This is a genomic window from Mycobacterium sp. NGS41 (assembly GCF_059812725.1).
The window spans coordinates 111,409-226,055 of the sequence record NZ_JCALDF010000003.1 but is presented as its reverse complement, the minus strand read 5'-3'; the positions used below and the strand labels follow the sequence as shown (position 1 = coordinate 226,055).

The following is a 114,647-nucleotide window of genomic DNA, read 5'->3' as shown; positions in this document are numbered from 1 at the left end:
TCGTCGTGGTACGCCGAATTGGCGTTGCGCAGACGGGTCAAGAAGTCTGCGATCGGATCCGTCATGGTCATGAAAGCGTCTGTAACCTTCCTCGCGGTGGTTCCCGGCCAAATATTCGACTTGGGGGCCTGTCGCGTTTTAGTCCTGTGCTTATTACCAGCTGCTCTTTTGCACGCCGGGCAACTCGCCGGCATGCGCCATCTCGCGCAGGCAGATCCTGCACAGCCCGAACTTGCGGTACACCGCGCGCGGGCGGCCGCACTTGCTGCAGCGGGTGTAGGCGCGCACTGCGAACCTGGGCTTCTTCGCCGCCTTGTTAACCAAAGCCTTCTTCGCCATTTAGTCAGTTCTCCTTGAACGGAAAGCCGAGGGCCCGCAACAGCGCTCGTCCTTCGTCGTCGTTCGTCGCCGAGGTGACGACGTTGATGTCCATGCCGCGGACCCGGTCGATCTTGTCCACGTCGATCTCGTGGAACACCGACTGCTCGGCCAGCCCGAACGTGTAGTTGCCGACACCGTCGAACTGCTTGGGCGAAAGCCCGCGGAAGTCGCGAATACGCGGGAGCGCGATCGAAGTGAGGCGGTCGAGGAACTCCCACATCCGGTCGCCCCGCAGGGTAACCCGGACACCGATCGGCATGCCTTCACGTAATTTGAACTGCGCGATGGACTTTCGCGCCTTACGGATCTCCGGCCGCTGCCCGGTAATCAGCGCCAAATCGTTGACCGCGCCGTTGATCAGCTTGGCGTCCCGGGCGGCTTCGCCGACCCCCATGTTCACGACGACCTTGGTCACCGTCGGGATCTGCATGACGTTGCCGTAGCCGAACTGCTTGTGCAGTTCATCCCGAATCTCGTTGCGGTAGCGCACCTTGAGGCGCGGCTGAACCTTCGCGGGGCTCTCGGTGGTAGTCATCAGATGTCCTTGCCATTGCGCTTGGAGATACGGACCCGCTTGCCGGTCTCCTCGTCCACCCGGTAGCCGATTCGGGTGGGCTTGCCGTCGGAGTCGACCACGATCACGTTGGATACGTGGATCGGGGCTTCCTGAGTGACGATTCCACCGGACCGGGAACCGCGCTGGTTGGTCGAAATCGCCGTGTGCTTCTTGATCCGGTTGACGCCCTCGACCAGCACCCGGTTCCGCTCCGGGTAGGCCTGCAGCACCTTGCCCTTGGCACCCTTGTCCTTGCCGGCGATGACGAGCACCGTGTCGCCTTTGTGGACCTTCATCTACAGCACCTCCGGGGCCAGCGAGATGATCTTCATGAATCGCTTCTCCCGCAGTTCGCGGCCGACCGGGCCGAAGATGCGGGTTCCGCGCGGGTCGTTGTCGGGCTTGATGATCACCGCTGCGTTCTCGTCGAACTTGATGTAACTGCCGTCGGGACGTCTGCGCTCCTTGACGGTGCGCACCACGACCGCTTTTACGACGTCTCCGCGCTTGACGTTGCCGCCGGGAATGGCGTCCTTGACGGTGGCGACGATGACGTCACCGATGCCGGCGTAACGCCGCGACGAGCCACCCAGCACGCGGATGCACAAGATCTCCTTGGCGCCGGTGTTGTCGGCGACCTTCAGCCGCGATTCCTGCTGAATCACTAGATCTCCTGACCTGGTTGACGTGTGCCCGGCAGGAACAGCTCGGTGAGCGTCGGTAACGCATGGCCCACCAAAAACCTGACGTGCGCGGTCTTTCTTTTGCCGAAGAGCACGCGGGGCCGATAGCGTTGACGCGCGACCAGCCGAGGTCTGCCCAAGGCAACCCCTAGAGTCTAGGCGAAGGCCAGCTCACAGCCAAATCTCCGGCCCACATCGAAGCGGCCCGGGCGACGTCGGTTCGGGGTGAGTTGGTCCTGTGGATGTGTCGGCTGGCTTATATGTGCCCGGGCATCCCGCCACCCATGTGGGGCATCCCTGCATCGATGTGCGGCATTCCGCCACCGATGTGCTCGTCAGGGAAGCCACCGATGTGCTCGTCGGGAATCCCGCCACCGATGTGCTCGTCGGGAATCCCGCCACCGATGTGCTCGTCAGGAATGCCGCCGATGCGGTCTTCCGGCGGTTCGGCCTCGATCGGAGGGACCGCGGCCGGCGGTGCTGCAGCGACAGCGTACGGACCTCCCGCACACACCGGGTCGGTAGGCATAGAGATGCATTTGGTATCGGCCGGACCGGTGGGACCGCCCCCGGCGGGAGCGATAACAGGGTCGCTCATGCACGCGGCTACCCATGACATCGTCGCGCATCTGGGATCCTCCGGGCTGGTGGGAAGACCAGGATCGGGATCGTCGACAGCGTGCGTACCGGACATACCTGCCAAGCCGGGCGATGCGTTCGCCGGAACAGTCGCACCCGCCGCGCCTAATCCAGTAAGTGCTAAAACCACCGCTGTTCTCGTCATCGCACCGCGGGCTCCCGAAGCCATCCCCCACCTCATTCATCGCTCCTAACGTGCGGACCCAAACGAGCCGGATTGACGTTTGCCGTTGCCGACACAACACTGCATATGGTCGCACGGCCGCCTGAACCAGGTAAAGGCGTAGATGTGTGTGAATGTGCGATAAGACGTCAATCGAACAATCGATTGTCTACGTCAGCGCAAATTTGCTGCAGTCAGCCGCTTTCCCAATTCGTGATTCCGATAGAACCGGGTATCGGACGGCAAGCCGGATTTACGCCATCGATGGCAGCTTGCGCGCGGAATGGTGCTCCCCGACAGCTGAGCTATGCGCCCACGGCCGGCTGTCTAGTCCGCCACGCAGCGAAACCCGATATGGGTGGTCGCGGTGTCCTGCGATTGGGGTGAGCGCGCCGCAGGACGGTAGCGGTGGCAATACTCCGGCGCGCACAGGTGCGAACCGCCCTTCAACGTCTGGTTGACGCTCGGATCTGGGGGCCCCGAGGGCGTGCAGCAAGCTTTGGGCGGCTGATCGAGCCGGTGCTGTCGCGAATACTCCGTGGCGGTCCACTCCCAGACGTTGCCGATCATGTCGACCAGGCCAAAACCATTGGCCGGAAACGTTCCGACCGGTGACGTTCCCACCCAGCCGAGCGCACCGTCGTTGCGGTAGGGAAAGCTGCCCTGCCAGGTGTTGGCCATCAGTCGACCGCCGGGTTGCGGCTCGTCACCCCAGGGGTAGGTGGTCGTGGCTCCGCCTCGGGCCGCGTACTCCCACTCGGCCTCGGTCGGCAGCCGTCTGCCGGCCCATCGCGCATAGGCCGCCGCGTCGGGATAAGCCACCTGCACGACCGGATGATCCGGCTTTCCTTCGACGTCGCTGTCCGGTCCGAAGGGATGCCGCCAGCTCGCACCCGTTGCCCAGTCCCACCACTGGCGCCAGTCGCGCAGGTCGACCGGCCCGGCCGCCGAACGAAACACCATTGCGCCTGCGCGCAAGTCATCGGGGTTCACCCCGGGGTACAGAGCTGGATCCAGAGGTTGCTCCGCGATGGTGACATAGCCTGTGGCACCGATGAATTCGGCGAACTGCGCGTTAGTCACCGGATGCCGCTCCACCGCAAAGGCACCGATCGTCACGGTGTGGACCGGCGCCTCCTCGGGATAGAAGTTCGTCGAACCCATGCGGAACGATCCGCCGGGCAGTTCAACCAACTCGGTGAGCACCACTTCAGGGTAGGACGGGTGGAAACGGTCCCGGGCACGGCCTCGGATACCCGGGGTCGCTCGGCGCGGCGGTACGGGGGGCGACCAACATTCGGCGTCGCAGTGGGTTTAGTGCCTGCGCGGCCTAATCAATCGCGTGAAAACGCAAGCGCCATTTCTGATTCCACGTCCTCATATGGCCGGCCGGACAGGTCGATGGTGACCTGCGCGATGGTGCCGCCGGTAAAGGCGAACGGCGCCTTGTAGCGACTGGACACTCCGGAACCGCCATTGCGTCCTACCGTGATGCCTGCGCCGGCCAGTCCGAACGTTCCCGGGTGTGTCGTCACATCGGGGAGCGTTTCGACCGCGTTGTGGTCGAAGTACAGCGCGAGTTCGCCCAGCGGCGTGTGGCTGTTCGGCACGGTTCCCGTCCGCGAATACCGGACGCCGAACAAATGTCTGCCCAGCGGGATCGGGCCGGGTGAAGAGATCAGCTGTTGGCGCTCACCGAGGAAGTTGTAGACGTAGTGCAGGCGGCCGTCCTGGATGAAAAGCACATGCCCGCCGTGGGCGCCGCCCTGCTTGAACAGCACACCTTCGGCCCCGGTGGTATCCACGGTCACATCCGCCAGCACAGCGAACGAACGGCCGCGAATCTCGGCGCCAGCACCGATCCCGACGTCCGCGCAGTCGGGATAGTAGATGTAGGTGTCTCGTTCGCCGACCAGGTAGGGGCGCGACCGCATCAGCGTTTCCATGATGTTCAGGTCGGCCAGCGGGAGACCGTTGTACTTGTCGGCCTCGGAAAACCACAGGGCCTTAAGCTCTTCCAGCTTTTCGGGGTGCTCGGCGGCCAAGTCGTGGCACTGGCTGCGATCTTGGGCGATGTGGAACAGTTCCCAGCGGTCTTGGTCGAAGTGCGACCAGCCTGCGGGCGTGGCTGCATGCACGGTGTTGGCGAACCAGCCGTCGTGCCAGATCCCGCGAGTACCCAGCATGACGTAGAACTGGGTCTTCTTACCGGTGTCGGCAGCCGGATCTTCAAGGGCAGCTTTGAAACTCACGCCGTCCAGCGGCTTCTGTGGGATGCCTTTGACGGTTTCCGGCGCCGTCATGTCCAGCAGGTCGTAGACGGTTGGGGTGATGTCGCTGACGTTGACGTAGTTGTCGCGGACCTCACCGTGGGCCGCAATACCGTTGGGCCAGGAGATGATTGCGGTGTCGGCGATACCGCCTTCGTGCGAGGCGTAGCGCTTGTACAGCTTGTAGGGCGTGTTGAAGGCCATCGCCCACCCGATCGGGTAGTGGTTGTAGGTCTCGGGCCCACCGAGGTGGTCGAAGAGCTTCATGCTCTCTTCGACGGTGTCGATGTACCCGTTGAAGAACTTGCCTTCGTTGACGGATCCGTTCGGGCCGCCTTCGCCGCTGGCGCCGTTGTCGGAGATGACCACGATGATGGTGTCGTCCAGTTGGCCGGACTCCTCGAGGTAGTCCAAGATCCTGCCGATCTGGGCATCGGTGTAGCTCAGGAAGCCTGCGAACACCTCGGCCATCCGGCTGAAGAGTTTCTTCTCTTCGTCGCTGAGGGAATCCCACGGCCGCACCGTGTCCTGCAGCGGCCAGGGCTCGCCTTGCGGTCCCGTCACGTCGAGATACGGGTTGACGGGCGACAATTCGGTGTCCGACGGTACGATCCCCATCGACTTTTGCTTTTCCAGCACCATCTCGCGGTAGCGCTCGTAGCCCATGTCGAACTTGCCGGCATACTTGTCGGCCCACTCTTTGAAGACGTGATGCGGAGCGTGCCCGGCGCCGGGGCATACGTAGCTGAACCATGGCTTCTCGGGGGCAATCACCTTGGCGTCACGAATGAATTCGATTGTCTTGTCGGCGATGTCCTTCGACAGGTGGTAGCCGTCTTCCGGTGTGCCGGGCGGGTTTACCGGATGGTTGTCGTACACCAGGTCCGGGTACCACTGGTCGGTTTCGCCGCCCATGAACCCGTAGAAGCGTTCGAAGCCGCGGGAGTTGGGCCAGTGCCGCTTGGTCGACGCCATGCTGGACTCTTCCAGCGGTGTCAGGTGCCACTTGCCGACGCAATAGGTGTTGTAGCCGCGTTCATTCAGCACCTCGGAAAGCAGCGCGGTGTCGGCCGAGATACGGCCGTTGCAGTTGGGGAAGCCGTCGGTGAACTCCTCGATAGTGGCCATGCCGACGGTGGTCGCATTGCGACCGGTCAGCAGCGACGCCCGAGTCGGTGAGCACAGCGCTGTGGTATGAAACTGCGTCAAGCGAACACCGCGTTGGGCGATCCGCGTCATCGCGGGCATCTCGACCAAGCCGCCGAAGCAGTCCCAGGTCGCAATGCCGGTGTCATCCCACACCAGGTAGAGGATGTTCGGCGAGTTCTCCGGAGCGGTTGGCGCTGCGTACGGGCCCCAATCCGCTTCCGAGTTGCGAATATCCAGCTCGATCTTGCCTTGGAACTCGGTGGACCCAGTCATTACGCCAGCCTCACTCCCTTGGAGGACTTAAGTGGACTTACCGAATGTCCGTGGACATTACACGCGCCAGGTAGTAATTAGATGAGGATTTCCAGGAGCGGGACCACATCGGCCTGCGTGCCGTCTGTCGGATGTGAGCCCAGGGTATTGGGCGTGAGCCCAGGGCGTTGCGGGTGAACACTGGGCGTTGGGCGTGAAGTTACGGCTTTGCGGGTGAACACTAGGCGGGATCAATTCGGTTTCTCCACCCTGGCTTCACTCCCGACGCCCAGGTTTCACGCTCAACGCCCAGGTTTCACGCTCAACCCCGCCGGCCCGGCCGCGGCGTCAGTGAGCCCAGGGCATTGGGCGTGAGCCCAGGGCGTTGGGCGTGAGCCCAGGGCGTTGGGCGTGAGCCCAGGGCGTTGGGCGTGAGCCCAGGGCGTTGCGGGTGAACACTGGACGGGATCTCGTCGATTCTCCACCCTGGCTTCACTGCCGACGCCCAGTGTTCACGCTCAACGCCCAGGTTTCACGCTCAAGGCCGCCGTCCCGGCCGCGGCGTCAGCGTGAGCAATGAACGCCGACGACGCACACTCATCGCCGAACCACAGCCGGTTGCCGAGCAGACGCAAAAGCCCCCGACACGCCGCGCGTGCGGGGGCTTTTGCGTCTGCTCGCCGAAGTTACTTGGCCTTCTCCAGGATCTCGACCAGCCGCCAGCGCTTCGTCGCCGACAGCGGACGCGTCTCCATCAGCGAGACGCGGTCGCCGATGCCGGCGGAGCTGTTCTCGTCGTGCGCCTTGACCTTCTTGGTGGTGCGGATGATCTTGCCGTACAACGGGTGACGCATACGGTCTTCCAGCTCGACCACGATGGTCTTCTGCATCTTGTCGCTCACCACATAGCCGATGCGCGTCTTACGGCGCCCACGCGTCTTCGGCGTGGCCGGAGTGTGCCTGGGGCCCTTATCTTTCGACGCGACGTCCTTGGCGGTGACGTCCTTGGCGGCGGCGGCCTTGGCCGGGGCGGCCTTCTTCGCGGCTGTCTTCGCCGGAGCGGCTTTGGCCGCCGAGGACCCGGCCTTGTCGGCGGCCTTGGCGGGGGGCTTAGCTTCTGCCATCACGATTCCTTACCGTCGGGACCATCGGCACCATCAGGCCCAGATGCCAGACCCAGTTCTCGTTCGCGCAGCACGGTGTAGACGCGCGCGATTTCCTGACGCACCGTGCGGAGCCGGCGGTTGTTGTTGAGCTGACCGGTCGCCAACTGGAAGCGCAGGTTGAACAGCTCTTCCTTGGATTCACGCAGGCGCTCGGTCAGCTCCTCGTCGGTGAGCTCACGCAGTTCGCCAGGGGAAACTCCCACTGCCATCAGAACTGCTCCTCTCGGGTCACGATGCGTGCCTTTATCGGCAACTTGTGGATCGCCCGGGTGAGCGCCGCGCGGGCGGTCTGCTCGTTGGGGTAGCTGAGCTCGAACAGCACCCGGCCGGGCTTGACGTTCACCACCCACCACTCCGGAGAGCCCTTACCCGAACCCATCCGAGTCTCGGCGGGCTTCTTGGTCAGCGGACGGTCCGGAAAGACGTTGATCCACACCTTGCCGCCACGCTTGATGTGCCGGTTGATGGCGATACGAGCGGACTCGATCTGCCGGTTGGTGACATAGGCGTGCTCAAGAGCCTGGATGCCGTAGTCGCCGAAGTTCACCGACGTCCCGCCGCTGGCGATGCCGCGCTGGCGGGGATGGTGCTGCTTACGGTGTTTAACCTTGCGGGGAATCAACATGATTCAGCTCTCCGTGCTCTGCGGTTCGAGGGCAGGCGCGCCATCCCCTGAGCCCGCGGGTGCAGACTCTTCGCCACCCGCTGCCCGTCCGGCCTCGGTACTGGTCGCGGTGGTACCCGACGCGCCACTGCGGCGCGGACGCGTGCCCGACGGCCGCTCGCGACGCGGACGATCGGCACCCGCCGGCGCGGCCGCGGCCAATTCCCGCTTGCCACCGACGATGTCGCCCTTGTAGATCCACACCTTCACGCCGATCCGGCCGAAGGTGGTCTTGGCCTCGTAAAGGCCATAGTCGATGTCGGCACGCAGGGTGTGCAGCGGCACCCGCCCCTCGCGGTAGAACTCCGAACGGCTCATCTCGGCCCCACCGAGACGGCCAGAGCACTGCACCCGAATGCCCTTGACGTTGGGCTGGCGCATCGCCGACTGGATGGCCTTACGCATCGCGCGACGGAACGCCACCCGGTTGCTCAACTGCTCGGCGACGCCCTGGGCCACCAATTGTGCTTGCGACTCCGGGTTTTTGACTTCGAGGATGTTGAGCTGGACCTGCTTGCCGGTCAGCTTTTCCAGGTCGGCGCGGATCCGGTCGGCCTCGGTGCCACGACGGCCGATGACGATGCCCGGACGGGCGGTGTGGATGTCCACCCGAACCCGGTCGCGGGTGCGCTCGATCTCCACGTCGGCGATCCCCGCGCGCTCCAGGCCGGTGGACAGCAGCCGGCGGATCGCGACGTCTTCCTTGACGTACTCCGCGTACTGCTTGTCGGCATACCAACGCGACTTCCAGTCGGTAGTGATGCCCAGCCGGAAGCCGTGCGGATTGATCTTCTGGCCCACTAGTCTGAGCCTCCCTTCGCTTCAGAAGCCTCAGAAGCCTTGGCGGGCGCCTTTTTTGCGGGCGCTTTCGTGGCCGCCTTCTTGGCCGGCGCCTTGTTGGCCGGGGATGTCGCGGCCTTGGCTGCCTTCTTGGCGGGTGCCTTCGCGGCGGCCTTGCTGCCCTCGGCGCGACGGGCCCTCGACGACTTCGACGAACGCTGGTCCTTACTCGGCCGGCTCTCCAAAATCACGGTGATGTGGCTGGTGCGCCTGCGGATCCGGAACGCGCGCCCCTGAGCACGCGGACGGATGCGCTTGGCGGTCGGGCCCTCGTCGGCGTACACGGTGGCCACCACCAGGGTCGCCGGATCCAGCCCGTTGTTGTTCTGAGCGTTGGCCGCGGCACTGGCGATCACCTTGGCCACCGGCTCGCTGGCGGCCTGCGGCGCCCAGCGCAGGATGTCCAGCGCATCTTCGACCGACCGGCCGCGCACCAGGTCGATCACCCGGCGCGCCTTTCTCGGCGACACCCGCACGAACCGCGCCTTGGCGGTCGCCGACGGATATTCGGTAGTGGTGGTCATCGCCGTTTACTCTTTCGGTCGTCCTTGATGTGTCCCTTGAAGGTGCGCGTCGGCGCGAATTCACCAAGTTTGTGGCCCACCATCGCCTCCGTGACGAAGACCGGCACGTGCTTGCGTCCGTCGTGCACCGCAAAGGTGTGGCCGATGAAGTCCGGGATGATGGTCGAGCGCCGGGACCAGGTCTTGATGACCTGCTTGGTGTTCTTCTCGTTCTGCACGTCGACCTTCTTGAGCAGATGGTCGTCGACGAACGGGCCCTTCTTCAGGCTGCGTGGCATGGTTGGCTACTCCTGAACTTCCCTAGCGAGAGTGCTTCTTGCCGGTGCGCCGGCGTCGGACGATGAGCTTGTTGCTCTGCTTGTTCGGATGACGGGTCCGGCCCTCGGGCTTGCCCCACGGGCTGACCGGGTGACGACCACCGGAGGTCTTGCCCTCACCACCACCGTGCGGGTGGTCCACCGGGTTCATCACGACACCCCGGACCGACGGACGCTTGCCTTTCCACCGCATCCGGCCGGCCTTGCCCCAGTTGATGTTTGCCTGCTCGGCGTTGCCCACCGTTCCGACCGTGGCGCGGCAGCGCACGTCGACGCGGCGGATCTCACCGCTGGGCATCCGCAGCGACGCGTAAGTGCCCTCCTTGCCGAGCAGCTGGATGCTCGAACCGGCCGAGCGCGCGAGCTTGGCGCCACCGCCCGGCCGCAGTTCCACGGCGTGGATCAAGGTACCCGCCGGGATATTGCGCATCGGCAGGTTGTTGCCCGGCTTGATGTCGGCGTTGGGACCCGACTCCACCACATCACCCTGCGAAAGCCCCTGCGGCGCAATGATGTAGCGCTTCTCGCCGTCTAGATAGTGGAGCAGTGCAATATTGGCGGTCCGGTTCGGGTCGTACTCGATGTGCGCGACCTTCGCGTTGACACCGTCTTTGTCGTTGCGACGGAAGTCGATGACCCGATACGCGCGCTTGTGGCCCCCGCCCTGGTGGCGAGTGGTGATCCGGCCGTGCGCATTGCGCCCACCCTTGCTGTGCAGCGGGCGCACCAATGACTTCTCCGGCTCTGACCGGGTGATCTCGGCGAAGTCGGACACGCTGGCGCCACGACGACCGGGAGTGGTCGGCTTGTACTTCCGAATTGCCATGTCTAATCAGGTCTTCCTTCTCGCGGCGGCTAGGCCGGTGCTCCGAACAGGTCGATCGGCTTGCTGCCCGGCGCCAGGGTGACGATGGCACGCTTGGTGCTCTTGCGCTTGCCGAATCCGGTCCTGGTGCGCTTGCGCTTGCCCTGGCGGTTGGCGGTGTTCACCGACGCGACCTTCACGGAGAAGATCTTCTCGACTGCGATCTTGATCTGCGTCTTGTTCGAGTCGGGGTGCACCACGAACGTGTACACGTTGTTGTCGAGCAGGCCGTAGGACTTCTCCGAGATGACCGGGGCCAGGATGATGTCGCGGGGGTCAGCGATGGTCGCCATCAGGCCGAAACCTCCTCGGGAGTAGCGGAGCCGGCGGCAGATTGAGCGGCGATGTAGGCGTTCAGCGCCTCGACGCTGAACACCACGTCGTCAGCACGCAGCACGTCATAGGTGTTGAGCTGGTCGGGCGCCAGGATGTGCACGCCGGGCAGGTTTCGCGCGCTCTTGGCGCCGGTTTCGTCGCTGCGGCCGATAACCACCAGCACCTGCTTGCGCTCTGTCAGAGTGCCCAGAAATGCCTTGGCGCTCTTGGTCGACGGGGTTTGGCCCGTCACCAGCTCGGTGACCGCGTGGATGCGCCCGTTGCGTGCCCGGTCGGACAACGCCCCTCGCAACGCCGCGGCGATCATCTTCTTCGGCGTGCGCTGGCTGTAGTCACGCGGCTTGGGGCCGTGCACGGTGCCGCCGCCGGTGAACTGCGGGGCTCGCGTCGAGCCCTGCCGGGCGCGGCCGGTCCCCTTCTGCCGGTAAGGCTTACGGCCACCGCCGCTGACCTCGCCGCGGGTCTTGGTCGAGTGCGTGCCCTGCCGTGCCGCCGCGCGCTGGGCGACGACAACCTGGTGCATCAGCGCGATATTCGCCGGAGCGTCGAAGAGCTCGGCCGGCAGCTCGACGGAGCCGTCGACTTTGCCGTCCGGGGTCTTGACGTCGATTTTGAGGGCGCTCGAGCCCTTCTCAGCCTTGGCCGCCATCACTTCTCACCTCGCTTGATCGCGGAGCGGACCATGACGAGTCCGCCGGTGCGGCCGGGGACCGCGCCCTTGATCAACAGCACGCCGTTCTCGGGATCGACCTTGTGCACCAACAGGTTCTGAACGGTCACCCGATCGTTACCCATCCGGCCGGACATCCGGGTGCCCTTGAACACACGTGCCGGAGTGGCGCAGCCGCCGATGGAACCCGGGCGGCGGTGCACCGCCTGAGCACCGTGGCTGGCGCCCTGGCCGCTGAAGCCGTGCCGCTTCATGGTCCCGGCGAAGCCCTTGCCCTTGGAGGTGCCCGTCACGTCGACGTAGGCGCCGTCGGCGAAGATCTCGGCCGTCAGCTCCTGGCCGACCTCGTATTCGGCGGTGTCCGAGTTGTCCAGCCGCAGCTCGGCCAGGTACCGGCGCGGGTTCACCCCAGCGGCGGCGTACTGGCCCGTCACCGGCTTGTTGACCTTCCGCGGGCTGATCTCGCCGTAGGCCAACTGGACGGCGCTATATCCGTCGAGCTCCGGGGTGCGGATGCGCGTCACCACGTTGGGCCCGGCCTTGACCACGGTCACCGGGACGACCCGGTTGTTTTCGTCGAACACCTGCGTCATGCCCAGCTTGGTACCCAGAATGCCTTTTCTTGCCATGAGTTCTGGATCTCCTACTACTGGATATTGACGTCGACACTGGCCGGAAGATCGATGCGCATGAGGGCGTCAACGGTCTTCGGCGTCGGATCGAGGATGTCGATCAACCGCTTGTGAGTACGCATTTCGAAGTGCTCTCGCGAGTCCTTGTACTTATGCGGAGAGCGGATGACGCAGTACACATTTTTTTCGGTCGGCAGCGGCACCGGCCCCACGACGCTGGCACCCGTGCGAACAACCGTCTCGACGATCTTCCGCGCCGAAGCGTCAATAGCCTCATGGTCGTAGGCCTTGAGCCTGATGCGGATCTTCTGTCCCGCCACGCTTCTTCTACCTCACTCCAATTTGAGGCCCGTGTCCGGACCTGATGCCTCCAGCGCGCCCGTTCGACCCAGGCCTATCCCGGGCCGAGTAGCGTCGCGCCGGATACTGCGCCGCTGTTTACTAGTCGTGGTTCACCGGACCCCGCGCTCGGGCGTGTCACCCGCACGCAGCCTCGGTCGCGGCCAAATTGGTCGCTCGCCAAGGGTGGGACCGGACGCGCCCGCTGTAGGCGCTGGTCGTATGCCCGACCAGGCGCAAACCTGGCGCAGGGCAACCTGAACAGTATGCCTCAGATCGCGGTCGCGGCCAAATTCCGAGCCATCTCGGCTGCGGGTCCGGTGCATCGGCGTCTAGATAGGTCTATAACGCCTGGAAAACGGCTGTTAAGACATCCTGTTGAAGCAGTCCGGCCGAGCGCCGTGACGTGCAACGATCTGTCACGTGGAGAACCAGTATGCCTGGTCGAACACCGATCAGGAACGCGAGCGTCTGGCAGGCCAGGGCGATGTCCTGCGTCCGCCAACCGAAAAGCTGTTCCGGGCCGCAGGCATCGGGCCGGGCGCCCGGGTGCTTGATTGTGGATCAGGCGGCGGCGACGTGTCGATAATCGCCTCGCAGCTGGTGACGTCGTCTGGCGAAGTGCTCGGCATCGACCGTGATGCCGGTAACGTGAAAGCCGCAAATCGCCGCGTGAAAGAGCTTGGTCTGACGCAAGTTCGATTCGAGATTGGCGATATTTCGGATCCTCCGGCCGGGCCTTTCGACGCGATCGTCGGCCGATTGGTGTTGATGTATCAGCCCGAAATCGTGGCTGTGCTGCGGGCTCTGGCCGGTCGCCTCGTTTCTGGCGGCGTGATGGCGTTTCTTGAATACGATCATGCGCCGACTGCCGAGGTGGCGATGTGGCCCCGCAGCGCATCAGTAGACCAGCTGTTTGCCTGGACGGACTTGGCATTTGAAGCGCTTCGAGTGCAGCCGCGGATGGGAACGCGTTTGCCGTCTTTGCTGCGATCCGCTGGCCTCGATCCACAGCTGCCGCATGAGTTGACCGGCGCGGTGTATAGCGGCGCGGACGCGTTGAAGCATGTGACGAGCGTTATGCGTGGGTTGGTGCCGGTGCTGACTGCCTACGGCATTGCTAGCGAGGAAGAGATCGACATCGATACGTTCGCTGAACGGGTCAGTGCCGAATGCGGCCCTGACCCGGTGCTGATCTCGGGTCCAGATATCGCGGTTTGGGCGGTAAAGCCCTAATAGGCCGAGGGGTGGCCCTCAAGTCACAGTGACCACATACATACCGCCGGCTGGTCATTCGACGATCCACGAAGTCGCTATCGCATGTGACATCGCAGCCAGGCATCGTCGAGTGATCGCGGAATGACCGGGGCGCCTGGCGCCCTTGCATCATTCGCGAATCCTTCGCGAATCCATTGACGGTGAGCCGAGCCTGCCAGATCAGATAAGCCACTACCCATATAGGCGACTCATCGCCGAGACTCGACGCATGAGCACACCGATCGTGGACGAAGCGGCCAACATTTTCGCCGATCCAACCTCCTACACCGACGAACCGCGGCTGCATGCGGCGATGGCCCACCTGCGTGCCCACGCCCCCGTAGCGCTCGTCGACCGGCCCCCGTTCCGGCCGTTCTGGGCGATCACCAAACACGCGGACGTGATGGAGATCGAGCGCGCCAACAACCTGTTCGTGAGCGCGCCGCGGCCGCTGCTGGCGACAGCCGAGGCCGACGATCTTGGCAAACAGCTGCTGGACGCCGGAATGGGGTTGCGCACGCTGGTCCACATGGACGACCCGCAGCACCGGGTGGTCCGCGCCATCGGAGCGGACTGGTTTCGGCCCAAGGCGATGCGGGCGCTGAAGGTCAGGGTGGACGAACTGGCCAAGATCCACGTCGACAAGATGCTGGAAGCCGGTTCCGAGTGCGACTTCGTCGCCGAGATCGCCAAGCACTACCCGCTCTACGTAATCATGTCGCTGCTTGGCCTGCCGGAATCGGACTTCCCGCGAATGCTCAGCCTCACCCAGGAACTCTTCGGCGGTGACGACAGCGAGTTCCGGCGCGGAACCACTCCGGAGGAACAACTCAACGTGCTGCTCGAATTCTTCAACTACTTCAACGATCTCACCGCGTCACGCCGAGCCAACCCGACCGAAGACCTGGCATCGGCGATCGCCAACGCCCGCGTGGACGGCGAGCCGTTGAGCGACATCGACACAGCGTCCTACTACGTGATCATCGCTACCGCCGGCCACGACACCACCAGCGCGACCATTGCCGGCGGCCTGCACGCACTGATCGAAAACCCCGACCAACTAAAGCGATTGACCGACAACCCCGACCTGATGCCACTGGCCACCGAAGAAATGATCCGCTGGGTGACACCGGTCAAGGAATTCATGCGCACCGCCACCGAGGACACCGTCATCCGTGGAGTACCCGTCGCCCAAGGCGAGTCGGTGTACCTGTCGTATGTCTCCGCCAATCGCGACGAAGACGTGTTCGACGAGCCACTCCGCTTCAACGCCGGACGAGATACCAACAAGCACTTGGCTTTCGGCTACGGCGTGCACTTCTGCCTGGGCGCCGCACTGGCCAGAATGGAGATCAACAGCTTCTTCACCGAGCTGTTGCCGCGGCTGAAATCCATTGAGCTCAACGGTGAACCCCAACTCATCGCCACCACCTTTGTCGGGGGACTCAAACACTTGCCGATTCGCTATTCGCTGCGGTAGTGGCTCACCGCATGAATTCCGCCGCGCGGTGTGCCAGCATCACGATCGTCGCGTGCGGCCCACGGCTGGGAACGACCGGCAGTACGGAACCGTCGATCACCCAGAGGTTTTCGATGCCGCGGACCCGACACCGATGATCGACGACGGCGCGCTGGTCGGTATCTCCGCCCATCGGGGCGCTGCCGCAAAGGTGCTGCGATGTCGACCATACGGCTGGACCGATGTGCGTTGCCGCACTGCAGAGTTCGCGGGCGAGTTCACTGCCCTGCCGCAGCAGCGCGACGTCCGCCGGCTCGCTGTCGTAGCGGTGCTCGATCCGCGGCGGCACGACGGGATCGGCCGAGACCAGTATGATGCGTCCTCGTGACCGCGGCCGCATCAACGCCACGCCGATGTGCGGCCAGTCGCGATGTCCCGCAGTGCCGTCACCGGTCATGGCTACGAAACCTCCTGTGTAAGGCCGAATCTCGACGCCATCGGTGGTACTCAGCACGACCTCCAGCACCGGACGATCCACGGCCACCGCCCAATTGGTGGGCATCACCCACTCTGGGTGGTCACTGCACTGCAGCCCAACCGGCAACGCCGCGATCACCTCGACGCCGGCGGCCCGCAGCATCGCCTCTTCCCCGACACCCGAGAGCATGAGCAGATGCGCGGATTGGATCGCTCCCGCGCACAGCACAACCCGGTCGGCGGTCAGGACCGCCGGTCCCTCGGGACCAACAGCGTCGACACCCACCACGGCGGCGGCGGAGAATCGCAGCCGCACAGCCCGCGTCTGCGCCAACAGGGTCAGATTGGGCCGACTCAGCGCGGGTAACAGATAGCCTGCCCCCGAGCCGGTGCGCACGCCGTCGACGATGTTCAGCGGGATCGCACCCACGCCCGAAGGCAGCTCCGGCCCCACATCGTTGAGGTCGGGTATCCAGGGAAAGCCGGCGCGATCGGTTGCGGCCACGAAAGCTTCAGTGGCGCCGGTCATGTCGTGTGTTCGGCGAACGCGGATCGGGCCGCTGCGGCCGTGGGCGGGGGTGTCGAAATCGAGGTCAGTCTCGATAGCCCGGAAGTGCTCGAGAACGTCTGCCCATGCCCAGCCGGGGATCTTGCTGCGGTCGAAGTCGCCGGGTAGCCCACGGCAGAAGTAGCCGCCGTTGACCGCGCCGGAACCGCCGAGTGTCGCTCCGCGCACGATCGGCACCTGACGGGCAGGTTGGTCGGTGAGCTTCGTCAGGTAGCGGTGGACCAGTGGGCTGCGCACCCCGATCGGAAGTTGCAGCCCGTTTGCGGTCTGAGCCAGCAACCCCGGGTCGGCGAGTCCGGGGCCGGCCTCCAGGACGGTCACGGCACAGTGGGAATCGGCGGAAAGGCGCTCGGCGACAACAGATCCAGCACTGCCGGCACCGATGATCAGCACATCGCTGTGCGCAACGGCAGCAGTCAACGCCGACGCGCCGGTCAGGTCCGAATAATCGGTTTGAGTGCGCCGATATTGCGTTCGCGCACCACCCCGGTCCACAACCCGATGCCGTAGGCCAGGTCGTCGACGCGTTTGAGCAACAGGTAGGTGAACAGGCCGATCGGTTCGGCATCATCGCCGACGGCATCCCTGCGGAGCAGCCAGTCGACTACGCCGTCCACGACGGCCGCGATCAGGACCACCCACCGACACCGCCGCGACACTATGGCCGCAAGCAACGCCACGGGCCAGTAATGCCGGCAAATGGCCGATGCCAGTTGTAGCGCCGCCGCCCACAGGCCGCGGGTGGCGATCACGAGAACATCTTGGAAGGAAGTATCGGCTTTGCGCATCGCCTTGGCGATCCGGCGCCCAGTCAGGAAGGCCATCACCAGCGACACCAGCTGAGCAACGCTAGTCCCCAGGGCCGCCAGGATCCAGACCATCAGCGCCCCGCCGGAGATCACCAGGGGGGACGTCTTGTCCGGATGACGCACCGACAGCGGAGCCGCCGAGCCGCCGTAAAACGCCTTGCGGGCAATCCAATCCTTCAATTCGATGCGGTGATCGTGGGCAACCAGCGCGATCGGCTCGTAGCGCAGCCGGGCGCCGGCTTCGATGAGCCGCCAGCACAGGTCGACGTCTTCGCCGGACTTCAGCGTCTCGTCGAACCCGCCGACGTCGCGAATGGCCGCACTGCGGCAGATGATCGCCGCGCTGGGAACGTAGGACACCGTGCTGTGGGGCAACACCGGCGCCTCTCGCTGACCGAGGTCCAGTGACGAGCGCACCGCCTCATAGCGAGCGACCAGATTCTCGCTCTGCGACAGACCGACGATGCGCGGTGCGACCAGCGCGACCGTCGGGTCGCAGAAATGCCCGAGCAGCGCCTCCAGCCAGCCACGCCGCGGCGACACATCAGAATCCATGAATGCGACGAAGTTGGTGCTGCATGCGGCGAGGCCGGTGTTGCGCGCCGCCGCCGGCCCCTTGCTGCGGTCGTGTCGGAGCACCTCGACGTCGCAGTGCGCGCCGAAGAAGTCATCGGGCTGGACCGGGCAGTGCGAACCGTCGTCCACCACGATGACCCGTAGACCCCGCAACGTAGACACCAGACGCCGCACGCCGGAAGTGTTGTCCCGCACCGGAATAACCACGGTCACGTCACGGTGCGACGGGCCACCGGCGGGCCGGGGATGGGCTACCGTGGCATCGAGCAGAGTGCGGGCCAGTCGGGCGCTGACCTCGTCGCGCACCTTCAGTCGGCCGTCGGACAGCATGTCTTGGGCGGCGGGCGCCAGCTTCAGCAAGCGGGTGGGCGAACCACCCAGCAGTGCGGAACCGTCGCCGAGCACCCGCACGCGGCGGTCGACCTGAACGGCGAACCCGTCCGGAAGCCGCGGGGCGGTCATGTCAGCAACCCGTCCGGCCCGGGCAACCACCGGGTGACTCGACGTGCACACTCGTCCACCATCTCGCCGAAGATGAGACTCCCGTCGGCGGCGGTCGCGGTTGTCGGGTCACCCAGCACGCCGATCGGGCTGACCGCCGCGACCCCTCCCCGGCGCATCGCCGGGAGCAGTTCGTGCAACGGCGCACCGTTGCCGGCCAGGCGCCGGTCGGTGAGTACATCGTCCGGCGAAATGTGCAGCAGCAGGGAAGTTTCGGTATGGCCGGCATGGACGTCGCCGCCGGCGACGGTGCACGGGCACCACCCGGCGTCGCGGCCTTCGGTCCGCAGCGTGCTCACTGCGCGGTTCAATGCGGCGATATTGCCGCCGTGGCCGTTGACGAAGACCAGGCGCTGGGTCCAGCAGGCGGCCGACCTGCCGTACTCCACCAGCACGGTGGTCAGGGCCTCGGTACCGATGGAGATCGTTCCGGTGAACTCCTGATGCTCACCGCTGGCGCCGTAGGCGATGGCCGGTGCCACCAGCCACTCACGGCCATCGTCGAGCACGGCCGCGGCAGCTCGGGCAACCTCGGTAGCGATGCGCGTGTCCGTGTCCAGCGGCAAGTGTGGGCCGTGCTGTTCAGTGGACCCCAGGGGGATCAGTATTGACGGCGACATGCTTGGCAACTGGCTCGACGTCATGCTTCCCAGTTCGCCGCGTAGGGGCACTTGCCGATGGTAGGACGAATTCACCTCTCGTGCACCAATTGTTCTATCATCTATTGAAATTTTCTGTCGGTCCGCTAAACGGCAACCAAAATTTTCGACTCGTGCGCCACCACTGCCACGCCCGTATCAGAATTGTCAGGAACGCATATTTACAGCCGGCGGGTTGTGCGGGCTAGGCGTCCGTGGACGGCGCACCGAGCGCGCGGGCAAATCCCGCCGGAATCAGGATGTCGTCCGGGCTCAGATCGTGGACCGAGGAATGCCCGAGGCCCATCAGCGCCGAGTCGATACCTCCGCGCAGGATGTCGAGAACGTTCTCGACGCCGGGCTGGCCTTCGGCGGCCAGGCCCCACAGGTACGCACGCCCGATCATGACGGCCCGCGCTCCCAGTGCCACCGCCTTGACGACGTCGCTGCCCCGCCGGATGCCGCCGTCCAGCAGCACCTCGACCTGGTCGCCGACCGCCTTGGCCACCGCGGGCAGGGCGCGGATCGAGGCGGGTGTGCCGTCCAGGTTGTTGCCACCGTGGTTGGACACCGATATCGCCGAAACACCGGCATCCACTGCTCTTTTGGCGTCATCGAGTCGCATCACGCCCTTGAGCATGAACGGTCCGCCCCACAATTCCCGCAACCAGGCGATGTCCTCCCAGGTCGGCGGCGGTGTGCCCATCCACTCCCCGTAGGCGGCAAAGAACGGCGGACCCAGTTCGCCGCGGCGGCCCTGATTGGGCACCCGCAGGTCCGGTGGCCGTAGCGTCTTGCCGAACTTCCACAGCCATCGCGGCTTGGTGATCGCCTCCGGTGCCATCCGCAGCATGGTCCGCAGATTCATCTGCTCGGGAATCTTGGGGCTACCCCAGTCGCGCCCGTGCGAGAACGTCCAGTCGGTGGTGACGATCAGTCCGGCCGCACCGGCCTGGCGCGCCCGTTCGACCCGCTCGGCGATCGCGTCCCGCCCGCCGAGCCAGTACACCTGGAAGAAGAGCTTGGGGTTGGCGGCGATCACCTCCTCGATGGGTTTGCTGGCGAACGACGACAAACCCATCGCCGTTCCCCGCGCCGCCGCGGCACGCGCGACCGCCACTTCGCCGTCTGGGTCGACCGCCTGGACACCGGTTGGCGAAATGATTACCGGAAGCGAAATCTCTTGGCCCATAACGGTGGTCGACAGGTCGCGTTTTTCCACCACGCCAACCACATGGGGAGCGAATCCGAGTTCACTGAACGCTTCGACATTGTCAGCGACCGTAATGCCTTTTTCGCTGGCCGAAATTAGAGACGAATAAACCGATTTCGGCAGTCGTCGCTTAGCGCGCTGCTGGGCGATGGCGACTGTTTCAAACCATTGGTCGGCCATGGTTATACGGGACTTTCGTTGCAGAGACGTGTCGGCGGACGCACAGTCAGCGTCAGGGGCACGGGCTCGCGGATTCGTTGCCCGCGCGAGTGGTCGACACGGGGCCGCGGTGCATCACGCTCCCGCGCCAGCGCAGGCGCGCCGTGTCCTTGCACGCATTCGGGATCCGGTCCGTCCAACGGCAAGCCGGTGAAGAACTTCGCCGCCATACAGCCGCCGCGGCAGCTGTCATAGTGCCCGCAGCTGCCGCAGGCACCCGCGGACTGGGGTTCACGCAGCTCGCGGAACAGCGGCGCGTTCTTCCAGACATTGTCAAAGCCACCCTCGGACAGAACGTTCCCGGCCAGGAAGCGGTCATGGATGGCGAATGGGCAGGCGTACACGTCGCCGACGGGGTCGATCAGACAGACCACCCGGCCGGCTCCGCACATGTTCAGACCGGCCAGCGCACCGGACTCGCCGAGCGGCGACAGATGGAAGAAGGAGTCACCGGTGAGCACCCCCTCCCCCTTGGCGACCAGCCAGTCGTAGAGCGCGATCTGCTGTTCGGCGGTGGGATGCAGCTCGTCCCACACGTCAGCGCCCCGCCCCGACGGCCGCAGCCGGGTGATCCGCAAGGTGGCGCCGTAACGGCTTGCCAGCGCGGCGAATTCGTCAAGCTGCCCGACGTTGTGGCGGGTGACCACCACGGAGATCTTGGCCCCTCGGAACCCCGCGCCGGCAAGGTTCTCCAGCGCCCGCACCGCCATGTCGAACGACCCGGCGCCGCGAACCGCGTCGTTGACTTCGGCGGTGGCACCGTCGAGCGAGATCTGAACATCCACGTAGTCGCTGGCCGCCAGCCGCGCCGCGACCTCGGGCGTGGTCCGGACGCCGTTGGTCGAAAACTTCACCCCGACGTGATGCGCGGTGGCGTAGTCCACCAGCTCCCAGAAGTCCGGGCGCACCGTCGGTTCTCCGCCGCCGATGTTGACGTAGAAGACCTGCATGCGCTCCAGTTCGTCGATGATGTCCTTGCATTGCCGGGTGGACAGCTCTCGTGGATCGCGCTTGCCCGACGACGAAAGGCAGTGCACGCAAGCCAGATTGCAGGCGTAGGTGAGTTCCCAGGTGAGGCAGATAGGCGCGTCCAGGCCGCGTTCGAACTGCTCGATGAGCCGTGGGACTCGCGCTGTCGGGGTGCTCACACGTTCTCCTTAGGCACCAGCATGTTGGAGTCGGCCAGCACCCCCAGGGCGTGTAGGTAGGGATCCTGGCTGGAATCGTCGACGCCCGCGGCACGGCAGGCGGACCGTACGTCGGGATGCTCGTCCAGCGTTCGCACCACGCTGAGGATGGTGCGATTCTTCAAAAACGACAGCTTGCGCGTGCCGAAGTGATAGAGCAGGGCGCCGAACGGCTCCGGCCGAACCGCCACCTGGGGATGCAACCGCCAGCCGCGCTCGGGGTCGAACCCGCTCGTCGTGGCACGCGCGGGCGCAGACACGGTCAGTAGACCCCGCACATCCCGTCGATGGACACCTCTTCAACGAGAGTTTCGGTGACGAGTTCGGTTTCGGTCTCGGTCTCGTGGTCCACGTGGATTTTCCTCCCTCGGGTCTCGACAAGGATGAGTCGATCTGGACACAATATGGCATCGAGTGCCGAAACGGAAGGGCGGGTCTGATGTTGCCGCAGTCGCGGGTGGGCCGGCGCCGCTCGACGACGCCGAACCACATCAGCGACGTCGGCATCGACCTTTTTGCCGCGCGGAGCTTCGCGGAGGTGAGCGTCGACGATGTCGCACACGCCGCCGGCATCGCGCGACGCACACTCTTCCGTTACTACGCCTCCAAGAACGCAATCCCCTGGGGGGACTTCGACACTCACCTCGCGCACCTGCGGGACCTGCTCGACAATATCGGCGACCGGGTTCCGCTGGGTGAGGCGCTGCGGTCTGCGCTGTTGGCGTTCAACACCTTTGACGAGTCAGAGACCGCGCGGCACCGCCAGCGCATGCGGGTCATCCTGCAAACCGAAGAGCTGCAGGCCTATTCGATGACTATGTATGCGGGCTGGCGCGAGGTGATCTCCGCGTTCGTCGCCGCACGGCTGGGCGTCAAGACCGCCGACCTTGTGCCCCAGACCGTCGCCTGGACCATGCTGGGCGTTGCTCTGAGCGCCTATGAGCACTGGCTGAGCGACGAATCCGTCCCGTTGCCGCAGGCACTTGGGAACGCATTCGACGTCGTCGCCGCCGGACTGAACGGTCTGGGCGCGTGAACACCGAGCACCTGGTGCACACCCTGCGGTCGCAGGGGCGATTCTGCGGGACATCCGGCTCCACCATGTACGACGAGCTATTCGAGCGGGTCGCCGACGACGTGGAAGCCGGCGGTGTCTTTGCCACCATTCTGGCCGGCCAGGAAGATGCTCCGTCGCGCCAAGCGGTGCCGCTGCGACTGCTCGGCGGCCTGCACCGGATGGTGCTCGACGGCCGGGCACCCGCATTGCGCCGCTGGTATCCCAGCATCGGCGGAACATGGGACGCCGACGCCGCGTGGCCGGAGATCGCCCGCAGCGCCGCCGACCACACCGGCGCGCTGCGCGCGGCTCTCGACCAGCCACCGCAGACCAACGAGGTGGGCCGCTCTGCCGTGCTGATCGGCGGACTGCTGCGCGTCAATCACGGATTCGATTTGCCGGTAAGGCTTTTCGAGATTGGATCCAGCGCCGGCCTGAACCTGCGCGCGGATCACTACCACTACCGTCATGACGGTGGCCAATGGGGACCGGCCGACTCGCCGGTGATCATTGACGACGCCTGGCACGGCACGCCGCCACCGGAGGGCGCGGTGCGGATCGTCGAGAGGCACGGGTACGACATCGCGCCCTTGGACGTTACGGACGTCACCGGCGCCGACGGGGAAATGACCCTGCTGAGCTATGTGTGGCCCGATCAGCGCGCACGGCTGGACCGGTTGCGCGGCGCCATCGCGGTCGCCCGAACGGTTCCGGCGCGTCTGGTGCGCGAGACGGCGGGCGATGCGGTGGCCGGGCTGACCCTGACCGACGGCGCGTTGACCGTGCTGTGGCATTCGATCACCTGGCAGTATCTGTCCACCGATGAGCGGGCGGCGGTCAGCGAGGGCGTCGACGCATTGGCCCGCCAAGCCGACGCTCGGTCGCCGTTTGCGCACTTGACCCTCGAGCCCGCACGCGAAGGTTCCGACGGCGCACTGAAATTCCTGGTGCGCGTCCGCACCTGGCCGGGTGGCGAGTTGCAGGTGCTGGGTGAATGTCATCCGCACGGGCCGCCGGTGAACTGGCAATAGAATTTTCCGATGACCCCGTCGGATTTTGCGTCGCCACGGCGACGATAAGAGTGTGAGCACCGAAGCGGACGACCGATCCGATGCTCGACGTGCGCTATTGGCGCTGTATGACGAGGCGCTGCCGGTGGTGTACGGCTACTTCGTGCGGCGGTGTGGCGATCGCGGGACTGCCGAGGATCTGACCTCGGAGACGTTCCTGGCGGCGATGGACGCGGCGCGAAAAGACGATCCGCCGCCGATTGCGGTTCCGTGGTTGCTCGGCGTGGCACGGCACAAACTGGCAGACCACTATCGGCGCCGGCCCGATCGGCTCGCCGTGCCGGTTGCCGAACTGCCAGAGCCAGTCCTTGACGCAGCCGGGCGGATCGACGAGTGGGATGCCGAGCTGAATCGCCTAGTCGCCGAAAGCGTGCTGGCCCGGCTGACCGAGCCACACCGGACGGTACTGGTGCTCCGTTATATGGATGACTGCACGGTCGGTGAATGCGCGCAACTGATCGGGCGCACCGTGCATGCCACCGAGGCGTTGCTGGTCCGCGCCCGGAAGGCGTTCAAACAGGAGTACCCGGAAGGAGGCACGTCATGAGTCAGCGCGACCACCGTGACCCACTCAGCGTGCTGCACACCGATGACCTTCCGGTGCAACCTGATCCGGCTTTCGCCGCGCGACTGCGCCGGCGCCTGGAATCCGCATTGTCAATGCCGAAGGGAGTTCTCATGAGCGACACCGCCACTGCGATTTCCGAATTGACCGAGCCAGCAGCAGCCGTCGACCGGCCGCCGCGGCCCGCGGCACTGCCCTACCTGGCCGTGGCGAACGCGCGTGCGGCGATCGCGTGGTACACCGATGCCTTCGACGCCGTCGTGGTCGGCGAGCCGATCGTTATGGGCGATGGGCGAATCGGGCACGCGGAAGTCGCGATCGGCGACGGTGTACTGTACCTGGCCGACGAATATCCCGAACTCGGGTTGAAAGCCCCAATGCCGCGGGCTGTTTCGGTGAGCCTGATGCTCCATGTCGCCGACACCGATGCCGCTTTGCAGCAGGCCCGCGAACATGGCGCCACCGTCGAGCGCGAGACCTACGAGAACTACGGCGCGCGCAACGCGACCATCGTCGACCCGTTCGGTCACCGGTGGATGCTCAGCGGTCCGGTGGCTACGCCTGTAGCCGGCATCCGGCACGGGGACATCGGATATGTGTCGGTATGGGCGCCCGACGCCGACCGGGCGGCCGCCTTCTACGGGCAGGTGCTCGGCTGGACTTATGATCCCGCGTCGCACCGGGTGACGAATACCGAACTGCCGACCGGCATTTCGGCGAGCGACGACGAGGCCACGCTGTTCTGCTGTTACGCAGTCGAGGATGTGCAGGCCGCGCGCGCTGCGATCCTCGAAGCGGGTGGCGTGCCGGGCGAAATCGAGGACAGGGAATACGGCGTGCTGCTCGACGCCGTCGACCCGCAGGGCGCGGCGTTCGCCGTCTACCAGCCGGCCGGCGGCCAGAAACGCCCGGAACTCAACGGATCCGGGCCGGGTGAGCTGTCGTATGTCACCTACCAGGTGCCGGATTCGGCCGCGTTCCGCGACTTCTACGGCCGGGTGTTGGGCTGGACCTTCGAGCCCGGCCGGGTGGCGGACGGCTGGCAGGTCCAGGACGTCCACCCGATGGCCGGCGCCGCGGGCGGCAGCACGCGGCCGATCACCGTGCCGATGTGGACCGTGGCGGATATCGACGCGGCAGTGGCGCGGGTTCGCGAGGCCGGCGGCACAGTGCTGGCCGAACCGTCCCGTCAGCCGTACGGAGTCACCGCCGAATGCGCCGACGATCAGGGCGCCCGCTTCTACCTGGGCCAGTTCTAAAGGTTGCGCGAGCAGACGCAAAAGCCCCCGACACGCCGGGCGTACGGGGGCTTTTGCGTCTGCTCGCCTTAGTTCTTACGTGCTCGCGGTGTAGGAACGCGCTCCCGTGCCGGCCAGTTCGCCACCGGACACGATCAGGTACTCGTCGCGAATAGCGGTGCCGGCAAAGTAGCTTTCCAGAATCTCGCGGGTCCCCGCGGCGTAGCGGGTCTGCGCCGACAACGTCGACCCGGAAGTGTGGGGCGTCATGCCCTGATGCGGCATGGTGCGCCACGGGTGGTCCGCGGGTGCGGGCTGCGGGTACCACACGTCGCCCGCGTAGCCGGCGAGCTGGCCACTGCGCAGCGCGCGCACCACAGCGTCGCGATCGACGATGAGGGCCCGCGCGGTGTTGATGAGGTAGGCGCCGCGTTTCATCGTCGAAATCAGCTCGTCGTCAAACAGTCCCCTGGTTTCGGGGTGCAGCGGAGCATTGATCGTCACCACGTCGAGATGGGGAACCATTTCGCGTACCGACGCGTGGTAGGTCAGGTTCAGCTCGGCTTCGACACCGGCCGGCAGACGTTGCTTGTCGTAGTAATGCAGACCCACGTCGAACGGCGCCAGCCTGCGTAGCACCGCCAAGCCGATCCGGCCGGCGGCCACCGTGCCGACCTGCATGCCTTCCAGGTCGTAGGAGCGCTGTACGCAATCGGCGATGTTCCACCCGCCGTCGAGCACCCATTGATGGGCCGGAAGGTAGTTGCGCACCTGCGACAAGATCATCATCACCACGTGCTCGGCCACGCTGATGCTATTGGAAAATGTCACTTCCGCGACGGTGATGCCCGCACCGATGGCCGCGTCGAGATCAACGTGGTCAGAACCGATTCCGGCGGTGATGGCAAGCTTGAGCTTCGGTGCCCTGGCGATGCGTTCGGCCGTCAAGTAGGCCGGCCAGAACGGCTGTGAGATGACGATCTCCGCGTCGGCGAGGTGTTGATCGAACACCGAGTTGTCGCCGTCTTTGTCCGAAGTGACGACCAGCTCGTGGCCCAAACCTTCCAGGTACGCGCGCAACCCCAATTCGCCCGACACGCTGCCGAGCAACGCGCCTGGTATGAAATCGATCGCCGAGGGCGTCGGTAGCGTCTGTCCGTCGGGGTACCGGTCGAATTTCGGTAGACCATCACGCGCGTACGTAGTCGGGTAGCCGTCGGCGGGGTCGTCGTAGAGCACACATAGAACCTTGGCCACGAGTTGCTAATTCCCTTCTCGTCGGGGTGATTTCGGACCCGTCGATCGGACGACGCTAACCCGTCCGCGGGACGGGCGGCAACGGATCGGTATTTGGAATGTGACATGCTGTGATAGTTCACATCTATCACGATGGGCTTACGCAGACATGGTCATGCACAGCGAACTGCTCATGCAGCAGCTCGAATACCTGGTGTCACTGGCTCACGAGCGGCATTTCGGCCGTGCCGCCAAGGCCTGCCACGTCAGCCAACCGACGCTGTCGGTGGCGATCAGACGTCTGGAACACGAACTGGGCGTTGTGCTCGTCTTGCGCGGTCGCCGGTTCGAAGGGTTCACCGACGAAGGCAACCGCGTCGTCACCTGGGCGCACCGTATTCTTGCCGAACGCGACGAACTGCTGGCCGACGTCGAGCGGATGCGCGGCCGCCTGACCGCCACCGCGCGTATCGGCGCGATCCCTACCGCCGTCCCCGCGAGCCCACTGCTGACGACGCAATTTTTCCAGGACAACCCGGATGCCGCGATCCGCGTCGAGGTTCTGTCGTCTCGTGAGATCGCCAGGCGGCTAGCCGATTTCGAGATCGATGCCGGACTGACCTACCTCGACGACGAAACGCCGCCGGGCAGCAGACGCATCGAGCTCTACCGCGAACGCTATGTGCTGCTGGCGCCGTCGGCCCACCCGCTGATGAGTCAAAACGAGGTGCGCTGGGCGCAGGCGGCGGAATTGCGGCTCTGTGCGCTGACACCCGCGATGCGCAACCGCCGGATCATTGACGCCCAGATGGCTGTGGAGGGCGCCGAGCTACGTCCAGTTGTTGAAGCCGATACCGTCGGCGCAATCTATGCACATCTGACCAACTCGGACCTGGCGACAATCGCGTCACACGCGTGGCTACACGGCTTCGGAGTCCCGTTGGGCATGGCTGCACGGCCTGTGGTGCAACGCGAGCCGGGCCCGGCGGTTGGCCTCATCGTGTTGGACCGGGAGCCGAATTCCATTGTGGCCGAAGCGCTTGTGGCCGCCAGCGCCCACGCCGCGTTCAGCGCAACACTGCGGTCCGCGCTTGACAGCCGGCTGGCTGCGGCTCCCTAGCTCAGCATCTCGGAGATGGGCGTAGCGGCCGCGATTTTGCCGCGAACCTTCATGACCTTGCCCGGCATGCCGCCGCCGACCACGCCGACCAAGACACCGTCGCGCTCGTAGTAAGCCAGGAACTTACGGCCGTCATCCTCGACCAGGTGCACGATGTCGGTGGCTTCCGGCTCCCCCAGGCACTGGATCTTGACGTCGTATTGATCGCTCCAGAAGTACGGGACGACCGCGGCCGACGGCACGTCCTGGCCCAGCATCGCCGGCACCACGACGCGGGCCTGGTCGGCAACATTGCTCCAATGTTCCACGCGCGCTTGGTGTCCCGTCTGATCACGCCAGGAGGCGACGTCGCCGAGTGCCCACACATTGGGAGCGCTGGTGCGTCCGGCCTCGTCGCAAATGACGCCGTTGGCGACCGCGATGCCGCTGCCGTCCAGCCATTCGGTCGCCGGACGCGACCCGATACCGACGACCACCAGATCCGCTGCCAGCTCGGTGCCGTCACTGAGCACTACCGTGTCGACGTGGCCCGCACCGCGCACCTCGGCCACCCCCATTCCGGTGCGCACGTCGACCCCCTCGGTGCGGTGCAGCCGCGACACCAGCTCACCGATCTGCTCGCCGAGCACGGCGGCCAACGGCGTGGGCTGCGGCTCCACCAAAGTGACGTCCACGCCCAGATTGCGCAGACTGGCCGCGACCTCACACCCGATGAAGCCGGCACCGACGACCACCACACGCTTGGCGGCGGCCGCGTGGCTACGCAGTGCCATGCTCTCGTCGAACGACCGCAACACCCGAATGCCCTCAAGATCGGGAAACGACGGAATGCGCCGCGGCACCAAACCGGTGGCGATCACGAGTTGGTCGTAGCCGAGCATGGATCCGTCCGCCAGCGTCACCGTCTGCGTTTCGGTGTCGAGGTTGGTGACGGCCGACCCCAGCCGCAGGGTGACGTCCTTTTCGTCGTACCACTCGCGCGGCTTGAGTACGACGTCGTCGACCTCGCTGCGTAGCACTTCCTTGGACAGCGGGGGCCGGTCGTAGGGCAGATGCACCTCGTCGCTGACGATCGTGATGGGACCGGTGTACTCGGCCCGGCGCAGTTGCTCGGCGGTGCGGGCGGCACCGAGCCCGCCGCCGACGATCACGATCCCGTTGGTGTTCGTGCTACTGGTCACGAGGAGTTCATAGCACGATCCCGGATCAGTACTTCAACGCGCCCTTGTCCACCGGGATCTGCGTGCCCGACAACGTGCCCGACCCATCGCCGGCCAACCAGACCACGACGTCGGATACCTCGTCGGAAGTCATAAAACCCTTGTACTGCACCGGCATTGGCGGGAAACTGTGCACGAAGCGGGGATGCTTGGCGAATATCTGCATCATTGCCTCCGGCTCGATCATCGGGGTGTCGACCGAGTAGGGGTGGATGGAGTTGACCCGGATGTCGTATTCGCCGAGCTCGATCGCCAGGGTGTTGGTCAGTGCGGTGAGTCCGTGCTTGCTGGCCGAGTAATGTCCGTTGCCCGGCGTCGCCTTCAGTCCCGCCGACGAGCTGACGACCACAATTGAACCGCCGTTGCCGGCCTCGATCATCGCGGGCACCGCGGCGCGCAGGGTGCGCCAAGTGCCGGTCAGGTTCACCCCGATGACTGTCTCCCACTGCTCGTCGGTGAGTTCCCAGACCCGGCCCCAGCCAAGGACTCCGGCGTTAGCCACCAGGATGTCGAGCCGGCCGAATTGTTCGACGCCGTCGGCGACCAGTTGCCGCAGTGCGACGTCGTCGCGGATGTCGACCTCGCGGGACAGCACCTTGCGGCCTTCGGCTTCCACCAAGCGAACGGTTTCGCTGAGGTCCTCCGGCGTGGCCGGTGTGTAGGTCAGGGTGTCGGACACCGGTGCGCAGATGTCCAGCGCGATGATGTCAGCGCCTTCCCGGGCAAGCCGCACCGCGTGCGACCGCCCCTGGGCGCGGGCTGCGCCGGTGATGAATGCCACCCGGCCTTGCAGGGATCCAGCCTCTCCAGTCACCCAGACAGGCTAACAGCGAAACTGAAACGTGTTCTAGTTGGGCTGCTCTACGGGCCGAGCAGACGCAAACTCGCGTGATCCGGCGTCGTAAAATGCGATGCTGCGTCTGCTCGCCGGAGACCGGCGCTAGATCTCGGAGATGATCTGGGCTCGTTGGGTGCTGTATTCCTGCTCGCTCAACGCGCCGCTGGTCCGCAGCGTCTCGAGTTTCTGGAGCCGTTCGGCGATCGACTGTTGCGGCGGCGCGGCGACCGATGCCGCATGCGGCGGCGGTGCCGCCTCTTCGGCGGCCCGGCGCACCACCGCTTGGATCTGCTGACGCAGTCCGGGATTCGACCGAATGTCGACCATCCGGTTCAGCGGCACATTGTTCGCCTTGAGGATCTGCAGGATCTCCATCAGCGGACCGGCCTGGCCGCTGAGGTCGTAAGTCTTATTGTCTTCGGCCAGAGTGAACTGCGCAGGCATGAGACCGTTGACCAGACCACTACGCTCCCAGTCGATTTCGCATTCCTGCGTGTTGGGGTCCACCAGGACGACGAGCTTGCGCGCGAAAAGGTTGCCCTGCTGCGCGATGCCGGCGGTCACCCGCTTCTCGGTGTCGAACGGCACAAGCCCCGTGCCCGCGACGTGCAGGCCAACCTTTACCACCCGCCGGTCGTTGATCTCCATACTCGTCTCGGTGAGCCCAGTGATCTGGGCCAGCGCCAGCACCCCGTTCTGCTCGAGCGCCGCCGATCGGACGGCCGCATTCTGCCCGAAGATGGCCAGCGCGATCGCGGCCACCACGTCGAGCACGGTGATCAGCACGCCGACATAGAGCATCCACTTGATCGCGTCGCCGAAGTCGCCCATGGCAAGTAGACGACCACAAAGATCGGGCCGACCAGGCCACCGCACAGCAAAACCAGTAACTGAGCCTTCAGATAGCGCCACAACATGTGCCTACTCCTCCAGTGACCCGACAGTTCTGTGAGAGTAGTGCTGCAACTGCCGCTACCGATCACAAATTCGGCAGCGCAAGGCAAACACAAACGACGAGACCGCCGCCTTGGCGACCAGACGTAAAAGCCCCCGACGCGCCGGGCGTGCGGAGGCTTTTACGTCTGGTCGCGCAGTAGACCTACTTGATGATCTTGGTGACCCGGCCGGCGCCGACGGTACGGCCACCCTCGCGGATGGCGAACCGCAGACCCTCGTCCATGGCGACGGGCTGGATCAGCTTCACCGAGATGACGGTGTTGTCGCCGGGCATCACCATCTCGGTGCCCTCCGGCAACGTCACCACACCGGTCACGTCGGTGGTGCGGAAGTAGAACTGCGGACGGTAGTTGTTGAAGAACGGCGTGTGCCGGCCGCCCTCGTCCTTGGACAGGATGTAAACCTGGCCCTCGAACTCGGTGTGCGGGGTCGTGGTGCCGGGCTTGATGACGACCTGACCGCGCTCGACGTCCTCACGCTTGACACCACGCAGCAGCAGCCCGACGTTGTCGCCGGCCTGCCCCTGGTCGAGCAGCTTGCGGAACATCTCCACACCGGTGACGGTGGTCTTGGTCGTGGTCGGACGGATGCCCACGATCTCGACTTCCTCGTTCACGTTGACCACGCCGCGCTCCACACGACCGGTCACCACGGTGCCACGGCCGGTGATGGTGAAGACGTCCTCGACGGGCATCAGGAACGGCTTGTCGGTCTCGCGGACCGGGTCCGGGATCGACTCGTCGACGGCGTTCATCAGCTCCTCGACGGACTCGACCCACTTCGCGTCGCCCTCGAGCGCCTTCAGCGCCGAGACGCGGATCACCGGAGCCTCCTCGTCGAACTCCTGGGCCGCCAGCAGTTCGCGGACCTCCATCTCGACGAGCTCGAGCAGCTCCTCGTCGTCCACCGCGTCGGCCTTGTTCAGCGCGACCAGGATGTAGGGCACACCGACCTGGCGGGCCAGCAACACGTGCTCGCGGGTCTGCGGCATCGGGCCGTCGGTGGCTGCCACCACCAGGATCGCGCCGTCCATCTGGGCCGCACCGGTGATCATGTTCTTGATGTAGTCGGCGTGACCGGGGGCGTCGACGTGGGCGTAGTGGCGCTTGTCCGTCTGGTACTCCACGTGCGCGATGTTGATCGTGATACCGCGCTGACGCTCCTCGGGCGCGTTGTCGATCTGGTCGAACGCCTTCGACTCGTTCAGGTCCGGAAACTTGTCGTGCAGGACCTTGGTGATAGCCGCGGTCAGGGTGGTCTTGCCGTGGTCAACGTGACCGATGGTCCCGATGTTGACGTGGGGCTTGGTCCGCTGGAACTTCGCCTTCGCCACTTCTGTGTCCTCCTGGACTGTTGGTGCTTAAAAAAGCAGTGTTGATTTTTTCGGTTTTGCCGCGGTGGTAACCGGGTCAGCTTACTCGTACGCTCCGTCTCACTCGCCAGTCGCCTTCGCGATGATCTCCTTCGACACGTTCGCCGGCACTTCGGCGTACGAATCGAACACCATGGAGTAGTTCGCCCGGCCTTGAGTCTTAGACCGCAGGTCGCCGACGTAGCCGAACATCTCCGACAGCGGCACGTGCGCCTTGACGACGCGCGCACCGGCCCGCTCCTCCATGGCCTGAATCTGACCACGGCGAGAGTTGAGGTCGCCGATCACGTCGCCCATGTAGGTCTCGGGCGTGGTGACCTCGACGGCCATGATCGGTTCCAGGATGACCGGCTGAGCTTGCGCCGCAGCCTTTTTCAGCACCTGAGAACCGGCGATCTTGAACGCCATCTCCGACGAGTCGACGTCGTGGTAGGCGCCGTCGAGCAGGGTGACCTTCAGGTTCACCAGCGGGTAGCCGGCCAGCACGCCGTACTGCATGGCGTCCTGCGCACCGGCATCCACCGAGGGGATGTACTCGCGCGGGATCCGGCCACCGGTGACCTTGTTCTCGAATTCGTAGGTCGCGCCGTCTTCGCCCTTGAACGGTTCGAGTTTGATGATGACCTTGGCGAACTGGCCCGAACCGCCGGTCTGCTTTTTGTGGGTGTACTCGACGGTCTCCACCACACGGCGGATGGTCTCCTTGTACGCCACCTGCGGCTTGCCGACGTTGGCCTCGACCTTGAACTCGCGGCGCATACGGTCCACCAGGATGTCCAGGTGCAACTCGCCCATGCCGCCGATCACGGTCTGGCCGGTCTCCTGGTCCAGATGCACCTTGAAGGTCGGGTCCTCTTCGGCGAGCTTCTGGATCGACAGGCTCAGCTTCTCCTGGTCGCTCTTGGTCTTCGGCTCGATGGCCACCTCGATGACTGGGTCGGGGAAAGTCATCGACTCCAGCACGATCTGGTTGTTCGGGTCGCTCAACGTGTCACCGGTGGTGGTGTCCTTGAGCCCGATCACCGCATAGATGTGACCGGCCGAGGCGCGCTCCACCGGGTTTTCCTTGTTGGAGTGCATCTGGAACAGCTTGCCCAGACGCTCCTTCTTGCCCTTGGTGGCGTTGATGACCTGGCTGCCCGACGCGACCGTGCCCGAATACACGCGGATGTAGGTGAGCTTCCCGAAGAACGGGTGCGTGGCGATCTTGAACGCCAGTGCCGCGAAGGGCTCATCGGTTGTCGCGTTGCGGACAACCTCCTCGTCCTCCCTGCCGGGCGGGTGCCCGACCGCCGGCGGCACGTCCAGCGGCGACGGCAGGTAGTCCACGACGGCGTCGAGCATCGGCTGCACGCCCTTGTTCTTGAACGCGCTGCCGCACAGCACCGGGTAGATCTCGGAGTTGATGGTCAGCTTGCGGATCGCGCCCTTGATCTCGTCGATCGTGAGCTCTTCACCGCCGACGTACTTCTCCAGCAGTTCTTCATCGGTCTCGGCGACGATTTCGATCAGCTGGGTGCGGTATTCCTCGGCCTTTCCGGCCAGCTCGGCCGGGATCTCGATGGTGTCGTAGGTCTCGCCCAGCTTTGTCTCGCCGCGCCACACCTTCGCGTTCATCTCGACCAGGTCGACGATGCCTTCGAAATCGGCTTCGGCGCCGATGGGCAGCTGGATCGGCACGGCTTTGGCCCCGAGCCGCTCTTCCATCGTGCGCACCGAGAAGTAGAAGTCGGCGCCGATCTTGTCCATCTTGTTGACGAAGCAGATGCGAGGCACGTCGTACTTGTCGGCCTGCCGCCAGACCTGCTCGGACTGCGGTTCGACGCCTTCCTTGCCGTCGAACACGGCGACGGCCCCGTCGAGCACCCGCAGGTTGCGCTCCACCTCGACGGTGAAGTCCACGTGTCCAGGCGTGTCGATGATGTTGAGCTGGTTGTCTTTCCAGAACGTCGTAGTAGCCGCGGAGGTGATGGTGATCCCGCGCTCCTGCTCCTGTTCCATCCAGTCCATGGTGGCGGCGCCGTCGTGGACCTCACCGATCTTGTAGTTGATGCCGGTGTAGTAGAGGATGCGCTCGGTGGTTGTGGTCTTGCCGGCATCGATGTGCGCCATGATGCCGAAGTTGCGGACCTTGCTCAGGTCGGTCAGCACGTCCTTCTGTGCCACAGAAGTCTTCCCACTCTTTCGGTTGCTTGGTAGTTCGCTATCGGTTGCGCCCCGGCCGTATCACCGGTGGCTTCTTACCAGCGATAGTGCGCAAAGGCGCGGTTTGCCTCGGCCATCTTGTGGGTGTCCTCGCGCCGCTTGACGGAGGCCCCGAGGCCATTGCTGGCATCCAAAATCTCGTTGGCCAGCCGCTCGATCATCGTCTTCTCCCGGCGTTGCCGCGAGAAGCCGACGAGCCAGCGCAGCGCCAGCGTGGTCGACCGGTCCGGGCGCACCTCGACGGGCACCTGGTAGGTCGCACCGCCGACGCGGCGACTGCGCACCTCGAGGGCCGGCTTGACGTTGTCCAGAGCACGCTTGAGAGTGATGACGGGGTCGGTGCCGGTCTTGTCGCGGGCGTGTTCGAGCGCTCCATAAACAATGCGCTCGGCAAGCGATTTCTTCCCCTTCAGCAGAACTTTGTTCACCAATTGGGTGACCAGCTGCGACCCGTAGACCGGGTCGTTGACCAACGGACGCTTGGGTGCGGGGCCCTTGCGCGGCATCAGCTCTTCTCCTTCTTGGCGCCGTAACGGCTGCGAGCCTGCTTGCGGTTCTTGACGCCCTGGGTGTCGAGCGAACCGCGGATGATCTTGTACCGCACGCCGGGCAGGTCTTTCACACGGCCACCGCGCACTAGCACCATCGAGTGCTCCTGCAGGTTATGGCCCTCGCCAGGGATGTAGGCCGTGACCTCGACCTGACTCGTCAGCTTCACACGCGCAACCTTCCGAAGCGCCGAGTTCGGCTTCTTCGGAGTGGTGGTGTACACGCGGGTGCACACACCACGGCGCTGCGGGCTGCCCTTCAGAGCCGCGGTCTTGACCTTGCCGATCTTATCCCGACGACCCTTGCGGACCAGCTGCTGAATGGTTGGCATCTACCGGCTTTCTGTGTCGTTTCTATGTTGCTCTGCGTTGCTCGTTGTCGCATGCGCTTGCCCCGGATTTTCCCGATGCATCCTGGACATGCGAATTGGCCCGGCATTCACGCCCTACGTCAGGCGCCGTAAGCCGCCAGGCACGAGCTACCACAATACCCGCCGCTGGTCTGGCAGGTCAAAGCGGTGCTCGCGGCCGCGTGCAGGCCTTTCACCCGTCGCTAGCTCGACCTGGCACCGCCGGGCGCGGTGCGCCGATCCATGTCCCCCAAACCCCGAGCCAGCCGCAGCACCATGTCGGAGAACACGGCGTCGGTGTCGATGTCGTCCATGACCCCGGTCATCTCCAGCAACACGAACCCATGCAGGGCCGACCAGAACTCGAGCGCGGCGTGAAAGGCCTCGTCGCCGTCGAGGCCGTAGGAGGACAGCACCGAGATGACCGGTGCGGCCGCGCCCCTGGTGGCCGCGGTGTACTCGGGGTCATCGCCGCCCAGCGGCATCCGGGTGAACGCCGAGTACCGGCCCGGGTGGTGGTGGGCGTAGCTGCGATAGGCACCGGCCATCACCAACACCGCGTCGTCGCGCGCCCGGCCCTCGCCGACCCTGTTCAGCATCCCGATGATGTCGTCGATCACCCGGATGCGCACAGCCCGGCGCAGGTCTTCCAGGCTGTCCACGTGGTTGTACAGCGACGGCCCCTTGGTTCCGAGCTGCGTGGCCAGCGCGTTGATGGTCAGCGAATCCCAGCCTTCCCGGTCCAGGAAAGTCAGGGCGCCATCGACGATGCCGTCGCGGCTCAGCTTGGCTGGGCGGGCTGCGGATTTGCCCGCACGCTGGCGCCCACCCGCCGACGGCGGTTCCGGCTGAGCTGCCATGCGATCGCCCTTCGATTTCGATGACCCGTTCACGGAGTCAACTAATGACTCTAGTTGACGAGGTCGCGAAACCGCGGTGCTCGACGGTGGTGGCCCACGGGTGGCGGATTCACCGCTTGATCGGTGGTCCAGTAAATGCCACTTAAAGTCTGTTATCGGGCAGCCCGAAGCACGTAGGCTCAGTCGAGCAGATCCCGCTGAAACGAAGGGGGACCGCGGTGAAGTGGACAACCGCCCTTGGGTCGCTGGCCACCTGTGCCATCACGATCGCCGCCGTACCCGCCGCTACACCCCCGACCGCGCACGCCAAGAACGGCGACACCCATGTCATCGGTGAGGGCCTCGAGCAGCTAGTGGACTGCAACGACGCCACACTGTTCGTCAACGGCACGTCAAATATCGTCACCGCGAAGGGAAACTGCTGGGCCGTGACGGTCATGGGCTCGTCCAACACCATCATCGCGGACAGCGTCACCCACGACATCACCGTCTACGGATACGACCAAACGGTGTTCTTCCACGGTGGCGACCCGATTATGTGGGACCGCGGCCGCGAACTGGGCATGGTCAACCGGCTGCAACGGGTGGGCCCCTGACAAAACGCAACCACAGCCGTCACTACCTCGTAAGTAATCCGCCCCTGCCCCACTACCTACTGAGAATCGAGGAACTATGCGCGCTCATGGAACTGCAGACTCATTCAAATTCGCCGGGTTAGCCTTGGCGTCGGCGGCGATAGCGACCGCTGTCGGGCTGGTCGGCTGCAGTTCGACCTCCAGCCCCCCGGCGGCCACTTCGGGGACGTCGGGAACTTCGGCGACAAGCGGCGCGAGCGCGACGACGACGGCGAGCAGCGGAAGCGGAAGCACGGAGCCGTCTAGCTCTGGCAGCGCAACGACAACGGTGTCCATCGAGACCGGCAACACCCTGAGCTATGGGGCGTCGGGGACCACCGCCACCATCGACTGTGCCGGCGGCAAGAACCTCAACGTGGTCGGCGCGAACAACACGCTGACTGTCACGGGCACCTGCGACAAGGTGAAGATCCTCGCCGCGAAGAACAACATCACCTTCGACAAGGTCAGCACCAAAGTCACCGTGCTCGGAACGGACAACACCATCACCATCAAGGACGGCAAGCCCAAGGTCGACAACATCGGCGGGTCGAGCAACACCATCAATGGGGGAAGCTGACCGGCTAACTCGCGGAGGCGCCGTGACGGCCGGCGCCCGCGGCGAACCGTCCGGCCCCTTCCGTGGCTTCGGCGGCGACGCGGGAGATGCTGGCGAATTCGACGTCGATGGCTTGGGATTCCGGTAGGCCCCACTGGTTGAGCGCCGAGAGCCGATCGGAGCGCATGCACTGTTGCGGCAACGCAGCCAGCTCGGCCGCCAGTTCTTCGGCTGCCTGCCGGGCCTGACCCTTGGGCACCACCCGGTTGGCCAACCCCATCGCCAGCGCTTCATCGGCCTTCACCCCGCGGCCGGTGAGAATCATGTCCATCGCCCGGCTGTGGCCGATCAGCCGGGGCAGTCGCACGGTGCCGCCGTCGATGAGCGGCACACCCCAACGTCGGCAGAACACGCCGAACACGGCGTCTTCCTCGGCCACCCGTAGATCGCACCACACGGCCAGCTCCAGACCTCCCGCGACGGCGTAGCCACTGACCGCGGCGATCACCGGCTTGGACAGCACCATTCGCGACGGCCCCATGGGGCCGGGCCCGTCCCGATGCACTGCGTTGGCTTCCCGTGTGCCGAAGGCCTTCAAATCGGCTCCGGCGCAGAAGGTTCCGTTGTCGCCCCACAACACGGCTACGGACGCGGTGTCGTCGCGGTCGAATTCGTCGAACGCCGCGTACAGCGCCGCTGCCGTTGGGCCGTTGACGGCGTTGCGCGCTTCCGGCCGGTTGATGATCACCGTGGTCACCGGACCATTGCGCTCTACTCGCACCGGATCGGTCATGTCACCTCCACGAGTTGTTGTTTCAAGTCACGTCGCTCCGCGAGTTCGGTGGCGAAGTCATGGTACGCAGCACGTAGTCCCGCACCGGGCCACTCAGCCGGCAGCAGTTCGGCGGGCAGCATCGGGTCGGTGAGCAGGTGACGCACGATGGCCGCGGCCACCACGAACCGACCGGGAATGTCTGAGGCTTGGGTCATCTCGGCGAGCAGCCGGTGGCCGGTCTGCGCCCACCCGGACAGATCCCACAGCCGGCCGGCCAGCTGCGCTGGGTCGTCGTCGCGCGCCTTCAGCACCCGCACCCTCGCCTGCACGTCGGCGTCCAACGTCAGATCGAGGTTGTCAGGTCGCAGCCACACCCCTTCGCGTAGTTCACCGAAACGCTTGTCGTGCATGGTGCTTCGCAGCGCGGCCCGGGTGCGCGCGTCGGTGCCCACGCTGGTGACGATCACCATGACCCAGTCTCCGTGCCAGTCCCGTCTCTGTGGGCGCATGGCGTCGTCCTGGCGACGCTGGCGGGCCAGCAGCCGATCCGATAGCCGGTAGCCGTCGGCGGACCGGATCAGGTCGCCGGCACTGACCATGCGGGTCAGCGCTACCCGTAACGTCGTCTCCTTAATCCCGAAATCCGTTGTTAGCCTAATCAATTCGCCTGCGCTGGCCACCGCGGGATGGGCGCCGAGCAGCACGCTGAGCACCACTGACCGGGCCGTCATGGTGGGCATCGTTTACACCTGGGATGCTTTGCGGCCGTAGTCACCGAACGGCTCGTCGCGGTGCTTGACCGCATCCCGGAAGCCGTGTTCGACCGCGTCGGCGACGAAGGCGTGGCCCTCGGGTGTGTGCCGGGCGACACCGTCGAACACGGTGCTGACCATCCTGCTGGTGGCCACACCCTGTTGCAGCAGTGCGGAATTGAGCGCGAGCTTCACGATGATCAGCTGGTTGACCGGCACGGCCGCGATCCTTTGCACCAACCGTTCAGTTCGCTCGTCCAGGTCTTCGGGAGCCGGCGCCTCGACCGCCAGGCCCCACTCGGCGGCCTGTGCGCCGGTGATGCAATCGCCGGTGAGCAGAAGGCGTTTGGCGCGCTGGTCTCCGAGCCGATGAGCCCATAGACCGGCCGCCGGCACACCCCACACCCGCGTCGGCGGGTAGCCGATCTTGGCGTCGGCGGCCGCGATCACCTGGTCGGCGTGCAGTGCGATGTCGGTGCCGCCGGCCACGCAGTAGCCGTGGATTTTGACCACGGTCGGCTTGTCGGCATGCATCAGGCTGGCGAACCCGCGCACGAAGCGGCTCATCATCTGGTAGTCGACCATCGGGTCCCACGGCTGATTCGGCAGGTGATTGACGGCCTGCGTCTTACCGTCCAGCACCGTGCCGTGATAGCCGCCTTCTCCGCCCGCCGACCCGGTTCGGTCGGCATATGCGCTCAGGTCGAAACCGGCGCAGAAGCCCTCGCCACGACCGGAAACCAGAATCACGTGCACATTGGGGTCCAGGTCGGCGCGCTCCACCAACGCCGACAGTTCCAGCGGAGTATCAGCGATGATCGCGTTGCCCTTCTCCGGCCGATTGAAGGTGATCCGCGCAACCCGGTCGGTGACCTCGTAGGTCATCGTTTTCAAGTTGTCGAAGTCGACCGGTCTGATCGCGTGCGTCATGTTGTGGGGCTTAGCCTTTGACCATCGCGCGCTCAAGGATGGGCGCGAGATCCAGCCCGGTGGGCATGGTGCCGAACGCGCCTCCCCACTGGCCGCCGAGCCGGGTGGCCAGGAACGCCTCGGCGACGGCGGGATGTCCGTGCCGCACCAGCAGCGACCCCTGCAATGCAAGGCAGATGTCCTCGGCGACCTTGCGACCGCGGTACTGGATGGTCTCCAGGTCGGCCAACTGAGGGCGCAGCTTGTCGATATGGCCGTCCAACCGCGCATCCTGCCCCGCGCTGGTGGCCAGCTCGTCGAACAGCACCTCAACCGACTCGGGACGGGTTGCCATGGCGCGCAGGGTATCTAGCGCACTGACGTTGCCAGAGCCCTCCCAGATGCCCATCAGCGGCGCTTCGCGGTAGAGCCGCGGCATGCCGGAGTCTTCGACATAGCCGTTGCCGCCCAGGCATTCCAGCGCTTCGGCCGCGTGCGGGGTGGAACGCTTGCACACCCAGTACTTGCTGGCCGCCAGACCGATGCGACGCAGCAGCGCTTCCCTTTGGTCGCCGCGCACCGCCTTGTCGGTCGCGCCGGCCATCCGCATCGCTACGATGGTGGCGGCCTCCGCCTCGACCGCCAGGTCGGCCAGCACGTTGCGCATCAGCGGCTGGTCAATCAGATAGGCACCGAACGCCTTTCGGTGCTGGGCGTGGTGGATGGCGCGGGTCAGACCGGTGCGCATGCTGGTCGCACTGCCCAGGGTGCAGTCCAGCCGGGTGAGGTTGACCATCTCGATGATGGTCGGGACGCCGCGGCCCTCCTCGCCGACCAGCCATGCGGTGGCGCCGTCGTATTCGACCTCGCTGGATGCGTTGGCGTGGTTGCCGAGCTTGTCCTTGAGCCGTTGCAGGAACATCCGGTTGCGGGTGCCGTCGGGAAGAATGCGCGGCAGCATGAAGCACGACAACCCTTTTGGTGCTTGCGCGAGCACCAGGAAGATGTCGCACATCGGCGCCGAAGTGAACCACTTGTGGCCGGTCAGGCTGTAGGTACCGTCTCTGTTGGGCGTCGCCTGGGTGGTGCCGGCACGCACGTCGGAGCCGCCCTGCTTTTCGGTCATCGACATGCCCGCGGTGATGCCGGCTTTGGTGGACGCCAGCTTGAGCTCGGGGTCGTATTCGCGGCTGGTCAGCAATGGCTCGTAAACTGCCGCCAGCTCGGGGTTGAAGCGCAGCGCCGGAACTACGGCGTACGTCATCGAGATCGGGCAGATGTGCCCGGGCTCTACCGCCCACACCGAAGTCTTGGCGGCCCGCACCACGTGCGCCCCCGGCCGCTCGTCGGCCCACGGCGCGGCGTGCAGACCGTGGGCGATCGCGGTGCGCATCAGTTCGTGGTAGGCCGGGTCAAACTCCACCTCGTCGACACGGTGTCCGTACTGGTCGTGGATGTGCAGGATGGGCCGGTTGCGGTCGGCCAGCTCGCCCCAGCGCTGGGCCTGCTGGCTGCCGTTGATCGCGCCGAGTTCGTTCACCTCGTCAAGGCCCCACTGACCGCCCTCGCGGATCAGGGCTTCGATGAGGACCGCGGAAGACGCGGGATTGTGGTTTTCCAGCGGCGGAACCTGGTTGGTGACGACATGGGTGTCTGGCATGGTGTCAATATTACAGTTTTTCGACAATCGCACAAGAGTTGTAACACCGCTGGCTGCGACTCGTTCGGAGCTACGCCTAGAAGGTCCAGCTGCCCTGCGGTGAAAGAACGAAGCCGTGTTGTTCGCCGTGGTCGGTCAGCTCGCAGGCGGTCATGGACGTGTCCACGCCGCACGTCTGTAGCGGCCCGTCGGTATAGCTCACCTTGCTGTGCGGAGGCAGCTGCTTGTAGTCCTCCGGGTTGACCGTCGTGCCGGGCAGGCCGGCGGTCGGCGGAATGATGTCCATTGCCGACAGATCGATGGTGGAGAAGGCCGTGGGGGGCGAGTTCGTTCCGCCGAAATAGTTCAATCCGACGTAATTGTCCGGTGTGCCCGGCAGGGTTCCCCAGCACTCCATGTGTGCCCCGTTCTGCTTGTGCGTGAAGCTCATACGGCAGCGGTAACCGCCTGGGGTTGAAAATTGCACGCCGGCGGTCAGGTAGGCGTGAAAGGTCGTGTAATCGGCCGTATTGACAGCGACATAGTTGCTCAGGTCAGGGAACTGGACAGGATCGGCGGCCGCGGACAGCGTCGAGGCCGGGACGGCGACAACGAAAGCCCCGGCGCATAGCGTCGCTTTCACAGCCATCAGTGTGCAGCGAAACTCGATGGTCGTCACGCATCGATCTCTTGGCCACGCTGCGGTCGTGGCCCGTCCGGAACAGGTGCGACCCGCTTGGGCGTTTTCAGACAGCGATAATCGAGGTGTGGAGTTCGCGATGCGATATGACCGGTGGTATCGCCCCGTGGCAACGGCCTTAGGCGCCGGACCCAAGCGGACAATAATCCGACTGGACGACAACACACTCCACGTCAAACACGGCTGGATGTTTCAAATCGATGTTCCGCTCAAGGACATCAAGTTTGCGCGTGTGATGTCCGAGCGCCCGCTGGCCTGGGGAGTCCATCCGATGGGCGACGCCTGGATGGTCAACGGTTCACGAGACGGCATTGTCGAGCTGAAGTTCGCGCACCCGGTGACCTCCAAATCTGTACAGCTGATGAGCTCAACTTGGGGCGAAGTTCGTAGCCTCTACCTCAGCCTGACAGACCCGACTGGTTTCATCGCGGCACTAAATGCTTCGGATGGCGAGCGCCGTCGCACCGGCTGCTGATAGCTCTTACCCTCAGCCGCTTGTGTTTTCGCGCAGGAATGCGATGTCGTCCTTGCGGCCCTCGTCGGCCGTTTCGCAGATGACCGGAGCATCGGCCGCTTGGACGACAGCCACCAGCAGGTCAGGGTCGATCTGACCGGTGCCGAAGTTGGCGTGCCGGTCCGCGCCCGATCCGGCGGCGTCGCGCGAGTCGTTGCAGTGCACCAGGTCGATGCGGCCGGTAAGGGCCTTGATGCGGTCGACGGCGTCCACCAGCTTTTCCCCCGCGGCCCAGGCGTGGCAGGTGTCCAGGCAGAAGCCGATGCCGCTGTCGCCGATGTGATCCCACAGCCGGCCGATGGTGTCGAAGTGGCGGGCCATCGCGTGGTCTCCGCCCGCGGTGTTTTCCAGATAAACCTGTACATCGGTTTCGAGGTACTTGAGCGCCTTGACCCAACGCTCGAACCCGGCCTCCATGTCGTTGTCGTCGGCGTGGCCGCCGTGCACGATCACCGCCGTCGCGTCGATTTCGGCCGCCGCGTCACAGGTGTCTTGCAGGATCTTGCGCGACGGGATACGGATGCGGTTGTTGGCCGATGCCACGTTGATGAGGTACGGCGCGTGGACGTACAGCGGCATGCTCGACGCTTTCAGCTTGTCGGCGTCGTCGCGCGGCTTGGGTTTCTTCCAGCTCTGCGGGTTGCCCAGGAAGAACTGCACCACGTCGGCGCCGTCTGCCTGCGCTGCGGCCAGAGGATCGTCTTGGTGGACATGCGAACCGATGAGCACGGCGGCCAGTTTACCCATGGCGAGCAGACGCAGAATCGCACGATTCGGTTCCCGAACGTGCGATTCTGCGTCTGCTCGCGCGGCAACTTAGCTAGCTAAGCGCGGCGTCGACAGCTGGCCGTTGATGCGGGCCGTCAACCCAACTGGATCGCCTCGAATATCGTCGACCGTGATCGGAATGGTAGTCCAACCACATTCCTGCAGCCGGGCGGTTTTCAACCGGTCGTGGAGCAGCGCATCGCGCCCCACGTGCCATTCCACACTGTCGTATTCGGCGACGACCATCGCGTTCGGCCACGCGAAGTCGACCCTCCAGCGCTGACCGTAGCGGTCCACGATCTCGTACTGCAGTTCCGGCCTCGGCAATCCACCATCGATAAAAACCAGCCGCGCTTCGCTTTCCATCGGTGACTCGGCACGGCCATCTGCGTAACCCATTAGCTCCCGAATCTTGACGATGCCGCGCCGGCCCTTCTGTTCGCGGATCGCTGCGTGCAATTCGCCTGTCGTGCAAGCGGTTAGATGCAACGCCGCATCAAGCGTCGCCAAAGCGCGCGGCCGTCGCAACGTCCGCGCGACTTCTATTACCGTCCAGGCCGGAGCGGTGGCCAGTCGGCCCTCGACCCGCCGCAAGGGCGCACCGATTCGCTGGTGCACCATGAGCCCTTTTGACGGTCGCATCCGTATTCCCGGATCAAGAACGTGGAGGCGCGACGTGCTCTCGGTATCGAAGCCGTACAGCGCTGCGGCTGTCCCCATACATGCCACCACGTGACGTCCCGTGAAGAGATCGAGTGCCCGTAAGCGGCCCAACAGGTCCGGTTTAGCTGCGGCGTAAACGCCATACCAGACCCTGATGAGACAGCCCTTTTTCACCTGGATGTCGAGTTCCTGACGAGTCATCACAGTGCGCAACTGTGCCGTAGTCGCGAACCCGCCGGCCTCGGCGAGAATGGTTAGGGCATCGGGATGCACGCTGGAAGCATGCGGGCGCTACGAGGGATTGGCCAGCCACCCTGTGGAAAAGGCGCCGATAAGACGCAGAGTCGCACGATCCTTGGTCGGATCGTGCGACTCTGCGTCTGCTCGCGAGGGGAAGTGCTCGCCAGGTCTACCGGTAGTCGGAATACCCGTAGTCGTCCAGCGGAACGGCAGCACCGGTCGCCTGGCCGAAGTCCGGGCTGTAGTACTGATCCTCGTAGGACGGAATCGTGTACGCCGCGGCCCGGGCCTCCTCCGTCGGCTGCACCTGGATGTTGCGGTAGCGGTTGATACCGGTACCGGCCGGGATCAGCTTTCCGATGATCACGTTCTCCTTCAGACCGTTGAGCTTGTCGCTGCGGCAGTTGATCGCCGCATCGGTCAGCACTCGCGTGGTCTCCTGGAACGACGCCGCACTCAGCCACGAGTCGGTGGCCAGCGACGCCTTCGTGATACCCATCAGCACCGGACGGCCGGCGGCGGGCTCGCCACCCTCGGCCACCACCCGGCGGTTCTCCGCCTCGAACTCCGCACGGTCGATCAGCGAGCCGGGCAGGAACTCCGTCGAGCCCGAGTCGATGATGGTGACCCGGCGCAGCATCTGGCGAACGATCACCTCGATGTGCTTGTCGTGGATCGACACACCCTGCGCCCGGTAGACCTCCTGGACCTCGCGGACCAGATGGATCTGCACCTCGCGCGGGCCCTGCACGCGCAGCACCTCGTGCGGGTCGGCCGAGCCTTCCATCAGCTGCTGACCCACCTCGACGTGGTCGCCGTCGGAGAGCACCCGCTCGGAACCGTCCTCGTGCTTGAACACACGCAGCCGCTGCCGCTTCGAGAGCTTGTCGTACACGACTTCCTCGCCGCCGTCGTCGGGAACGATGGTGATCTTGTAGAAGCGCTCACCGTCCTCGAGACGGACACGACCGGTGACGTCGGCGATCGGCGCCTTGCCACGCGGCACGCGGGCCTCGAACAGCTCCTGCACCCGTGGCAGACCGCCGGTGATGTCCTCACCCACACCACCCTGGTGGAAGGTACGCATGGTCAGCTGCGTGCCGGGCTCACCGATGGACTGGGCCGCGACGATGCCGACGGCCTCGCCGATGTCGACCAGCTTGCCGGTCGCCATGGACCGCCCGTAGCAGGTCGCGCAGACGCCGGTGCCGGTGGTGCAGGTCAGCACCGAACGCACCTTGATCTGCGTGATGCCGGCCGCCAGCAGGGCTTCGATCGACGGGTCACCAAGGTCCTCGCCGCGCGCGACGACGACGTTGCCGGCCTCGTCGACCGCGTCGGCGCCCAAAGTCCGCGCGTACGCCGAGGTTTCGATGTACGGGTCACGGATCAGGGTGCCGTCAGGCTGACGCTCGGCCAGCTCGACGACAATGCCGCGCTCGGTCTCGCAGTCGTGCTCGCGCACGATGACGTCCTGCGACACGTCCACCAGACGACGGGTCAGATAGCCCGAGTCCGCCGTACGCAACGCGGTGTCCGCCAAGCCCTTTCGAGCGCCGTGGGTGTTGATGAAGTACTCCAGCACGGTCAGGCCCTCACGGAACGAGGACTTGACCGGACGCGGGATGAACTCACCCTTGGGGTTGGTCACCAGACCCTTCATGCCGGCCAGCGTCCGGGTCTGGGTGAAGTTACCCGTGGCACCAGAGTCGACGATCGTGATGATCGGGTTGTCCACGGGATAGTGGTCCCGCAGCGCCTGGCCGACCTCGTCGGTGGCTTCCTTCCAGATCTCCACCAGCGCTTCGTTGCGCTCGTCGTGGTTCAAAGCACCACGCTGGAACTGCTTTTCGACCTTGTCGGCCCGATCCTCGTAGTGGTCGAGAATCTCCTTCTTACGCGGCGGCACCAACACGTCGGCCATGGAGACCGTGACCCCGCTTCGGGTCGCCCAGTAGAAACCGGCGTCCTTCAGCTTGTCCACCGTCTGCGCTACCACGATCATCGGGTAGCGCTCGGCCAGGTCGTTGATGATGGAAGCCTGCACCTTCTTGTGCATCTGCGTGTTGACGAACGCATAGCCCAGCGGCAGCAGCTCGTTGAACATCACCCGGCCCAGCGTGGTGTCGGCCGTCCATGAATCGCCCGGCTGCCAACCGTTTTGGCCGAACAGCTCCGCCTCGATGTCAGCCGGCGGGCGCAGCTGGCTCAACCGCACCTTGATCTTGGCCCGCACCGAAAGCACCCCGCGGTCGGCCGCCATGATCGCCTCTGCCGGCGAGGAATACACCCCGGACTCGGGCTGGTCCTTCGCGGCGGGCTGGTACTCGCCCTTGTCGCCTTCGACCTCGGTGGTCAGGTAGTACAGCCCGGTCACCATGTCCAGTCGCGGCATGGCCAGCGGCCGGCCCGACGCGGGCGACAGGATGTTGTTGGACGACAGCATCAGAATGCGTGCCTCGGCCTGCGCCTCGGCGCTCAACGGCAGGTGCACCGCCATCTGGTCGCCGTCGAAGTCGGCGTTGAACGCCTCACAGACCAACGGGTGCAGCTGAATAGCCTTGCCTTCCACCAGCATTGGCTCGAAGGCCTGGATACCCAGCCGGTGCAGGGTCGGCGCGCGGTTCAGCAACACCGGGTGCTCAGCGATAACCTCTTCGAGCACGTCCCACACCTGCGGACGCTGGCGCTCCACCATTCGCTTGGCGCTCTTGATGTTCTGCGCGTGGTTGAGGTCAACGAGCCGCTTCATCACGAACGGCTTGAACAGCTCGAGCGCCATCAGCTTGGGCAGACCGCACTGGTGCAGCTTGAGCTGCGGACCGACCACGATGACCGAACGGCCCGAGTAGTCGACGCGCTTACCGAGCAGGTTCTGGCGGAACCGGCCCTGCTTGCCCTTGAGCAGATCGCTCAGCGACTTCAGCGGACGGTTGCCGGGCCCGGTGACGGGCCGGCCGCGACGGCCGTTGTCGAACAACGCATCTACGGATTCCTGCAGCATCCGCTTCTCGTTGTTGACGATGATCTCGGGCGCGCCGAGGTCGATCAGCCTCTTGAGCCGGTTGTTGCGGTTGATCACGCGACGGTACAAGTCGTTCAGGTCAGATGTGGCGAACCGGCCACCGTCGAGCTGCACCATCGGACGCAACTCCGGCGGGATCACCGGCACCGCGTCGAGCACCATGCCCATCGGCGAATTGCCGGACTGCTGGAAGGCCGCAACGACCTTCAGCCGCTTCAGCGCACGAAGCTTCTTCTGCCCCTTGCCGCTTCGGATGACCTCACGCAGCGAGTCGGCCTCGGCGTCGATGTCGAAGTTCTCGATCAGCTTCTGGATCGACTCCGCACCCATGGCGCCGGTGAAGTACTCGCCGTAGCGGTCGACGAGCTCGCGGTACAGGTTCTCGTCGACGATCAGCTGCTTGGGCGCCAGCTTGGTGAAGGTGCTCCAGATGTCCTCCAAGCGGTCCAGCTCACGCTGAGCGCGGTCACGAAGCTGCCGCATCTCTCGTTCGCCACCGTCACGGACCTTGCGCTTGGCGTCGGCTTTGGCACCCTCGGCCTCAAGCTCGGCCAGGTCGGCCTCGAGCTTCTGCGCGCGCGCCTCCAGGTCGGCGTCGCGCTGATCCTCAACGGCCTTGCGCTCCACCACCATTTCGGCCTCGAGCGTCGACAGCTCGTTGTGCCGCATCTCATCGTCGACCGCGGTGATGACGTAGGCGGCGAAGTAGATGATCTTCTCAAGGTCCTTCGGCGCCAGGTCCAGCAGGTAGCCCAACCGCGACGGCACACCCTTGAAGTACCAGATGTGCGTGACCGGTGCGGCGAGCTCGATGTGGCCCATCCGCTCACGGCGCACCTTGGCGCGAGTGACCTCGACGCCGCAGCGCTCACAGATGATGCCCTTGAATCGGACCCGCTTGTACTTGCCGCAGTAGCACTCCCAGTCGCGAGTCGGTCCGAAGATCTTCTCGCAGAACAGGCCGTCCTTCTCCGGCTTCAGCGTGCGGTAGTTGATGGTCTCGGGCTTCTTGACCTCGCCGTAAGACCATTGCCGGATGTCCTCCGCGGTGGCCAGGCCAATACGGAGTTCATCGAAGAAGTTGACGTCTAGCACGTAACTCCCTTTCCCCTAACGGGTTTAGTGACTTCAGAAAAAAGACAGATTTATGCAAGATCCTCGACAGACGCGGATTCGTTGCGCGACAAGTTGATTCCAAGGTTGGCCGCGGCCCGCTCCAGGTCTTCGTCCTCGCCTTCGCGCAGCTCGATCGCCGCGCCGTCGGACGACAGCACCTCGACGTTGAGGCACAGCGACTGCAGCTCCTTGAGCAACACCTTGAACGACTCGGGAATACCCGGCTCAGGGATGTTCTCGCCCTTGACGATCGCCTCGTAGACCTTGACCCGCCCGACGGTGTCGTCGGACTTGATGGTCAACAGCTCCTGCAGCGTGTACGCCGCGCCGTAGGCCTGCATGGCCCAGCACTCCATCTCGCCGAACCGCTGGCCACCGAACTGCGCCTTACCACCCAGCGGCTGCTGGGTGATCATCGAGTACGGGCCGGTGGAGCGGGCGTGAATCTTGTCGTCCACCAGGTGGTGCAGCTTCATGATGTACATGTAGCCAACCGTCACCGGGTACGGGAACGGCTCGCCGCTGCGCCCGTCGAACAGCACGGCCTTGCCGTCACCGTCGACCAGCACTTCACCGTCGCGGTTAGGCAGCGTGGCCGACAAGAGACCCTGCAGCTCCTCTTCCTTGGCGCCGTCGAACACCGGAGTCGACACGATCTGGTTCGGCTCGGCGCTCATCAACGCCTCGGGCAGGCTGGCCGCCCAGGAGGGCACCCCTTCTGAAACATTGATGTTCCAGCCGGACTTGGCCACCCAACCGAGGTGGGTTTCCAGGATCTGGCCGATGTTCATCCGTCGCGGCACACCGTGGGTGTTCAGGATGATGTCCACCGGGGTGCCGTCCGGAAGGAACGGCATGTCCTCGACCGGCAGGATCTTGCCGATCACGCCCTTGTTGCCGTGTCGTCCGGCCAGCTTGTCGCCGTCGGAGATCTTGCGCTTCTGGGCCACGTAGACACGGACCAGCTCGTTGACACCGGCCGACAGTTCGTCGTCGTCCTCACGCGAGAACACCCGGATGCCGATCACCTTGCCGGATTCACCGTGCGGCACCTTCAGGGAGGTGTCGCGGACCTCGCGCGCCTTCTCGCCGAAGATCGCACGCAGCAACCGCTCCTCCGGCGTCAGCTCGGTCTCCCCCTTCGGGGTGACCTTGCCGACCAGGATGTCGCCGTCGCGAACCTCGGCGCCGATGCGCACGATGCCCCGCTCGTCCAGGTCAGCGAGCACCTCGTCGGAGACGTTCGGGATGTCCCGGGTGATCTCCTCGGCGCCCAGCTTGGTGTCGCGGGCATCGATCTCGTGCTCCTCGATGTGAATCGAGGTGAGCACGTCCTCTTCGACCAGGCGGTTGGAGAGGATGATCGCGTCCTCGTAGTTGTGACCCTCCCACGGCATGACGGCCACCAGCAGGTTCTTGCCCAGCGCCATCTCGCCGTTGTCGGTGCAGGGGCCGTCGGCGATGACCTGGCCGGCCTCGACCCGGTCCCCGGCGTCCACGATCGGACACTGGTTGGCGCAGGTGCCGTGGTTGGAGCGCGCGAACTTGCGCATCCGGTAGGTACGCCGGGTGCCGTTGTCGTGCATGACGGTGATGTAGTCGGCCGACACCTCCTCGATGACGCCGCTCTCCTCGGCGACGACGACGTCGCCGGCGTCGATCGCGGCACGCAACTCCATGCCGGTGCCCACCAGCGGTGCCTCGCTGCGCACCAGCGGAACCGCCTGGCGCTGCATGTTGGCACCCATCAGGGCACGGTTGGCGTCGTCGTGCTCGAGGAACGGAATCATCGCGGTGGCCACCGACACCATCTGGCGCGGCGAGACGTCCATGTAGTCCACCTCGGACGACGGCACGTACTCCACCTCGCCCGCCTTGCGGCGGACCAGGACGCGCGGCTCGATGAAAACCGCGCCACCGGCGCCATTATCTTGCGTCGGCGAGTTGGCCTGCGCCACGACGTGGCGGTCCTCCTCGTCGGCGGTCAGGTAGTGGATCTCGTCAGAAACGACCCCGTCCACAACCTTCCGATAAGGCGTCTCGATGAATCCGAACGGGTTGACCCGCGCGTACACGGACAACGAACCGATCAGACCGATGTTCGGACCCTCCGGGGTCTCGATCGGGCACATCCGGCCGTAGTGCGACGGGTGCACGTCGCGGACCTCCAGCCCGGCCCGCTCACGGGACAGACCGCCCGGACCCAGCGCCGAAAGCCGGCGCTTGTGGGTGAGACCCGACAGCGGGTTGTTCTGGTCCATGAACTGCGACAGCTGGCTGGTCCCGAAGAACTCCTTGATCGCGGCGACCACCGGGCGGATGTTGATCAACGTCTGCGGCGTGATCGCCTCGACGTCCTGCGTGGTCATCCGCTCCCGGACCACCCGCTCCATCCTGGACATACCGACCCGGATCTGGTTCTGGATCAGCTCGCCCACCGTGCGCAGCCGCCGGTTGCCGAAGTGGTCGATGTCGTCGGTTTCCACCGGCACCTCGACGCCGCCCGGAACCGTCATCGTGGTCTGGCCCTCGTGCAGGCGAACCAGGTATTCGATGGTGGCGACGACGTCCTCTTCGGTCAGCGTCGAGCTCGTGATCGGCTCACCGGCGTGCAGCCCGAGCTTCTTGTTGACCTTGTAGCGGCCCACGCGGGCCAGGTCGTAGCGCTTCTCCTTGAAGAACAGGTTCTCCAGCAGCGTCTGCGCGGACTCCTTGGTCGGCGGCTCGCCCGGGCGTAGCTTGCGGTAGATGTCCAGCAGCGCCTCGTCGGTGCCGACGGTGTTGTCCTTCTCCAGCGTCGACATCATGATCTCGGAGAAGCCGAACCGCTCCACGATCTGCTCGCTGGTCCAGCCAAGGGCCTTGAGCAGCACGGTGACCGGCTGCCGGCGCTTGCGGTCGATACGCACACCTACGGTGTCGCGCTTGTCGACGTCGAACTCCAGCCAGGCGCCCCGGCTGGGAATCACCTTGACGCTGTGCAGCAGCTTCTCGGTGGACTTGTCGATGGACTCGTCGAAGTACACCCCCGGCGACCGCACCAGCTGGCTGACCACGACACGCTCGGTGCCGTTGATGATGAACGTGCCCTTCTCGGTCATCATCGGGAAGTCACCCATGAACACCGTCTGGCTCTTGATCTCACCGGTGTTGTTGTTGATGAACTCGGCCGTGACGAACAGCGGAGCCGCGTAGGTGATGTCCTTGTCTTTGCACTCGTCGACCGGAGCCTTGACTTCGTCGAAACGGGGATCGGAGAAAGACAGCGACATCGAGCCGGAGAAGTCCTCGATCGGGGACAGCTCGTAAAGCACCTCTTCCAGGCCGCCCATCACGCGGACCTCACCGCGGGCGGCGGCGGACTCGCGCCACCGGGGCGAGCCGATCAGCCACTCGAACGAGTCGGTCTGAACGTCGAGAAGCCCCGGAACTTCAAGCGGTTCGCGGAGCTTGGCGAAGGAAATTCGGTCCGGCGCTCCGGGCACGGAGCTATTGGATGAACTTCCGTTAGAGGAACTTTGGCGACTCTGGTCTGTCTTGCTCTGGCGGAAATCTGCCAAGATGCATCCTTCCAGCACCTCGTGCGACTCACGAGATTCCCGAAAAGCCGGAGCCCACGGGGCCTGTTCGCCGCGACAATTGTGTTAATCAGGCTGACGAACGATCTGTCCGGATCTCACGCGCGCAACTAAATAGCTGAGCCACAGGAGGGGCTCAGGCTAAGACCACAGTGTCATTAGCGGCCAAGCGGCGATTGTGAGGTGGGCAGGAAGTAGCCAGCGCAACGTCCAACAATAGCGCAGGACGGCGCATTCCTCAACTACCCAGCACAATCTGCCCAGGGGCACCAACGCTGGCTGGCAATCTGGAACTGCCCCTGGAACACATCGGATACATGCTGCCCAACAGATTGACCCGTTTACGCCCCGTCGTCAAGGGGTGCGGGGCGGCGAGTTGTGCCAAGTTAGCGGGAAATCGGCCGGTGAACGGCCTTCATTCAGGCGCGGCGGACCGGCCGCGCCATTTGCGGACACGCTGAGTTGAAGCCACAGCCGGGACTCGGTCCCCGCCGCGACAGTCCGTGTGATTCGCCTAGCCGCCGAACTGGCTTGAGTGGTAGTGGTGACCGCCCTCGAGGTCGTCGACGATCGCCGCCTGGGCCCTCTTGGGCAGGGTGTGCAACATCTCACGGACCCGGGCCTGACGACGGGCGACCGCTTTGCGCTCCGGCATGCCCGGCGTCGCTTGGATCTGCGGCGGCACACCCTCGATGTCCTCGACACCGCCGGCGTGCTGGCCGGCGTCGACCATGGCCTGCTCTTCGGCCATGGTGGCCTCGTCCTTCTCCTCGGACATGCCGATCGGGCCGAGGCGACGGCCGTTGAGGAACTGCCGCACGACGGGCTCGTCGCTGGTCAGCAGCACCTCGCGCGGCCCGAACATGACCAGGTGCTTGCGGAACAACATGCCCATGTTGTCCGGCACCGTCCGGGCGATGTTGATGTTGTGCGTCACGATCAGGATGGTCGCGTCGATCTGGGCGTTGATGTCCATGATCAGCTGGCTCAGGTAGGCGGTGCGGACCGGGTCCAGACCGGAGTCCGGCTCGTCGCAGAGAATGATCTGCGGGTCCAGCACCAGGGCACGAGCCAGGCCGGCACGCTTGCGCATACCGCCGGAGATCTCGCCGGGGAACTTCCTCTCGTCGCCACCAAGACCGACCAGGGCCAGCTTCTCCATGACGATGTCGCGGATTTCGCTTTCCTTCTTCTTGGTGTGCTCACGCAACGGGAACGCAGTGTTGTCGAAGAGGTTCATCGAGCCGAACAGCGCGCCGTCCTGGAACAGCACACCGAACAATGTCCGGATCTCGTAGAGCTCCTTGGCCGAGCACTCGATGATGTCGGTGCCATCGATGACGATCGAGCCGCGCTCCGGTCGCAACAGACCGATGAGTGACTTCAGGAACACCGACTTGCCGGTACCCGACGGGCCCAGCAACACGCTGACCTCCCCGGCGGGGATGGTAAGCGTAACGTCTTCCCAGATCCTCGAGGAGCCAAACGACTTCGTCAGACTGTTGACCTCGATGCTGACGCCCATGGGGAATCCTTCCGTCGACGCGCGTGGCCCCACCTGCCCCTTTGTGTGGCTTGAGTCACTGTAGCGCACCGCCGGGCCAGCACATCAGGGTTGCATTGATAACAGTCTTCACCAGATCGTTCGTCGGATCCTTTTTGACCGTTACCGCAGGGCCGCGGCGCCTTAACTGGTGGGCGCCCAGTTGCCGTGGAAGCCCATCGGCACCCGCTGCGGCAGATGCACGGTGGCGAACGACTCCAGGGTCTGGGCATCCAACAGCAGCAGCTGTCCCTCATCACGGCCGCGGTGATGGCCGTAGCCCATGAGGATGCCGTCGTCTTCGGCGTTGGCTTGACCCTGATTCGGCCCCGGATTCGGCACAAACGACATCTCGCCGATCAGCAAATCGGGGTCAAGCGGAGCCACCCAACTCGATCCGGTCGCGTAGTCGTGCTTGTACAGCCCCGTTTCCATGTGGCCCGATTGTCCGTCGATCGATTCGACGAACCCGCCCTTGACGCCGACGGCGTAGCCGAACCGGTGCCGACTTCCCGTCAGCGTTTCGTTGATGCGGGGAAACTCCTGCGCCCGATCGTCCCGGCGTTCGGTGGCAACCGCGCCGGTCGCCAGGTTGATGGTCCAGCGGTCGAGGGTGGGCCGGCTGTCGCCCGGACCGCGCAGGTCGCGCTCGAACATCCGCGAGTAGCGCACCACGTCGAGCACCAGCACCTCGGCGCCTTGAAGATCACGGCGGATTTCCGAGTAGGCGTTGAGCGGGTGGAAGACGTAGCAGGGTTCGATGTCGAACCAGCGCACGTCACGATTGGTTCCTTCGCGGGGCATGACTCCGATGCGCGCCGGGTAGTCGGCATTCCAGCGGTAGGGCATCTTGTGGATGGGCCGTCGACCCCGGTTGATCATCATCGAGATCGGACTGGGGATCCGGACGCGACCCAAGAGCGACTGCAGCGTCAGCTTGGCCGCCGCACTCAGCCCGCGCGGCACTTCCGTCGGCAGGATCTGCAGGGGGTCGAAAGTCACGGGCAGGTCATAGATGACCACGTATTTGTCGGTCAGGGAGAAGTCGTGCATCATCGGCGATCCGCTCACGTCGATGTCCACGGTCCGCCGTGCGCGACCCTGGGTGTCTAGCACCGAGTACTGCACGGTCCGCCCGCGCGCGAACGAGTAGCTCAGCGCGTGCAACTCTCCGGTCGCCGGATCGCGGTGGGGGTGTGCGGTGTAGCCGCCGGCCAGGGTTCCGTCGAAGTCGCAGGGCCCCACGGTGTCCAGCTCCTCAGTGAGCTCGTAATTGGCTCCGCCTCCCTCGACGAGCGCCAGCGTTCGACCGGCGTGGGTGAGCACATTCGTGTTCGGGCCGACGGACAGCATTCCGGCGCGCGGGTTCAGGCCTGTCGGCGCCGGTTCGCCCAGCGCGGCGCACACGGCCGAGGTGCGTACCCAGCGATTGCGGTACCAGCTGGCCTGCCCGTCGCGCAGGGCGACGGCGTGCACCATGGCATCGCCACTGAACCAGTGGTAGACGGCCGGATCTACCGCTGCTGCCGGGTTGGGGCCGTTGCGTAGATAGCGCCCGTCGAGATGCTCGGGGATGTGGCCGGTGACCTTCAAGTCGGTCGCAGTCACTTCCGCAGAGACCGGCGCCAGGAAACCTTCGAGATAGGGGTTCTCCGATTTCGCGGTTTGCGTGGATGTCATCTGTGAACTCCTATAACATTGTTATTTCAGCGTTATCGAAACCGTACGCCGCCGATGGGAAGATGGCAAGGATGACGTCGGAGAATCAGCAGAGTGTCCGCAGTGTGCGCGATGACCTGTTGCACGCGGCCGTCGGCTTGCTCGACGACCACGGACCCGACGCGCTGCAGACCCGCAAGGTGGCCAGTGCCGCGGGGACTTCGACGATGGCGGTGTACACGCACTTCGGCGGGATGCGCGGGCTGATCGCAGAGGTCGCCGAGGAGGGCTTGCGGCAGTTCGACGCAGCGCTGACGGTGCAGGAGACCGCTGATCCGGTCGCCGACTTACTGGTCATCGGCGGCGCGTATCGGCGCTACGCCATCGAGCGGCCGCACATGTATCGGCTGATGTTCGGCAGCACCAGCGCGCACGGCATCAACGCTCCGGTGCGCAACGTTCTGACACTGCCGGTCGCCGAGATCGAACAGCATCACCTCAGCTTCGCGCACGTGGTGCGGGTGGTGCACCGGACGATGACGGCGGGCCGAATCCGCGCCGGTTCGGCTGACCAGGATGTCGACACCCCGTCGGACCGAGCGGTCGTTGCCACGGCTGCCCAGTTCTGGGCGTTGATACACGGGTTCGTGATGCTCGAGCTGGCCGGGTACTACGGCGACGACGGCGCGGCCGTCGCACCGGTGCTTGGCTCGATGACGTCGAACCTGCTGGTGGCCCTGGGAGATTCACCCGAACGGGTCAGGCAGTCGCAGCTGTCGGCCATGTCTGGGTGAGAAGCCCGCGCCAGCGGGAGTTGCCCCACCCGGGCTGTTTCAAAACGGGCGCTTTGTGGCGGTGGACCAGAGGTCGTGCGTGGCGAAATGGCGCGTCTGCGCATTCGGTGTGAACTGACGGGTTTCGGTGTGAACTGACGGTTTTCAGTGTGAACTGACGGCTTTCGGTGTGACTGTAGGGCGGGAATCGGCGATTTGGGCCGCCCAGGCTGCACACCCAAAGCCCAGGATTCACGCCCGAAGCCAAGGATTCACACCCGAAAGCCCGAGACTGCGAATGTCGCCGCGGGCAGCTTGACACGGCCTACCTGAACAGCGACAAATCACTTGGCGCGCAACAGTTGTCGCTTGAAGGTGGACAAAAGACACAAGCCTCTTCCCAGTGACGGGAGTTACTGGTGTGCCGCATGCCCTGTACAGCGCGAAAAGCTTCCGACACGCCGTGCGTGCGGAAGCTTTTGCGTCTGCTCGGCAGAAACTACTTGACGGTGACGCTGGCGCCGGCCGCCTCGAGCTTGGCCTTGGCCTCGTCGGCGGCTTCCTTCGCGACCTTCTCCAACAGCGGCTTGGGGGCGCCGTCGACCAGGTCCTTGGCCTCCTTGAGGCCCAGGCCGGAGACGATCTCACGGACAACCTTGATGACGCCGATCTTCTTGTCGCCGGCGGCCTCGAGGATCACGTCGAACTCCGACTGCTCCTCGGCGGCCTCGGCGGCGCCGCCGGCCGGAGCAGCGCCTGCGGCCGCGACAGCGACCGGAGCGGCCGCGGTGACCTCGAATGTCTCCTCGAACTTCTTCACGAAGTCCGAGAGCTCCAACAGAGTCATTTCCTTGAATGCGTCGAGCAGTTCGTCGCCGGAGAGCTTTGCCATGGTGTGGGTCCTTCCTGATTTTTGGGTTTTTGGGGTGGTGGTTTATTCAGCTGTGGCTGGTTCCGAAGCCGGGGTTTCAGCCGGAGTCTCAGCCGGCGCCTCTGCAACCGGCGCCTCTGCGGCAGCCGGAGCATCTGCGGGCTTCTTTTCCTGCAGCGCGGCCAGCAGTCGGGCCATCTGCGAAGCGGGCGCATTGAACAGGCCGGCCGCCTTGGCCAGGTTGCCCTTCATCGCGCCGGCCAGCTTGGACAGCAACACCTCGCGCGACTCCAGATCGGCGATGCGCTCGACTTCGGCGACGGTCAACGGGTGACCATCCATGTAGCCGCCCTTGATGACCAGCGCCTTGTGGTCCTTGGCGAAGGTCTTGATGGCCTTCGCCGCGTCGACCGCTTCGCCGGTGACGAACGCGATTGCCGTCGGGCCGGCGAACAGCTCGTCGAGACCCTCGACACCGGCGTCCGAAGCCGCCCGCTTGATGAGCGTGTTCTTGGCGACCGCATATGTGGCCGACTCGCCCAGCGACCTGCGCAGCTCGGCCAGGTTCGCCACCGTCAAACCGCGGTATTCGGTGATCAGGCTGGCGCTCGAGGCCCTGAACTGCTCTGCGATTTCTGCAACGGCGGTGGCCTTGTCAGCCCTGGCCATGCAAGCCTCCTACGGTCTAAGGACTGGTACGCCCTGTCGTCTGTTGATCACCGGGCGAGCGCCGAGAACGAAGTACGCCCCGGCGCAGGAAGCGGCCGGGGCGTTGAAATGCGCCGGCGCGCGCGCCGGCGGTAATGCCTCGTCCTCCTGCGCGGGCCGCCGGGATATTCCCGGACCTTCAACCGATTTCTCGGCGACCGACGGTCTTCGGTGGATCGGCAACCACAATAGCGCGGCGAAATGCGATCAGCCAAAACGGTCGCTTGAGGCCATGCAAGGCTCCGAGCTCACGTGACGACGATGGCCAAGATGCCGCAGAGCATGACCAGCATCGCCACGCGCACCCTGTGCAGACGGTCCCAGCGGGCCGCGAGCTCACGGGACAGCTCGCCATTAGCTGACCAAGCCGCGATGCGGTTGTTGATCGGCACCAGCATCGTCACCGACAGGAGCACGACGGCGGCCATCAGGACGGCCGCAATACCGCCCAGCCAGCTACGGGCCCCGCCTCCGGCCAAGACCGCGGCAGCGACCAACAACAGCAGAGCGGCGAAATACCAGTACGGCATCGCCTTACCGAGCACCCGACTGGACTGGCTACGGGCCGCCCGGAAGGCGTCGTCGGGCAGTCGGGCCAGGATCGGGTTGAGGAATGTCGCGACCGAGAACTCGACGCCAACCAGCGGACCGGTGACCAGAACGGCCAGTGCTGCAATAACTTCTTTCATTTTGACCACACTGCCTGTTATGCTGACAAATATCAAGGTACTGACAAATTAGTCAGCACGTCGACGAGCGGAAACGAGAGATGGCGGTATCGAAGAAAGACATCGGCGACTGCCCGATCGACGCAGCTCTGTCAGTGATCGACGGGCGCTGGAAGGGCACGATTTTGTGGCGGCTTTGCGACGGCCCGATGCGAACGGCTGAGCTGAGGCGCAGCATTCCCGGCATCACCGAGCGCATGCTGATACGTCATCTGCACGAGCTGGTCGACGACGGAATCATCGACCGCCACGACGCGCGGACGGTACCGCCCTGCGTGCACTATTCGATTTCCGAATACGGGACGACGCTGGCGCCGGTGCTGGCCAGTTTGTGCGACTGGGGACGAAAACACATGCAGCGCAAACCGGCTGGCGCTACACCCGCGGCTGGCTGAGTGCCGCGAGCCGGGCGGCGCCGACCAGCCCGGCCTCGCCACCCAGCTCGGCCGGTACCACGCGTAGGCCGGACACAAAGCTCAGCCCGGCGTAGTCGGACAACGCCGCACGCAACGGGCCGAACAGCAGCTCGCCGGACTTGGCCACTCCTCCGCCGATGACGACGAGGTCCAGGTCGCACACCGCGGCCACCGAGGCGAGCATCGCCGCCAGCGCGGTGGCGCCTCGTTGAAAAGCGGCCAGCGCCAACGTATCCCCGCCTGCCGCCGCGTCGGCGAGCTCCCTGGCACCCGCGCCCGGCGGCGCGGACCAGCCGTGGGCCCTGGCCCAGCGCGCCAGCGACGGGCCGGAAGCGACGGTCTCGACACAGCCCCGGCCACCGCAGGTGCAGGGTCGACCATCCGCCTCGACCACCACGTGGCCCACGTGACCGGCGTTTCCGGTGCGGCCGTCGTAGGGAGCGCCGTCGAGCACCAATCCGCCGCCGACGCCGGTGGACACCACCATGCCCAGCAGGAACCGCGCCCGCCGCCCGGCCCCGAGCCAGTGCTCGCCCAGCGCCATGCACACACCGTCGCCGCCCAGCCGCACCGGCACGCCGGGCGCCCCGGGAATCATGGCCGACACCCGATCGCGCAGCGGGAAACCGCGCCAGCACCCGATGTTGATCGGGCTGACCGTTCCGCTCGCCAGATCGACAGGTCCGGCCGAAGCGATGCCCACGCCGCTGACCGTGCCGCCGGCCACACCCAACGCGTCGGCGATCATCGCGGCGACCGTGGCCCAGACCGCGTCGGCGCCGGCATTGACCGGCGTAGGGCGGGTAGCGGTGTGGACCAGTGCGCCGCTGGGCTCGGCCAGACCGGCGGCGATCTTGGTGCCGCCGATGTCCAGGCAGAGGGTGAGCATCAGTGCCGGTGGGTGTTGTCGGGTTGGCGCGGATCACCGGGATGCTCGTAGCCGGGAGCCAGCTGGACCAGCGCGGCTCGGCGCGCGTCCAGCCACATCCGGAAGGCGCGCCGACGGGCCGCGCCGCGCAGATGCTCGGTGATCGCCGACCCCACCTGCTGCAGCGGCGGGCCGACGTCCGACGGGGTGCGCCAGCCGTGCGGGCCAGGGGAAGGCGACGCGAACCGGAGCGGGTTGCGCGCGTGGTAGTCGGCCACGTCGTCGTCGGTCACGTCAATCCCGGCGGTGACGTCGGCGAACAGGGCCCGGGCGCCCGGGTCGGCCAATGCCGCCGCGGCCACGCTGCCGATCTCCAACCGGGCCGTCGTGTCGGGCAGCAGGTCGGCCTCGCTCGGGGCGTCGCAGCCCGTCAGGCCGCGGGCGGCCACCTCGGCCGCGACCACCCGCTCGGTCACGATCAGTTGGGTCAGCCAGCGCCTGAGCTGCCGTCCCTCACTGGTACCGCGCGCCGGCAGCGCGGCCGCGTGCATGCCGTCGCGCAGCCGCACCTCCCGCGCGTCCACCTCATCGACGGAAACCGGGATGCCGGCGACGGTGGCAACCGCATGCGTCATTTGCGCCGCTCCTCCTCATCGCTTCGCTCTGCATCGTCGCCGGCGGCGCTCATGCGCCGCTCCTCCTCATCGCTTCGCTCTGCATCGTCGCCGGCGCGGCTCATGTCACCGTCACCCGCACCGCAGGCGAGTACAGCAGCCGTCCCGCGCAGCCGATCCGCACCAGGGCCCACCACTGGCCGGGCTGCACCCACGTCGGCGGGGTGACCTCGAAGCCGAGTTCGACCGTGCCGTCGGCCGGCACGGTCTCGCCGAGAGCGGCCGGACCGATCCACTCCCAGGTGCCCCACGGGCTGATCAGGTGTGCCTCCAGCGGCAGTTCGGCCCGGGCGTGGCTACCGACCGTGACGGCCAGGCGAGCCGTGTCGCCGGCCTTCAGCTCGACGTCGGCCGGCCCGTCGACCAGATAGACCAGTTCGGAGTGTTCGGGAACGCCCACGGCCACCACGCACACGTCCTCGACCACCTGGTGCCAGGCGGCCGGCACGTAGTCGCTGGTGACGCACAGCTGGGCCCGGACCGGATACAGCCCCGGTTCGGTGTGTGCCGGAATCGTCAGCGCAACATCGGTCTCCAGGTGTTGGCCGGCGCACAGCGTGAACGGCAGCACGTCGGGGGTAACCGGCCACCCTGGGCCCACGACTTCGATCTCGCCGCTCAGCGTGTAATCACTGCTGTCGCTGGCAGCGGTGAGACGCAACACCAGCGCGTCGCCCGGTTCGGCGGTCACCGACGCGGGATGCAGGTGAGCGACGGCCGGCAGCCCGCCATACGGCGCCGGGCCGCGGTTGTGCAGCCAATAGCGCGCGTACAGCGGCTGGGCCGCCTCGGCTTGCGGGGCGAGTTCGCTGGCACCGGCAAGCACCTTGGGCACGTCGATCCGGGCCAACACGGTGGCGACCTGATAGCCATGCAGGTCGATCGCCCGTTTGCGACGCTGCGGCTTCTCCAGCAAGTCGGCGATCTGCAGCGCACGTACCTTGCCGAGCTGCGAGCCGATCTTGACGCGGGTGCTTGAGCCGATGGTCTCCACCAGACGCGCAGCCACCACGCCGGGGTCGACCGGCTCGGCGCTGCCGGCCGTCAGCGGGTTGCCGGCGGCCTTGAGTGCGCCCAAGTGCACCGAGTCCGTCGACTCGATGGGCTCGATGTGCAGCAGCGAGCCGGCCGGCGGCAGCGTTCCACCCCGCTTGTGCGGGGTTATCGCCCGCAGCGGGTGGGAGAACTGCGCGCTGCGGGCGGGGATTCCGGCGCGCCGCCAGTCGCCGTCGTCGCAGACCAGCGCGTAGTCGAAGTCGTGCGTCCAGTGCTGAAGCTGGAAGTTGGAGCCGTCCGGCGCGGTACGGCGCGGTTCGTCGATCCACACCCCGGACGGCCAGCCGGTGCAGGAGCGCATCAGCGCGGTGTGCAGGGTGCCGTCGGAGTCGACGGCGAAGCTCGGCACGCCGCGGTTGAGCAGCGCGACGGTGCGGGCTTCGAACGGTTCGGCTTCCGGGGGCGCTTCCTGCGACACCCAGACCTCGGCGTCGGCGAGGTCGTCAGTCAGCGACGCGATCGCGGCCCCCAGGCTTTCATCGTCCCGGCCGTCGATCACCAGCGCCGGCAGGGCGGGCGGCGCGCGCAGGTCGGCGCCGGGCACCCAGACCGCGGCCAACGGAGTCGCGGCCGGCACCCACACCCGGGCCGAGCCGGTCTTGGCCAGCTGCCGCTCACGTTCGGCGGTGTACGCCGGGTCGGCTTCGGCCAGTACGGCTTTGGCGAAGGCATTGCGAGTCGGTCCGCCCAGCACGATCCGCGTGTCCGGCAGATTGGAGTCGACGTCGAGATTGCCGTAGCGCGGCTTGTCCGCGCCGCTGCAGGTGGCCGTCACGCCCGCGCGGACCAACGCGACCATCAGGTCGCGAGCCAGCGGCCCCGACGTCGTCTCGGAAGGCGCCACCACCTCGGCGACCGATACGGCCCGCACCGCGTCGGGACCGAGGCGAATCCGCACCGCCGACGACAGCCCGAACCAGCCGTAGGCAGGGTTGTCCAATGTCCACAGGTGCTGCGCGGTGTCGACCGATTCGGTGCCATCGTGCAGCAGCGCGAAGCCACGCCCGACGACGGCGTCGCCCACCTCGCTAACCGGCATGGCGCCCGGCACCGGACATGGCCAGCGCAGCCGAAGCAGGCGGTCGGCGCCGGTGAACTCGTCGATGGTGGTGCGGCAGTCCACGCGCGCCACCTCCCGCCACAGCGTGAGCGTCTGGGTGTAGCGCAGCAACGTGCCGATCCGGCCGTGCACGACGAGTCGCTGACCCAGTGGCCCGCGGTATGCCTTCACCTCGGCGGCCGATTCCGACGAGCCGACCACCGGCCCCTTGGGCAGCAGATGCCAGGGGCCCTCCCCCTGGGTCGGGTGGGAGGGGTATTCCTCGTAGACGGCGAGCTCGTTGCCTACTTTGCCGTCGGCGATGAGCTGACGACTCCCCCGGACGGACAAGTGCACAAGCGACGAGACCGCCCCGCCCCGCGCCGGGTCGACGGCCAGGCGGTAGTGCTCGTTGACGATCTCGGTACCCGACGCGGGTTTCCAGCCCGCGACTGCGTCCCCGCGGCCGGCTGGGACCAGCCGATAGGCGCGCCACCCCAGCGACGGCACATCGCGCGCCAGCCAGGTGATCGAGCACCCGCCGTGCTCGACATGGGCGGGTACCTCTTCGCCGTCGGGGTCCAGCACTCGCACCCGCGCGTGCAGCGGCGCATCGAGCCGGGCGGTGACGACATCGGTGCGCCGGTGCGTCAGGGGATTCCACACCAACAACGTGTCGTCGGGAACATCCACCGCGCCGGACAGCAGCGCCAGCGAGTTGTCCCGCGCCGCGCTGCCCAGCTCCCACGCGTCGCGCCATCCGGTCAGCAGGTCCAGGTAGACCTGGTCGGACTCCGAACCGGTGATGGCGTCGTGGTGTGCGCCGTAGGCGAGCTGCACCCATGCCTTGGCAAACGCCGCCTGGGGGTACTCGGCTCCGGTCATCAGTCCGGCGAACACGGCGAACCGTTCGGCGTCCAGGACGGCGTCCTCGGCGGCCCGGTTGGCCTGCTTGGTGTCGATGTAGGACACGTCCTTGCCGGTGTAGATCGGGTTCATGTCGCGGGTCTGCGGCGACGGCACGTCGCCCCGCTCTGCCAGCTCGGCACGCACCGCCGCGAAGAACTCCCGCGGCAGGCCGCAGACGAATCGCGGCCAGGTGTAGCGGGCGGCCCAGTCGCGGTGGATGGCGGTGACCCACTTGTTGGGCGGGGTGTAGTCGGTGCCGACCGGCAGCAGCACGTTGCGGGTCAGCGCGACCTTCTTGAGCTGGTCGAACAGCTCGTAAGTGGCGTCCTCCGCCTCGGCCAGCGAGGTCGACGAGTCCATCCACCAGCCGGCCGAATAGTGCGCCGGCATGTAGTGGGTGAGCAGCCCCCGACCAGACGGCGAAATCCACTCGAACTCGCTGGAGAACTGCATGCGGTCGACTCCGCCAGTTTCAGGCCATCCCTGGCCTGCCGGGCCCCACTGGTGATGTGGCCCGCGGGCCCACGAACTCGACGTCAGTCCGGCGTCGGCGGCCATACCCGGGAATTGCGGGTCGTGGCCGAACACGTCGAGCTGCCACGCGGTGGCCGGATCGGCCCCCAGCACATCGCGCTGAAACCCGATGCCGTGTACCAGGTTTCGGATGGTGGTCTCGGGGCTGGTGAGGTTGGTGTTGGGTTCGTTGTAGGTGCCGCCCATCACCTCGAGGCGGCCCTCGGCGAGGAACCGGCGCAGGTCGGCGCGGTCCTCCGGGCGGGTGTCCCAGTACGGCTTGAGGTAGTCCACCTCGGCCAGCACGAACTTGTACTCCGGCTCGCGACGAGCCATCTCCAGATGCGCGTGCACCAGTTCGAAGCCGTTGGTCTGACGGGCCCGTCCCGGTGGGTCTTCGCTCCACTGGCTGGTGTAGGCACCCTGCGTGTTCCACCACACCGGGTCGTAGTGGAAGTGGCTGACCATGTACATCGTCCAGCCGGGCTCGGCCACCGTGAATTCGAACGCGAGGCTCGACCCGCCGGCGTGTGCCCGCGCGGCCCGCCGCTGCCCGACGACGGGATGGTCAACCGTGACCGGAACCTCGACCGTGCCGTCGCCGACCTCGGCGACGGCTTTTCCGTGCAGGCCGTCGCCGTCGATGTGGATCGGCGTCGTCGCGGTGCACTCGTTGACGGTGACGCGCGCGAGCTGCAGCGGCGCGTCCGGCGGCCCGACGAACAGTTCGGTCGACTGCACGGAAACCACCCGCATGACCGCACCTTACGGCGACCCTTGGCGAGCAGTCGCAAAAGCCCCTAAACCGCACCGGTTTCGGGAGCCTTTGCGTCTGCTCGCCACAATCGAATCGAGTCCGCGGTAGAAAGAGGACGTGCTCACCAGCAGCGGAACCGCGCGCCGTGAGACAGCGGACGGTCCCGTCGAGCTGTTCTATGAGGACCTCGGCGATCCCGCCGGCCCGCCGGTGCTGCTCATCATGGGCCTCGGTGCCCAGCTGCCCATGTGGCCCGACGGCTTCTGCGCACGCTTCGTCGATGCCGGTTACCGGGTGATCCGCTTCGATCACCGCGACACCGGGCTGTCGGCGAAGATGCACGGACTCCGCGCTCAGGGCACGGTCTACCGGCGGATAAGCCGCTATCTGCTGGGCAGGCCCAGCCCGGTGCCCTACACGCTGGTCGACATGACGCAGGATGTGGTCGCACTGCTCGATCATCTGGGCATCTCGCGGGTCCATGTCGTCGGCGCGTCGCTCGGCGGCATGATCGCGCAAATTCTGGCCGCCACCGCACCTGCCCGCGTGGCCTCGCTCGGCATCATCATGTGCACGACCGGTAAGGCGCTGTCCTCGCCGCCGGCCTGGCGGGTCATCAAGCTGGCGTTCGACCCGCCGGCCAAAGACGCTTCGGCCGAGGAGAAGTTGGCGGCCGAGGTGCGCAACATCGCGGTGTTCAACGGGCCGAATTTCTTGCCAACCGACAGCGAGCTGCGCAAGCGCGTGCAGCAACTGGCAGATCGCTGCACCTACCCGCCCGGCATGCTGCGCCAGTTCGACGCGGTGCTGGGCACCGGCAGCCTGCTGGCCTACAGCAAGGCGATCACGGCGCCGACGGTGGTGCTGCACGGTTCGGCGGACCCGATGGTGCGACCGCGCAACGGGCGCGCGGTCGCCGCGGCCATCCCCGGCGCGCGATTCGTGGTGGTCGACGGCATGGGCCACGACCTTCCTGAACCGGTGTGGCGGCCGATCGTCGAGTCCCTCACCGAGAACTTCGCGCTCGGGTCTGGCGGCGCCCGCCGAACGTGAAACGGACGCGAAATCTCGGCCGGATCTTCGCGCTCATTTCGCATTCGGCGACCCATGACCAGCCCGTGAGCGGCGTCACGCGATTCGGTAACGACCTGCGCAATTTGGCACACTGCTCAAATGAGCTCCGCTAAGCACCGCGAGGTGGTCAAGCTCGACCGGGTGCCGTTGCCGGTCGAAGCAGCCCGGGTCGCCGCCACTGGTTGGCAGGTCACCCGCACCGCCGCCCGGGTCGTCACCAAGCTGTCGGCCAGGGGCCCGTGGCAGCAAAAAGTGATCAAGGAGATCCCGCACACCTTCGTCGACCTGGGGCCGACATACGTGAAGTTCGGGCAGATCATCGCCTCCAGCCCCGGGGCGTTCGGCGAGTCGCTGTCCCGCGAATTCCGCGACCTGCTGGACCGGGTGCCACCGGCCGATACCCAAGAGGTGCACAAGCTGCTCGTGGAGGAGCTCGGCGGTGAGCCGTCCGAGCTGTTCGCCACCTTCGACGAAGAGCCGTTCGCGTCGGCGTCGATCGCGCAGGTGCACTACGCGACCCTGAAAAGCGGCGAGGAAGTCGTCGTCAAGATCCAGCGGCCGGGCATCCGTCGCCGAGTCGCCGCCGACCTGCAGATCCTGAAACGCTTCGCGCAGGCCGTCGAACTGGCCAAGCTGGGCCGCCGGCTGTCCGCCCAAGACGTGGTCGCCGACTTTTCCGACAACCTGGCCGAAGAGCTGGACTTCCGCTTGGAAGCGCAGTCGATGGACGCGTGGGTCTCCCACCTGCACGCGTCGCCGCTGGGCAAGAACATCCGGGTGCCGCAGGTGCACTGGAACCTCACCAGCGAGCGGGTGCTGACGATGGAACGGGTGCACGGCATCCGCATCGACAACGCCGCCGCCATCCGCAAGGCCGGATTCGACGGCACCGAGCTGGTCAAGGCGCTGCTGTTCTCGCTGTTCGAGGGCGGCCTGCGGCACGGGTTGTTCCACGGCGACCTGCACGCGGGCAACCTCTACGTCGACGACCAGGGCCGCATCGTGTTCTTCGACTTCGGGATCATGGGCCGCATCGATCCCCGCACCCGCTGGCTGCTGCGCGAGCTGGTGTATGCGCTGCTGGTGAAGAAAGACCATGCCGCGGCCGGCAAGATCGTCGTGCTGATGGGCGCCGTCGGCACCACCAAACCCGAGGCCCAGGCCGCCAAGGACCTGGAGAAGTTCGCCACCCCGCTGACCATGCAAACCCTGGGCGACATGTCATATGCCGACATCGGCCGGCAGCTCTCGGCGCTGGCCGACGCCTACGACGTCAAGCTGCCCCGCGAGCTGGTGCTGATCGGCAAGCAATTCCTGTACGTCGAGCGGTACATGAAGCTGCTGGCGCCGAAGTGGCAGATGATGTCCGATCCGGAGCTGACGGGGTATTTCGCGAACTTCATGGTGGAGGTCAGCCGCGAGCATCAGAGCGACGTGGAGGCGTGATGGAGGTTCGCACCGGTACAGCCGCATCTGGCCCTGACGGCGATCTGAACCTGTACTACGAGGACATGGGCGACCTCGACCACCCGCCCGTGCTGCTGATCATGGGGCTGGGCGCTCAGCTGCTGTTGTGGCGCAGCGACTTCTGCGAGCAGCTCGTCAACCACGGCCTGCGGGTAATCCGATACGACAACCGCGACGTCGGCCTGTCCAGCAAGACCGAGCGTCGCAGCAGCGGTCAGTCGCTGCCGGCCCGGATGCTGCGCTTCTGGATCGGCCTGCCCAGCCGCGCCGCCTACACCCTCGAAGACATGGCCGACGACGCCGCGGCCGTGCTGAACCACCTGGGCATCGAGCGGGCCCACGTCGTCGGCGCATCGATGGGCGGCATGATCGCCCAGATTTTCGCCGCGCGTTTCGCCGAACGGACCAAGAGCCTCGCGGTGATTTTCTCCAGCAACAATCGCCCTTTCCTGCCGCCGCCCGCGCCACGCGCACTGCTGGCGCTGCTGACGGGACCGCCGCCGGACTCGCCGCGTGACGTCGTCGTCGAGAATGCGGTGCGCGTCACCAAGATCATCGGCAGTCCGGGTTACCGCGCGCCCGAGGAGCAGGTCCGCGCCGAAGCTGTCGAGAGCTACGAACGCAGCTACTACCCCAGGGGTGTCGCCCGGCACTTCGGCGCGGTCCTCGCCAGCGGCAGTCTGCTGCACTATGACCGGCGCATCCTCGCACCGACGGTGGTGATTCACGGCCGTGCAGACAAGCTGATGCGCCCATTGGGGGGCCGTGCAATAGCCCGGGCCGTCACCGGCGCCCGTTTTGTGTTGGTTGACGGAATGGGCCATGATTTGCCCAAGCAATTGTGGGATCGCGTTATTGGTGAGCTGACCACCAATTTCGCCGCGACCGCCAAGGCCCAGGCTGAAAAGTAAGATGATGTCTCCTTGTCGGTGGCACCGCGCTGCGCTCGGAGTTGATACGGTTGGATTGGAGGTTTCCTAGATATGGCCGAGCTGAAAGACATGACCGAGCTGAAGCCGTATTACGAAGAGTCGCAGGCTGCCTACGACATCTCCGACGACTTCTTCGGCTTGTTCCTAGACCCCAACATGGTCTACACCTGCGCGTACTTCGAGCGTGACGACATGACGCTGGAAGAGGCGCAGCTCGCGAAGTTGGACCTGGCTCTGGACAAGCTGAACCTCGAGCCGGGGATGACGGTGCTCGACGTCGGGTGCGGGTGGGGCGGGGCAGTCGTCCGCGCGGTCGAGAAGTACGACGTCAACGTCATCGGCATCACGCTCAGCCGAAACCACTATGAGCGCAGCAAAGCTCGGCTGGCTGCGATCCCGACGTCGCGGCGCACCGAGGCCCGCTTGCAAGGCTGGGAAGAGTTCCACGAGAAGGTCGACCGGATCGTCACCTTCGAGGCCTTCGACGCGTTCAAAGCGGAACGTTGGCCACTGTTCTTCGAACGCTCCTACGACATCCTTCCCGATGACGGCCGGATGCTGCTACACAGCATTTTTACCCACCCACAGACGTACTGGCGGGACCATGGCATCACGGTGACGATGAGCGATTTGCGGTTCCTTCGCTTTCTCGCGACCGAGATCTTCCCCGGCGGCGGGATGTGCGGCGAAGCCGATATCGTCGACAATTCTCGGGCCGCAGGGTTCACAGTCGAGAAAATCCAGTACCTGCAGGAGCATTACGTGCGGACACTGGACAACTGGGCAGCCAACCTGGAGGCTAATCGCGAACTCGCCATCGCGATCCAATCCGAAGTGGTCTACGACCGTTTCATGCGCTATCTGACAGGCTGCGCGAACCTCTTCCGCAAAGGCTTGTCTAACGTCGCCCAGTACACGCTGACAAAATAGCGACACCCTTCTGAACTGGGAGAACTCCAACACGGTTTAGCGGTGCGGTGCTGCGTCGGATAACATACTCCTAGATGCATTGGGGGGCTTGTATTTCGGTGCGCATCGCCCAGGCACCGAGGGGCCGATGAGGTCCAGGAAGGCATACACAAGGCCATGGCCGCCAAGCTGACGCCGCACTTCGCCAATGTGCAGGCGCATTACGATCTATCCGACGAGTTCTTCCGCCTATTTCTGGACCGGACCCAGACCTACAGCTGCGCATATTTCGAGCGCGAAAACATGACGCTAGAAGAGGCGCAGATCGCCAAGATCGACTTGGCGCTGGGCAAGCTGCACCTGCAGCCCGGTATGACACTGCTGGACGTCGGTTGTGGCTGGGGTGCCACCATACGGCGGGCGATCGAGAAGTATGACGTCAACGTCGTTGGCCTGACGTTGTCCAATAATCAGGCCGCCCACGTGCAGAAATCGTTCGACGCCATCGATAGCCCGCGCGACAGGCGGGTCGTACTGGGCGGCTGGGAACAGTTCAGCGAGCCTGTCGACCGAATCGTATCGATAGGCGCGTTCGAGCACTTCGGCTTCGACCGCTACGACGACTTCTTCAAGATGGCCCACGGCATTCTGCCCACCGACGGCGTGATGCTGCTGCACACCATCACCGCACTCTCGGGACCGGAAATGGCCGAGCGCGGTCTGCCGGTGACGATGGAGATGGCCCGTTTCGCCAAGTTCATCCTCACCGAGATCTTCCCCGGGGGCCGGCTGCCGTCGACCGAGATGGTGCAAGAGCACTCGTCGAAGTGGGGTTTCCGGTTAACCCGGCGCCAGTCGCTGCAATCGCACTATGCCAAAACCCTTGACCTGTGGGCGGAGGCGCTGCAGGCGCGCAAGGACGAGGCCATCGAGATCCAGTCCGAAGAGGTCTACGAGCGATACATGAAGTACCTGACCGGCTGCGCCAACTCATTCCGCGCCGGCTACATCGACGTCAATCAATTCACCCTGGAGAAGTAGTGGCGGTGTTGCCGGTCAGAGCGATGCCTGGCAAATCGCGGTCCAAAAATCCGGCGGCAACGGACCGCAAATGCCAGGGATATGCCCTGCGAGTTGTAGGGTGCCGAGTACGGACCCTTCGGGAAGGCGCCCGTCACAGTGGGAGGACCGATGTCTAACAACTCAGCGGGCATCACAGACACACGGCCGAACGACCTGAACGTCCAGGCGCACTACGACATTTCGAACGAATTCTTCGCGCTGTTCGTAGACCCGACACTCACCTACAGCTGCGCGTACTTCGAACGCGATGACATGACTCTGCAAGAGGCACAGATCGCCAAGATCGACCTCGCGCTGGACAAGCTGGGGCTGGAGCCGGGCATGACGCTGCTCGACATCGGCTGCGGCTGGGGTTCGACGATGAAGCGCGCCATCGAGAAGTACGACGTCAATGTCGTCGGCCTGACCATTTCCAAAAACCAGCACGCTTACTGCCAGCAAGTGCTCGATGAAATCGATACAAACCGCTCACACCGGGTCTTGCTGAATGACTGGTGCGAGTTCAACGAGCCGGTGGACCGCATCGTCACCATCGAAGCGCTGGAGCACTTCGGCTTCGACCGCTACGACGACTTCTTCAAGTTGGTATACGAGGCCCTGCCAGACGACGGTGTGATGCTGCTGCACTCGATCACGGGTTTACATGTGAAGCAGGTCATCGAGCGCGGCATACCTTTGACAATGGACATGGCCAAGTTCATGAAGTTCATAGTGACCGACATCTTCCCCGGCGGTCGGCTGCCGACGATCGAGTCCGTCGAGGAACATTCGAAGAAGGTCGGTTTCAAGGTGACCCGGGTCCAGTCGCTGCAGAAGGACTTCGCCAAAACGCTTGACTGTTGGTCGCAGGCCCTGGAAGCACATAAGGACGAAGCCATCGAGATTCAGTCCGAAGAGGTCTACGAGCGATACATGAAGTACCTGACCGGCTGCGCCAAGACGTTCCGGATGGGCTACGTCGACTGCAACCACTTCACCTTGGAGAAGTAGTCAAGCGACACATTGAATAATGGGTATGGTCGCACGTCACACCAACGAAGCGTGTGTGCGCTCAAGTAGTGAAAGATCATCCGGGAGAACACAACGACAATGGCCGATAACCAACCGGGCCCCACGAAAACGCGGACGCGCTCCGAAGACATCCAGGCGCACTACGACGTCTCCGACGACTTCTTCGCTCTGTTCCAGGATCCGACCCGGACCTACAGCTGCGCTTACTTCGAGCCGCCGGACATCTCGCTCGAGGAGGCGCAGTACGCCAAGATCGACCTCAACCTGAGCAAGCTGGACCTCAAGCCGGGCATGACGCTGCTGGACATCGGCTGCGGCTGGGGCACCACAATGAAGCGGGCCGTGGAGAAGTACGACGTGAACGTCGTCGGGCTGACCCTGTCGAAGAACCAGCACGCCCGCTGCCAGCAGGTGCTGGACGGCATCGACACCAACCGCTCGCGCGAGGTGCGGTTGTACGGCTGGGAGGATTTCGCCGAACCCGTCGACCGGATTGTGTCGATCGAGGCCTTCGAGCACTTCGGGCACGAGAACTACGACGACTTCTTCAAGAGGTGTTTCGACATCATGCCCGAGGACGGCCGGATGACCGTCCAGAGCAGCGTCAGCTATCACCCCTTCGAGATGGCCGCACGTGGTAAGAAGTTGAGCTTCGAGACGGCCCGATTCATCAAGTTCATCATCACCGAGATCTTCCCGGGCGGCCGGCTACCCTCCACCGCGATGATGGTCGAACACGGCGAAAAGGCTGGTTTCGTTGTCCCCGAAGCTCTTTCGCTGCGGCCGCACTACATCAAAACGCTGCACATCTGGGGCGACACGTTGGAGTCCAACAAGGAGAAGGCCATCGAGGTCACCTCTGAAGAGGTGTACAACCGCTACATGAAGTACCTGCGCGGCTGCGAACACTACTTCACCGACGAGATGCTCGACTGCAGCTTGGTGAGCTACCTCAAGCCAGGGGCCGCTGCTTAATTTGTCGGATGCGGGTGTCGGATTGTGGGCGCGCCGTTCGTCGGATAGGTAGAGAGTGGGACACAGGGTTTCGCTCACTATCGGAGGTGACCACAAATGCAGTACTTGGCGCTGTTGATCAGCCGAGAGCCGGAACTCACACCTGACGAACGCGACTCCATGATGGCGGCATTCGACAGCTTTCATGCGAAGGCCGCGTCGGCAATCCGGGCCGGCGACGCCCTGACACCCGCGGCGGCCGCGGTACGGATCACCGGCGGTGCGAACGCGCCGCTTGTCACCGACGGCCCATTCCCCGAAGGCGCCGAGGTGGCCTGCGGCTACTACGTGTTCGAAGCGGAGAACCTCGACGAGGCACTGGCTCTGGCGCGCGATATCCCGGTCGCCACCTACGGCACGATCGAGGTTCGGCCCACCTACCACGTGTTCGATTCCGAATGGACGCGCTCGGGCAGTGGCCAATGGCTGGCGCTGCTACAGGAACCGCCCGCATCCGTACACACGCCGGGCACACCGGAATGGCAAGCGGAAGCGGCGCGACACGGTGAATTCGCCGCTGCCGCAGGCGATCACATTGTCGGTGGCGCCGCATTGCACGAGCCGGCAACGGCGACGACGGTACGCGTGCGCGACGGTCAGGTGCTGCTGACCGACGGGCCCTACGCAGAAGGAGCCGAGATTGCCACCGGCTTCTATCTGCTGACCGCCACCGATCGTGACGAGGCGGTCAAATTGGCCGCGATGATTCCCGCTTCGGCCGTGCAGTTGCGCCAGCTGGCTGGAGTTTCCCACCTGTAGGCCCGGGATGACCGACCTGAGCGGCGTCTTCCGGCGCGAGTGGGGCCCGGCCGTGGCCGCGCTGGCCCGATGGTCGGGCGACCTCACCGTCGCCGAAGACGCTGTCCAGGAGGCCTGCGCCGAGGCTCTTCGGGCCTGGCCCCGCGACGGGATGCCCGAAAATCCCGGCGGGTGGCTGGTAACGGTCGCGCGCAATCGCGCACGGGATCGGCTGCGCCGCGAATCTGCCTGCCCCGGAAAGGAATTGGCGGCTGCCGTGGACGATATCAGGGCACGTACCGAACACAGTGACCCGCATCCGGTTCGCGACGACGAGCTGCGGATGATGTTCACCTGCGCGCACCCCGCGCTGGACCGGCAGTCGCAACTGGCACTGACGCTGCGGCTGGTGTCCGGGTTGACCGTCGCCGAGATCGCCCGTGCGCTACTGCAGGCGGAGAGCGCCGTCGGTCAGCGAATCACCCGGGCCAAAAACAAGATCCGCCATGCCAACATCCCGCTGCGGGTGCCACCCGCCGAACTGCTGCCAGAGCGCACACCACACGTGCTCGGTTGCATCTACTCGGTGTTCACCGAGGGCTATTGGTCGACGGCCGGCCCGTCGGCCATACGGGACGAACTGTGCGACGAGGGTGTGCGGCTGACCGGCGAGCTGTGCTCGCTGATGCCGCACGAGCCGGAGGCGCACGCTTTGGCGGCGCTTGTGCTGCTGCATGATTCGCGGCGTTTCACCCGAGTGGACAGTGCTGGGGCGCTGGTGCCGCTTGAGGAGCAGGACCGTCGGCGCTGGGACGGTGGTCGGATCAGCCGCGGCCTGGATCGGCTGCGGCGGGCCCAGGGGTCGACCGGGCCGTACCTGCCGCAGGCGGTGATCGCCGCCTTGCACGCGACCGCGCCGTCCTGGGAGGAGACGGACTGGGCCGCGATCTGCGCCGCATACGACCGGCTGTTGCAGCTGACCGACTCGCCGGTGGTGCGGGCCAACCGCGCGCTGGCGGTCGGCTTTCGCGATGGGCCCGATGCCGGCCTGGCCGCATTGGAGAAGGTGGCGCACGATCCCCGGCTAACCCGGTCGAATCTTGCTGCGTCGGTGCGCGCTGACCTTTTGCGACGGGCGGGGCGGGGCGCCGAGGCTGTCACCTGGTACCGAGCGGCGTTGGAGTCCAACGGATCCGAGCCCGGTCGCGACTTCCTGCGTCGGCGCATCGCAGAGTGCGGCGGGTAGCTACCCTCACCTGTCACATCCGCCCCATGCGCCTCTGGACGAAAGACGTGTCTGCTGAGTCCACCTATGCGCGACAACTAACGTGTCGCTCATAGCTGGACTCAGGTGTGTCCGTCCCGGCCAGAGACGCGTGTGGCAGGTGTGACGTTCACGGCGCCGAGGCGCCAGTCGGTTACGCCCGCGGCGCCGGAGGCGCCGCTGACTACCCCTCCGAAGTAAAGTTGCGGGTGACCGACGGGTCGACCGGAATACCCGGCCCCGTCGTCGTCGACACGACGACCTTCTTCAGATACCGGCCCTTCGACGACGACGGCTTGAGCCGCAGCACCTCGTCGAGCGCGGCGCCGTAGTTCTCTGCCAGCTTCTTCTCGTCGAACGACGCCTTTCCGATGACAAAGTGCAGGTTGGCCTGCTTGTCGACACGGAAGTTGATCTTGCCGCCCTTGATGTCGTTCACGGCCTTGGCGACGTCCGGGGTGACGGTGCCGGTCTTGGGGTTTGGCATCAGCCCGCGCGGACCCAGGATCCGGGCGATGCGGCCGACCTTGGCCATCTGGTCGGGCGTTGCGATCGCGGCGTCGAAGTCCAGAAATCCGCCCTGAATCTTCTCGATCAGGTCGTCGCTGCCGACGATGTCCGCACCGGCCGCCTCGGCCTGCTCGGCTTTCTCGCCGACCGCGAACACCGCCACCCGCGCGGTCTTACCCGTGCCGTGCGGCAGGTTGACCGTGCCGCGGACCATCTGGTCGGCCTTGCGCGGGTCGACACCGAGCCGGATCGCCACCTCCACGGTCGCGTCCTGCTTGGCCGACGACGTCTCCTTGGCAAGCTTGGCCGCCTGCAAGGGGGTGTAGAGGTTGGCGCGATCCACCTTTTCGGCGGCCGTGCGGTATGCCTTGCTGTCCTTGCTCATTGACTGTCCAATCTGTGTTGGGTCGTGGTCGGTATGTGTCGGACTCCTCCTCAGGCCATTGACGGCCTGCATCGTCGTCCGACGGCGGGCCGAAGCTGGCCCTCCCACGGGTTCGTAACTATTCGACGGTGATGCCCATCGACCGAGCGGTGCCGGCGATGATCTTGGCGGCCGCGTCGATGTCGTTCGCGTTGAGATCGGACTTCTTCGTCTCGGCGATCTCGCGAACTTGATCCCAGCTGACCTTGGCGACCTTGGTCTTGTGCGGCTCCGCCGAACCCTTGCCCACGCCCGCAGCCTTCAGCAGCAGCTTCGCGGCCGGCGGCGTCTTGAGCGTGAACGTGAAGCTGCGGTCCTCGTAGACCGTGATCTCCACCGGGATGACGTTGCCGCGCTGGTTCTCGGTAGCGGCGTTGTAGGCCTTGCAGAACTCCATGATGTTGACGCCATGCTGGCCGAGCGCGGGGCCGACCGGCGGCGCAGGGTTGGCCTGTCCCGCCTGGATCTGCAGCTTGATCAGCCCGGCGACCTTCTTCTTCGGGGCCATGAGATGTTGATGTCCTTCCTTGGTTTGGCCTGGTGCGGCTTGCGCGACGGGCTAGATCTTGGAGACCTGGCCGAAGGTGAGTTCCACCGGCGTTTCGCGGCCGAAGATCGAGACCAGCACCTTGAGCTTCTGCTGCTCGGCGTTGACCTCGCTGATCGTGGCGGGCAACGTGGCAAACGGTCCATCCATGACCGTCACCGATTCGCCCACCTCGTAGTCGACCTCGACAACCGGACGTTCCAGGCCGCCGGCCTCGGCGACGGTAGCGGTGCTGGCCGCACCCTTGGCGGCCTTCTTCGTCGCTCCAGGCGGTAACAGGAACTTCACCACATCGTCCAGCGTGAGCGCCGACGGGCGCGACGTCGCACCGACAAACCCGGTGACCCCCGGCGTGTTACGCACCGCGGCCCACGAGTCGTCGGTCAAATCCATGCGCACCAGGATGTAGCCGGGCAGCACCTTGCGATTGACCTGCTTGCGCTGGCCGTTCTTGATCTCGGTGACCTCTTCGGTGGGCACCTCCACCTGGAAGATGTAGTCGCCGACGTCAAGGTTCTGCACCCGGGTTTCCAGGTTGGCTTTCACCTTGTTCTCGTAACCCGCGTAGGAGTGAATCACATACCAGTCACCGGGCTTGCTGCGCAGCTCTGCCTTGAGCGCGGCGGCGGGGTCCAGTTCCTCGGCCGGAGCCTCCGGAGCCTCGGCGACCTGCTCGGCATCCTGCACGTCGACCGCCTCACCCGCGGACGTGTCACCGTCGAAGGTAGTCACGGTTTGCAGTCCTCTCTGTCACTCTCAAGCCTCAGCCGAACACCAGTAGCACCAGCTTGGCCAGGCCGAAATCGGCAAGCCCGACCAGCGCCACCATGAAGGCCAGAAACACCAGCACCACTGAGGTGTAGGTGAGCATTTGTTTGCGGTTCGGCCAGATCACCTTCCGCATCTCGGCAACTACCTGCTTCAGGTAGTTGTAGACGAAGATAATCGGGTTAGCCGAACTGGCGCCCGCTTTCTTCGACTTCTTTGCCTTCGCCGATTTCTGGCCCGACTTGTCCTTGCCGGCGCCGGCTTTGGCGGACTTCTTGGTCTTTTCTTCTTTGGCGACCTTGACGTCGCCAGACTCCTTGTCGGCGTCGGCGTCGGCGTCGACGTCCGCGTCGGCCACCTTCTGGCGGGACCGCTTGCCGGTGGGGCGCTGCGGCCGCGTCACAGGTTTAGTCACGAGAGCCGTCCGGCCACCGCTTCCGGCACCGTCCTGAGTCTCACCGCCGTCGGCGACGGTTTCGTCGGCAGCGTCGCCTTCGTCGCTCACCGCGTGCTCCTTTGTTCGCTAGCTATCCCCTGGGCCGTGTCTGTCCAATCGGGTCCGGACGGTCACTTCTCCCAGTGTCCACCATGTCACGTCTTCTCGGTCAGCAGGGGCGACAGGACTTGAACCTGCAACCTGCGGTTTTGGAGACCGCTGCTCTGCCAGTTGAGCTACGCCCCTTCGCGGTTGGCAGGACGTATCCCGTCCGGCCTGGCCAACCCTCGTGTGCCGGGGCTTACATGACGCGCGCGCTCTCCGCTCGGTCGACTCACGGAAAGCGCGCAGATGCTGGGAAAACCCCGAGGTCCGAGTGTACTAGATGGCACGTAAGCGCAGGAAATCCGATATTGATCACGCGGTCTTGATGACCTGACCGGTTTCCTTGTCCCATCTGAGTTGGATGGAGTTGTCACCCTCGTGCCCCATTAGGGTGGTGTAGGCATCCAAGACCAACTCGCCATCCTCGTTGGTGCAGATGTTTTTGGTGACGACTATGTCGGCGCCGAAACGCTCGTCCACCGAATGGATGTCCATGCGGGCGCGAAGTTTGTCGCCGACACACACCGGCTTGTAGAAAACGAATTTCTGGTCGACCTGGACGATCTGCATAGTCTCCATGCCCAGATCGACGTTCCGAAAGAAATCGTTCTGGACAAGCTTCGCGAAAATCGTCACGAAGGTTATCGGTGCAAGGAGGCTGCTGTAGCCCAGTTTGGCGGCCGCGGCTTCGTCGAAGCAGGCCGGATCGTCACATTTGATCGATAGCGCGAATTGGCGAACCTGCTCGCGGCCCACCTCGAAGTAGTCCGGGTACTGCCAGCTCATGCCGCGGATGTCGGTTTTGAGAGCCATTCCCTACGCCAGCTTCGCCGACGCAATAGCCCGCCCGAAGATCTTCTTGCCCCCAGTGGTGGCCGTGAGCGCGATGGTCACCGACTTGCTGTCCGGATCGACGGACTTCACCCGGCCGCTGAACACAAGTTCGGCGCCCTTACCGTCGTTGGGCACCGGTACCACCGCGGTGAACCGCACGTTGTACTCGGTAACGGCCCCAGGGTCCCCGACCCACGACGTGACGTAGCCCCCGCCTATGCCCATCGTCAGCATGCCGTGCGCGATCGCGGTGTCCAGCCCGACGACCTTGGCGATCTCATCGTCCCAGTGGATCGGGTTCAAATCACCGGAAACACCGGCATAGTTCACCAGATCCTGGCGGGTCAATGGGTAGCTCTTCTCAGGAAGCTTGTCCCCAACCTGCACCGAACTGAACTCACGCAGAGCCATCAGAAAATCCCTCTTCTCCGTCCTCACCGGCACGGCCCGCCAGGGTCGTGTAGGTCTCCTGCACAATGTCACCGGCATCGTTGGTGACGATGTTCTTAGTCACGACGATCTCGGTGCCGTGTGCGGCACGCATCGAATCCACGTAGACATCGCAGTAGAGCTTGTCACCGGCCACTATCGGCTTCTCGATTTTCAGCACCTGATCGACCTGTACGATCTGCGCGTCCTGGATCGCGATGTTGGCGTGCTGAAAGAACGCCGACTGTGCCTTGTAACCGAATACGCAGATGAACGTCAACGGAGCCAGCAGCGCCTTGTAGCCGAGTTCGGCGGCCGCGTCCTCCGTGAAGAATGCGCCATCATTGTTTTGCACGGCCTCCGCGTACTCGCGGATCTTTTCCCGCTCCACCTCGTAATGATCGGGATAGCGATAGTGCATCCCGACGATCTTTGCGCTCAAAGCCACAGCTCTAGAACCTACCTAGTCAGTCTGAGTAAACGCGGTGGGCGCGCTACCGTGTCTCGCGATGCGGCTGGTGCTTGCCGCAATTGCGGCAGAACTTCTTCAACTCCATCCGGTCCGGATCGTTGCGGCGATTCTTCTTGGTGATGTAGTTGCGGTGCTTGCACACCTCGCATGCCAAAGTGATCTTCGGCCGCACGTCGGTACTGGAAGCCATGACGGTTCTCTCTCGGGTCTGTCTCGCACGTAGTCGTTGTTGTGTCGTCGTTGTTTTCTTGTAGCGATGGCCGGACTCGAACCGGCGACCTAACGATTATGAGTCGTTCGCTCTAACCGACTGAGCTACATCGCCTCTGGCCACCCCTTTGTTCGGCGCGCACCGTGGGTTGGGGCCACCCGCCTGCTCGGCGTCCGCCGAGCCCCCTAACGGAATCGAACCGTTGACCTTTTCCTTACCATGGAAACGCTCTACCGACTGAGCTAAGGGGGCCGTTCACCCGTAGCGACCAGTCGTGCCGCGGGCCTAAAAGAGGGTACAGCCTGGCGCGCAACGTAACCAAACCACAGCCACGGGCCGCTGTGGCAAAGCGGTAATCAGCGCGCGTCGTCGCCGGGCCGCCTGACCCACGCTTCCGGATCGGAGAAGTCGTCGAACTCCTCGTCCACGTTGCCAATGGTCCCTTCACCCGCCAACCCGAGCAGGGATCGCAACGCGAGATGAACGGCGCCTTGCGTGTCGAGCACGCGGTAACGCCGGATGATCTCTTGGACCAGATCGTCGTCAACCTCGATCTCAACCTTGTGGAGCATGGCCAGACAATACCTCCGCAGTCGATGTCATTAGAGTGCCGTTGACCTGATGACGTGCCCGAAACCTTGGGTCGATTTCCCAGGTCATAGTCTGAGTGGGTGTCAGATTCGGACCGGCTGTACTTCCGTCAACTGCTTTCCGGGCGCGATTTCGCCGCTGGCGACATGTTCGCGACGCAAATGCGCAATTTCGCCTACCTGATCGGAGACCGTCAGACCGGTGACTGTGTGGTGGTCGATCCCGCATACGCCGCCGGTGATCTGGTCGACGCGCTCGAGGCCGACGGCATGCACCTGTCCGGGGTGCTGGTGACCCATCATCACCCCGATCATGTGGGTGGGTCGATGATGGGGTTCGAGCTGAAGGGCCTGGCCGAGTTGCTGGACCGCAAGCCTGTGCCTGTGCATGTGAATACTCATGAGGCACTTTGGGTTTCGCGGGTCACCGGAATCGGTCTCGGCGACCTGACCGCGCATGAGAACCACGACACGGTGAGCATCGGCGACATCGAGATCGAGCTGCTGCACACTCCCGGCCACACGCCCGGCAGCCAGTGCTTTCTGCTGGACGGACGACTGGTCGCCGGCGACACGCTGTTCCTGGAGGGCTGCGGCCGCACCGACTTTCCGGGTGGCGACGTCGACGAGATGTACCGCAGCTTGCAGCAACTCGCCCAGCTTCCCGGTGACCCGACAGTGTTTCCGGGCCACTGGTATTCGGCCGAGCCCAGCGCGTCTTTGTCGGACGTCAAGCGTTCCAACTACGTCTATCGCGCCGGAAACCTCGATCAGTGGCGAATGTTGATGGGCGGCTGATGAGCGGTTGAGGGCGTCTCAGCCTTCGTTTCAGCGATTTTCAGCGAATTTCGGACCCAGGTTAACTGTGGTATAAGCGGAAGGTGAATTCAATGGGGTGGGTCCAGGGCTGGCGCGGAGCCACTGACTTTGGGTCGAACGCCTGGCTGGTGTGGTCGGTGTGGGCGGCGCTCGCGCTCGGCATCGTCGCGCTTGTCTTCACCAACTATCAGATCCAGCGCAACCGTCAACTGGCCGCTGAGCAGATCCGGCCCTATGTCGGCATGATGATGGAACCGCACGTCACCGACTGGCATGTGATCGAAGTGGTGGTCCGCAATTTCGGCCGGACCGCCGCCTACGACATCAGGTTCTCGTTTCCGACTCCACCGACCGTGGCGGCATACGAAAACGCCTCCGACGGCTACGCCGACGTCATCGAACTCCAGCTCCCCCGCGAGTTGCCCACGCTGGCGCCCGGCCAGGAGTGGCGGATGGTGTGGGACTCCGCGCTCGACCGCGCCGAAATCGGCAACGCCATCGAGTCCCGATTCGAGGGGTCCGTCATCTACTACGACCGCCCCGAACAACCGAAGGGGTGGCGGTTCTGGAAGCGGCCGCGGAAACCCCTGGAGACGAACGTCGTGCTGGACTGGGATGCCCTGCCGCCCGTTCAGCGCATCGAGTTGATGACGTCGCATGATCTGGCGAAACGGGAGAAGCAGAAGCTGGAACTGCTGCGCAGCCTGCTGACCTACTTCCACTACGCAAGCAAGGAAACACGTCCCGAGGTGTTCCGCAGCGAGATCGAGCGAATCAATGCCGCTGTTCAGGAAACTCAGGACCGGTGGCGCATCCGGCAGCTCGACCATCCGACCGACGTCAACCTGCGTTGGGGTGCTGCCGAAGATCAACTGGGCAAGCATCGCAACCAGCGCGTGTGACGGTGGTCCGCCCGCGCGTGGTGTTCGGCGAGGCGCACCGCCGAAAGCGGCGCGAGGGACAAGCGAAGGAGTATCCATGAGCGGCCCGGTCATTTACACCAAAAAGGACTCCATCGCCGTCATCCGGATGGACGACGGCAAGGTCAACGCGCTGGGCCCAACCATGCAGCAGGCGCTCAACGACGCGATCGACCAGGCCGACAGCGATGCCGTCGGAGCCCTGGTGATCTCGGGCAACGAACGGGTTTTCAGCGGTGGGTTCGACCTGAAAATCCTTACCTCCGGCCAGGTCCAGCCCGCGATCGACATGCTCAGGGGCGGCTTCGAGCTGTCTTATCGCCTGTTGTCCTACCCGAAGCCGGTGGTGATGGCGTGCACCGGCCACGCCATCGCGATGGGAGCCTTTTTGTTGTCCTCCGGTGACCACCGGGTGGCCGCTCACGCGTACAACATTCAGGCCAACGAAGTCGCGATCGGCATGACGATCCCCTATGCCGCCCTCGAGATCATGAAGCTGCGGCTCACGCAGTCGGCATACCAGCAAGCCGCCGGACTGGCCAAGACGTTCTTCGGTGAAACCGCGCTCGCCGCAGGCTTCGTCGACGAGATCGTGCTGCCCGAGATGGTGCGCAGCCGCGCCGAAGAAGCCGCACAGGAATTCGCCGGTCTCAACCAGCGGGCCCATGTCGCGACCAAGTTGCGCGCTCGTGCCGACGCGCTGAAGGCCATCCGCGCCGGGATCGACGGGATAGAAGCCGAGTTCGGCCTCTAGGTCCAATGGCGACGACCCGCCGCACCCGGCTCCGCCGCGCTCGCGATCGCCGTTAGACGCCCTGGTAACGACGGAACCGCTTGAGGTATGCAGGAAAGTCCCACGTCGACAGGAACTCTTGCGCAGCCGCATAGCCCCTGTCGTGCTGCTCCTCAAGACGCTCTCTCGAGATATTGAAGTCCAGTGCACTGACCTCGGTCGAAACCACCCGGATGGCGCGAGCGCTGACCCACGGCTCATTCAGGCGAGTCAGATCGTGACCAAGCACCATGGTCAATATCAGCTTCTCCAGCAACGTCGGTGGCCCAAGACGCCGCAGCGGCCGCAACCCCGGGAGGGCACTCTCGATGCCCTCGAAGAGCTTGGGAACCACGGTGATCCCGAACGTCGGCCAGCGTGGCGGTTTCGCGTCCGGCCGATCCAACGAGTCGATCGGAAAGGTCGAGAGCAGGCCACCGTCGACCAGGGTGGACGTCACCCCATCGGCGCTGCGCAAGGTCACCGGGCGATAGAAGAAAGGGATCGCCATCGAAGCGCGTACCGCGTCGGCGACGAGCTGCTCGTCCGGGTCCAGACCATATACGCGGCGGTAGTCCCACGGCAACCGAACGAGCTGTCCGGTCGTCAGGTCGGCGACGGTGACCACCGCCCGGTAGCGCCGCTCCTCGAGGAGATTGTCGTCGTCAATGGCCAGATCACCAAACTTGGTGACGCCCAAGTTCTTTAGCTCGCCCCGAACCCAGTCGTGGGCGAAGTCACCGCGGTACAAGCCACTGTCCCGCAGCAGGCCCAGCGCTGGGCCTAGCAACGGGATCGGCGCGGCGTCGCGCCATTTGCGCAGCGGCACAGACAATCCAAGTTCTTTGACCTGCTCACTGGTCAGCTGATCGTCTTTGGACGCGGCCCCGACGATCGCGGCGACCACCGAGCCGCCTGAGACGCCGGACACTCGTTGGAACGAATATCCCTCCTCCATCAACCTGACGATCGCACCCACCAGGCCAATGAACTTGACACCTCCGCCGGAGAGGATGAGGTCGGCGTATTTCGGATCGTCAGCCAACGAACTTCCCTTCTTCCCACTCATCTGCGGAAGCGTTCGAGATATTGCGTCCAGTTCCAGCTGGACAGGAACGCCTCGGCCGCGTCGTAGCCCCGGTGGTAGAGCGCCTCCATCTGCTCCTTTTTGATGTCGAAGTCGAGGAACCCGACGTCGGTCGAATCAACGCGGATTGTCCGCGCGCTGACCCACGGCTGGTTGAGGTACGCCTGATCCCGGCCGACGATCATCGTGGTGAGCACGTCCTCCAACAGCGTCGGCCCGCCGAGCCAATGCAGCGGCGCCAGCGCCGGGATCACCTTGTCATTGCCCTGCGGAAGATTGGGCAGCAGTGTCACCCCAAACGTGGGCCAGCGCGGCGTTTTGCCGTCGGGCCGGTCGAACGAGTCGATCGGAAAGTTCGACAGCACTCCACCGTCGACCAGTGTGGACGTCAACCCGCTGGCACTGGTCAGCTTGACGGTGTGGAAGAAGAACGGAATCGACATCGAGGCGCGCACCGCGTCTGCAACCGGCTGCTCATCGGGATCGAGACCGTAGACGCGACGATAGTCCCACGGCAACCGCACCAGTTGGCCCGTGGTCACATCGGCGACGGTGACCACCAGCCGGTAGCGCCGTTCCGGCAGCAGGGTGTCGTCCCGCAACGCAAGATCGCCAAAGGTGCTGACACCAAGGTTTTTCAGTTGAGTCCGAATCCAGTCGTGCGCGAAATCGCCTTTGTAGATACCTTCTTCGCTGAGCAGACCCCAGGCCGGGCCGAGTATCGGGATCCCAGTGATGTGTGTTGGGTCGAGGAATTTGCGGTAGGGCACCGTCATGGTGAGCCGCTTGACTTCCTCTGGCGTCAGTTGACCGAAGCCGGCGGCCAAAATCGCGCCGACGACCGAGCCGGCTGAGGTGCCGGAGACGCGCGGGATCTCGTAGCCGGCGTCCATCAGCGCGACGACAGCACCCGACAGCCCGATCCCCTTCACACCGCCACCGGACAGCACCAGATCCGCCTTGAGCGCGGTGGTCATTGTTGGCTCTCCGCCGAAACCCAGTCGTAGGCAAGGAATTTCCCGTCGAAGGTCACCACGACGCGGTCGCCCGACGGATGCGGTTTCTTCTGCAGGTCCACGCTGAAGTTGATGGCGCTCATGATGCCGTCGCCGAACTGCTCGTGGATCAGCTCCTTGAGCGCCCCGCCGTACACCTGAAGCGCTTCATAGAAACGGTAGATGGTCGGGTCGGTAGGTACCGCGCTGCGCAGTCCGCCGCGCATAGGCGTTGCGGCCAGCACCGGTACGGCCGACTCGTCGAGATCCAGCATTTCGACCAAGACCTTGCCGAGTTCGGCAGGTATCGGGTGCTGGCCGAGCAACGCCGAGGTAGTCCATACGAGGGGCCTGCCGACGGCATCGGCCAACTCCTGCCAGCTCAGCCCTCTGGCCAGGCGGGCGACCACGATCTGTTCGGTGATCTCGTTTCTGTTCATGAATCCAGCATGCATGTTGGCGACTGTACTGACGACTTTCAGTGTGAGTTTAGGGCGTTCAGTGTGACCTGAGGGCTTTCGGCGTGAGCGTGGGGCGGAGTCGGCGCGAAATTTTCGCCCACGCTTAACACCCAAAGCCGTGGATTCACGCCCAAAGCCAACGATTCACATCCAAAACCCGGGTCTACGAATGCTGCCGCACATCTAGGTATGTCCGCCTCCGCGCGACAACTCATCACCGGCACTCCACCGACATGAATTGTCGCGCGGAGGTAGACAAATCGAATAGTGCTGCGGGACAGTGCTTTCTGAGGCCAACGTGCTGCCTGTGGCGCCTGTGAACTCCCCGCCCTCAGTCCGGTTTCGTCGCGCTGACCAGACGTGTGGAAAACCACGGCCCGCCATACCACATACGCCATCCGAGGTTGCGGCGCCGCACATTTCGCCAGCCCAGTTCCCGCAAATGGTCGGCATGTTGCCGGGTTTCCCACAGGTCCGCTATCGCGAGCCGACCGCCCGGCCGCAGTACCCGAATCGCCTCACGAAGCGCCTGTCGTCGGCCGGCGCGAGTCGGAATGTTGTGGATGGCCAGGCTGCTGACGATCACGTCGACGCTCTCGTCGGCCAACGGCAGTGCGGTCATGCCGGCGGTATGCACCTCGACGCGATCGGCGACGTTTTCCAGCTTGGCATTGCTCAAGGTGGCCTGCGATGAATTGTCCGTCTGGTCGGCTTGCCATAGATCGACGCCGATCGCTCGCCCCCGGGGCAACCGCTTGGCCGCGGCGAGCAACACCGCACCACGCCCACATCCGAGGTCGAGCACCGTCTCGTCGCCACGCAGCCGCAGGTCGTCCAGGATGCGGTCCCACACCCGGAACTTGCCCGACCGCGTCGCGTAGATGTACCAGGCCGCGGTCGCAACCATGTCGACCGCCAACGCCGCAATCGCGGTCGCCCTGAGCCGGTTGCCGCGGGCCAGGCTGACACCCGCCGCCACTAGCAAACCGGCAGAGCCGGCCGCGACGGCAGCCAGCTGCGTCCCCGCCGAGATGGTCTTGAAGGATCCGTCGTATCCGTAGTCGCCCCGGTGTTCGCCCCTCACGACCTCGGCCACCGCGTTCACCACCTTCCGTAGTGGACGACCTCGGACAAGGGCCGCCGGTTCGGTTTGCGGATCGGGCGCAGTGGGCGATCGGCGGGATACCCGATGCCGAGCATGAAGGCCACCAGGTGATCCTCGGGAACTCCTAGGATGGCGCGCGCCCTCTCCTGATCTCCCACTGACGAGTGCCCGGTGCCGATGCCCAAATCGGTGGCCGCGATCATCATCGCCATGGTCGCCTGACCGACGTCGTACTGGTCGGTCACCTTTCTGCGTTCGTCCGGCGGTACCGGCACGACCAAGGCGATCGCCGCCGCGGCCGCCGCGATATGACCGGCGCCGCGCCACACCGTGGAAAGCTCCTGTAGCTGCGTCCGGTCGGTGACGACTATGAAGTCCCACGGCTGGCGGTTTTTCGCCGACGGCGCGCGCCATCCGGCTTCGGCGATACGGTTCAGGTCGGCGTCGGGCACCGGATCTGGCTGGTACTGCCGTACGTTGCGCCGGGCACAGATCGCATCCCAGGTTTCCATCACTCGCCTTTCTCGCGCCTCGCTCGTTTCTGGCCTCGCCAACCAGGGTGCCACCGCTGTCGGTGCGGCGGTCTATGGTGGCCCGCAATGGCGCTTCATCTTCACCGTGCCGAGCGCACCGATCTGCTTGCTGACGGCCTCGGTGCCCTGCTGGCTGATCCGCTGCCCGACCCATTCGCCGAGGAGCTGGTGCTGGTGCCGGCCCGCGGGGTGGAACGCTGGCTGAGTCAGCGGCTTTCGCACGTGTTGGGCCGCAGAGCAGGCGGCGGCGACGGTGTCTGCGCCGGGGTGGCGTTTCGCAACCCAGGCTCGTTGGTCGCCGAACTCACCGGCACCGTCGACGACGATCCCTGGTCACCCGAAGCCATGACCTGGCCGCTGCTGGAGGTGATCGACGCCAGCCTCGACGAGCCGTGGTGCCGGACACTGGCAAAACACCTGGGCCACTTCGACGCTGACCCCGCCGAGGCCGAGCTGCGCAAGGGCCGTCGCTACGCGGTGGCGCGCCGGCTCGCCGGACTGTTCGCCTCCTACGCCCGCCAACGCCCACGGCTGCTGGTCGACTGGCTGGACGGCAACCTCGGCGACCTGGACACCGACCTGGCCTGGCAGCCCGAGCTGTGGCGAGCACTGGTTACGGCAGTCCCCGCCGACCCGCCGCACATCCGACACGAAAAGACCGTCGCGCGGTTGCGTGAAGGCCCGATCGACCTTGCTGCCCGGCTCTCGCTGTTCGGGCACACCCGGCTGGCAGGCACCGATATCGAGCTGCTCGACGCCCTGTCCGCTCACCACGACCTGCACCTGTGGCTGCCGCACCCCAGCGACGAGTTGTGGCGCGCACTTACCGGGCTCCACGGCACGGTACCTCGACACGAGGACACCAGCCGGCTCGCCGTCACACATCCGCTACTGCAAACCCTCGGTCGCGACCTGCGAGAGCTGCAACGCGCACTGCCCGCCGACCCGGATACCGACGAATACATCACTGGCACAACCAAACCCAACACCCTGCTGGGCTGGCTGCAAAGCGATATCGCCGCCGGCGCCGTCCGCCGCGATGGCCGGGCACTGACCGAAACCGACCGATCGGTCCAAGTCCACGCTTGTCATGGCGCGTCCCGGCAAATCGACGTGCTGCGCGAGGTGCTGCTCGGCTTGCTGCAAGACGACCAGTCGCTGGAACCGCGCGACATCGTGGTGATGTGCCCCGACATCGAGACCTATGCGCCGTTGATCGTCGCCGGCTTCGGCCTCGGCGACATAGCCGGCGAGGGCCATCCCGCGCACCGGCTACGAGTCAAGCTGGCCGACCGTGCACTGACCCAAACCAACCCACTGCTCGGCTTGGCCGCCGAACTGCTCGCTGTGGCGGGCACCCGCGCGACCGCCAGTCAGGTGCTCAGCCTCGCGCAGGCCGCTCCGGTGCGGGCCAGGTTCAAGTTCACCGACGACGACCTGGACACGATCACTGCCTGGGTGCGCGACTCGAACATCCGCTGGGGCTTCGACCCTGAGTACCGCCGGCCGTACGGCCTGGACGGCATCGTGCACAACACGTGGCGGTTCGGGCTCGACCGCGTCCTGACCGGGGTGGCGATGTCGGACGACTCGCGCGCCTGGCTGGGCACTGCACTGCCGTTGGACGACGTCGGCAGTAACGAGATCGACCTGGCCGGACGCCTGGCCGAATACGTCGAACGTCTGCGCCAGATCGTCGAGCGCCTCAGCGGCACAATGTCTTTAGCCGCATGGCTCGATGCACTGGCCGCAGGCATCGACCAGTTGACCGCTTCCGATGAAGCTTGGCAACAGGCGCAGGTGCAGCGCGAATTCGGCGACGTCCTTACGCAGGCGGGCCCGCGTGCTGCGACGCTGCTGCAACTGTCCGACGTGCGTGCGCTGCTGGCTGACCACCTGGCCGGACGTCCCACCCGGGCCAACTTCCGCACCGGCACCCTGACCGTGTGCACCATGGTCCCGATGCGCTCGGTACCGCATCGAGTGGTGTGCCTGGTGGGCCTCGACGACGGGGTGTTCCCGCGACTGAACATCACCGACGGCGACGACGCCCTGGCCCGCGTCCCGATGACCGGAGAACGTGACATCCGTTCAGAAGACCGGCAATTGCTGCTCGACGCGATCGGCGCGGCCACCGACACCCTGGTGATCACCTACACCGGCGCCGACGAGCACACCGGCCGGCCGCGTCCACCCGCTGTTCCCCTCGCCGAGTTGCTCGACGCCTTGGATCAGACCACGCCGGCGCCGGTCCGCGGACGGGTCCTCACCAGACATCCACTGCAGCCGTTCGACCGGAAAAACGTCGTACCCGGCGCGCTGACACCCGGCAAGCCGTTCACGTTCGACCCGACCGCGCTCGCCACCGCCGAAGCGTTCACCGGGACACGCTGTGCGCCAGCGCCTTTCATTACCGATCGACTTCCGGCACTGCCCACCGCCGACGTGGCTTTGGCGGATCTGCTCGACTTCTTCAACGACCCGGTCAAAGGGTTCTTCCGCGCCCTGGACTACACGCTGCCGTGGGATGTCGAAACCGTCGAGGATGCGATGCCGGTCGAGATCGACGCCCTACAGGCGTGGACGGTCGGCGACCGGATGCTGCACGACATGCTGCGCGGGATGGACGTCAAAGTCGCGGTCAACGCGGAGTGGCGCCGCGGTACATTGCCGCCCGGAAGGCTCGGCTGGCGCAAGGCCGACGCCATCAGCCAGACAGCCGCCCAACTGGCGGCGATGGCCCGGCGATTTCAAGTCACCGACCCCAGGGCGCACGACGTCGCCGTCGAACTCGGTGCCAACCGCCGCGTCAACGGCACCGTCAGTCGGCTCTTCGACGGCCGCATCGTCGAAGTCACGTATTCGAGGCTGGCGCCGAAACACAAACTCCAAGCATGGATCCCGCTGGTCGCGCTGGCCGCGGATGACCCGGACCGTGACTGGTCTGCGATCTGCATCGGACGTGGCAGCAAAGACACCATCGAGGTATGCGGACTTTCACCGCCTCCCGATGCCGTGACCGTGTTGCGCGATTTGGTGGCGATTTTCGATGCCGGACGCCGGGAGCCACTGCCGCTACCGCTCAAGACGTCGTATGCCTGGGCCGAACGTCGCCACCTCGGCAAGGATCCGATGAAATATGCGCGTAGTAAGTGGGAAAGCAACAACTTTCACGAAGGCGAAGACCGCGATCAGGCCCACGTCGAAGTGTGGGGCCGAAATGCTGCCTTCGAAAAGCTGCTGAGTCTGCCGTGCCCGGGCCTCGAGGTGGATGGTGAGACCACCGGACTGGGCGCGCTTGCCGCTCGATTGTGGCTTCCGTTGCTGGCCGCCGTGGGAACACCGGGCTGATGGACTCATTCGACCTGTTGGGCACCTTGCCGCGAGATGCCTCCACCACCGTGCTGGAAGCCAGCGCCGGCACCGGCAAGACATTTGCACTGGCCGGCCTGGTCACCCGCTACCTCGCCGAGACCGATATCACGCTCGATGAGATCCTGGTCATCACGTTCAACCGCGCGGCCAGCCTAGAGTTGCGGGAACGGGTGCGCGAGCAGATCTTTGAGGCGATCTGCGCATTGGAGAATAGGGTGCCGCTCCCCGGCGGCGGCACTGACCTCATCGACCATCTGACGCACGGCGACGCCGAGGAGCTCACCGCGAGACTGACCCGACTACGTGACGCTCTGGCGAACTTCGATGCGGCAACCATCGCGACGACACACGAGTTCTGCGGGCTGGTGCTGAGATCACTTGGGGTGGCGGGTGATACGGCGGCCAATGTCCGGCTCGAGGAGAATCTCGACGATCTGGTCACCGAAATAGTCGACGACCTGTACCTTGCGAATTTCGGGCGCCAGGAATCCGATCCGATCCTGTCTTACCCAGATGCGCTCACACTTGCCGCGGCAGTCGTCGACGACCCGTGTGCGCAGCTGCGGCCGCTGGATCCCGAGCCGGGCAGCGCGGCCGACATCCGGCTGCGTTTCGCCGCCGACGTCATCGAAGAACTCGAACAGCGCAAACGCCGGCTGCACATCCTCGGCTTCAACGACCTGCTGACCAGGCTCGCGGAAGCCCTTACCGCAGCGGATTCCCCTGCGCGCGAACGGATGCAGGGGCGTTGGCGGATCGTATTGGTCGACGAGTTCCAGGACACCGACCCCATCCAGTGGCGCGTTCTCGAGTGCGCATTCAGCGGTCATTCGACGCTGATCCTGATCGGCGACCCGAAGCAGGCCATCTACGGCTTCCGCGGCGGCGACATCTACACCTACCTGTCGGCGGCCGACACCGCAGACGCCCGTTACACGTTGGGCGACAATTGGCGTAGCGACAAGGCGCTCGTCGACAGCCTGCAGACAGTGCTGAAGGGCGCCGCACTGGGCCATCCCGACATCGTCGTGCGCGAGATCGAAGCTCGCCGAACGGGACACCGCCTGGCGGGTGCGCCACACATGGCGCGGTTTCGGCTGCGTGTCGTCCAACGTCGCAGCCTGGGTTATGACGAGACGGCCAACGTCCCGATCGAAGTGCTGCGCAGACACATTCCCGCCGACCTGGCTGCGGACATTGGGGAGCTGCTGAGCAGCGGAGCCGCGTTTGACGGCAGACCTCTTGCCGCCGGGGACATCGCGGTCATCGTCGAGCAGCACGCGGACGCACGTGCGTGCCGAGATGCTTTGGCGGCAGCGGGCATTCCAGCGATCTACACCGGCGACTCCGACGTGTTCAGGTCGCCCGCCGCCGAAGACTGGCTCTGCCTGTTGGAGGCTTTCGACGCGCCGCAGCGTAACGGCCTGGTCCGGGCCGCCGCGTGCACGGTGTTCTTCGGCGAATCCGCGGAAAGCCTGGCCACCGAGGGGGACACGCTCACTGATCGGGTGGCTGGCACGCTGCGGGAATGGGCAGACCACGCGCGTCAACGCGGCGTGGCCGCGGTATTCGAGGCCGCACAGGTAGCGGGCCTCGGCCGACGGGTGCTCCGCCAGCGCGCCGGTGAACGACACATGACCGACTTGTCGCACATCGCGGAGCTGCTGCAGGAGGCCGCGCATCGGGAGCGCCTCGGACTTCCGGCATTGCGTGACTGGCTGCGCCGTCAGTGCACTGACGGCGCCGGCTCGACCGAGCACACCCGTCGTCTCGACAGTGATGCCGCCGCCGTCCAGATCATGACCGTGTTCGTGGCCAAGGGGCTGCAGTTCCCGATCGTGTATTTGCCGTTCGCGTTCAACCGGCACGTTCGGACCAAGGACGATGTTCTGCTGTACCACGACGACCGAGATGGAGAAGTCACCCGCTGCGTGTATGTCGGCGGTAAGGACGGCAGTCCGGGCCGCCGGTCAGTCGAGGAGTTGAGCCGCCTCGAAGCGGCACGCGACAACATCCGGCTCACCTACGTCGCGCTCACCAGGGCGCAGTCGCAGGTGGTGGCGTGGTGGGCGCCGACGTTCGGCGAGGTCAACGGCGGGTTATCCCGACTGCTGCGCGGTCGCGGCGTCGGCGACTCGGAAGTGCCCAACAGGTGTGAGCCGGGTATCACCGACGAGGAGGCGTGGGCCGTGTTTGCGCGATGGCAGGCCGCGGGCGGGCCCTCAGTCGAGGAATCGGTGATCGCCGCCCCCGCAGTTGTCGAAAAGGCCCCGCCGGACGGCGTTTTGGAGGTGCGGCACTTTCACCGCTGGATTGACACCACATGGCGAAGAACGTCGTATTCGGCGCTGGTGCGCGACGCAGAACCGGCTGCGCCGGCGGGTGTGGCCAGCGAGCCGGAAGTTGGCCTGCGTGACGACGAAGTGGAGACAATCGTCGTCACAGAACCGGTTTCGGAAGTCGACAAGACCTCACCGCTGGCTGCCATGCCATCGGGGGCAGCGTTCGGGTCGCTGGTGCACGCGGCGCTCGAGACAGCGGATCCGCAGGCTGCCGACCTGGCTGCCGAACTGCAAGAGCAGGTACAACGGCACACGGCATGGTGGGCCGTCGACGTCGACAACAATGAGTTGGGTGCGGCCCTGGCGCCCATCCACGACACGTCGCTGGGGCCGTTGGCCGACGGTATGACGCTACGTCAGATCGGTGTTCGAGATCGGCTGCGGGAGCTGGATTTCGAGATGCCGTTGGTCGGCGGCGATGTGCGGAGTCCGGTGCCGAATGTGTCGTTGTCCGACGTGGGTGAACTGTTGCGGTCGCATCTGCCCGACGATGATCCGCTGTCTTCCTATGCCGACCGGCTGACTTCCATCGGGTTACGTGGTCAGTCGCTGCGGGGCTATTTGGCCGGATCGATCGACGTGGTGCTGCGTCTGCCGGGACCGCGATACCTGGTGGTGGATTACAAAACCAACAACCTCGGCGACACCGCTGCGGACTACGGATTTCCCCGGCTGGCCGAGGCCATGCTGCACTCGGACTATCCGTTGCAGGCGTTGCTCTATTCTGCTGTGCTGCACCGCTTTCTGCGCTGGCGGCAGGCTGGCTATGATCCCGCACAGCACCTCGGCGGTGTGCTCTACCTCTTCGTGCGCGGCATGTGCGGTGTCGACACTCCGGTTGTCGACGGACAGCCGACAGGCGTCTTCGGCTGGCGACCACCCACCGAGCTGGTGCTAGCGCTGTCGGATCTGCTTGACGAAGGGCGGCGGACGGCGTGAACACCACGGACGTCGAGGTCGCCGTCAGCGCCACCGGCCTGCTGGGTGTCTTCAATGAAGCAGGGGTGCTGGAGCTCTCCGATATTCATGTCGCACAACGACTCTGCGCACTGGGTGGGGAAACCGACCAGCAGGTCGCACTGGCCGTTGCGTTGGTGGTGCGGGCACTGCGGGGCGGGTCGATCTGCGTGGAGCTGGCGACCATCGCACACGTTGTGTCCCGCGAGGACCTGCCGTGGCCGGAGCCCACGCAGTGGCTGGCGGCACTGCGCGCCAGCACGTTGCTCGGCGAGCCTGCGGTTCTCCACCTTTATGACGACCGCCTGCTCTACCTCGACCGGTACTGGCTCGAGGAAAAGCAGGTGTGCGACGACCTGCTGACATTGTTGGGGGCCAAGTCGGCGGTCAAAATGCCGGCCCTGGAGCGCCTATTCCCGTCCGGCTACGACGAACAACGAGAAGCCGCGAAAATAGCTCTCTCGCAGGGCGTCACGGTTCTCACCGGAGGGCCCGGGACCGGTAAGACGACGACGGTAGCGCGGTTGCTGGCGCTAGTTGCCGAGCAGGCGGAGTTGGCGGGCTCGGCACGGCCGCGGATCGCCCTGGCGGCGCCAACGGGCAAGGCGACGGCGCGCCTGGCCGAGGCGGTGCAGCGCGAAGTGGCCCAACTCGACAGTGCCGACCGGACCCGTTTGGGAGAACTGCACGCGCTGACGTTGCACCGCATGCTCGGCTGGAAACCGGGTACGTCGTCGCGGTTCCGGCATCATCGAGGCAACCGGCTTCCGCACGATGTGATCGTGGTCGACGAGACGTCAATGGTGTCGCTGACCATGATGGCCCGACTGTTGGAGGCGGTGCGCCCAGAGGCCCGGCTGATTCTGGTCGGCGACGCGGACCAGCTGTCGTCGGTGGAAGCCGGTGCGGTGCTGGCGGATCTGGTGGACGGGCTGTCGGCGCGCAGCGATGTGCGGGTTGCGGCGCTACGGACGTCCCACCGGTTCGGGGAGGCGATCGGGGCGCTCGCCGAGTCGATCCGGATCGGTGATGCCGACGAGGTACTGAGGCTGTTGCGTTCGGGCGACCAGCACATCGAGTTCGTCGAGAATGACAGTCCGGCAGGGCCATTGCGATCAATCCTGTTGCCACACGCGTTGCGGCTGCGTGAGGCGGCGCTGCTGGGAAGCGCGGGTGTCGCGTTGGCGACGCTGGACGAGCACCGGCTGCTGTGCGCGCACCGGCGGGGACCGTTCGGCGTCCGGCACTGGAACCGTCAAGTGGAGGCGTGGCTGGCCGAGGAGACGGGTCAACCGCCCTGGACGCAGTGGTATGCCGGGCGTCCGCTCTTGGTGACGGCTAACGACTACGGACTGCGGGTTTACAACGGCGAGACCGGTGTGGTGGTGGCCGGCCCGGACGGTCTCCGGGCCGTCATCGACAGCACAACCGGACCGGTGGACTTCGCAACCAGCCGCCTCGGCGAGATCGAGACCATGCACGCCATGACAATTCACAAAAGCCAGGGCAGCCAGGTCGCTGAGGTCACAGTGCTTATGCCGCCTGAGGATTCGCAGTTGTTGACACGCGAGCTGTTCTATACCGCCGTAACACGGGCCAAGGCCATGGTGCGGGTGGTGGGTTCCGAGTCTTCGGTACGAACTGCCATCGCGCGTCGGGCGATACGCGCAAGTGGGCTACGGCAGCGGCTGCAGGCCACAGCATCTACTGCCTGATCAGGTCCCATCTGCCACATTTGTCTCTGGCCGGGAGAAGCGTCTTCGAATCCGCCTACGAGCGACAAGTTAGGTGTCGCTCGTAGGCGGACTAAAAGATACATCCCGACCCGCCGAGACTCATGTGACTAATGGGATCAGTCACCGTCGCCCCGTCGGCTCTGACTCACCACCCGACAAGCCGGAAGCATAGGGTGGTTCCCCGTGGGGAAAGCGTTCGATCCGATAGAGGCCCTTGCCAGAATTCTGACCGACCACGGCCCGTTGGGCGAGGACGAGATCGCGCGGCGACTGGGCGATAGCGGCGTCCCCGATCCCGACGACGTAATTGATGAATGTCTCGGCGAAACCGGATGCCCGGCAGTGCAATTGGTTGACGGCCGGTGGGTGTGGCTGCCGATGCTGCTAACCGGGCGGGTGTTCACGCACCGGCTGAGTTCAGACGAGGCGGCGCACGACCTGCTGACAGTGACACCGGACCTGGACCCGATCACCGCGTTGTGCGAACACGAGCAGTATGGGCGGTTCGCCGACGGTTCGGCGGCGCATGTCGTGCTGGCCGGGTTCGACGATGAGCTGCTCGAACAGCGGGGTATTCCGGACGATGTGGTCGAACCGGGCGGAGCGCTGCTCCTGACACCCGGCACGCTGGCGGCGCTGGGTGTCGCCGGGGGCGACCTGATCGGGATGCGGCTGAGCGATGACGGATTGGTGGTCGAGCGGGCAGCCGTGTCCGGCGATGACTCGGTTGGCCCGCGGCTGGCCTCGACGCTCGACTCCGACGAGCCGGTGTTCTTCGTCGCGGCGGTGTGGACGGTGTGCACCGAGGACCCTGCGGTGTTCACCAAGCCGCTGCCGCCGCTGCGTGAGATCGTCGACGACTTCGGTTTGACACATCGCGGCGACTGGCTCGCGCCCGCCGGATTCCATTTCGACCGTTGGCATTTCGAGCGCGGCTGCGCAATGCTGGCCGAACGGCATGACCTCGACCCCGACGACGCGTTCGCGCTATACGCTCTGCTCCAGCTCTACGACCAGGTATCGCTGGCGGTGGAGGCCGCGGACACGGAGGAACGGTTAGCGGACGCGTTGACCGGAGCGGGCGAAGACGCCGAAGTGCCGGAGGCGACGGAGTCCAATCCGTTCGACGTGCTGACTGAGGTCGGCGCCGAACTTGCCGACCCGCTGGTCGCTGAACTGCTGGTGGACGAGACGGTCGGCACCGGCGAGGCAGGGGCGGCTGCGCTGGGCCTGTTCGCCGCGCTCCTGGAGTCGAAGGTCCCGCGCGCGGCGCGAGTCGCGTGTCGTTGGCTGCGCGCGGTGGCATTGGAGCGGCTGGGCGACATCGAGGGGGGCGAGCGCGAGCTGTTGGCTGCCGAGTCGATGGACCCGGACTGGCCGCTGCCATTGTTAGACCTGGCCCGTTTCGCCTCTGATCGTGGCGACGTCGAGCGCGGCTTGGCATTGCTGCGGCGCGCGGGCGCCGAGTCGGACCACCCGCTACTGGAGGTGCTGGAGCAGCATCGGAGTGAGCCGCGCAGCGACGTCGGCCGAAACGATCCGTGCTGGTGCGGATCGGGGCGCAAATTCAAGAAGTGCCATCTTGGTCGCGAGCAGCTACCGCTGGCCGAGCGGGTGGGCTGGTTGTACATGAAGGCCTGTCAGCACACCCTGCTGAGCGGATGGGACGACCTGCTGGCCGAGACGGGCGAAGAACGCTATTCCGTCGATGATTCCGACGACGCGCTGGCCGAGGCACTGAGCGATCCGTTGGTGATGGACGCGGTGCTGTTCGAGGGCGGGGCGTTCGCCGAGTTCCTCCAGATGCGCGGTTCGCTGCTGCCCGACGACGAACGGCTGCTGGCCGAGCGATGGCTGCTGGTGGAGCGGTCGGTGTTCGAGGTCGAGCAGGTGCAGCCCGGACGCGGCCTCACCGTGCGCGACGTGCGTAGCGGCGACACGCACGAGGTACATGAGAAGACGGCCAGCCGCCAGCTGAAGCCCGGTCAGCTGGTCTGCGGACGTGTGGTGCCCGCCGGCGACAGCATGCAGTTCTTCGGCGGGCTGGAACCGGTTGCGCTGCAAGAGCGCGACGCGCTGATCGACCTGCTCGACACGGAACCCGACCCGGTGACCTTGGTGAGGCAGTTGAGCTTGCGCAGCCGGCCCTGACCAACACCGAGCCTTCGCACCGATCTCGGCCACGGCGCATCATGGAAGGGTGCGGATCGGAGTCGGAGTCTCCACCGCGCCCGACGCACGACAGGCCGCGGTGGAGGCTGCAGCGCACGCGCGCGACGAGCTCGCGGGTGAAGCGCCGTCGCTGGCCGTGCTCCTCGGATCGCGAACACACACCGACAGCGCTGTGGACGTCCTGGACGCGGTGCAGGAGACGGTCGAGCCGCCTGCGCTGATCGGTTGCGTCGCCCGGGCGGTCGTCGCCGGCTCCCACGAAATAGAGCGCGGACCTGCGGTAGCGGTGTGGCTGGCGTCGGGCTTGGTTACCGAGACGTTCCAGCTCGACTTTGTCCGGACCGGCTCGGGTGGCCTGCTTACCGGTTACCGGTTTGACCGGACCACACAGGATCTGCACCTGCTGCTGCCGGACCCGTATACGTTCCCGTCGAGCCTGCTTATCGAGCACCTCAACACCGACCTGCCGGGAACGACCGTCGTCGGTGGTGTGGTGAGCGGCGGGCGGGGACCGGGCGAGACCCGGCTATTTCGCGATCACGAAGTGCTGACCTCAGGCCTCGTCGGCGTGCGCCTGCCCGGGATGCACGGCATACCGATCGTGTCGCAGGGCTGTCGACCGATCGGCCAGCCATACATCGTCACCGGCGCGGACGGCGCAGTGATCACCGAGCTGGGCGGCCGACCGCCGCTGCAGCGTCTGCGTGAGATCGTCGAGGGGCTGCGGCATGAAGAGCAGGAACTGGTCAGCCGCGGGCTGCAGGTCGGGATCGTCGTCGACGAGCATCTGGCGGCGCCGGGACAGGGCGACTTCCTGATCCGCGGACTGCTCGGCGCCGATCCGTCGACCGGCGCGATCGAGATCGGCGACGTTGTCGAAGTCGGCGCGACCTTGCAGTTCCAGATCCGTGACGCGGCGGGGGCCGACAAGGATCTGCGCCTGGCCGTAGAGCGGGCGGAAGCGGAGCTGTCCGGGCATGCCGTCGGCGCGCTGTTGTTCACCTGTAACGGGCGTGGGCGACGGATGTTCGGGGTGGCCGACCACGACGCGTCGACGATCGAAAAACTGCTTGGCGGGATACCGCTGGCCGGCTTCTTCGCCGCCGGCGAGATCGGCCCGATCGCGGGCCGCAACGCTTTGCACGGGTTTACCGCGTCGATGGCGATTTTCACGGAGTGAGGGTGGAATACCGGGCTCCCCTCACGAGGAAACGGCGAGTTCGGTTGCGCACCTCCCGTACAAGTCTGTGCGAGCACCTAGCTGCAGGTTTGGGAGCCCCGGTCATAGCGACCGTTCAGTAAGGCGGAAATTGTGCTCGGCTGCCAAAGGCGGCCCTTCGCGGTGCGTTGTCCAGCCGAGTTGAGAACTCGGGCAGTGGCCACTTGCGTGACGCCACAACCGTGCACGAGCCAGCGAACGTAGCGCTTCAGCACCGGCTGACGCTGCGCCCATGCTGCCGTCGGGGCCGGAAGCATCGGCGGCACAACGCTTCCCGTGCTTGGACCGGCATCGGTGCCGGTGCCGGTGGTAACACGTCGCGCCGCGGGCCCGACGGGCGTCGCGGCACTGCTAGCCACTAGGGCCAATTCGATTTCGCGGCTGAGGATTTCGGCTCCCGCCGCGGCGAGAGCCGCGTGATCGAGCTCGTCGACAGCCTGGACCTCCCTTCGCAGCGCGAAGTCGATCTCGCTGAATCCGCCGGCGTTGGGGCACGGCTCGGGTTCCCGACCGAAGAAGAAAGTGAGGCCGTGGCGCTGAAGCACGAGGCTCAGTCGCCGCCAATGTTCCTCACGTCCGAAATCCGGTCCCGGGAAGGGAACCCAGATGTGCATGCGGCCTACTATCGCGCGGCCCAGCGCCGACATAACCGCGTCGACCTCGGTGAGGTTATCGTTTGATGCTGCCTCGCCGGGTGCAAACGAGAATGCTTCGACGATGGCGCATCCGTGCCGCACCGCATGTTTGGCCAGGTCGTCCCGATGCCCGAGCACCGTGTCGTGGTCGCCAAGCAGAATCACCTGAGATTCCGCCGGCGACGAGCCTGAAAAACGCGCCATAGATACCTCCCTATGTCTTGAAGCCCCCGCCTGGGCGCCCTGACCAGCGCCCGTCGGTGCCGGTCACTCCGTCATACGAGCGGGGGCAGCGCGCCGTCCAGTCGGAGCTCGGCGACGGCGTCTCGTGAAGCTGACCCCAAGGTATCGCGGCCCACCGACAACTTTCGTCAGCTCAGCTGCGGAAGCCCATGCGGTCGGTTGCCTAGAAGGTCCACAACCGACATCCAAGCAGGGCGAAGCGCAACTGGGACTCGAGGCGTTCAGCGATCATGAGCAGATGGCGGACGCGCGAGCGGAGATCACGATCAAGACGTCCGCAGAGTAACGCGGGACTAGACGCCTTTCATCGCGTGATTGGCTGAATGGTCACATGACGCGAGAAAACTCGGTCTCGACAATTTTGCCGACTTGGTCCGTAACCGAAGTAATAATGCGTTGTGCAGTTCTATCCCGTCCGCTTGCTATTGAGGGTGCGCCGTGGGCTATGACGAGCCCGACCCGCTTTTGCTCGGCCAGCGCGTGGTGGCGATACTCGAGACCGGCCTGCGTACAGCCACGTACAAGCTCGCCACGCTAATGGCGTTGATCGACCACTGTATCGAGAACATGCCCGAGCGGCCCGGCGGCGTGCAGCGGGTGCCGATTCCCGATCTGGCGCACCGGGTGCTGGAAATCTACTGGCAGCAGGTGCGCCCGTTCGACGGCAACCAATTGCGCCAGTCCACGGGGTCGCGTGCGCGAATCCTGGTTGCCACGAATGCATTACGTGAGGCCGGCGGGATCGAACGCACTGGCGTGTCGGTGGACATCGCGATGCTGCGCGCACCTACGGCATACCGCAGCGCCATCGACGAGATCACACTTTGCCTGGCGCAGCAGCCGTTGCACCGGTTGCAGAAACTGCCGGGTGCCTCGACCAGTGATCCTTTTCTCTACGATGACTCGTTTCTGCACGATCATGTGTCACGGTCGACGTTGCGTGCACACGGTGACTCAATCGAACTGAAACCCGGTGTTGCGCACGGGCTTGCGCGACTAGCCGGGCTGCTCAAGCCGGCGCTGGAGATCATGTGGGTCGACGACGTCCGCCGGATGAACAAGTTCCTCGACGCCAGGGTTCCCGACGTCGCAGGCCATCTGTTCGGCCGTGAGCGCACCGCCCTCGCCGCTGTCCGCGAACCGTTCAAGGAAGCGTACGGCCCGCACTGCTTCTACTGCGGCACGCACCTGCCCGTGAACAATCCGGTCGATCACGTGCTGCCGTGGTCGTTGGTCGGTATCGACGGGTTGGCCAATCTGGTGCTGGCGTGCGCCCGCTGTAACGGCGACAAGAGTGGTGCGCTGCCGGTGGTCTCGATCGTGGATCGCGTGCTTGAGCGCGATCGCGACGTGCTGGAACAGATCGCATCCGAGATCCAATGGCCCACGCAACACGACCGAGTCGTCGCCGCCGCGCGCGGTATCTACCGCGTGCAGCCTGCGGGCTTGCCCACCTGGGCGGGGTACAAGCGGGTCGAACGCCTGGATATCACATTCCCGTTGCCGTGGAAGTAAGTCGCGACGCCACGCTCCGATCGCCTACGAACAAGGGCGCGATGCGTATCCATTCAGTTACACCTCGTCTTCCGGCGCAGCATTGACGAATTTCCGTCCGCGCTGCGGGCGTGCGTCGCTCAATACCGACAAGCCAAGGTGCACAACCTATTTGTCGCTCGGAGCCGGACACAACGACACACCCCTACCCGCAGCGACACATGTGACTGCGGTGACCAGGTGCCGGTCAGATCGCGACGAACCGGCAGATCGCCAAGCCTCACCCCGCCGGGCCCAGCATCACCTTCCACCCGTCGTCGCCGACGTGCCTCGAGTTCTCAACGGAATAGACCACGCCATCGGGCCCAACGACTTTGCCGCTCTGCACGTCGTAAATCGACGTCGGAACCGGGGTATAGATGCACGGATTGGGTTGCTGCCCATTGCATTGGACAGTGCCCGACCCCGGCCGCTGCAATGGATCGCTGACCGGCGGCGGTGTTCCCGGCAGCCGATCGGCGGGTAGCGGGTTGAAGCCGTTGTTGACCGACGGGGCCGGAATCACCTGACCTGGCTTCACCGGCTGGTCACAACGCGCGCTGGGTGCGGGACAGGTGAGGATCTGATTCGGGTCTCCGTACCACGGGTTGGTACCCAGCGGCACATACGGCGCGCTGCTGCGGCATTCTCGCGGGCTGGCCGCCCGCTTGCCGGACACGTCCGCACACGGGTAATTACGCGCTCCGCGAACCACATTCGTCGCATCCATCGGGATCTTGCAGTAGGTGCCTTTGGGTAACGCGGCGGTGCTGGTGTCTGCGGGCGCCCGCCATTCCGAGGCCGGCATGAAGCCGGTCATGCACGGCGGCGGCTGGTTGAGGGACAGGGCGCCAACGCCAAGTGCGGCCTGGCCGGGGAACTCCGAGGTGACCGACTGGGCGATCGCCCCGGACTGCGGCAAGAACACCAAGGCCTGCTCGACGCCATTGTGGTACCGCTTGAGCATGTCGATCACGACCTCGAGGTTCGCCAGTGTCTGCGGCAGTGAATCTCGCACGTCGCTGAACGTCGCATTGACCTGTTCGGCAGTCGGCGCCGCGTTGGCCAGAATGCTGCGCAGCGCCGGATCCTGTTGTGCGGTCTGCGCGGCCAGCATGTTGAGGTTCGCGGCCCAGCGCGCGATGTCGTCACCGGAGTTCACTTGGCTATCGATGATGGGCGCCGAACGGGCGATGATGTCGTCGATGTCGTCGATGCTGCCCCTGAAGTCATGGGCGATCGCCTGGGTGGCGTCGACCAGGCGCCGAAGGGATGGTCCCAACCCCCCCACAGCCTGCGATGTCTCGCGAAGCAGTGATGCGACTTTGTCTTTGGGCAACACAGCCAATCCGCGGTTGGCGGCGTCAAGCGCCGGGCCGATCTGGCTGGGAACCGTACTCTTGGTGACGGTCTGCTTATCAGCGAAGTACGGGCCGCCGGTACGGCTCGACACCAGGTCGAGGTACTGCTCGCCAACCGCGGAGACCGAATGCACATTGGCCGACGCGTCGGTAGGGATCTGATAGCCATTGTCGATGCTCATCGTTGCGCGCGCGCCCCGCTTGGTGGGTTGGATCGCAGTCACTTTCCCTATGGTGACGCCCCGATACGTGACGTTGGCCGTGCGATACAGTCCCCCGGATTGTGGCAAGTCGGCGTAGAGGGTATAGCGACCGATGCCAACGAGAGAGGGTATCCGCAAGTAATACCAACCCAAGACCACCACCGCGACAAGCGCCAGCACGGTCAGCAACACCAGCTGCGTTTTGATGAGCCGGGTCAACATCTTTCACTCCCCCCTTTCCACCAATGGTCCTCCTGGAGCGTCGTTCGGGTTCGGCGTATAGCGGACGTCCGGGATCATGGTGTTGGGATCCCGTCCCCACGCCTGCTCGAGTGCGCGCAACATTCCCGAGAATCCCGTTCCACTCAGCGTCGTGTTGTCGATGGTGGACAGGGTCAGGTCGAACACGCCGGACACGTTGACGTAGTCGCCGCGAATCACTTGCGGCACTTTGTCGATGTTGAACGGCGCTGTGAGGCCCAATCTCAGCGCGTCGATCACATAGGGCGCGGCCCGGTCAAGTTGCTTGAGCGGTCGCTGTAGCGACAGCAGGCTCTGGTAGAGATTGGGCCGGGTCTCCGACAGCGCACGGTTGGCGACATCGCTGAACCGACCCAGTGATTCGGTGGCATCAGCGAATAGTTGGTGCGTGTCGGCGAAATGCTGTATCAGCGGCGGAATGTCGGTGAGCAGCCGATCCAACGTGTCGTTGTGGTTGGCGGCGATGGTCAGCAGTTGGTTGGTCGCATCGATTGCACGCGTGAGGTCGTCGCGCTGGCGGTTCAGTTCGGCCGTGAATGTGGCTAACTTCTTGAGGAATTCGCGGATCTGGTCGACATGGCCGTCAAGAATGTTGATGATCTCGGTTTGAATCAGGTCCAGGTTCGGGATACCGCCACCATTGAGAACTACCGCGACGCTGGCCAACGTCCGTTCGACGGTGGGGTACGCCGAGGAGTTCCTCAGGCCGATCACGTCGCCGCTCCGCAACGGCTGCGGTGACGGGTCCCGCGGCGCGGCCAGTTCGACGTGTTGCGTGCCCAACAGGCTGGTCTGACCGATCTTCGCCGTCGCGTTTGCCGGTAGCTTCACGGTCGGATCAAGGTCCAGCGTCAGAATCGCGCTCCAGTCCTTCAGCCTGATGTCACGAACTGTGCCAACCCACACGTCGGCAACCCTTACCCGGCTGTTGGTGTTCAGCGCCAGACTGTCGGGCATCTGCACGTAGATGGTCAGGTGATCCGAACCCGTGCCACGGCCGATGGGCAGCGGGACGTTGGCGATGCCACGCCAGGAGCAGGACGCCAACACGACCGCCGCCAGCAACAACGCCAGTCCACGGCGGCAGGCACCGATGGCCAGCCGTATCCCCGCGCTCAGGGTCCACCGGTTCGGCTTGCCGTTCACGCTTAGCGCGCTCACGCCGCGCCTCACGGGCCGGACCTTGTCGGGACGGGCGGGAACCCCAGCGGCGCCGGCGGATTGGACTCGTCATAGGCATTCGGTGGTCCGGGCATGGTGGTTCCCGGCGGCGGGGGCGCGATGTTGGGACCACCCATGAGTTCGGTCAGCGATTCGGGAGTCAGCATGCTCACCGTAGCCGGTTGAACCAGCGTGCCCTGCATCCCGGGCGCCACGACCCAGCCCGGCTCCGAGTTGCGGTGCGAGAACGGGGTATCCCGCGAGAAGATGCCTGGGACGGTGGTGTCCTTGTATCCGGAAGGCGGGCGCAGCCGCTCCTCTGAGTAAGCCACCTCCTTCGGCAGGGTAGCCGCCGAGGTGAAGAAGTTGACGCCCGCCGGTGGGTAATTGAACTTGATCGCGTCCAGCACCGGCGCCAGGTACTGCGCGCACAGCTCGGCGGAGTCCTGGTAGCCCAGGCGGCTGCCGGCCTGGATTGTGCTGCAAATGAACTCAATAGGATTGGCGAAGTTGGGGAACACGAACAAGCCGACCAGGGCGCTGTGCAGCGGGTAATAGATGTTGTTGAAGTTGCCCGCATAGGTGGGCAGTACGTGCAGTGCGGTCTCCAGGCCGTCGCGCGGCTCGGGCTGGAGGATCGTGTTGGTCACGTCGGCGAGGTTGTTGACATCGTGAGCTAATACGGATCCGTTGTCACTCACGAACTTTCGGACGGTACCCAGCACCTCGTCCACGTGCTTGACCGTGTCGGCCACGTCATGGTCGGATCTGGTGAACCAGTCGGTGAACTGGGCCAGGTTGTCGTTGAGAGCGGTGAACTGTCTATCGTTCTGGTACAGCGCACCGATGAACTGCGCAAGGCTGTGCGTGATCGCGACAAAGTCCCCTCGGCCCTCGTTCAACGCGGTCAGCGCTTCCGACAAACTGTTCAGGGTTTCGTTGACCTGTTTGCCTTTTCGGGCCAGATTGTCCGCAGCCGAGTCGATCAACTCGCCGAACGGCCCCTTCGGCTGTTCCGCCGTAGGACCCAGCTGCCGCAGGATCCCGCTGATGGATTCGCGCAGGTGATCCCACTCCACGGGCACCTGGGTGCGGTCCATCGGGATTTCGTCGCCGTCCTTCAGCACCGGCCCACCGGTGTAGGGCGGTGACAGCTGAATATTGCGCGAGGCCACCAGGCTGGGATTGAGAATCGACGCGATCGCGTTGGCGGGCACCTTGTACTTGCTGCTGTAGTGAAACGTGACTCGCATTCGGTCACCCAGCGGCTCGATCTTGTCGATGGAACCCACTCGCACACCCATGATCTGAACTTTGTCGCCGGGGTACAGCGCAAGCGCCTCAGAGAAATACGCGACCACCGTCGTGGTGGTGAGTCTGCGGTAGAGCTGCGTGCCGACGAAAAGGGCGAGGACCGCCAACACCAGCACCAACGATCCGGCAATCACCGCCGTACGAGACACTTTCGGCAGCCGAAGCTTGCGGACGTCGAAGATGGTGCTCATCCGTTGCTACCTCCCGTCCCATCGGGCGTGATGAAAGGGGCCGGCAGTTGCGGTCCGGGTCCCGGTGGCGCCGGGGGCGCAGCCGGCTGCGGGGGGTTGGGACCGACGACCGGCCCCGGCGGTTCCGTGCGAGCGCCGGGAGGCGCGTGCGCCGGCAGCGGCACGGGCGTGCCGGGCACAGCCGGCGGCGGCGCACCAGGCCGGCCCGCGCTCGGCGCACCGGCAGTGGGCGGCAACCCGTCGGGGTTCGGGGGCGACGCCTGCACGTCGACCGGCGCCGGAAAGCCGAACGGAGCGGGACCGAATGGTCCTTCACCAGACATCGCACAGGGCAATGGATTTCCGGGCCGCGGTAGGCCGTCAGCCGACGGCGTATACGAACACGGCGATCCTGGCGGGACGGCTGGGCCCGGATGCGCCGGCGTGCCCTCCAGCACCGGGGGCGCCGGCGGCGGCGCACCGTTGGGGAAGCGGGTGCCGTTGGGGTCCGGGAACCGGAATGACGGCAGCCCGGCACTGCGCCAAAAGTTCTCGGGGTCGATGCCGCGTCTTTTGAATGCCGCGTCAACCCACGGCTGAAGGATCTGGTAGGGCAGCAGATTCACGACGATCGCCTTGAAGTACGGTCCCGAACCGACAGCTTCCGTCAGGGAAGCGGTGTATCTGCTGAGCAGCACCAGCACGTCGGCGAGATCCTTTTTGCGCTTTACCAGCTCGTCACTGACCGTCCGCAACTGCTGCAGCAAATGGTTGAGGTTAGGGTTCTCCTTGATCAGGCCGGTCACCTGGGTAGACACCTCAGACACGTTGCTCAGCAGAATGCTCAGCGCTTGGCTGCGCTGCTTGAATGCGGCCAGCAGGGTGTTGGCATTCACCAGTAGGCCGTTGACCTGCCCGCTGCGGTCGCCGAACACCCGCGCGACCTTATTGGCATTCGCCAGCAGTTGCTTGATCTGCTCGCCGCGCTGCCCGATGCTGTCGGCAAAAGTCTTGACACCGTTGAGTGCGGCACTCAGATGCGGAGCAGTCTGATCGAACGTCTCCGACAACACTTTCAGCGAACGTTTGGTGGCGTCGATGTCCCAGCCCGTCGCCGCCTTCGTCACGTCGACGAACGCGTCATAGACCTGGTATGGCGTTGTGGTCTGCGCAGACGACAGAACGCCATTGGGCCGCAACGGCTCTGAACCTCGCGGTTCGATCTCCATGTTCTTGCGGCCAAGGATGGTATCGGTGCGGATGGCAACGCGGCTTTGCGTCCCGATCGTCTTGCTGGCCAACGAGAAGCCGATCAGCACCCGGTCGCCGCGGATCGCCAGCGAGCGCACCAGACCGACATTTACGCCGGCGATTTCCACCTTGTCACCCGCGCTGAGGCCGCCCGTGTCGGCAAACTGCGCGTAATAGGTTGGCGTGGCGAATAACATCGGCACGCTGGTAAAGCTTTGCGCCACACCAATTACGAGGACGGTGACCAGCACGCCCATCAGCCCCACGCGGCCGCGGTTGAATTCGGTCAGCGTCCTCATTGCGGGGTGCACCTCCCAGTGGGCTGGCTGAAGAGCTTGATGGTGCGTACTGGACCGCCAGGCTGTAGTCCGTTGACTTTCAACGACAGATCGCACAGGTAGAAGTTGAGAAAGTCGCCGTATGTACCGCTGGCGCGGCCGATGACCCGATAGGCGCCAGGCAACTTGCCCAACACGTCGTCGAGAATCGGCAGCTGGCCGATCAGAGGCTCCAGGGTGCCCTCGAGGTGTCCGACAGTGCTGTGTAGCAACGGGCGGTCCTCAGCCAGCAGATCGGCGAGAGTTCCTGCGGCGTTGCTGAGATGTGCGGCCGCGGCGGCCAAAGGATCGGCCCTGTTCTTCAGAGCGGTGATCAGGACTTCCAACTTGTCGACTGTTTGGTCGAACTCCTTCTGGTGCTTGACGGTGGTGGCCAGCACGGTGTTCAGGTGGGTGATCACTTCGCCTATCGCCTGGTCCCGACTGGCCAGCGTTGCGGTCAATGATGCGGTCTGGTCCAGGATTTCGTTGATCGTGGCGCCCCGCCCCTGGAACACGGTAAGGATCGACTTGGCGATGCTGTTGACCTTCTCCGGGTCTAGCGCCTTGAAAAGCGGCCGGAACCCGCCGATCAATGCATCGAGATCCAACGCTGGTTGGGTGTGCTCGACCGGGATCGTGGCTCCCGGGGCCAGCTTCTTGCCGCTGAACCCACGCTGTAACTCCAGGTAGCGGTCGCCGATCAGGTTGAGATAGCGGATTGACGCGGTCGTCGCCTGATCCAGCACCAGCGTGCGATCCACGTTGAAGTTCACCAGTACTCGCTTGTCCCCGTCGATCAGGGTCACTTTGTCGACCTTGCCGACCTCCACCCCCGCAGCGCGGACGAACTGCCCCTCCCGTAGCCCGCTGACATTGGTGAACACCGCGGAGTACCCAGTGGTGCGGTCAAAACGCATCTGGCCGAACACGACGATGATGGTGACGGTGAAAACCAACAAAACCAACCACACGATGCCGAGTTTTACTGCTGTACCGGTAATTTTCATGGGTTGATCGTGTTCTCCCCGTATTGGCGTCCCCATACGTATTCGGTGAACATTGGCTGGCCGAGCTCGAAGTGGTTGTACGGCGCGAGGCTGGCGCCGGTATCCATCACCAGATACGGCGCCGGCCACAACTCGCGGGTGATCGGCTGCCAGCACCCAGGCCGTCCACCGGGTCCACCGCGAGCGTTCACCCGCGGCAGGTTGTCCGGATAGACATAGGGATTTGGCGCTCCCACAATCGTTCCGGCGGCCGCCAGCGAATACCCATTGCCACCGGCGGCGTTCGCGACCTTGGGCGCGGCATCGCGAAAATTGCGGACCATGCAGAACAGTTCCGGGCTGTACTCGTCGAGCAGCGCGGCGGTAGGTACCAGATCGGCGGCCCCACGCGCCAGATACGGGCCGCCCCGGTTGAAGATGTCTTCGCCGGTCTTGCCCGCGCCGACGGCCGCCAGCAGTGCGGCATCGAGGTCATGCTGTTGTCTGGTCAGCGTGTGCGCGGTGGTCGAGATGTTGCCTAGAAAGCTCCACAAATCCTGCGACGAACGCGCGTAGATCTCGGCAAGGTCCGCCAACCGGCGCACGTCGTAGCCGACCTGTGGCATCCGCGGATTCAGCTGGTCCAGAATGTGATTGCCGTTGACGATCGATTGACCGAAGTTGGTGCCCAGCCCATCCAGCGCCTGCGCCACCGCGGACAATGTCGAGTTCAGCTCGATCGGATCCACCTTCTCGGCGATGGAGGTGATCGTCTCGAACAATGTGTTGAACTCGGTGGTGACCGACCGCACGTCGATCACGTCTCCCGGCGAGATATGCTCCGGCTTAGGGTTTTCCGGCGAGATGAGCGACACATACTTGTTGCCGAACAAGGTGGCCGCCTCGATGTTGGCCACCACGTTGACCGGAATCAGTTCGAGGTACTCCGGATTGACATGCAGCACCAGCTTGGCCGCGGGCTTGCCGTCACGCTCCATCTCCGAGATGCCGGCCACCCGGCCGACCTGGACCCCGTTGTAGGTGACTTTCGCTCCGGGTTCCATCACCAGCCCGGCGCGGGACGCCACCATGGTCAGCTCGGTCTTCGGTGTGAAGTCTCCCCGGAATTGCAGGTACACCAATACGAGAACCAGCACGCCGGCCAATAACAGGGCCATACCCTCCAGGAGGACCCACATGCGACGGGACTTCCGCGTCACCGGCGTCGTCATGGCGGCTACACCGTGAGGTTGAAGTTCGGGTCGACACCGTAGAGCGCCAACTGAGCCAGCAGGACGACAACGACCACCGAGACAAGTGAAAAACGCATCGATCGACCGACGGCCAGGCCGACACCGACCGGGCCGCCGCTTGCCGTGTACCCGTAGTAGCAATGGGTGATCATCACCACCACCGCCATGACGACGACCTCCACCACCGACCAGCCGACATCCTCGGTACGCAGGAAGGTGCGGAAGTAGTGCTCGTAAGTCCCGTTCGATTGGCCATAGAACACGGTCGTGACGACCTGCCCCGACGTGAAAGCCATGTCGAGCGCCAACGCGTACAGCGGACCGATCACCACCAGACCGCCCAGGATGCGGGTGGACACCAGGTACGAGATCGACTTGATACCCATGACTTCCAGCGCGTCGATCTCCTCGCTGATCCGCATGGCGCCCAATTGCGCTGTGGCACCGGCGCCGACGGTGGCGGCCAACGCGACACCGGCGATGATGGGTGCCGCGACGCGGGTGTTGGCCAGTGCGGCAAAGAATCCCGTGAACGCCTCGACACCGATGTTGCCCAGCGACGCGAAGCCCTGGATCGCGATCAGCGAACCGCCGGACAGCGTGACAAAACCGATGATCGCAACCGTGCCGCCGACGACGGCCATCGCGCCGGTGCCCATGCCAATCTCGGCGATGAGCCGCAGCGTCTCTCTAGGGTAGCGGCGCAGCGCCCACCCGATCTCCCACAAGCTCATCCGGGTGAACCGCGCGAAAACCCCTACCTGCTCGAATCTTCGGGCCGTGCCGCCGCCGTAGCGGTTCAGGTTGGCGGCTGTCCGCGGGTAGCGTGCTCGCAGTACGGTTGCCGTCGACATTTAGCGCCCCGTCCCGAACCGGACGCCGATCGTAGTCAGCACGACGTTGACCGCGAACAGCGCGATAACGCACAACACCAATGTCTCGTTGACGGCGACGCCGACGCCCTTGGGACCGCCCTTGGTGGTCAGCCCGCGATAGCAGCCGACCAGGCCGGCGATCGTTCCGAACGTGGCCGACTTGACCACCGAGATGAGGACCTCCGGCAGACCGGTCACCAAAGTGAGTGTGCTGACGTAGGCGCCGGCCGAAACGTGTTGGATAAATACACCGAAGAGGAAGCCGCCGACAAGGCCGATGGTTATCACCGCTCCGTTGAGCAGTGTGGCGACGATGGTAGCGGCGACGACGCGGGGCACAACCAGTCGGTGGATGGGGTCGATGCCGAGCACCTCCATCGCATCGATCTCCTCGCGGATGGTGCGGGCGCCCAAGTCGGCACAGATGGCCGTGGATCCGGCGCCGGCGATCACCAAGACGGTCGTCAACGGGCCCAACTGCGTGACCGCACCCAGCGCCGCACCTGCGCCTGAGATGTCAGCGGCGCCGAACTCGGCCAAAAGGATGTTGAGCGTGAAGATGATGAGCACGGTCAGTGGAATCGAGACCGCGAGCGTCGGCAGCAACGAGACGCTCGTGATGAACCAGCCCTGCTCGATCGTCTCGCGCCATTGAAACGGCCTTCGGAACAACGCTTTTCCGGTCAGCACACACGTCCGGTAGAAGCCGCCGACCGCGTCGATCCCGGGCTGTATCTGCTCGCGCAGATAGGCGGTGATCACGGTATGGGCGGTCATCGCCGACTCCCTGTGCCGTCGAGTGCGGCCATCAACGTCGTGTTCGCGAGTTCGAGTACGTCGTGGGCGACTTGTTTCGCTTCGGCGGAGTCTCCGGCACATACCGCAACGGCCAATTTCCGGTACGCACCCGGGTGCCTGGCCTCCCCGGCCATCGCGGTGGCAAGGGCAGCTAGCGCCGGCTCATACGCGGCGCGAAAAGCGTTGTACATCAACCGGAATACGATTGAGCCGGCGCCGTCGACCACATGATCCCAGAACGTGAGCGTGTCGCGATGCCACTGGAGGTGGTTCTCTTCGGCCTCGAGGACGCGCAGCGAATCCTCGAGTAATTCAGGCAGCTCGGGTCCGTGATGTTCGGCTGCGAGCTCCGCAACCTTCGGACCGATGCGCAGTCTGGCCTCCAGAACGCTGCGGAAAACGGCGGGGTCGAGTTCGCCATCACGAAACAGCAACCGGGGCAGCAAGTCGAGGCCGGCGTGCCGCCGGAAATCGCGCACGGTAGTGACGCCGCCATGGCGCACCTCTACCAGACTGGCTGCCGAAAGCCGTTTGAGCCCTTCGCGGACAGCGGGTCGTGACGCCCCGAAAACCTCTGCCAATCGTCGCTCGCTGGGCAACGCCGCACCCGGCCGCATCTCCCCGCTGAGCACATCGGTGGCGATCTGCTCGAAAACCTGTTCGGGCACCGATCGGCGCACCGGCTGCACCACCATGCGGCCAGTGTGGCTGGTGTGACACGAGTAAAGTGGTCAGACCACCGGCGTGTCGCAAATCTTTCGCGACGGTGTGTGCACCAGTCCCGACAGGAGCCGTGCGAAATGCGGGAGGGCTAACTTCCCGTCCGCTGGGCTGTCACGAACAAATTCCCCGGAATCTGGTCCTCGACCTCTTTCGGCGGTTTCCGGTCATAACCGGCCATCAAGTCGTCGGTCGGGGTCACCGTCACATCCCAGCCGTGGCGCCGGAACCATTCCCCGACGTCTTCGCGCTCCTCGAAGTACCACAACTCGTCGGTTCTGGGAATCTCTCGCTGGGGATCGACTACGGACATGAATGCACGAATCCGGTCCATCCGCGCACGACGCTTCGCGCGAGCTTCCGGGTCGTGGAACTTCGGACCCAACGCCTCGACGGCCACGCGGCTGTCGGCGGCAGTCAGCTCCTGCACCCGCTCGAACAGCAGTTCCTGGGCAGCGGCCGGCAAGTACGGCATCAGGCCCTCAGCCGACCAGACGCTGGGCGCGCCGGAGTCAAAGCCGGCCTGCTGCAACGCTTCCGGCCAGTCCTGCCGCAGGTCCACCGGGACAGCCACCCGGTTGCACGCCGTCTGTGCGCCGTGCTCGGTCAACGTCGACGATTTGAACTCCAGCACCCTGGGCTGGTCGAGCTCGTAGACGGTCGTGCCGTCTGGCCAGGGCAGCCGCCAGGACCGCGCGTCCAGGCCCGCGGCCAAGATCACCACCTGGCTGATGTCGGCGCCGGTCGCATCGAGAAAAAACTGGTCGAAAAACGCCGTCCGCGAAGCCATATAGCTGACCATCGACTGCATCTGCAGCGGCAACTCGGGTTCGGCATCGATGAGTTCGCTGGGCAGTTGCGGCGCAGTATGCCAATTCCAGACTCCGTCGCCGGCGGCATCGAGGAAGACCTGAGCGAACGGATCGCTGATCAACGGGTTCTCACTTCGGGTTTCCGCGGCGCGGGCAGCCGCCACGCCCAGCGCCGTCGCGCCGACGCTCTCGGTGATCTCCCAGCTGTCGTTATCGGTTCTCGTCACGCTCACTTCCTTTCCGCCGATACGAACAGAGTGTGCGGGGCGGCGTCTTCGATGTCCTTCGGCGGCCTGCGATCATACCGAGCCATCAGCTCTTCGGCCGGTGTGACCCTCACGTCCCAGCCGTGGCGGCCCAGCCAATCGGAGACGTCTTCGCGTTCTTCGAAATACCACAGATCCTCCACCTCGGGCATGTCGACCTCAGGCCGCAGTTTGGCCATTAAGTCGCGTACGCGTCGCATCGACTCGCGACGCCTCGCGTAGGCGTCCTGGTCGAGAAAGTCCGGCCCGGGCGCTTCCACGGCGATCCGGCTGCCCGCGACGCCCAGCGCCTGCACGCGCTCGAAAAGCTGCTCCTGCGCGACCGCCGGCAAGAACGGCAATATCCCCTCGACCGACCACGCGCTGGGCTTCGAGGTGTCAAAACCAGCCTGCTGCAACGCTTCCGGCCAGTCGTGGCGCAGGTCAACCGGAACGGTGACCAGGTGACACGTCGGCTGCGCACCGTGTTCCCGCAGTGTCGACGATTTGAATTCCAGCACCCGCGGCTGGTCGAGCTCGTACACCGTGACCGCGCCAGCCTCGTCCGGCCAGGGCAAGCGCCACGCACGCGAGTCCAGCCCCGCGGCCAGGATCACCACCTGAGAAACCCCCACGCGGGTCGCATCGAGGAAGAACTGGTCGAAGAACGCCGTGCGCGCGGCCATGTAGTCGACCATGCCCTGCATCCGCGGCTGAAGGTCGGGCTCGGCCTCGGCAATCTCGGCGGGCAAGTTGGGCGTCGCGAACCAGTTCCACAGGCCTTCCCCCGCGGCATCGAGAAACACCCGTGCAAACGGGTCACTGATCAGCGGCGACTCGCTCTCGGTTTCCGCCGCGCGAGCCGCCGCGACGCCCAATGCCGTCGCACCCACACTCTCGGTGATCTCCCAGGTGTCGTTCTCAGTTCTCGCCACGCTCGCCCTCCAGTTCGCTAGCACAACTATGTACCGACCGTAGGCGCGCCGCTTGTGAACGCGCTGTGAATACCGTGCGGGCGACCGCAATGATTGACTACCGCAATGACGTCGTGGAACCAGGCGCCGTGGGGCCGGGGGTTTGTGGGCGGATACTACGCACCGCCTGTCGGCCCGCCTCGCCGATGGCCGTCGTTCAGCCGGGTCGTCATATCGATTTTCGTGGTGGCCAGTGCGGTTTGTTTTCTTGCCGGTGTCGCGCTCGCTGTCGGCCTCGCGGTGTCGCACGTCGACTCGCTCACGTCGCCATTCGCAGCCATACTCACGTCGTTCGGCGTGTTCCTCTTCCACGGCCCGCTACTGGTCGTGGCTGGCTGGCGGATCAGTGTTCCGGTGGTCGTGGCGTTGGGTGGGCTGCTGGCCTACCTCCGGCGGCGACCCAGTTCTGCCTCAGGGAGTTTCGCGGCAGCGCGTCGTATCGGCTTCGCCCTTTTGATCGCGTACGGGATTCTGCTCACGGCGGCCTGGACCGTCTTGTTGCTGGGGGCTATATAGCAACGACCATGGAGGTATGCGGTTAAGTTGTCGGCGAGCCGCTGATAACGCGGCTGATCCGGAAGGTCCCGAAGGGATCGTGCAGCATGCGCGTTGACGGTCGGTACATCACCGTTTCCGGCAGCTTGCTGCAACCGCTGACCCGACGGACCAACGACATCATCCGGCTCGCCCTGGCGACGCTGTTCCTCGCGGTGATCATCGTCAGCTACCTGGTCACCCGAACGCGGTGGGTGGACCTGGAGAAATCCATCTCGTCGATCGTGGGGGTCTTGACCCGCACCCAATCCGATCTGGTGTATCTGGGCTACGGCATTGCAATTCTGGCGTTGCCGTTCATGATTTTGATCGGCTTGATCGTCTCCCGGCAGTGGAAATTGCTCGGCGCATATGCGGCCGCGGGAATCTTCGCCATTCTGCCGCTGTCGATCACCGGCAACGGCATCGCGGCACCCAGATGGCACTTCGACCTTTCCGACCGGCTGCAAACCGTGCTGGCGCAGTTCCTCGACGACCCGCGCTGGATCGCGATGCTCGCAGCGGTGCTCACGGTGTCGGGCCCGTGGCTGCCGGCGCGGTGGCGACGCTGGTGGTGGGCTCTGCTGCTGGCCTTCGTACCGATCCACCTCGTTGTCAGCGCGGTGGTCCCGGCCCGATCGCTGCTGGGTTTGGGCGTGGGCTGGTTCGTCGGCGCGTTGGTGGTGTTGATCGTCGGTACGCCGGCGCTCGAGGTGCCGTTGGACGGTGCGGTACGCGCGTTGACCAGACGCGGCTGCTTGGTGACCGGCCTGCGGGTGGTCCGGCCGGCGGGGCCGGGGCCGCTCGTGCTCGCGGCGACATGCGAGCATTCCGCTTCCCCCGCGGCAGTCGAGTTGTACGGCCCGCACCAGCGCAGCGGGGGTGCCCTGCGGCAAGTCTGGCGGAAATTGCGGCTGCGCGGCACCGAAACCGCACCGCTGCACACGTCCATGCGCCGCGCCGTCGAGCATCGCGCACTGATGTGTATCGCCGTCAACGACGCGGGTGTTGGCAACACTTCGACGATCGCCGTCGCGGTGCTGGACCGGGGGTGGACGTTGTATGCGCATCAACCCATTCGCGGGATTCCGCTCGACGAAGGGCCGGACCAGCCGCCAGTCGCTCGCGTCTGGGAGGCCTTGCGAATCCTCAACGACCACCAGATCTCCCACGGCGACCTGCGCGGCCACGAGATCACCGTCGACGACGGCACCGTGCTCTTCGGTGGCTTCGGCAGCGCCGAGTACGGAGCCACCGACGCCCAACTCCAGTCCGACATCGCCCAACTACTGGTGACGACTTCAGCGCTGTATGACGCGGAATCCGCGGTGGCGG

109 protein-coding genes, 3 tRNA genes and 1 pseudogene (2 of these 113 only partly in view) are annotated in these 114,647 nt (G+C 65.1%); 32 read left to right on the top strand and 81 right to left on the bottom strand.

What is annotated here, in order from left to right:
- The 19 genes from rpsH to rpsJ form a co-directional block, all read right to left on the bottom strand.
- Positions 1–71, bottom strand: the 5' portion of a protein-coding gene (gene rpsH / locus AC5Y21_RS04950; RefSeq protein WP_499910002.1) for a 30S ribosomal protein S8. Its footprint begins 328 nt before the window's first position; 71 of the gene's 399 nt are visible here — the first part of the coding sequence; it begins with the start codon at positions 69–71; its stop codon lies off the left edge, out of view.
- Between the two features lie 82 nt (positions 72–153).
- The gene (locus tag AC5Y21_RS04945) at positions 154–339 is read right to left on the bottom strand and encodes a type Z 30S ribosomal protein S14 (protein WP_499909999.1); all 186 of its coding nucleotides are present in this window, start codon (positions 337–339) and stop codon (positions 154–156) included.
- A 4-nt stretch (positions 340–343) separates the two neighbouring features.
- Positions 344–916, bottom strand: coding sequence for a 50S ribosomal protein L5 (gene rplE, locus AC5Y21_RS04940; RefSeq protein ID WP_499909997.1), 573 nt, complete (start codon positions 914–916; stop codon positions 344–346).
- Complete coding sequence (gene rplX, locus AC5Y21_RS04935; RefSeq protein ID WP_499909995.1) at positions 916–1,233, bottom strand: 50S ribosomal protein L24; 318 nt, start codon at positions 1,231–1,233, stop codon at positions 916–918. The genes rplE and rplX overlap by 1 nt, the downstream gene beginning before the upstream one ends.
- A complete protein-coding gene (rplN, locus tag AC5Y21_RS04930) occupies positions 1,234–1,602 on the bottom strand; it encodes a 50S ribosomal protein L14 (RefSeq protein ID WP_003403649.1) in 369 nt (122 codons plus the stop codon).
- 274 nt (positions 1,603–1,876) lie between these two features.
- Complete coding sequence (locus AC5Y21_RS04925; RefSeq protein ID WP_499909993.1) at positions 1,877–2,218, bottom strand: hypothetical protein; 342 nt, start codon at positions 2,216–2,218, stop codon at positions 1,877–1,879.
- 531 nt (positions 2,219–2,749) lie between these two features.
- Positions 2,750–3,628, bottom strand: a complete 879-nt coding sequence (locus tag AC5Y21_RS04920) for a formylglycine-generating enzyme family protein (RefSeq protein WP_499909991.1) — start codon at positions 3,626–3,628, stop codon at positions 2,750–2,752.
- Positions 3,629–3,756: 128 nt separating this feature from the next.
- The gene (locus AC5Y21_RS04915) at positions 3,757–6,114 is read right to left on the bottom strand and encodes an arylsulfatase (RefSeq protein ID WP_499909989.1); all 2,358 of its coding nucleotides are present in this window, start codon (positions 6,112–6,114) and stop codon (positions 3,757–3,759) included.
- A gap of 665 nt (positions 6,115–6,779) precedes the next feature.
- The gene (gene rpsQ / locus AC5Y21_RS04910) at positions 6,780–7,220 is read right to left on the bottom strand and encodes a 30S ribosomal protein S17 (protein WP_499909987.1); all 441 of its coding nucleotides are present in this window, start codon (positions 7,218–7,220) and stop codon (positions 6,780–6,782) included.
- Positions 7,217–7,468 (bottom strand): 50S ribosomal protein L29, encoded by a 252-nt coding sequence (rpmC, locus tag AC5Y21_RS04905; protein WP_499909985.1) that lies wholly within the window; start codon positions 7,466–7,468, stop codon positions 7,217–7,219. The genes rpsQ and rpmC overlap by 4 nt, the downstream gene beginning before the upstream one ends.
- Complete coding sequence (gene rplP / locus AC5Y21_RS04900; protein WP_499909982.1) at positions 7,468–7,884, bottom strand: 50S ribosomal protein L16; 417 nt, start codon at positions 7,882–7,884, stop codon at positions 7,468–7,470. The genes rpmC and rplP overlap by 1 nt, the downstream gene beginning before the upstream one ends.
- 3 nt (positions 7,885–7,887) lie before the next feature.
- Positions 7,888–8,724 carry a 30S ribosomal protein S3 gene (gene rpsC, locus AC5Y21_RS04895; protein ID WP_499909981.1) on the bottom strand — a complete coding sequence of 279 codons (837 nt, stop codon included), beginning with the start codon at positions 8,722–8,724 and terminating at the stop codon, positions 7,888–7,890.
- Positions 8,724–9,287 (bottom strand): 50S ribosomal protein L22, encoded by a 564-nt coding sequence (gene rplV, locus AC5Y21_RS04890; RefSeq protein ID WP_499909980.1) that lies wholly within the window; start codon positions 9,285–9,287, stop codon positions 8,724–8,726. Before rplV ends, rpsC begins: the two co-directional genes overlap by 1 nt.
- A complete protein-coding gene (gene rpsS, locus AC5Y21_RS04885; RefSeq protein ID WP_003892827.1) occupies positions 9,284–9,565 on the bottom strand; it encodes a 30S ribosomal protein S19 in 282 nt (93 codons plus the stop codon). Before rpsS ends, rplV begins: the two co-directional genes overlap by 4 nt.
- A gap of 22 nt (positions 9,566–9,587) precedes the next feature.
- Entirely contained in the window at positions 9,588–10,430 is an 843-nt protein-coding gene (rplB, locus tag AC5Y21_RS04880; RefSeq protein ID WP_499909978.1) for a 50S ribosomal protein L2, read from the bottom strand.
- Positions 10,431–10,459: 29 nt separating this feature from the next.
- Entirely contained in the window at positions 10,460–10,762 is a 303-nt protein-coding gene (gene rplW, locus AC5Y21_RS04875; protein WP_499909976.1) for a 50S ribosomal protein L23, read from the bottom strand.
- Positions 10,762–11,454: a 50S ribosomal protein L4 gene (gene rplD, locus AC5Y21_RS04870; protein ID WP_499909974.1), complete on the bottom strand. Its 693-nt coding sequence runs from the start codon at positions 11,452–11,454 to the stop codon at positions 10,762–10,764. The genes rplW and rplD overlap by 1 nt, the downstream gene beginning before the upstream one ends.
- Positions 11,454–12,104 carry a 50S ribosomal protein L3 gene (gene rplC / locus AC5Y21_RS04865; RefSeq protein ID WP_499909972.1) on the bottom strand — a complete coding sequence of 217 codons (651 nt, stop codon included), beginning with the start codon at positions 12,102–12,104 and terminating at the stop codon, positions 11,454–11,456. The genes rplD and rplC overlap by 1 nt, the downstream gene beginning before the upstream one ends.
- Before the next feature lie 17 nt (positions 12,105–12,121).
- Positions 12,122–12,427, bottom strand: coding sequence for a 30S ribosomal protein S10 (gene rpsJ, locus AC5Y21_RS04860; protein ID WP_003873519.1), 306 nt, complete (start codon positions 12,425–12,427; stop codon positions 12,122–12,124).
- 442 nt (positions 12,428–12,869) lie between these two features.
- Between rpsJ and AC5Y21_RS04855 the strand changes: the two genes are divergently transcribed.
- Together AC5Y21_RS04855 and AC5Y21_RS04850 are read left to right on the top strand one after the other, a co-directional pair.
- Positions 12,870–13,682 carry a class I SAM-dependent methyltransferase gene (locus AC5Y21_RS04855; protein WP_499909970.1) on the top strand — a complete coding sequence of 271 codons (813 nt, stop codon included), beginning with the start codon at positions 12,870–12,872 and terminating at the stop codon, positions 13,680–13,682.
- A gap of 250 nt (positions 13,683–13,932) precedes the next feature.
- Complete coding sequence (locus AC5Y21_RS04850) at positions 13,933–15,183, top strand: cytochrome P450 (protein ID WP_499909968.1); 1,251 nt, start codon at positions 13,933–13,935, stop codon at positions 15,181–15,183.
- Between the two features lie 4 nt (positions 15,184–15,187).
- Here AC5Y21_RS04850 and mftG read toward each other — a convergent pair whose 3' ends face one another.
- The 7 genes from mftG to mftA all read right to left on the bottom strand — a co-directional run bounded on the left by mftG (position 15,188) and on the right by mftA (position 21,702).
- Positions 15,188–16,627, bottom strand: coding sequence for a mycofactocin dehydrogenase MftG (mftG, locus tag AC5Y21_RS04845; RefSeq protein ID WP_499909966.1), 1,440 nt, complete (start codon positions 16,625–16,627; stop codon positions 15,188–15,190).
- A gap of 14 nt (positions 16,628–16,641) precedes the next feature.
- A complete protein-coding gene (gene mftF, locus AC5Y21_RS04840; protein ID WP_499909964.1) occupies positions 16,642–18,054 on the bottom strand; it encodes a mycofactocin biosynthesis glycosyltransferase MftF in 1,413 nt (470 codons plus the stop codon).
- On the bottom strand, positions 18,051–18,788 hold the full coding sequence (mftE, locus tag AC5Y21_RS04835; RefSeq protein ID WP_499909962.1) for a mycofactocin biosynthesis peptidyl-dipeptidase MftE: 738 nt from the start codon (positions 18,786–18,788) through the stop codon (positions 18,051–18,053). The genes mftF and mftE overlap by 4 nt, the downstream gene beginning before the upstream one ends.
- 148 nt (positions 18,789–18,936) lie before the next feature.
- Positions 18,937–20,124, bottom strand: coding sequence for a pre-mycofactocin synthase MftD (gene mftD, locus AC5Y21_RS04830; protein ID WP_499909960.1), 1,188 nt, complete (start codon positions 20,122–20,124; stop codon positions 18,937–18,939).
- 2 nt (positions 20,125–20,126) lie between these two features.
- Positions 20,127–21,311: a mycofactocin radical SAM maturase gene (gene mftC, locus AC5Y21_RS04825; RefSeq protein WP_499909958.1), complete on the bottom strand. Its 1,185-nt coding sequence runs from the start codon at positions 21,309–21,311 to the stop codon at positions 20,127–20,129.
- Positions 21,308–21,628 carry a mycofactocin biosynthesis chaperone MftB gene (gene mftB / locus AC5Y21_RS04820; protein ID WP_499909956.1) on the bottom strand — a complete coding sequence of 107 codons (321 nt, stop codon included), beginning with the start codon at positions 21,626–21,628 and terminating at the stop codon, positions 21,308–21,310. Before mftB ends, mftC begins: the two co-directional genes overlap by 4 nt.
- Positions 21,613–21,702: a mycofactocin precursor MftA gene (gene mftA, locus AC5Y21_RS04815; RefSeq protein ID WP_499909954.1), complete on the bottom strand. Its 90-nt coding sequence runs from the start codon at positions 21,700–21,702 to the stop codon at positions 21,613–21,615. The genes mftB and mftA overlap by 16 nt, the downstream gene beginning before the upstream one ends.
- 87 nt (positions 21,703–21,789) lie before the next feature.
- On the opposite strand from mftA, the gene mftR reads away from it, so the two are divergent.
- From mftR to AC5Y21_RS04795, 4 genes are read left to right on the top strand one after another with little or no spacing between them, the layout of a single operon-like run.
- Complete coding sequence (gene mftR, locus AC5Y21_RS04810; RefSeq protein WP_499910176.1) at positions 21,790–22,386, top strand: mycofactocin system transcriptional regulator MftR; 597 nt, start codon at positions 21,790–21,792, stop codon at positions 22,384–22,386.
- The gene (locus AC5Y21_RS04805; protein WP_499909952.1) at positions 22,383–23,438 is read left to right on the top strand and encodes a DUF2332 domain-containing protein; all 1,056 of its coding nucleotides are present in this window, start codon (positions 22,383–22,385) and stop codon (positions 23,436–23,438) included. Before mftR ends, AC5Y21_RS04805 begins: the two co-directional genes overlap by 4 nt.
- A gap of 52 nt (positions 23,439–23,490) precedes the next feature.
- Complete coding sequence (locus tag AC5Y21_RS04800) at positions 23,491–24,024, top strand: RNA polymerase sigma factor (RefSeq protein ID WP_499909950.1); 534 nt, start codon at positions 23,491–23,493, stop codon at positions 24,022–24,024.
- A complete protein-coding gene (locus tag AC5Y21_RS04795) occupies positions 24,021–25,301 on the top strand; it encodes a VOC family protein (protein WP_499909948.1) in 1,281 nt (426 codons plus the stop codon). Before AC5Y21_RS04800 ends, AC5Y21_RS04795 begins: the two co-directional genes overlap by 4 nt.
- Before the next feature lie 75 nt (positions 25,302–25,376).
- On the opposite strand, the gene AC5Y21_RS04790 is transcribed toward AC5Y21_RS04795, so the two are convergent.
- The gene (locus AC5Y21_RS04790; protein WP_499909946.1) at positions 25,377–26,537 is read right to left on the bottom strand and encodes an NAD-dependent formate dehydrogenase; all 1,161 of its coding nucleotides are present in this window, start codon (positions 26,535–26,537) and stop codon (positions 25,377–25,379) included.
- Positions 26,538–26,691: 154 nt separating this feature from the next.
- Here AC5Y21_RS04790 and AC5Y21_RS04785 point away from each other — a divergent pair, with 154 nt between their 5' ends.
- Complete coding sequence (locus tag AC5Y21_RS04785; protein ID WP_499909942.1) at positions 26,692–27,636, top strand: LysR family transcriptional regulator; 945 nt, start codon at positions 26,692–26,694, stop codon at positions 27,634–27,636.
- On the opposite strand, the gene AC5Y21_RS04780 is transcribed toward AC5Y21_RS04785, so the two are convergent.
- From AC5Y21_RS04780 to AC5Y21_RS04745, 8 genes and pseudogenes are all read right to left on the bottom strand, one after another.
- On the bottom strand, positions 27,633–28,817 hold the full coding sequence (locus tag AC5Y21_RS04780) for an NAD(P)/FAD-dependent oxidoreductase (protein WP_499909940.1): 1,185 nt from the start codon (positions 28,815–28,817) through the stop codon (positions 27,633–27,635). The genes AC5Y21_RS04785 and AC5Y21_RS04780 overlap by 4 nt on opposite strands.
- A 25-nt stretch (positions 28,818–28,842) precedes the next feature.
- Positions 28,843–29,670 (bottom strand): mycofactocin-coupled SDR family oxidoreductase, encoded by an 828-nt coding sequence (locus AC5Y21_RS04775; protein WP_499909938.1) that lies wholly within the window; start codon positions 29,668–29,670, stop codon positions 28,843–28,845.
- A 126-nt stretch (positions 29,671–29,796) separates the two neighbouring features.
- Positions 29,797–30,611: pseudogene (locus AC5Y21_RS04770) on the bottom strand (SHOCT domain-containing protein).
- Positions 30,612–30,793: 182 nt separating this feature from the next.
- On the bottom strand, positions 30,794–31,984 hold the full coding sequence (tuf, locus tag AC5Y21_RS04765; protein WP_499909936.1) for an elongation factor Tu: 1,191 nt from the start codon (positions 31,982–31,984) through the stop codon (positions 30,794–30,796).
- A 99-nt stretch (positions 31,985–32,083) separates the two neighbouring features.
- Complete coding sequence (fusA, locus tag AC5Y21_RS04760) at positions 32,084–34,189, bottom strand: elongation factor G (protein ID WP_499909934.1); 2,106 nt, start codon at positions 34,187–34,189, stop codon at positions 32,084–32,086.
- Between the two features lie 74 nt (positions 34,190–34,263).
- Complete coding sequence (rpsG, locus tag AC5Y21_RS04755; protein ID WP_499909932.1) at positions 34,264–34,734, bottom strand: 30S ribosomal protein S7; 471 nt, start codon at positions 34,732–34,734, stop codon at positions 34,264–34,266.
- Positions 34,734–35,108: a 30S ribosomal protein S12 gene (gene rpsL / locus AC5Y21_RS04750; RefSeq protein WP_003879423.1), complete on the bottom strand. Its 375-nt coding sequence runs from the start codon at positions 35,106–35,108 to the stop codon at positions 34,734–34,736. Before rpsL ends, rpsG begins: the two co-directional genes overlap by 1 nt.
- A gap of 221 nt (positions 35,109–35,329) precedes the next feature.
- Positions 35,330–35,986: a TetR/AcrR family transcriptional regulator gene (locus tag AC5Y21_RS04745; RefSeq protein ID WP_499909929.1), complete on the bottom strand. Its 657-nt coding sequence runs from the start codon at positions 35,984–35,986 to the stop codon at positions 35,330–35,332.
- A 218-nt stretch (positions 35,987–36,204) separates the two neighbouring features.
- On the opposite strand from AC5Y21_RS04745, the gene AC5Y21_RS04740 reads away from it, so the two are divergent.
- Positions 36,205–36,582, top strand: coding sequence for a DUF3060 domain-containing protein (locus AC5Y21_RS04740; protein ID WP_499909927.1), 378 nt, complete (start codon positions 36,205–36,207; stop codon positions 36,580–36,582).
- A gap of 76 nt (positions 36,583–36,658) precedes the next feature.
- Positions 36,659–37,180 carry a DUF3060 domain-containing protein gene (locus AC5Y21_RS04735; RefSeq protein WP_499909924.1) on the top strand — a complete coding sequence of 174 codons (522 nt, stop codon included), beginning with the start codon at positions 36,659–36,661 and terminating at the stop codon, positions 37,178–37,180.
- A 4-nt stretch (positions 37,181–37,184) separates the two neighbouring features.
- Here the strand turns inward: AC5Y21_RS04735 and AC5Y21_RS04730 are convergent, their stop codons facing one another.
- The 5 genes from AC5Y21_RS04730 to AC5Y21_RS04710 form a co-directional block, all read right to left on the bottom strand.
- Positions 37,185–37,952, bottom strand: a complete 768-nt coding sequence (locus tag AC5Y21_RS04730) for a crotonase/enoyl-CoA hydratase family protein (protein ID WP_499909922.1) — start codon at positions 37,950–37,952, stop codon at positions 37,185–37,187.
- On the bottom strand, positions 37,949–38,674 hold the full coding sequence (locus AC5Y21_RS04725; protein WP_499909920.1) for a PaaX family transcriptional regulator C-terminal domain-containing protein: 726 nt from the start codon (positions 38,672–38,674) through the stop codon (positions 37,949–37,951). Before AC5Y21_RS04725 ends, AC5Y21_RS04730 begins: the two co-directional genes overlap by 4 nt.
- A 3-nt stretch (positions 38,675–38,677) precedes the next feature.
- Entirely contained in the window at positions 38,678–39,616 is a 939-nt protein-coding gene (locus AC5Y21_RS04720) for a crotonase/enoyl-CoA hydratase family protein (protein ID WP_499909918.1), read from the bottom strand.
- A gap of 10 nt (positions 39,617–39,626) precedes the next feature.
- A complete protein-coding gene (locus tag AC5Y21_RS04715; RefSeq protein WP_499909915.1) occupies positions 39,627–41,255 on the bottom strand; it encodes an acyl-CoA dehydrogenase family protein in 1,629 nt (542 codons plus the stop codon).
- A gap of 76 nt (positions 41,256–41,331) precedes the next feature.
- Positions 41,332–41,913 carry a hypothetical protein gene (locus AC5Y21_RS04710; protein ID WP_499909913.1) on the bottom strand — a complete coding sequence of 194 codons (582 nt, stop codon included), beginning with the start codon at positions 41,911–41,913 and terminating at the stop codon, positions 41,332–41,334.
- An 88-nt stretch (positions 41,914–42,001) separates the two neighbouring features.
- On the opposite strand from AC5Y21_RS04710, the gene AC5Y21_RS04705 reads away from it, so the two are divergent.
- Positions 42,002–42,409: a hypothetical protein gene (locus AC5Y21_RS04705; RefSeq protein ID WP_499909911.1), complete on the top strand. Its 408-nt coding sequence runs from the start codon at positions 42,002–42,004 to the stop codon at positions 42,407–42,409.
- A 12-nt stretch (positions 42,410–42,421) separates the two neighbouring features.
- On the opposite strand, the gene AC5Y21_RS04700 is transcribed toward AC5Y21_RS04705, so the two are convergent.
- The 6 genes from AC5Y21_RS04700 to AC5Y21_RS04675 all read right to left on the bottom strand — a co-directional run bounded on the left by AC5Y21_RS04700 (position 42,422) and on the right by AC5Y21_RS04675 (position 55,061).
- Positions 42,422–43,177: a deoxyribonuclease IV gene (locus AC5Y21_RS04700; protein ID WP_499909909.1), complete on the bottom strand. Its 756-nt coding sequence runs from the start codon at positions 43,175–43,177 to the stop codon at positions 42,422–42,424.
- 87 nt (positions 43,178–43,264) lie between these two features.
- Positions 43,265–44,152, bottom strand: coding sequence for a type IV toxin-antitoxin system AbiEi family antitoxin (locus tag AC5Y21_RS04695; protein WP_499909907.1), 888 nt, complete (start codon positions 44,150–44,152; stop codon positions 43,265–43,267).
- Between the two features lie 136 nt (positions 44,153–44,288).
- Complete coding sequence (locus tag AC5Y21_RS04690) at positions 44,289–48,239, bottom strand: DNA-directed RNA polymerase subunit beta' (protein ID WP_499909905.1); 3,951 nt, start codon at positions 48,237–48,239, stop codon at positions 44,289–44,291.
- A gap of 50 nt (positions 48,240–48,289) precedes the next feature.
- Entirely contained in the window at positions 48,290–51,820 is a 3,531-nt protein-coding gene (gene rpoB / locus AC5Y21_RS04685) for a DNA-directed RNA polymerase subunit beta (protein ID WP_499909903.1), read from the bottom strand.
- Positions 51,821–52,352: 532 nt separating this feature from the next.
- Positions 52,353–53,363, bottom strand: coding sequence for an ABC transporter ATP-binding protein (locus tag AC5Y21_RS04680; protein WP_499909901.1), 1,011 nt, complete (start codon positions 53,361–53,363; stop codon positions 52,353–52,355).
- A gap of 162 nt (positions 53,364–53,525) precedes the next feature.
- A complete protein-coding gene (locus tag AC5Y21_RS04675) occupies positions 53,526–55,061 on the bottom strand; it encodes a carotenoid oxygenase family protein (RefSeq protein ID WP_499909898.1) in 1,536 nt (511 codons plus the stop codon).
- Positions 55,062–55,123: 62 nt separating this feature from the next.
- Between AC5Y21_RS04675 and AC5Y21_RS04670 the strand changes: the two genes are divergently transcribed.
- Complete coding sequence (locus tag AC5Y21_RS04670; protein WP_499909896.1) at positions 55,124–55,834, top strand: TetR/AcrR family transcriptional regulator; 711 nt, start codon at positions 55,124–55,126, stop codon at positions 55,832–55,834.
- 478 nt (positions 55,835–56,312) lie between these two features.
- Here the strand turns inward: AC5Y21_RS04670 and rplL are convergent, their stop codons facing one another.
- The 3 genes from rplL to AC5Y21_RS04655 all read right to left on the bottom strand — a co-directional run bounded on the left by rplL (position 56,313) and on the right by AC5Y21_RS04655 (position 58,081).
- Positions 56,313–56,705: a 50S ribosomal protein L7/L12 gene (rplL, locus tag AC5Y21_RS04665; RefSeq protein ID WP_499909893.1), complete on the bottom strand. Its 393-nt coding sequence runs from the start codon at positions 56,703–56,705 to the stop codon at positions 56,313–56,315.
- 42 nt (positions 56,706–56,747) lie between these two features.
- A complete protein-coding gene (rplJ, locus tag AC5Y21_RS04660) occupies positions 56,748–57,353 on the bottom strand; it encodes a 50S ribosomal protein L10 (protein WP_499909891.1) in 606 nt (201 codons plus the stop codon).
- A gap of 287 nt (positions 57,354–57,640) precedes the next feature.
- Entirely contained in the window at positions 57,641–58,081 is a 441-nt protein-coding gene (locus AC5Y21_RS04655; protein WP_499909887.1) for an anthrone oxygenase family protein, read from the bottom strand.
- 80 nt (positions 58,082–58,161) lie between these two features.
- On the opposite strand from AC5Y21_RS04655, the gene AC5Y21_RS04650 reads away from it, so the two are divergent.
- A complete protein-coding gene (locus AC5Y21_RS04650) occupies positions 58,162–58,515 on the top strand; it encodes a winged helix-turn-helix transcriptional regulator (RefSeq protein ID WP_499909883.1) in 354 nt (117 codons plus the stop codon).
- On the opposite strand, the gene AC5Y21_RS04645 is transcribed toward AC5Y21_RS04650, so the two are convergent.
- The 3 genes from AC5Y21_RS04645 to AC5Y21_RS04635 all read right to left on the bottom strand — a co-directional run bounded on the left by AC5Y21_RS04645 (position 58,496) and on the right by AC5Y21_RS04635 (position 64,351).
- On the bottom strand, positions 58,496–59,425 hold the full coding sequence (locus AC5Y21_RS04645; RefSeq protein WP_499909881.1) for an ROK family protein: 930 nt from the start codon (positions 59,423–59,425) through the stop codon (positions 58,496–58,498). The genes AC5Y21_RS04650 and AC5Y21_RS04645 overlap by 20 nt on opposite strands.
- The gene (locus AC5Y21_RS04640; RefSeq protein ID WP_499909879.1) at positions 59,425–60,039 is read right to left on the bottom strand and encodes a DUF7158 domain-containing protein; all 615 of its coding nucleotides are present in this window, start codon (positions 60,037–60,039) and stop codon (positions 59,425–59,427) included. Before AC5Y21_RS04640 ends, AC5Y21_RS04645 begins: the two co-directional genes overlap by 1 nt.
- A gap of 100 nt (positions 60,040–60,139) precedes the next feature.
- Positions 60,140–64,351 (bottom strand): glycoside hydrolase family 38 N-terminal domain-containing protein, encoded by a 4,212-nt coding sequence (locus tag AC5Y21_RS04635; protein WP_499909877.1) that lies wholly within the window; start codon positions 64,349–64,351, stop codon positions 60,140–60,142.
- A gap of 118 nt (positions 64,352–64,469) precedes the next feature.
- Here AC5Y21_RS04635 and AC5Y21_RS04630 point away from each other — a divergent pair, with 118 nt between their 5' ends.
- From AC5Y21_RS04630 to AC5Y21_RS04590, 9 genes are all read left to right on the top strand, one after another.
- Positions 64,470–65,405: an alpha/beta fold hydrolase gene (locus AC5Y21_RS04630; protein ID WP_499909875.1), complete on the top strand. Its 936-nt coding sequence runs from the start codon at positions 64,470–64,472 to the stop codon at positions 65,403–65,405.
- A gap of 120 nt (positions 65,406–65,525) precedes the next feature.
- Complete coding sequence (locus AC5Y21_RS04625) at positions 65,526–66,872, top strand: ABC1 kinase family protein (protein ID WP_499909872.1); 1,347 nt, start codon at positions 65,526–65,528, stop codon at positions 66,870–66,872.
- Complete coding sequence (locus tag AC5Y21_RS04620) at positions 66,872–67,804, top strand: alpha/beta fold hydrolase (RefSeq protein ID WP_499909870.1); 933 nt, start codon at positions 66,872–66,874, stop codon at positions 67,802–67,804. Before AC5Y21_RS04625 ends, AC5Y21_RS04620 begins: the two co-directional genes overlap by 1 nt.
- A gap of 90 nt (positions 67,805–67,894) precedes the next feature.
- Positions 67,895–68,755 (top strand): cyclopropane mycolic acid synthase family methyltransferase, encoded by an 861-nt coding sequence (locus AC5Y21_RS04615; protein WP_499910174.1) that lies wholly within the window; start codon positions 67,895–67,897, stop codon positions 68,753–68,755.
- Between the two features lie 156 nt (positions 68,756–68,911).
- Positions 68,912–69,775 (top strand): cyclopropane mycolic acid synthase family methyltransferase, encoded by an 864-nt coding sequence (locus AC5Y21_RS04610; RefSeq protein WP_499909868.1) that lies wholly within the window; start codon positions 68,912–68,914, stop codon positions 69,773–69,775.
- A gap of 150 nt (positions 69,776–69,925) precedes the next feature.
- Positions 69,926–70,807, top strand: a complete 882-nt coding sequence (locus AC5Y21_RS04605; protein WP_499909867.1) for a cyclopropane mycolic acid synthase family methyltransferase — start codon at positions 69,926–69,928, stop codon at positions 70,805–70,807.
- Positions 70,808–70,906: 99 nt separating this feature from the next.
- Positions 70,907–71,803 carry a hydroxymycolate synthase MmaA4 gene (gene mmaA4, locus AC5Y21_RS04600; protein WP_499909866.1) on the top strand — a complete coding sequence of 299 codons (897 nt, stop codon included), beginning with the start codon at positions 70,907–70,909 and terminating at the stop codon, positions 71,801–71,803.
- A 96-nt stretch (positions 71,804–71,899) separates the two neighbouring features.
- Positions 71,900–72,601 (top strand): YciI family protein, encoded by a 702-nt coding sequence (locus AC5Y21_RS04595; RefSeq protein WP_499909864.1) that lies wholly within the window; start codon positions 71,900–71,902, stop codon positions 72,599–72,601.
- Between the two features lie 7 nt (positions 72,602–72,608).
- Positions 72,609–73,826 (top strand): RNA polymerase sigma factor, encoded by a 1,218-nt coding sequence (locus AC5Y21_RS04590; RefSeq protein WP_499909861.1) that lies wholly within the window; start codon positions 72,609–72,611, stop codon positions 73,824–73,826.
- A 202-nt stretch (positions 73,827–74,028) separates the two neighbouring features.
- Here AC5Y21_RS04590 and rplA read toward each other — a convergent pair whose 3' ends face one another.
- From rplA to AC5Y21_RS04530, 12 genes are all read right to left on the bottom strand, one after another.
- On the bottom strand, positions 74,029–74,739 hold the full coding sequence (rplA, locus tag AC5Y21_RS04585) for a 50S ribosomal protein L1 (RefSeq protein WP_499909859.1): 711 nt from the start codon (positions 74,737–74,739) through the stop codon (positions 74,029–74,031).
- Positions 74,740–74,857: 118 nt separating this feature from the next.
- Positions 74,858–75,286, bottom strand: coding sequence for a 50S ribosomal protein L11 (rplK, locus tag AC5Y21_RS04580; RefSeq protein ID WP_499909857.1), 429 nt, complete (start codon positions 75,284–75,286; stop codon positions 74,858–74,860).
- A gap of 51 nt (positions 75,287–75,337) precedes the next feature.
- Entirely contained in the window at positions 75,338–76,057 is a 720-nt protein-coding gene (gene nusG, locus AC5Y21_RS04575) for a transcription termination/antitermination protein NusG (RefSeq protein ID WP_499909855.1), read from the bottom strand.
- A gap of 31 nt (positions 76,058–76,088) precedes the next feature.
- Complete coding sequence (gene secE, locus AC5Y21_RS04570; RefSeq protein ID WP_499909853.1) at positions 76,089–76,598, bottom strand: preprotein translocase subunit SecE; 510 nt, start codon at positions 76,596–76,598, stop codon at positions 76,089–76,091.
- Between the two features lie 104 nt (positions 76,599–76,702).
- Positions 76,703–76,775 (bottom strand) — tRNA-Trp (locus tag AC5Y21_RS04565).
- A 171-nt stretch (positions 76,776–76,946) separates the two neighbouring features.
- Positions 76,947–77,447 (bottom strand): (3R)-hydroxyacyl-ACP dehydratase subunit HadC, encoded by a 501-nt coding sequence (gene hadC / locus AC5Y21_RS04560; protein ID WP_499909849.1) that lies wholly within the window; start codon positions 77,445–77,447, stop codon positions 76,947–76,949.
- Between the two features lie 3 nt (positions 77,448–77,450).
- Positions 77,451–77,879, bottom strand: a complete 429-nt coding sequence (gene hadB / locus AC5Y21_RS04555; RefSeq protein ID WP_499909847.1) for a (3R)-hydroxyacyl-ACP dehydratase subunit HadB — start codon at positions 77,877–77,879, stop codon at positions 77,451–77,453.
- Positions 77,866–78,345 carry a (3R)-hydroxyacyl-ACP dehydratase subunit HadA gene (hadA, locus tag AC5Y21_RS04550; RefSeq protein ID WP_499909845.1) on the bottom strand — a complete coding sequence of 160 codons (480 nt, stop codon included), beginning with the start codon at positions 78,343–78,345 and terminating at the stop codon, positions 77,866–77,868. Before hadA ends, hadB begins: the two co-directional genes overlap by 14 nt.
- Positions 78,346–78,391: 46 nt before the next feature.
- Positions 78,392–78,559 (bottom strand): 50S ribosomal protein L33, encoded by a 168-nt coding sequence (gene rpmG / locus AC5Y21_RS04545; protein ID WP_067231004.1) that lies wholly within the window; start codon positions 78,557–78,559, stop codon positions 78,392–78,394.
- Between the two features lie 61 nt (positions 78,560–78,620).
- Positions 78,621–78,694, bottom strand: a tRNA-Met gene (locus tag AC5Y21_RS04540).
- A 65-nt stretch (positions 78,695–78,759) separates the two neighbouring features.
- A tRNA-Thr gene (locus AC5Y21_RS04535) sits at positions 78,760–78,832 on the bottom strand.
- Between the two features lie 104 nt (positions 78,833–78,936).
- The gene (locus AC5Y21_RS04530; protein ID WP_499909843.1) at positions 78,937–79,152 is read right to left on the bottom strand and encodes a type II toxin-antitoxin system VapB family antitoxin; all 216 of its coding nucleotides are present in this window, start codon (positions 79,150–79,152) and stop codon (positions 78,937–78,939) included.
- 99 nt (positions 79,153–79,251) lie between these two features.
- Between AC5Y21_RS04530 and AC5Y21_RS04525 the strand changes: the two genes are divergently transcribed.
- The 3 genes from AC5Y21_RS04525 (at position 79,252) to AC5Y21_RS04515 (ending at position 81,663) form a co-directional block, all read left to right on the top strand.
- Positions 79,252–79,968, top strand: a complete 717-nt coding sequence (locus tag AC5Y21_RS04525) for an MBL fold metallo-hydrolase (protein WP_499909841.1) — start codon at positions 79,252–79,254, stop codon at positions 79,966–79,968.
- 92 nt (positions 79,969–80,060) lie between these two features.
- Positions 80,061–80,891 carry a DUF8453 domain-containing protein gene (locus AC5Y21_RS04520; RefSeq protein ID WP_499909839.1) on the top strand — a complete coding sequence of 277 codons (831 nt, stop codon included), beginning with the start codon at positions 80,061–80,063 and terminating at the stop codon, positions 80,889–80,891.
- Positions 80,892–80,967: 76 nt separating this feature from the next.
- A complete protein-coding gene (locus tag AC5Y21_RS04515; protein ID WP_499909837.1) occupies positions 80,968–81,663 on the top strand; it encodes a crotonase/enoyl-CoA hydratase family protein in 696 nt (231 codons plus the stop codon).
- A gap of 52 nt (positions 81,664–81,715) precedes the next feature.
- Here AC5Y21_RS04515 and AC5Y21_RS04510 read toward each other — a convergent pair whose 3' ends face one another.
- From AC5Y21_RS04510 to AC5Y21_RS04490, 5 genes are all read right to left on the bottom strand, one after another.
- Positions 81,716–82,750: a patatin-like phospholipase family protein gene (locus AC5Y21_RS04510; RefSeq protein WP_499909835.1), complete on the bottom strand. Its 1,035-nt coding sequence runs from the start codon at positions 82,748–82,750 to the stop codon at positions 81,716–81,718.
- On the bottom strand, positions 82,747–83,745 hold the full coding sequence (locus tag AC5Y21_RS04505) for a patatin-like phospholipase family protein (RefSeq protein WP_499909833.1): 999 nt from the start codon (positions 83,743–83,745) through the stop codon (positions 82,747–82,749). Before AC5Y21_RS04505 ends, AC5Y21_RS04510 begins: the two co-directional genes overlap by 4 nt.
- A complete protein-coding gene (gene cynS, locus AC5Y21_RS04500) occupies positions 83,742–84,203 on the bottom strand; it encodes a cyanase (RefSeq protein ID WP_499909831.1) in 462 nt (153 codons plus the stop codon). The genes AC5Y21_RS04505 and cynS overlap by 4 nt, the downstream gene beginning before the upstream one ends.
- A 352-nt stretch (positions 84,204–84,555) precedes the next feature.
- Complete coding sequence (locus tag AC5Y21_RS04495; protein WP_499909829.1) at positions 84,556–85,320, bottom strand: class I SAM-dependent methyltransferase; 765 nt, start codon at positions 85,318–85,320, stop codon at positions 84,556–84,558.
- A gap of 5 nt (positions 85,321–85,325) precedes the next feature.
- Positions 85,326–85,841, bottom strand: coding sequence for a nitroreductase family protein (locus AC5Y21_RS04490; RefSeq protein ID WP_499909827.1), 516 nt, complete (start codon positions 85,839–85,841; stop codon positions 85,326–85,328).
- Positions 85,842–85,928: 87 nt separating this feature from the next.
- Here AC5Y21_RS04490 and recC point away from each other — a divergent pair, with 87 nt between their 5' ends.
- The 5 genes from recC (at position 85,929) to AC5Y21_RS04465 (ending at position 97,624) form a co-directional block, all read left to right on the top strand.
- The gene (recC, locus tag AC5Y21_RS04485; RefSeq protein ID WP_499909825.1) at positions 85,929–89,213 is read left to right on the top strand and encodes an exodeoxyribonuclease V subunit gamma; all 3,285 of its coding nucleotides are present in this window, start codon (positions 85,929–85,931) and stop codon (positions 89,211–89,213) included.
- A complete protein-coding gene (recB, locus tag AC5Y21_RS04480) occupies positions 89,213–92,518 on the top strand; it encodes an exodeoxyribonuclease V subunit beta (RefSeq protein WP_499909823.1) in 3,306 nt (1,101 codons plus the stop codon). Before recC ends, recB begins: the two co-directional genes overlap by 1 nt.
- Positions 92,515–94,251, top strand: coding sequence for an exodeoxyribonuclease V subunit alpha (gene recD, locus AC5Y21_RS04475; RefSeq protein WP_499909821.1), 1,737 nt, complete (start codon positions 92,515–92,517; stop codon positions 94,249–94,251). Before recB ends, recD begins: the two co-directional genes overlap by 4 nt.
- Positions 94,252–94,455: 204 nt before the next feature.
- Positions 94,456–96,423: an SEC-C metal-binding domain-containing protein gene (locus AC5Y21_RS04470; RefSeq protein ID WP_499909819.1), complete on the top strand. Its 1,968-nt coding sequence runs from the start codon at positions 94,456–94,458 to the stop codon at positions 96,421–96,423.
- Between the two features lie 49 nt (positions 96,424–96,472).
- Entirely contained in the window at positions 96,473–97,624 is a 1,152-nt protein-coding gene (locus tag AC5Y21_RS04465; RefSeq protein ID WP_499909817.1) for an FIST signal transduction protein, read from the top strand.
- A gap of 77 nt (positions 97,625–97,701) precedes the next feature.
- Here AC5Y21_RS04465 and AC5Y21_RS04460 read toward each other — a convergent pair whose 3' ends face one another.
- Complete coding sequence (locus AC5Y21_RS04460; RefSeq protein ID WP_499909815.1) at positions 97,702–98,502, bottom strand: hypothetical protein; 801 nt, start codon at positions 98,500–98,502, stop codon at positions 97,702–97,704.
- Positions 98,503–98,979: 477 nt separating this feature from the next.
- Between AC5Y21_RS04460 and AC5Y21_RS04455 the strand changes: the two genes are divergently transcribed.
- The gene (locus AC5Y21_RS04455) at positions 98,980–100,056 is read left to right on the top strand and encodes an HNH endonuclease (RefSeq protein ID WP_499909813.1); all 1,077 of its coding nucleotides are present in this window, start codon (positions 98,980–98,982) and stop codon (positions 100,054–100,056) included.
- Between the two features lie 259 nt (positions 100,057–100,315).
- Here the strand turns inward: AC5Y21_RS04455 and AC5Y21_RS04450 are convergent, their stop codons facing one another.
- The 11 genes from AC5Y21_RS04450 to AC5Y21_RS04400 form a co-directional block, all read right to left on the bottom strand.
- Entirely contained in the window at positions 100,316–101,860 is a 1,545-nt protein-coding gene (locus AC5Y21_RS04450; RefSeq protein WP_499909811.1) for an MCE family protein, read from the bottom strand.
- A 3-nt stretch (positions 101,861–101,863) separates the two neighbouring features.
- Positions 101,864–103,006 carry a virulence factor Mce family protein gene (locus AC5Y21_RS04445; protein WP_499910173.1) on the bottom strand — a complete coding sequence of 381 codons (1,143 nt, stop codon included), beginning with the start codon at positions 103,004–103,006 and terminating at the stop codon, positions 101,864–101,866.
- A gap of 62 nt (positions 103,007–103,068) precedes the next feature.
- Positions 103,069–104,565: a virulence factor Mce family protein gene (locus AC5Y21_RS04440; RefSeq protein WP_499909809.1), complete on the bottom strand. Its 1,497-nt coding sequence runs from the start codon at positions 104,563–104,565 to the stop codon at positions 103,069–103,071.
- A complete protein-coding gene (locus AC5Y21_RS04435; protein ID WP_499909807.1) occupies positions 104,562–106,094 on the bottom strand; it encodes a virulence factor Mce family protein in 1,533 nt (510 codons plus the stop codon). Before AC5Y21_RS04435 ends, AC5Y21_RS04440 begins: the two co-directional genes overlap by 4 nt.
- Positions 106,091–107,122: an MCE family protein gene (locus tag AC5Y21_RS04430; protein WP_499909806.1), complete on the bottom strand. Its 1,032-nt coding sequence runs from the start codon at positions 107,120–107,122 to the stop codon at positions 106,091–106,093. Before AC5Y21_RS04430 ends, AC5Y21_RS04435 begins: the two co-directional genes overlap by 4 nt.
- Complete coding sequence (locus tag AC5Y21_RS04425) at positions 107,119–108,333, bottom strand: MCE family protein (protein WP_499909804.1); 1,215 nt, start codon at positions 108,331–108,333, stop codon at positions 107,119–107,121. Before AC5Y21_RS04425 ends, AC5Y21_RS04430 begins: the two co-directional genes overlap by 4 nt.
- A gap of 5 nt (positions 108,334–108,338) precedes the next feature.
- Positions 108,339–109,208 carry an MlaE family ABC transporter permease gene (locus tag AC5Y21_RS04420; protein ID WP_499909802.1) on the bottom strand — a complete coding sequence of 290 codons (870 nt, stop codon included), beginning with the start codon at positions 109,206–109,208 and terminating at the stop codon, positions 108,339–108,341.
- Positions 109,209–110,006: an MlaE family ABC transporter permease gene (locus tag AC5Y21_RS04415; RefSeq protein ID WP_499909800.1), complete on the bottom strand. Its 798-nt coding sequence runs from the start codon at positions 110,004–110,006 to the stop codon at positions 109,209–109,211.
- Positions 110,003–110,722: a FadR/GntR family transcriptional regulator gene (locus AC5Y21_RS04410; protein ID WP_499909797.1), complete on the bottom strand. Its 720-nt coding sequence runs from the start codon at positions 110,720–110,722 to the stop codon at positions 110,003–110,005. Before AC5Y21_RS04410 ends, AC5Y21_RS04415 begins: the two co-directional genes overlap by 4 nt.
- 116 nt (positions 110,723–110,838) lie before the next feature.
- Complete coding sequence (locus AC5Y21_RS04405; RefSeq protein ID WP_499909795.1) at positions 110,839–111,786, bottom strand: class I SAM-dependent methyltransferase; 948 nt, start codon at positions 111,784–111,786, stop codon at positions 110,839–110,841.
- A 2-nt stretch (positions 111,787–111,788) separates the two neighbouring features.
- Positions 111,789–112,739 carry a class I SAM-dependent methyltransferase gene (locus tag AC5Y21_RS04400; protein WP_499909792.1) on the bottom strand — a complete coding sequence of 317 codons (951 nt, stop codon included), beginning with the start codon at positions 112,737–112,739 and terminating at the stop codon, positions 111,789–111,791.
- Between the two features lie 105 nt (positions 112,740–112,844).
- Between AC5Y21_RS04400 and AC5Y21_RS04395 the strand changes: the two genes are divergently transcribed.
- Together AC5Y21_RS04395 and AC5Y21_RS04390 are read left to right on the top strand one after the other, a co-directional pair.
- A complete protein-coding gene (locus tag AC5Y21_RS04395; RefSeq protein ID WP_499909790.1) occupies positions 112,845–113,294 on the top strand; it encodes a hypothetical protein in 450 nt (149 codons plus the stop codon).
- 86 nt (positions 113,295–113,380) lie between these two features.
- Positions 113,381–114,647: the 5' portion of a lysylphosphatidylglycerol synthase domain-containing protein gene (locus AC5Y21_RS04390; protein WP_499909788.1), read on the top strand. Its footprint extends 1,109 nt past the window's final position; only the first 1,267 of its 2,376 coding nucleotides appear in the window; the start codon lies at positions 113,381–113,383; the stop codon falls past the right edge of the window.

What these genes read in the sequence shown, in the direction of transcription:
- AC5Y21_RS04945 (WP_499909999.1), bottom strand. Translation starts at nt 339, where the DNA reads ATGGCGAAGAAGGCTTTGGTTAACAAGGCGGCGAAGAAGCCCAGGTTC.
- rplE (WP_499909997.1), bottom strand. Translation starts at nt 916, where the DNA reads ATGACTACCACCGAGAGCCCCGCGAAGGTTCAGCCGCGCCTCAAGGTG.
- rplX (WP_499909995.1), bottom strand. Translation starts at nt 1,233, where the DNA reads ATGAAGGTCCACAAAGGCGACACGGTGCTCGTCATCGCCGGCAAGGAC.
- AC5Y21_RS04925 (WP_499909993.1), bottom strand. Translation starts at nt 2,218, where the DNA reads ATGAGCGACCCTGTTATCGCTCCCGCCGGGGGCGGTCCCACCGGTCCG.
- AC5Y21_RS04915 (WP_499909989.1), bottom strand. Translation starts at nt 6,114, where the DNA reads ATGACTGGGTCCACCGAGTTCCAAGGCAAGATCGAGCTGGATATTCGC.
- rpmC (WP_499909985.1), bottom strand. Translation starts at nt 7,468, where the DNA reads ATGGCAGTGGGAGTTTCCCCTGGCGAACTGCGTGAGCTCACCGACGAG.
- rplP (WP_499909982.1), bottom strand. Translation starts at nt 7,884, where the DNA reads ATGTTGATTCCCCGCAAGGTTAAACACCGTAAGCAGCACCATCCCCGC.
- rplV (WP_499909980.1), bottom strand. Translation starts at nt 9,287, where the DNA reads ATGACCACCACTACCGAATATCCGTCGGCGACCGCCAAGGCGCGGTTC.
- rpsS (WP_003892827.1), bottom strand. Translation starts at nt 9,565, where the DNA reads ATGCCACGCAGCCTGAAGAAGGGCCCGTTCGTCGACGACCATCTGCTC.
- rplB (WP_499909978.1), bottom strand. Translation starts at nt 10,430, where the DNA reads ATGGCAATTCGGAAGTACAAGCCGACCACTCCCGGTCGTCGTGGCGCC.
- rplW (WP_499909976.1), bottom strand. Translation starts at nt 10,762, where the DNA reads ATGGCGACCATCGCTGACCCCCGCGACATCATCCTGGCCCCGGTCATC.
- rplD (WP_499909974.1), bottom strand. Translation starts at nt 11,454, where the DNA reads ATGGCGGCCAAGGCTGAGAAGGGCTCGAGCGCCCTCAAAATCGACGTC.
- rplC (WP_499909972.1), bottom strand. Translation starts at nt 12,104, where the DNA reads ATGGCAAGAAAAGGCATTCTGGGTACCAAGCTGGGCATGACGCAGGTG.
- AC5Y21_RS04850 (WP_499909968.1), top strand. Translation starts at nt 13,933, where the DNA reads ATGAGCACACCGATCGTGGACGAAGCGGCCAACATTTTCGCCGATCCA.
- mftF (WP_499909964.1), bottom strand. Translation starts at nt 18,054, where the DNA reads ATGACCGCCCCGCGGCTTCCGGACGGGTTCGCCGTTCAGGTCGACCGC.
- mftD (WP_499909960.1), bottom strand. Translation starts at nt 20,124, where the DNA reads ATGGCCGACCAATGGTTTGAAACAGTCGCCATCGCCCAGCAGCGCGCT.
- mftR (WP_499910176.1), top strand. Translation starts at nt 21,790, where the DNA reads ATGTTGCCGCAGTCGCGGGTGGGCCGGCGCCGCTCGACGACGCCGAAC.
- AC5Y21_RS04795 (WP_499909948.1), top strand. Translation starts at nt 24,021, where the DNA reads ATGAGTCAGCGCGACCACCGTGACCCACTCAGCGTGCTGCACACCGAT.
- AC5Y21_RS04785 (WP_499909942.1), top strand. Translation starts at nt 26,692, where the DNA reads ATGCACAGCGAACTGCTCATGCAGCAGCTCGAATACCTGGTGTCACTG.
- rpsG (WP_499909932.1), bottom strand. Translation starts at nt 34,734, where the DNA reads ATGCCGCGCAAGGGCCCCGCACCCAAGCGTCCGTTGGTCAACGACCCG.
- rpsL (WP_003879423.1), bottom strand. Translation starts at nt 35,108, where the DNA reads ATGCCAACCATTCAGCAGCTGGTCCGCAAGGGTCGTCGGGATAAGATC.
- AC5Y21_RS04745 (WP_499909929.1), bottom strand. Translation starts at nt 35,986, where the DNA reads ATGGCAGCTCAGCCGGAACCGCCGTCGGCGGGTGGGCGCCAGCGTGCG.
- AC5Y21_RS04735 (WP_499909924.1), top strand. Translation starts at nt 36,659, where the DNA reads ATGCGCGCTCATGGAACTGCAGACTCATTCAAATTCGCCGGGTTAGCC.
- AC5Y21_RS04730 (WP_499909922.1), bottom strand. Translation starts at nt 37,952, where the DNA reads ATGACCGATCCGGTGCGAGTAGAGCGCAATGGTCCGGTGACCACGGTG.
- AC5Y21_RS04725 (WP_499909920.1), bottom strand. Translation starts at nt 38,674, where the DNA reads ATGCCCACCATGACGGCCCGGTCAGTGGTGCTCAGCGTGCTGCTCGGC.
- AC5Y21_RS04720 (WP_499909918.1), bottom strand. Translation starts at nt 39,616, where the DNA reads ATGACGCACGCGATCAGACCGGTCGACTTCGACAACTTGAAAACGATG.
- AC5Y21_RS04715 (WP_499909915.1), bottom strand. Translation starts at nt 41,255, where the DNA reads ATGCCAGACACCCATGTCGTCACCAACCAGGTTCCGCCGCTGGAAAAC.
- AC5Y21_RS04680 (WP_499909901.1), bottom strand. Translation starts at nt 53,363, where the DNA reads ATGGGCGTCAGCATCGAGGTCAACAGTCTGACGAAGTCGTTTGGCTCC.
- AC5Y21_RS04675 (WP_499909898.1), bottom strand. Translation starts at nt 55,061, where the DNA reads ATGACATCCACGCAAACCGCGAAATCGGAGAACCCCTATCTCGAAGGT.
- AC5Y21_RS04670 (WP_499909896.1), top strand. Translation starts at nt 55,124, where the DNA reads ATGGCAAGGATGACGTCGGAGAATCAGCAGAGTGTCCGCAGTGTGCGC.
- rplL (WP_499909893.1), bottom strand. Translation starts at nt 56,705, where the DNA reads ATGGCAAAGCTCTCCGGCGACGAACTGCTCGACGCATTCAAGGAAATG.
- rplJ (WP_499909891.1), bottom strand. Translation starts at nt 57,353, where the DNA reads ATGGCCAGGGCTGACAAGGCCACCGCCGTTGCAGAAATCGCAGAGCAG.
- AC5Y21_RS04655 (WP_499909887.1), bottom strand. Translation starts at nt 58,081, where the DNA reads ATGAAAGAAGTTATTGCAGCACTGGCCGTTCTGGTCACCGGTCCGCTG.
- AC5Y21_RS04650 (WP_499909883.1), top strand. Translation starts at nt 58,162, where the DNA reads ATGGCGGTATCGAAGAAAGACATCGGCGACTGCCCGATCGACGCAGCT.
- AC5Y21_RS04645 (WP_499909881.1), bottom strand. Translation starts at nt 59,425, where the DNA reads ATGCTCACCCTCTGCCTGGACATCGGCGGCACCAAGATCGCCGCCGGT.
- AC5Y21_RS04640 (WP_499909879.1), bottom strand. Translation starts at nt 60,039, where the DNA reads ATGACGCATGCGGTTGCCACCGTCGCCGGCATCCCGGTTTCCGTCGAT.
- AC5Y21_RS04635 (WP_499909877.1), bottom strand. Translation starts at nt 64,351, where the DNA reads ATGCGGGTGGTTTCCGTGCAGTCGACCGAACTGTTCGTCGGGCCGCCG.
- AC5Y21_RS04625 (WP_499909872.1), top strand. Translation starts at nt 65,526, where the DNA reads ATGAGCTCCGCTAAGCACCGCGAGGTGGTCAAGCTCGACCGGGTGCCG.
- AC5Y21_RS04620 (WP_499909870.1), top strand. Translation starts at nt 66,872, where the DNA reads ATGGAGGTTCGCACCGGTACAGCCGCATCTGGCCCTGACGGCGATCTG.
- AC5Y21_RS04615 (WP_499910174.1), top strand. Translation starts at nt 67,895, where the DNA reads ATGACCGAGCTGAAGCCGTATTACGAAGAGTCGCAGGCTGCCTACGAC.
- AC5Y21_RS04610 (WP_499909868.1), top strand. Translation starts at nt 68,912, where the DNA reads ATGGCCGCCAAGCTGACGCCGCACTTCGCCAATGTGCAGGCGCATTAC.
- AC5Y21_RS04605 (WP_499909867.1), top strand. Translation starts at nt 69,926, where the DNA reads ATGTCTAACAACTCAGCGGGCATCACAGACACACGGCCGAACGACCTG.
- mmaA4 (WP_499909866.1), top strand. Translation starts at nt 70,907, where the DNA reads ATGGCCGATAACCAACCGGGCCCCACGAAAACGCGGACGCGCTCCGAA.
- AC5Y21_RS04595 (WP_499909864.1), top strand. Translation starts at nt 71,900, where the DNA reads ATGCAGTACTTGGCGCTGTTGATCAGCCGAGAGCCGGAACTCACACCT.
- AC5Y21_RS04590 (WP_499909861.1), top strand. Translation starts at nt 72,609, where the DNA reads ATGACCGACCTGAGCGGCGTCTTCCGGCGCGAGTGGGGCCCGGCCGTG.
- rplA (WP_499909859.1), bottom strand. Translation starts at nt 74,739, where the DNA reads ATGAGCAAGGACAGCAAGGCATACCGCACGGCCGCCGAAAAGGTGGAT.
- rplK (WP_499909857.1), bottom strand. Translation starts at nt 75,286, where the DNA reads ATGGCCCCGAAGAAGAAGGTCGCCGGGCTGATCAAGCTGCAGATCCAG.
- hadC (WP_499909849.1), bottom strand. Translation starts at nt 77,447, where the DNA reads ATGGCTCTCAAAACCGACATCCGCGGCATGAGCTGGCAGTACCCGGAC.
- hadB (WP_499909847.1), bottom strand. Translation starts at nt 77,879, where the DNA reads ATGGCTCTGCGTGAGTTCAGTTCGGTGCAGGTTGGGGACAAGCTTCCT.
- rpmG (WP_067231004.1), bottom strand. Translation starts at nt 78,559, where the DNA reads ATGGCTTCCAGTACCGACGTGCGGCCGAAGATCACTTTGGCATGCGAG.
- AC5Y21_RS04530 (WP_499909843.1), bottom strand. Translation starts at nt 79,152, where the DNA reads ATGCTCCACAAGGTTGAGATCGAGGTTGACGACGATCTGGTCCAAGAG.
- AC5Y21_RS04520 (WP_499909839.1), top strand. Translation starts at nt 80,061, where the DNA reads ATGGGGTGGGTCCAGGGCTGGCGCGGAGCCACTGACTTTGGGTCGAAC.
- AC5Y21_RS04515 (WP_499909837.1), top strand. Translation starts at nt 80,968, where the DNA reads ATGAGCGGCCCGGTCATTTACACCAAAAAGGACTCCATCGCCGTCATC.
- AC5Y21_RS04510 (WP_499909835.1), bottom strand. Translation starts at nt 82,750, where the DNA reads ATGAGTGGGAAGAAGGGAAGTTCGTTGGCTGACGATCCGAAATACGCC.
- AC5Y21_RS04505 (WP_499909833.1), bottom strand. Translation starts at nt 83,745, where the DNA reads ATGACCACCGCGCTCAAGGCGGATCTGGTGCTGTCCGGTGGCGGTGTG.
- cynS (WP_499909831.1), bottom strand. Translation starts at nt 84,203, where the DNA reads ATGAACAGAAACGAGATCACCGAACAGATCGTGGTCGCCCGCCTGGCC.
- AC5Y21_RS04490 (WP_499909827.1), bottom strand. Translation starts at nt 85,841, where the DNA reads ATGGAAACCTGGGATGCGATCTGTGCCCGGCGCAACGTACGGCAGTAC.
- recC (WP_499909825.1), top strand. Translation starts at nt 85,929, where the DNA reads ATGGCGCTTCATCTTCACCGTGCCGAGCGCACCGATCTGCTTGCTGAC.
- recB (WP_499909823.1), top strand. Translation starts at nt 89,213, where the DNA reads ATGGACTCATTCGACCTGTTGGGCACCTTGCCGCGAGATGCCTCCACC.
- AC5Y21_RS04460 (WP_499909815.1), bottom strand. Translation starts at nt 98,502, where the DNA reads ATGGCGCGTTTTTCAGGCTCGTCGCCGGCGGAATCTCAGGTGATTCTG.
- AC5Y21_RS04450 (WP_499909811.1), bottom strand. Translation starts at nt 101,860, where the DNA reads ATGTTGACCCGGCTCATCAAAACGCAGCTGGTGTTGCTGACCGTGCTG.
- AC5Y21_RS04440 (WP_499909809.1), bottom strand. Translation starts at nt 104,565, where the DNA reads ATGAGCACCATCTTCGACGTCCGCAAGCTTCGGCTGCCGAAAGTGTCT.
- AC5Y21_RS04435 (WP_499909807.1), bottom strand. Translation starts at nt 106,094, where the DNA reads ATGAGGACGCTGACCGAATTCAACCGCGGCCGCGTGGGGCTGATGGGC.
- AC5Y21_RS04430 (WP_499909806.1), bottom strand. Translation starts at nt 107,122, where the DNA reads ATGAAAATTACCGGTACAGCAGTAAAACTCGGCATCGTGTGGTTGGTT.
- AC5Y21_RS04425 (WP_499909804.1), bottom strand. Translation starts at nt 108,333, where the DNA reads ATGACGACGCCGGTGACGCGGAAGTCCCGTCGCATGTGGGTCCTCCTG.
- AC5Y21_RS04420 (WP_499909802.1), bottom strand. Translation starts at nt 109,208, where the DNA reads ATGTCGACGGCAACCGTACTGCGAGCACGCTACCCGCGGACAGCCGCC.
- AC5Y21_RS04415 (WP_499909800.1), bottom strand. Translation starts at nt 110,006, where the DNA reads ATGACCGCCCATACCGTGATCACCGCCTATCTGCGCGAGCAGATACAG.
- AC5Y21_RS04410 (WP_499909797.1), bottom strand. Translation starts at nt 110,722, where the DNA reads ATGGTGGTGCAGCCGGTGCGCCGATCGGTGCCCGAACAGGTTTTCGAG.
- AC5Y21_RS04395 (WP_499909790.1), top strand. Translation starts at nt 112,845, where the DNA reads ATGACGTCGTGGAACCAGGCGCCGTGGGGCCGGGGGTTTGTGGGCGGA.